Genomic DNA, 83398 nt, shown 5'->3' on the forward strand with positions numbered 1-83398 from the left:
CCAACTCACAGGCAATCTGATAATTGGTCTGCCCCTTGCCCACCAACCGCGCCACGTCCAACTGCCGGGGCGACAATTGACTGAACACCGCCGGCATCTCCACGGACTCAGGTTCAGCATCACTGACCACGGGCACGGGCGAGCGCCGCACCTTGTCGAGATCCTGATAAAGGTCATCAATCGACTCGGACAAAAACTGCAACTTCTGATTCAAATGCCCCAGATGCAGATTCTTCTGCCGCTCCTGCAAAGCCAGTTCCTGGCGCTGCACACCCTCAAGCAACTCTGCCAGATCGATCGGCTTCTGATAGTAATCGGCAATCCCCGCACGCAACGCCTTGATCACATCCTGCTTGTCAGCGCGCCCGGTGAGCATGATCGCCTCGAACACCCGCTGCTTGCCCGCCAGCCGCTGCAACGCCTGGATCAACTCGATGCCGTCCATGTCCGGCATGTGCAAATCACTCAGCACCAGACCGATGTCCGGGTCCGCCCGGAACAGCTCGATGGCTTCCAGACTCGAGTCGCACGGCACGCAACGGTAGCCACTGCTCTCGAGAAACTCACAGAGTTCTTCGACGATCAGCGGCTGATCATCGACCACGAGGATTTTTACCGAATTAGGCTTGTTCACGAACCACTCCATTTGCTCGGCCAACGCTGACGATTCCTGCACTTTGGTGGCGTATTCGCCTGAATTGAAAGTAGACCCACTTTCCGACTATGTACATAGGACTAGTGGCACCCCGCGATCAGGTGATCCAGTACAGCGAAAGCACTACTCCTACCCCCACGAACGGCGCAAATGGCAGCTTTTTTGACTTGTCCGGGGCCAGATGACGCACATGCTCTCTAACCCCTTGAGCCATATGAGGCCAGACTTTTGGCGCGAGCAGCAGCCACAGCACGCTGGCCACGCCCGCGCCGATAAACGCGCCGAGAACGAATATGCCGTTCGTCGCAAGACCCAGGGCTGTCATTAATTTCACATCGCCGGCGCCCATGCGGCCGAGGAAATAACCCGGCAGCGTCAGCAGCAAAGCGATCAGGCAGCCCCAGCCACCTTGCGCCGCGTCGGCACCCAGCCAAGTAGTGCCAGTCGCCAACAACCAGACCAGCGCCAGCGCACCTACGCCCATGGTCAACATGTTGGAAATTCGCCGCTGCCGGGCATCTTGCGCGGCGCAGATCGCCAGCCAGATCAGAACAAGAGAAATCTGCATCCGCTGAAAGCCGTCCGTTTTGCCTGATTGATTCTATGCTGATACTACGCAGTGACTGTCAGGGTAGACGCACGCATGAAAAACGGCTTTCGCAGGTCGCAAAAAGGTGCGGTGGCGATCGAATTCGCCTTGGTGTTCATCATCTTTTTCGCAGTGTTTTACGGGCTGGTCAGCTACGGCCTGCCCTTCGTGATGATGCAATCGTTCAACCAGGCCACTGCCGAGGCGGTGCGCCGCAGCGTTGCGGTCGACCCGGCCACGCCGAACTATTCGACGGTGGTGGTCAACACCGCCAATGCCGCGCTGACCCAGCAACTGCAATGGCTGCCCTCGGCCTTGAATCTGGTGGTCGGCACCGACACCAGTGCGGCCTACGACGCGGGGACTGGCACCCTGACCGTCAGCGTCAATTACCCGGTGAGCAAGCTCAATCAGATCATGCCGTTTCTGGTGCTGCCCGGGATCGGCACGGTGCCCAATCTGCCGACGCACCTGACCGCCAGCTCGAGCCTGCAATTTTGACCGCCGGCGATAAGCTTTTCGGGCGTTTGCTCAAGCGCGCCCCCGTCGCAGCCCACGACTTGCCGGACCATCTCGGCGCGCCGCCGATCGGCCTGCATTTTTATCTGGACGGCAACGGCGATGTGTTGCAGATCGCCGGCCCGCTGCGGCATTTGCTCGCCCAGCACAAACCTCAGGGTCAGCCGCTGCCGCTCCGCGCCTATCTGCTGCCGCATAGCCTGTTGAGCGTCGAAGGTCAGCCGCGAGACTGGCAAGGGCAATTGCTCGATCTGGATTTCAGCGGCCTGAATGATCAGCCGCTGCACCTGCGCGGCTGGGTGCAGCCGCTGGAGGATGGCTGGCGATTGCAGATGCTCGACATCGCCGACCTGTTGCTCGAACGTCAGCAAGCGCGCGACCGCGACGCCTGCCAGACCCTCGCCGCGCAGGTCAGCGATCGTCTGCGCACGTGCAGCCTGACGCGTCTGCCGACGGTACTCGGCGAACAATTGCAGGCCATCGCCCAGCGCTGGCACATCCCCTGCCTCGCCGTGGCGTTACTGGATGAACAGGCCCAGGGCTGGCAGATTCATCAACAGTTTCGTGGCCATGACGCTCCACAATTGTGGGAGGACGGCCAGCCGCTGGGCACGCCGCTGGACAGCCTCAACGGCAGCGCGCCGCAACGTCTCGCCGGCCCGCAGGGCCGCTATGAACACTCGCGATTGCAGACCACGTTCAGCAACGCCAACGGTTTCGCCGTGCCCTACAGCAATGACCAGGGCGTGGTCGCCTGGCTGCTCTGCGGGTTTTATACGGTCGACAACGTGGCGCCATGGCTGACCGATCGTGACTGGCTGACCCTGGCCGGCGCGCTGGCCGGGCCGCTGCTCAGCCGCTTGCGCGAGCAGCGCCATGTGCAATCGATGGAGCGTCTTGATTCCCTGCAAAACCTGCTCGGCACCGGCTGGTGGGAAATCACTGCCGAAGAGCAGATTGCGCTGGCGCCGACGCTGGCCTCGGCACTGAATCTCAGCGATCGCCTGCTGCCGGTAGAAGACTGGCTGTCGCTGTTTCATCCCGCCGATCGCGCCGAGTTGCGCAGCCGCCTGCGCGCCCTGCAACTGCAAGGAGAAGCGCTGACCCTGAGCGTGCGTCTGCACCGCGCGGAGGTCGGCGCAGCAGCGACGTGGTATCGGATTCAGGGCCAGGTCAGCGGCACCGGTGAGCATCGGCGTCTGGTCGGGTTCATGCTCGACATCAGCGACATCCAGAATCAACAACAGCGCGCCGCCGCCGCCCATGCGCGGCTGGATAATCTGATTGCCAGTTCACCGGCGGTGATCTACGTGCAGCGCTATGCAGAAGGCGCGCTGATCCCGGCGTTTTTCAGCGCCAGCCTGCAACCCTTGCTGGGCTGGACGCTGGAAGATTGCGATGCAGCAACACTGGTAGAGCACGTCCATCCCGACGACCGTGAACTGTATTTCCAGCGCAACCGTCAGTTGCTGCGCGAAGGCTCGGTGCGCGCGCGTTATCGCCTGCGCGACAACCGTGGCGAGTACCACTGGCTGCTCGATGAGGCAAAACTGCTGCGCAACGATCTCGGCCTGCCGGTCGAGGCGGTGGGCCTGTGGCTGGACGTCACCGACGCAACGCTTGCCGCCGAGCAGGTGCGGCAGAGCGAGGAGCGTTACCGGATTCTGGTCGAGGATTCGCCGGCGATGATCTGCCGTTATCGCCCGGACCTGACGCTGATCTTTGGCAACCGACCGTTGGCGACTTATCTGGAATGCACCCCGGAACAACTGCCCGGGGTTGTTCTGGGTGGCTGGATGTCCGAAGAACAGCGCGGCGCTTTTGTGCAGCGCCTGAGCCAACTGACCCCGCAACAGCCAGTGAGTACAGCGGAAATCAGCCTGCAATTGCCCGGACGCGAACACGCCTGGTGGGTCTGGTCGGATCGCGGCGTGTTCGATGAGCAGGGACAGTTGATCGAAGTGCAAGCGGTGGGCCGCGACAACACCGAGGTGCGCCGCTCGCAACAGCAACTCACCCAAAGCGCGAAAATGGCCACCCTCGGCGAAATGGCCACCGGCCTCGCCCACGAAATCAATCAGCCGCTGAACGTGATGCGCATGGCCATCGTCAACGTGCTCAAGCGCCTCGGCAACGGTGAGGTGCAGGTCGATTACCTGACCGACAAACTCAACCGCATCGACGCTCAGGTTCAACGCGCGGCGAAGGTGGTCGACCACATGCGCGTGTTCGGCCGGCGCTCGGAAATCGAACAACAGTTGTTCAACCCGGCCCAGGCCATCGAAGGCACCCTGTCGCTACTGGCCGAAGGCATGCGCGGCAAAGGTGTCGATCTGCGCATCAGCGAGACCGGTTTCGAGGCGCAGGTGCGCGGCTACGTCGATCAACTGGAGCAGGTGCTGATCAATCTGATGGTCAACGCCCGTGACGCCTTGCTCAGCAAACGCGACAACGACTCAGCGTTCAAACCGTGGATTTCGATCTACGCCGAGCGTGACGAGGAAAGCGTGCGGCTGTGGGTCGAGGACAATGGCGGCGGTATCGATCCGCGTTTGCTGGAGCGGATCTTCGAGCCGTTCTTCACCACCAAGCCGATTGGCGTCGGCACTGGTCTGGGCTTGTCGGTGAGCTACGGCATCATCGCCAACATGGGCGGGCAATTGAGCGTGCGCAACTCCACGGAGGGCGCGCGGTTCTGCATCGAATTGCCGATCGCCAGCGACGATCAGATGACCAGATAGGCCTTGCCGGTCTGCCCGCAGGTCATATTGGCGCCCACCTCGGTGTTCATCAGATTGATGCCCAAGCCTTTGAGCAGATTGTTCAACAGCGGATCGAGCAATGGGCTGATCAACCCGGTGACCACCGGCAACAAGCGGTTGCTGACGTCGCTGATCAACGAAGCCACACCGGTGACGATGGCGCCCAGCGGATTGCTGCCCACGGGTTTGTAGACGATCAGGTTGATGCCCGACAGGGTGTTCGCCAGGCTGCCGACGATGTTGCTGGTCGGCGCGGCAGGCAGCAGGCTCGGCGGCAGTTTCAGATTGGCCGGGGTGGCGAAGGGTGTGGTGCTGGAGAACAGCAGATTCTGCGTGGTCTGCGCGACGCTGGTGTCGAGTTTGATGGCGATGCCGCCCGCGCCGTATTGCACGTGGGAGGCGGCATCGCAACTGCCGATGCCGAGAATCCTGTGGCAAGTGATGATGCCGAGATCGACCAGCGGCAGCGGCGCCACCGTTGGTTCGGCGACTGAAGAGAACGCTGCGACAGGATCGATCTTGCCGAGCTTGAGATCAGCCAGCGAGGTTGTGGTGGTAGCGGTCAGGCTTTTGCTGCCGCTGTCACCGGTCGGGCAGCGATAATCGGTGACATAGCTTTTCGCCCCGCCGGCATCCAGCGCGATGTCGATTTGCGGTGAGGGCAGCAACCTGGGATCGAGCTGTTGGCAGCCGGCACCCAACAGGCAGAACACTGAATTGATTGTGTCCACCAGATTCAGACTCAACAGCGCATTGAGCGTCGGCGTCAGCGTACCGACCAGGCCCAGCACCGCATTGGTCAGCCCCGTCACCCCCGAGAGCACCGGCAGATTCACCGACAACAGCGTGCGCACCTGCGCAGTGCGCACATACATTCGGTCCGGTCCCAATGGATCGGCCTTGGCCCGCGCCGGATCGCCAATCGCCGAGAACTGCGGCGGTTCGATCACCTTCACCCGTACCGTGACACCGGCCAGCCCCAGCACGTTGACCGGCAAGGTCGCCGCCACCGCGCTCTTGCTGTTGGCCAGTTGCACCACGCCCTGCACCAGTTGCAGCAATTGCAGATTGGCATCCAGCCCCGCCGCCGTGGTGCCAGTTTGCAGCTGCAGGATCTCGCCGAGTCTGACCGGCGCCGCATTGATGGCGGCGGCCTGCAACTGGCCCAGCGCGGTGACCACTTGCGCGGTCGCACCGTTGAGTTGCACTACCGTCGCGGCGGCCTGAATCAACTGCGTCACGGTCGCCTGGGTGTTGAGCAATTGCGTGTAGTTGCCGGCACCGACGTTGAGGTCGATGGCCAGTTGATCGAGGTATTTGAGCAGGTTGATATCGGTGTGCAGCAAACCGTCCCAGCCCACCGCCGTGAGGTTGACGTTGCCGCCGAGCAACCCGGAAAACAGCGGATTGAGGATGTTCGACTGCGCCGTGTCGATGCTGGCGAGGGTGCTGCGAATATTCAGTTGGGCGATGGTCGGCTGCGGTTTGGCCGCGACTGCCGAAGCATTGAGTGTGGTGTTGAGGCTGACCGGCGTGGCGCTGAACAGCGCCTGCACACCGCCGGCAAAACTGCTGGTGACCGTTCGGCTGGCGGTGACTTTCACCGCAGCCGCTTGTGTGGCATCGACGGTGAAACTGCGCAAACCGCTGGCAGCGGTGGCCAGTGTGCCGCAGGTGGTCGCGAGTGTATTGGCGGCGTCCACCACGTAACCGTTGCGCAGCGCACTTTGCCCGGCATAACTGGCGGCGGTCAGCCCGGGCAGGCAATTGCCGCCGCGACTGACCGCTTCGAGGGCGGCGGTATCCACCACCCGCTGCAATTTGCGCTGTTCCATGTACAAGCGACCGCTGTCGACCACCAGCAACATCATCACCAGCGCCAGACTCAGGGTGGCGGCCGCCATCAAGCCGATCGCCCCGCGTTGCCGGGCCGGGCCGTTGCCTTGCGATCCTGGCGACATGGCGCACTCCTTTGCCGGCGCAGTGCCGAGCGCTACCTCCGTTGATGAAAAAGAGTGTAGACGCGGTCGGTCGAGAGTGCTGGCGTCGCGCCATTCCTGTCACCACCGCCACTGTGGGAGCGAGCCTGCTCGCGAAAGCGTCGTGCCAGAGGATTCAATGCTGCATGACACACCGTCTTCGCGAGCAGGCTCGCTCCCACAGGGACGGTTCAGAGCGGTTCAACGCGGTGGATAGTTGGCCAGGATCCGCGCGACGGTCTCGCGAATGGCATTGCTTCGATCGGCCGGATTCGGGCGGTTGCTGAGCATTTGCTCATCGCTGCCGCGCCAGACCAGTTTGCCGTCCTTGCCGTCGAGCAGGTCGATCTGAATGGTCGCGACCTTGTAGGTGATGTTGCGCGTTTCGTTGTACATCGGTGCGCCCCAGTAGCCGTTCCACGGGCCGCCCCAACCGCCGCCGTAATTGGTCGTCACCTGCTGCTGCCGGTCCTCGACGATCAGGTAGGTCTGCACGCTCAGATCACCTTTGCCGCCGCCGGCAGCCGGGCGCAAACCGCGCTGATCGAGTTGATCGGACACCGCCTGGCGGATGCGCTGTTCGGTCAGGTCGCTTTTGATGCGCGGATCATCGGGGCGATATTGCAGGGCCGGGTCTTTCCAGCTCCAGCTGCGATAAGCGGCAAAGTCGCGGCTGGCGTCGAAATCGTGATTGACCTGATTGGCGGCGCAGGCACTGAGCAGCGCGGTAAAAGCGAGTAGAGCGAGACGGCGGAACATGATTTTTCTCCGGGTGAAGACATGAACCTGCTGACACGACGTCAGCTGGGAGGATACGCCGCCATGGCTTTTTCCACAGCCTCGCGGATCGCATCGGCGCGTTCGATCTGATTGCCCTGGGTGCCGGTCTCGGCGCTGGCGCTCCACACTGGCTGACCATTGCCGGCATCGAACAGATCGACTCGCACCACTACGACCTGCTCTTGATAGGTGCGCACGATCGGCACGCTGTTGTACATGCCGTAACCGCGACCATAACGATCATAGCCGCCGTATCCGCCGTAGTAGCCGTAATCATCGCGCACCTGACGCAAACGGGTTTCCAGACGCAGATCGGCGCTGACCAGCAGGTCGGCCGGGCGGTTGTCGCGCATCGGCCGCAAGCCGCGTTGGTCGAGGGCGTTGCTGACCGCCTCGGCCACCTGCGCCGAGTCAGCCCACGCCGTGCCCGGCGGCAACTGCCCGTTGCGCCAGGCCCAGTTGCGGTAGCGCCCGTAATCACGCGGCGGCGCCGGGTAGGCGCTGCGGTCGAAGGTGGCGGCGGCTTGCGGCGGTGCCGGCGGCAACGGCCGTGACTGAGCCACGTAGGGGTTGCTGCCTTGGCAAGCGGCCAACCCCAGACTTATCAGCAATAACCCGCATTGAGCTTTCATGTCGCGCTCCGCTCAGATCGGCCGGCAGATCCAGTGCAAGTAACGCCCAAGCCCGGCGAAGCCTGGGTGACGACGGTGCGCGAGTTCCATTTCCAGCAAGTCCGCCAGTTCGGCGCGGGCCTGGAATTCCACCGGCATGTAATCGTGAAATACCCGTACGCCGCTCTGACTTTCGACCTGCCACATACCGGCGAGTTGCGTTGCCAATTCCCTTGGGTCGAGGGGCTGTTGCGGGGTCAGGCTCTGCTTCTCGCCGGCCATGACGTTCTTGCGCATTTTCTTGAAATGGCCCTTGAGCAGATTGCGATAAATCAGCGCATCACGGTTGTAGAACGCCAGCGACAGCCAGCCGCCGGGCTTGGTCAGTTGATGCAGCACCGGCAGGATCGCATGGGGTTCGGCGAGCCATTCCAGCACGGCGTGGCAGATCACCAGATCGTAGGGTTCGGTGAGCTGACCGGGCAGTTCCTGCCACGGCGCCTGTATGAATGTCGCGGTGTGTCCGGCTTCGGCAAAACGCTGGCGCGCGCCTTCGAGCATCGGTTCGGCCGGTTCGGTGAAGGTGACGTCATGGCCGCGCTCGGCCAGCCACAGCGACATGTGCCCAAGGCCCCCGCCGATATCCAGCACGCGCAGCGGACGATCCGGCAAAGCCTCGGTCAGATCGGCCTGCAATACCGCGAGGCGAATCGCGCCTTTGGCGCCGCCGTAGATTTTTTCGGCGAAGCGCGTGGCCAACTGGTCGAAATGACGGTCGCTCATCAGCTGAACCGCCGTTCGCTGTCGGCGAGCTTGGCGCGCACCACTTCATTCATGTCCAGACCCAGTTCGCTGCACAGCAGCAACAGATACAGGACGATATCGCCGACTTCCTGCCCGGCATGGGCGAGCTTGTCCGCCGGCAACTGGCGTGACTGGTCTTCCGTCAGCCACTGGAAGATTTCCACCAGCTCGGCCATTTCCACGCTGGCGGCCATGGCGAGGTTTTTCGGGCTGTGAAATTGCCGCCAGTCATTGCGGTCACGAATGGCGTGCAGGCGTTCGGTCAGTTCAACAAGGTTCATCGGGCTCTCCTGAAGACGCATAGCTTCGGGGGGATGCGGGCTGAAGGCAAGCAGCGCAGATGATCTATTGTGGGAGCGAGCTTGCTCGCGAAGGCGGTGGATCATCCAGACCGGATTTGCCTGACACGCCCCCTTCGCGAGCAGGCTCGCTCCCACACATGATCCGGGCAAACCTTCTATCATGCAGGGAACTCGGCCACCCTCGGCGTGGCCCAAGGCTCAGCTCTTTCATCAGGGATGCACACATGCGTGTAGAAAGCTTTTTCGAATGGCTCGGCCAGGCACTCGGTTCGGTCATCCGCTTTATCGTCGACGGCCTCAGCGGCCTGTTCAATATGCTCAGCAATGCCGGCGGCAACTTTGTCGACGGCCTGGCGCAGACGCTGGGGATGGACACCTCGATTATCAGCATCATCGCGCTGATCGTCGGTTTGATGCTGCTGTGGTCGGCGATCCGGGCGTTCATGAACGCGTCGATCATTGCCGGGATCATCTGGCTGCTGCTCGGGTTGTGGTTGTTGAGCTGGATCATCCATTAACACCACCGCCACCCTGTGGGAGCGAGCCTGCTCGCGAATGGCCGGCACAGCCGAAATCTTCACGGTCGGTCAGTCTTCGCGAGCAGGCTCGCTCCCACATTGAATGGCATGACTCGCTACAATCCCCGCTCCCCCAAGGAGCCTGCATGTCCTCTCTGATTACCGACTGGCGCGACCGCCCGACTCACCGCAAGGTCTGGGCGCTCGCCGCGCCGATGATTCTTTCCAATATTTCCGTGCCGCTGGTGGCGCTGGTCGACAGCACTGTCATCGGTCACTTGCCCCATGCCCATCAATTGGGCGCGGTGGCGGTCGGCGCCAGTCTGTACACCTTTCTGGCCTGGGCGATGGGTTTTCTGCGCATGGGCACCACCGGTTTTGCCGCCCAGGCTGCCGGGCGCAGCGATGGCGCGGCGTTGCGGCAGATTCTCTTGCAGGGCCTGCTGCTGGCGATGGGGCTGGCCGTCGTGCTCGGCACTCTTGGCGTGCCGCTCAGCGGCGTTGCGCTGCACTTCATGCAACCGTCGGCTGAACTGGATCAGCTGACCCGGGAGTTTTTCCACACGCGTCTGTTTGGCCTGCCCGCAGCGCTGGCGACGTATGCGCTGGTCGGCTGGTTCCTTGGCACGCAGAACGCGCGGGCGCCGCTGGCGATTCTGCTGAGCACCAACCTGATCAACATTGTGCTCAATCTGTGGTTTGTCATCGGCCTTGACTGGGGCGTAGTCGGCTCGGCGCGCGCTTCGGTAATCGCCGAATGGAGCGGCGCCCTGCTCGGCCTGTGGCTGACACGCACGGCGTTGCGCGCCTATCCGGGGCAGATCATCTGGTCGGCGTTGAAAGTCTGGCAGAGTTGGCGCCCGCTGCTGGCGGTCAACCGTGACATTTTCATCCGCAGCCTCGCCCTGCAATCGGTGTTTTTCCTGATCACCGTGCAAGGCGCGCGGCTCGGCGATGCGACCGTAGCGGCCAACGCGCTGCTGCTCAACGGCCTGCTGCTGACAGCCCATGCACTGGACGGACTGGCCCACGCAGTCGAAGCCTTGTGCGGCCATGCCATTGGCGCGCGGGATCGCTTGGCCTTGCGTCGATCGCTGGTGGTGGCCGGCGGCTGGTCGCTGATTGCCAGCCTCGGGTTTGCCGTGCTGTTTCTGCTGGCCGGGCACCTGTTCATCGAGATGCAGACCGATATTCAGAGCGTGCGCGACACGGCGTTCATCTATCTGCCCTACCTCGCCGTGCTGCCGCTGATTGCGGTGTGGAGTTACCTGCTCGACGGCCTGTTCATCGGCGCCACCCGTGCGCGGGAAATGCGCAACGGCATGCTGCTGACGGTGCTGCTGTTGCTGCCGTTCGCCTGGTTTTTGCAGGCCTTGGGCAATCACGGCCTGTGGATATCTTTTCTACTGTTCATGGTCTTGCGCAGCGTGACCCTTGGCGCGCAAGCCTTGTGGCTCAAGCGCAGCGATGGCTGGCTCAGCGGCAAGGCTCACTGATCAGAAAAGTCAGTCCGCCGCGCCCCACTGCCGACGCAGAAAGTCGAGCCGTTCCGGTTGGGTCAGTCCGGCCGGCGGCACGGCCAGCACGGCGCGCGGATTGAGCAGGCGCAGCCACAGCCAGCCATCCAGCACGGCACGATCGCTGAAACCCAGCGCCAGACCTTGTTGCACATGCACAGCGATCGTCTGGTAATCAACCCTCAGAGACTGGCACCAGCGCCAGATGTGCTGCTCAAGCAGACAGGTTTGCAAGCGTTCGCGCTGGCGCCGGGTCAGGCTTTCTTCGATGCCCAAAGGTTCGACGAGCAGGCCGGGATTGCGCAGCTGTTGCCAGCCCTGACTGCCGATGGCGCGGTCCGCCCAGGTGCCGCCAAACCAGCGCAACTGGCGGATCGGCCCGAGCCAGCGACTCAGCTGCGAGGCGTCACAGGCGTCGAAGAAATAACTGGCGGTCTGGCGGTTGTAATAGCTGAGCAAGGCCCGATGATTCAAACCGAACGAGACGGTGAGCATGCGCTGCAAATGGCTGAGCAGCTGCTGCGCCGGTATCTCGCAGCTCAGCAACAGGCCGCGCCAGGTGTCCGGGTCGCGTAGACACAGGGCGGTCAATGCCGGACTCTCGCGCAAATCGACGAGGACCGGGCCGTGCTCACTGACCGGTTGAAATTCGGTGCCGTCGAACAACCGGTGCCGCTGCACATCGGCAAAGCCCTGGCGCAAGGTCAGCAGGGCACGTGCCGCGTCCGGGGTGTCGAGCAACAGCCATTGCGCCATGGGCTCAAGCGCCGCGCCGCTCATCGTGCGCTGCTCTGATCGAGCGCGGTGAGCAGCCGGCAACTGCACACGGACTCGGCGCAGTGGTTGAAGCTGCCACCGCCCGGCATCAGGCACAGCAACAGCAACGGCTCGCCAGACTGCAACGATTGCTGCAACCCATCGCTCACCAGCAGTTCGGGGAGCGATACCGGTTCATCGTCCTCGACCGCAGCCTCTGGCAACACCGAGGGCTGGAGCACGCCACTGACCACCGGCTGATCGGGATCGCCCTCTAGAAAACTCACCACCACTTCCACGCCATCGGCGAGTGCCGCCGAGGGCAGCTCGTTCAGGTCAGGCGCGAGGGGCAGCCAGCAATGGCTCGGCGCTGCGCCTTCGCCCTGGTAGAGCCAGTCGAATTGCACCGCCACCGGCCGCGCGCGATCCGGCTGCGGCTCATCGACGCTGACCACCCAGGCACGCTGCAAGCTGTGCATGCGCTGCTTGGACTGCGCAGCGGCGGGCACACAGACGGGTACCCGCGCGGCCGCGAACAGGCGATTGCAATAGGGCGATTCGAGAGACTGATCGGCCCGATGCTCGATGCGGGTCAGCAACCATGGGCGGTTGCATTCGAGGAAAGGATGGCCGTCCAGCGGCAACCACTGACCACTGCGCAAGGCTGGCAGATCACTGTGGCCTTCGGCATCGGGGCCTCGCTGGCTGGCCTGCGAGTCTTCGCGCAGTCGCCATTCGCGGACGGCTGGAACGACGCCACGCTGGTCATGCTCGCCCTGATAGTGCGCGACGTCTGCATGGGGCATCCGCGTCGGATCGTCGCCGAACACCAGGCAGTGCCTGTCGCGGTGATGTTCGAAGTAATAGTGAATGCGCGCCTCTGCGCACAGACGCTGAAGCAGTTGCAGATCGGATTCGCGGTACTGCGTGCAGAAGGTGCGGGCCGGGTAGTCGCTGTGCAACTCGTAACGTCGCTGCAGGCCGACGATGCCATGTTCGCGCAGCACCTGTTCGATGATCTGCGGCACGCAGCGGCCACTGAAAATGCGCTGGCTCAAACGCAGGTCAAGGCAGTCGAGCCTCGGCCCGAGACGTACTCGGCACAAACGCAAGCCATGGCCGTGCTCGTGCTGGACAAGGCTGTGCAATTGCCCGTGCACACCCTGGTCGGGCGCGCCGAAACACAGAAACGCAGAGCGGTGCAGCAGGCCGGCGAGATCCAGATGCGGATCGTCGATCACCACATCGATCTCGAAGGCGAAGGGTTCGCTGAGCGCTTCCCTTCCGGTAAAGGCGAGAACTTCGAAGGGGTCGGACAGGCCCGCTACATCGAGACGAAACGACGGCTCGTTGACTGGATCGAACATGGGCGGATCTCTACAGGAGGGGCGGCCGGGGATTCTCGCCGAGAGGCATGGCCGAGTAGAGAGGCGAAGTACAACTTAGGAAATGACCTACGCGAAAAGCAGACCAGATGAGTTTGCTGACCGTGATAGCACAGGTTTTCGGGAAAAAATCAGGAGATGTCCCACCGGGTTGTCCGACTTTTCCACAGCTCGCGGAAAAAAATCGGACAACCCGGGTGGAACGCTATCGGGTCTCAGGAAGACAGATAGGAAGAGCGGGTCAGGCCCAGACGCAAGGCATCGAGGAACTGCGTGCGCTCGCTGGCACTGATGCGGGCACTGGCGCACTTGTCGCGGTAGTGGGTCATCAGTTCTTCCGGCGACAAGTGCACGTAACGCAGCATGTCTTCGATGGTGTCGTGGGTCTCGATACCGGCGTGGTACACGCTGCCGTCGGCGTTCTGGTAGATGTTCACCGAGTCGGTGTCACCGAACAGGTTGTGCATGTCACCGAGGATTTCCTGATAGGCGCCGACCAGGAACACGCCCAGCAGGTAATCTTCGCCTTCATTCAACGCGTGCACCGGCAGGCTGGTCTCGATGCTCTGCTCGTCGACGTACTGGTTGATCTTGCCGTCGGAGTCGCAGGTCAGATCCTGCAGCACCGCGCGGCGCAGCGGCTCTTCGTCGAGGCGATGCAGCGGGATGATCGGCAACACCTGATCGATCGCCCAGGTGTCCGGCAGGCTCTGGAACACCGAGAAGTTGCAGATGTACTTGTCGGCCAGCTTGTCGTTGAGTTCGTCGAGCACCTGGCGGTGCGAACGCTGACGCGCTTTCAGCGAGTTGTGCAGGCGACGGCACACGGCGAAGTAGCACTGCTCGGCGAGGGCTTTTTCCGCCAGGGTCAGCTTGCCGTCGGCATACTGCGCAGCCACGTCGCTCATGTAGTGGGTGGCGCGCCAGTAGGTTTCGGTGACCATTTCGATGTCGGTCGGGCCGAGCAGATCGACCAGCCACTGCACGGTTTCCGGCAGGCTTTCCTTGTTCTCGATCAGCGGGATTTCGTCGTTGTGTTTCTCGACGTCGGTGACCTGCACCACCAGCATTGCGTGGTGCGCCGTCAGCGAGCGGCCGCTTTCGGAGAAGATGTGCGGATGCGGCAGGCTCTGCGCGTCGCAGAATTCCTTGAGCATGCCGACCACGACACCGGCGTAGTCGTCCATGTCGTAGTTGATCGAACTGGCGTTGCGCGAGTGGGTACCGTCGTAGTCGACACCGAGGCCGCCGCCGACGTCGATGTGATCGACCGGCAGACCGAGGTTGCGCAATTCGCCGTAGTAACGGATCGCTTCCTTGAAGCCGTGCTGGTAGTCAGCGAGGTTGGCGATCTGCGAACCCATGTGGAAGTGCAGCAGGCGGATGCCCTGATCCAGGCCGGCGCCACGGAAACGCTCGACCACCGACAGCAGCTGTGCCGCCGACAGACCGAATTTGGATTTCTCGCCACCGGTGTCCGCCCATTTCGACGAGGCCAGCGACGACAGGCGCACGCGCAGACCCACCTGCGGCTTGACCTTCAGCGAGGCGGCTTCTTCGATCACCAGGCCGACTTCGGATTCTTTCTCGATAACGATGAACACATTGTGGCCGAGCTTCTGGCCCATCAGCGCCAGACGGATGAACTCACGGTCCTTGTAACCGTTGCAGACGATGGTGCCGCCCTTCGGCGCCAGCGCCAGCACCGCCAGCAGCTCAGGCTTGGAGCCGGCTTCCAGACCGATGGAAACGTTCTGGGTGGCGATGATGTTCTCGATCACCGCTTCCTGCTGGTTGACCTTGATCGGGTACAGCGCAGTGTATTTGCTCTGGTATTCCAGGCGCTCGATGTTCGAATCGAAAGCGCCGGTCAACTGACGGACACGGTCTTGCAGGATGTCGGGGAACCGCACCAGCAGCGGCAAGGACAAACCGCTCTTGCGCAGTTGGTCGACTTGTTCGAACAGATCGATAGGCGAGCTGCTCGGGCCGTTCGGACGTACTTCGACGCGACCGGCTTCATTGATCGCGAAATACCCGGCCCCCCAATGGCGAATCCCGTAAACGCTGCGGCTGTCCGCAACTGTCCATTGGCTGCCATCGTCTTTACGTGTGCGTCGTACGGACATCGAAGTCCCCTATAAAGAAGTCAGAGTGCGTCGCCTGACGTTCAGGCCGGCGCAGTCTAAAGAATGAAAATGACGGTTCGTCAGTGCGGCGGTAGACCGCACTGACTGCGTGGAGTTTAGAAACCGGTCATGAACAGGCTCTGTGAAAACCATGGCGACGACGCCGGATCCGAGAACACTCGAAGCCGGATCAAGCCGCCGGAGGGTTTCACAGAGGCTGCTAGCCGCCGGATTTCTTCGCTTTGAAACCGTGCTTGATCAGCTCTGCCAAGAGTAGCTCGACGTGATCGCCCTGGATTTCGATGATGCCGTCCTTCAGCGCCCCGCCGGTGCCACAACGTTTCTTCAACGTCGTCGCCAGCTCCTTGAGCGCGTCTTCGGCCAGAGGCACGCCGGTGATGGTGGTCACCGTCTTGCCGCCACGCCCTTTGCTTTCGCGACGCACGCGGGCAATGCCGTCACCGGCCGGGATCACGGTTTGTTTGCAGATACAGGCGTCCACCGGCTTGCTGCATTCCGGGCAATGACGACCTGCGTCGGTGGAAAATACCAGGCCGCCCAGGGCGGCGAAGGATGCGGCTTTCTTGGCCACCGGCAATCCTCTCGGGAGGACAAAGACTGATCGCAACCTTGGGCAAGGTCAGCGACCGCGAAGCCCCACTCAGGCAGGGGCAGCGCTACTGCATCGGAAAACTTTGAACGCTGGACTGAATCTGTAGGAGCTGACGAGTGCAACGAGGCTGCGATCTTTTGATCCTGATCTTTAACAGCAAGATCAAAAGATCGCAGCCTTCGGCAGCTCCTACGGTAAATCTGCAGGCCAACCTCAAGCTATCCGGTGCAGTTTGAAAAGGTCGCGCAGTGTAACGGCAAAAATCGCGATTGCTAAGTGCCAATCGGCGCCAATTCATGTGTTCTTTGCGACGTTGCTTTGCTGCGCCTTGAGATAGCGCTTCAGCGCGGCCAGAGAGTCCGGGCAATAAGGCTTTTCGCTGATTTCGCGCATGACCTGTTCGACAGGGATGAATCGCGCTTCGAGGACTTCTTCCGGCTGCAATTTCAGCGGCCCGTCCCACACGGCGGAAAACGCCGAACACCACAGGCGGTTGCCGGTGTCTTCGAAGTAGAAGTGATCGTGAGCGGTGAGTTCAACGCCGCTGACGCCCAGCTCTTCCGCAAGCTCGCGCGCCGCCGACTCGGCATAACTTTCGTCGGCCTGAACCATGCCGCCTGCGGCAACATCCCAGTAACCGGGGTAAATCGCCTTGCTCAACGTGCGCCGGTGCACGCACAGCTCACCGGCGGAATTGAACAGCATGATGTAGGTGCCACGGCCAATCAGCCCGCGCTCGCGCAAATCGGAGCGCACCAGCGCGCCGAGCAAGTTGTCCTGCTCGTCGACCCAGGCGATCTGTTCGGCGTCCGAGGCGGCGCGATGGGCCGCCTCTCTTGTGCTCTGGCTCACCTATCAGCCCTGATTGAGCAGTTGACGCAAATCGATCACCGCAGCGTTGGCCCGGGAAATGTAGTTGGCCATGACCAGCGAGTGGTTGGCCAACACGCCGAAACCGCTGCCATTGAGGATCATCGGGCTCCACACCGGCTCTTGCGAAGCCTCCAGCTCACGGATGATCTGGCGCACGCTGACGGTGGCGTTCTTCTTCGCCAGCACATCGGCGAAGTCGACCTCGATGGCACGCAGCAGATGCGACAGCGCCCAGGCCTGACCGCGTGCTTCGTAGAACACGTTGTCGATTTGCATCCACGGGGTTTCCACGACTTCTTCGTCAACCTGCGGCACTTCGCCGACTGCCGGAACTTCGGTCTTCAGCGCGGTATTGAGCTTGACCCGACCGACACTGGCCGACAGGCGTTGCGACAGCGAACCGAGACGGGTACCGACATCGCCCAGCCAGTTGTTGAGGTTGTCGGCGCGGGCGTAGAACAGCGCGTTTTTCTGATTCGGATCCGACAAGCGCGACTGATAACGGCTCAGGGAGTTGATGCCTTCCTGGTATTCCGACTCGCTGGACGGCAGCACCCAGCTCTTGTTGTCGAAGTTGAAGCGTGGTTCGGCCTTGGCCAGATCGGCGTCTTCGGCCGACTGCGATTGCGAACGGGCAAAATCCTTGCGCAGGGCGCGGGTCAGGTCACGCACCTGCACCAGCACGCCATATTCCCAGCTCGGCGTGTTGTCCATCCACAGACCCGGCGGGAAACGGTCATTGGAAATGTAACCGCCCGGCTTGTTGAGCAAGGTGCCGGCAACGGTCTTCAGGGTCTCGACCGTGGTGTAGCCGACCACCATTTGCTTGCCTTCTTTCTCGGCAGCGACCTGGGCGTTCTGCGCCACCGGAAACAGCTCCGGTTCCTGGCTCCAGTACCAGCCCAGCGCGATGGTGACCAGCAAGTAAAGACCGACCACTGTGGCCAGCGCCCGGCTGAACAGCAGCCCGCCGACATAGCTGCGGGTGGCCGACTTGGGCTCGGCGGCACGTTCAGGCGCGCTGCCCGCGCGGTTTTTCCAGTCCAGCATGGCGATATCCTTTCAATCACTTGGGTTCAACGGTTCGACCACAACCATACAACAACGTGCCAAGGCCGGGCACCCGTCGCTAACGATAAGCCGCAAATGGTGCGGCCCGATGACGCTTCGCGACACACTAAGGGATTTCCTGATACGGCAACGCCAGCAACGCAGTGAACTCTGATCTGGATTCGGCCCGAGCAGCGATGTACAAATTCCCGACTGTTCTGCCCTGCCCTTCAAGGCAAGCGTCCGGATTTCGGGCATCTGACTGACCTGCAGGTGCATGAGAAAACCACCCGGTCAGAAACTGAATCGTGTCGTCCAGCAGATTATTGACGTACGACACTCGTCTAAGGGAAAAGAGGTGCTAGCATAGAGCCACCAGTCGATCTCAGCATGCACCCTAACTAGTAGTCAGGATATGACCGAGCCAGAAGACCCCAGCCGTGAGCGTCTCAAGCACCACTTTGCCCAGCGGGTAATTCATCAGGCACGTCAGATTCTTGAGATATGGCAGCGCCTGCAACGCAGTGAGTGGTCCACCGTCGATCTCGCCGAACTGAGCGAGGCGAATCTGCGTCTGCTGCGTTTTGCCGAGCGTTTCGAACAGCCGGAACACACTCAGTTGGCGCACCACATCAGCCAGTCGTTGCAAGCGGTGGATGCCAACCGTGGGCGCCTCAGCAGCGGCCTGATCACTGATCTGAATCGCTTGATGCAGCGCCTGTCGCGCACCGGCCTGCGCCATGGTGATCAGCTCGACCAGACGTTCCTGCCGCCGCTGCGCAAGCCGATCTACGTAATGTTGCAGGATCACGACCGCGCCGAACGCCTGGCCAAGCAGCTCGAATTCTTTGGCCTCAGCGCGCAGGCACTGGACAGTGTCGCGGCGTTTCGCTCGTCGATGGTCGAGCGCTTGCCCGCGGCGATTGTCATGGACGTGGATTTCAGTGGCCCCGGCATCGGCCTGAAACTCGCCGCCGAAGCTCAGGTCGGCCTCGAAGAACCGCTGCCGCTGCTGTTCTTCAGCCTGCACGAAACCGACACTCCGACCCGCCTCGCCGCCGTGCGCGCCGGTGGCCAGGAATTCCTCACCGGCACCCTTGAAGCCTCGAGCCTGCTGGAAAAAATCGAAGTGCTGACCTGCGTCGCCCAGTACGAACCTTATAAAGTGCTGATCATCGACGACTCGCGCGCCCAGGCCCTGCACACCGAGCGCCTGCTCAACAGCGCCGGGATTGTCACCCGCACCCTGATCGAACCGATTCAGGCAATGGCCGAACTGGCGGATTTCCAGCCGGACCTGATCATCCTCGACATGTACATGCCGGCCTGCACCGGCACCGAGCTGGCGAAAGTCATCCGTCACAACGACCGCTACGTCAGCGTGCCGATCATTTACCTGTCGGCCGAGGATGATCTGGACAAGCAGCTCGACGCCATGAGCGAGGGCGGCGATGACTTCCTGACCAAGCCGATCAAACCGCGACACCTGATCACTACCGTGCGCAACCGCGCCGCGCGGGCGCGCAATCTCAAGGCGCGGATGGTTCGCGACAGCCTCACCGGCCTGTACAACCACACGCACATCCTGCAATTGCTCGAAGACTGCTCGTTCCGCGCCCGCCGCGAGAACAAGCCGCTGAGCTTTGCCATGCTCGACATCGATCACTTCAAACGGGTCAACGACAGCCACGGCCACCCGATGGGCGACCGTGTGATCAAGAGCCTGGCGCTGTTTCTCAAGCAGCGGTTGCGCAAGACCGACTTCATCGGTCGTTACGGCGGCGAAGAGTTCGCCATCGTCATGCCCGACACCGATATCGACGCGGCGCATAAAGTCCTCGACGAAATTCGTCAGCGCTTCGCCGAGATTCATTACCCGGCGCAGCCGCAGGATCTCTGGTGCACGTTCAGCGCCGGCGTGGTGGAAATGTGCGATGACTCCGACAGCCTGATGATGGCCAGCCAGGCCGACGAGGCGCTGTACCGCGCCAAAGGTGCCGGACGCAATCGAGTGCAGACCGCGCGCCAGTCAAAGCAAAGTGCCACTTTTTCATCGGAATCCACTGATTCGGTCATAACCTTGTAATGGAACCGCAATAAATTCAGGCGCTTACCATTTCTGCCATTGGTAGCCGTCATGCGCCTGAAGTTGCTCACCAATCTCAATACCTTGCTGCTGGTCGCCGTCTGCGTGGCCCTTGGCGCCACGCTGTGGTGGTCGCAAAAAGCCCTCGAACGCCCCTATCTTTTGATGGAGCGTTACCTCGGGCTGTCGCAACAATTTCAGAATGAAGTGGCGCGCAACATCGAGGATTACCTCGCCAGCGGTGACGCGCTGCGCCTGAGCAGCGCCGCCCAGGCCATCGACAGCGTGCACAAGCAACTGGGTGAGCTGCCCCCGGCGCTGGCCGACAGCGTGCAGCCAAGCCTGTCGAGCCTTGATGAATTCAGCAAAACCGACCTGCTCGCCGCCGGCAAACTGGCCGGCGATCCGCAGGCGCTGCTGTTGCAGGCCGAACGCGAACTCAGCGCCAGCCTCGACCAGCTCAACACCTACGCCAATGGCAACGCGACTTATCTCGCGCCACTCCTCGCCGCATCGCAGCATCTGGGCAAACTGTCGCTGGCGCGGGACAAACTGGTCAGCAGCGGGCGCAGTGAACTGGCCGCCGATGTCGAGCGTGAAGTGAGCAACATGCGCACTCAGGCCGAGGCCATCGATGCCCTGCCCTTGCTCGGCGTGGTCACCAGCAACGAATCGAGCAGTGACGATTTCGCCGCGCTGATGGGCATCGAAACCACTGATAAAGCCGCCGCCGAAGATGCCGGTGTCGCCCTTAAACGTGAACTGAACAGTTTGCTTGGCCGCTATCCGGCGGAACTGGCGCGCACCCGCGAGCAGATCCAGAAACGCGCCGAGCTGAGCGCCGCGACCCACGAAAAAATCGCCAGCGTGCAACACGCCATTGCCGCCCTCGAACCGGTGGTGCGCGCGCAACACGGGCAGATCCAGGGCGAAGTGCGCCTGATGCAAGGCGTGATGATTGGCCTGATTCTGCTGATCGCCCTGCTCATCGATACCTTGCAGCGGCGCCTGGCCCGCACCCTGACCAACCTCGCCCCGGCATTGTCGACTTGGGCCGAGGGCGATTTCAGTCGCGACATCCAACTGGGCAAGACCAATCGCGAATTGCACGACATCGAAGCGTCGCTCAATCGCTTGCGCGCCTATCTGGTGGATCTGGTCGGCACCATTCGCGGCAACGCCGAGCAAGTCGCGGGCAGCAGCCGCACCCTTGCGGAACTGAGCAATGACCTGCACAGCGGCGCCGAGCATCAGGCCGGCGATACCGCGCTGATTCGCGACTCGCTGGGTGAACTCGAGGCGACGATTCAGCAAGTGGCCGGCGATGCCCGGCAGGCTGCGGACGCCAGCCGTCATGCCGGACTGGCCGTCGAGCATGGCCAGACGGTGATCGGCCAGAGCCTCACCGGGCTGCATGCGCTGGTCGGTGAAGTTCAAGGCAATGCGCAGATGATCGAACATCTGGCCGAAGAGTCGGCAACCATTGGCGGCGTGCTGACGGTGATTCGTTCGATTGCGGATCAGACCAATCTGCTCGCCCTGAACGCCGCAATCGAGGCGGCCCGCGCCGGGGAGATGGGCCGTGGTTTCGCCGTAGTCGCCGAGGAAGTGCGCTCGCTGGCGCAACGTACCGCTGGGGCCACGGCGGAAATCCAGACGCTGATCGCCGGCCTGCAGACCGCCGCGCGGCAATCGGTCGAAGGCATGCGCGCGCAGGTCGAACACGCCGAAGCCACGGCCAGTCAGGCGCAAGCGGCGGACGGTGCATTGGACAAAATCGTTGGCGCGATCCAGACCATCGCCGACACCGCCGTGCGCATCGCCGATGTCACTGCGCAGCAAAGTGGCGCGGTCAGCGAGATCCGCGATCACAGCGAGCGCATTCATCAATTGGGTGGGGATAACCTGCTGCGCATCGGCCAGGGCCGCGAACAGGGCGAGAATCTGCTGATTCTCGGCGGCCAATTGCATACGGCCGTTCAGGCCTTCCGCGTCTGACATACCACCTTCGCGAGCAGGCTCTCCCACATTGGAATGCATACCCCTGTGGGAGCGAGCCTGCTCGCGAAGGCGGCGGCCCTGTCATTACAAGTGACCGGATCCTGATCCTCGGTCACAAATTTCGCGCAAACATCGCCCATCGTGCCGCCTATTGCATGGAACTGGACAGTCACAAAGGCTTTGCGGCATAGTCGCCGGGTTCTGACGACTGCTCATTGATAACAAGGACAACGCAGATGGCAACGCTACTGGTGCTGCACGGCCCCAACCTGAACCTGCTCGGCACCCGGGAACCGGGGACCTACGGGTCGACGACCCTGGCGCAGATCAATCAGGATCTGGAGCGGCGCGCCCGTGAAGCCGGCCATCATCTGCTGCACCTGCAAAGCAACGCCGAGTACGAATTGATCGATCGCATCCACGCTGCGCGCGGTGAAGGCGTGGACTTCATTCTGATCAATCCGGCGGCTTTTACGCACACAAGTGTCGCATTACGTGACGCGCTGCTGGGAGTGAGCATCCCATTCATCGAAGTGCATTTGTCCAACGTGCACAAGCGCGAACCTTTCCGCCATCACTCCTACTTCTCCGATGTAGCGGTAGGAGTGATCTGCGGCCTTGGCGCCAGCGGTTACCGACTGGCCCTGGAGGCCGCACTAGAGCAGCTTGAACACCAAGCTATACGCCCCTGACCGACCCTTGGGAGTTGATGATTCATGGATATCCGTAAAGTTAAGAAACTGATCGAATTGCTGGAAGAGTCCGGCATCGACGAGCTCGAGATCAAGGAAGGCGAAGAGTCCGTACGCATCAGCCGTCACAGCAAGACCCCGGCGCAGCAGTACTACGCGCCAGCCCCGATGCAGGCTCCGGCCGCTGCCCCTGCTGCCGCGCCAGTCGCTGCCGCTGCTCCGGCCGCCGCTGCTGCACCGGCGCTGAACGGCACCGTGGCCCGTTCGCCGATGGTCGGCACCTTCTACCGTAAATCTTCGCCAACCTCGCCAGCCTTCGTTGAAGTCGGCCAGACCGTGAAGAAAGGCGACACCCTGTGCATCGTCGAAGCCATGAAGATGATGAACCACATCGAAGCTGAAACCAGCGGTGTGATCGAATCCATCCTCGTCGAAGACGGCCAGCCGGTTGAGTACGACCAACCGCTGTTCACCATCGTTTGAACCGCGGAGAGCCTTTGATGACTGCGAAGTTGGAAAAAGTTCTGATCGCTAACCGCGGTGAGATCGCCCTGCGGATTCTGCGTGCCTGCAAAGAGATGGGCATCAAGACCGTCGCCGTTTACTCCAAGGCCGACAAAGAGCTGATGCACCTGGGTCTGGCAGACGAATCCGTCTGCATCGGCCCGGCGTCCGCCGCTCAGTCTTACCTGCACATTCCGGCCATCATCGCTGCCGCAGAAGTGACCGGCGCTACCGCCATTCACCCAGGCTACGGTTTCCTCGCGGAAAACGCCGATTTTGCCGAGCAGGTCGAGAACTCCGGCTTCGCCTTCATCGGCCCGAAAGCCGACACCATTCGCCTGATGGGCGACAAGGTATCGGCCAAGCACGCGATGATCGAAGCAGGCGTACCGACCGTTCCGGGTTCTGACGGCCCGCTGCCGGAAGACGAAGAAACGGCGCTGCGCATCGGTCGTGAAGTCGGCTACCCGGTGATCATCAAGGCCGCCGGCGGCGGTGGTGGTCGCGGCATGCGTGTGGTGCACAAGGAAGAAGACCTGATCGCCTCGGCGAAACTGACCCGCTCCGAAGCAGGTGCGGCGTTCGGCAACCCGATGGTCTATCTGGAAAAATTCCTCACCAACCCGCGCCACGTCGAAGTGCAGGTACTGTCCGACGGCCAGGGCCACGCCATCCACCTGGGCGACCGCGACTGCTCGCTGCAGCGTCGGCACCAGAAGGTTCTCGAAGAAGCACCGGCACCGGGCATCGACGAGAAGGCGCGCCAGGAAGTATTGGCTCGCTGCGTCAAGGCATGCATCGACATCGGCTACCGTGGCGCCGGTACTTTCGAGTTCCTCTACGAGAACGGCCGTTTCTACTTCATCGAAATGAACACCCGTGTTCAGGTGGAGCACCCGGTTTCGGAGATGGTCACCGGTATCGACATCGTCAAGGAGATGCTCAGCATCGCCGCTGGCAACAAGCTGTCGTTCACTCAGGATGACGTGGTCATCCGCGGTCACTCGCTGGAGTGCCGGATCAACGCTGAAGATCCGAAGACCTTCATGCCGAGCCCGGGCACGGTCAAGCATTTCCACGCTCCAGGCGGCAACGGCGTTCGCGTCGATTCGCACCTGTACAGCGGTTATGCCGTGCCACCGAACTACGACTCGCTGATCGGCAAGCTGATCACTTACGGCGCAACCCGCGACGAAGCCATGGCACGCATGCGTAATGCCCTGGACGAAATCGTGGTCGACGGGATCAAGACCAACATCCCGCTGCACCGTGACCTGGTTCGTGACGAAGGCTTCTGCAAGGGCGGTGTGAACATTCACTACCTCGAGCACAAGCTGGCCAAACAGTCGTAAGGCTGAAGCCGCATGAAAAACCCGATCCCTGCGGATCGGGTTTTTTTATGCCTGCAACAAACCCATCAGAGCATTACCGTGGAGAACGCCTGCTGCTCGACCATTGCGGCAGATGCCCGCAGGCCGGCATCATCGACCACCGCTCCTGCGGCGTTTTCATGTAACGGCCTGCGGGTGAACCGTCTCGTAAAGTGTCGGGCACGTACCGAGAGCCCGTCCTTGGCATAGCTCGATCTGGCGATAAGCGGGTCGTACAGCCTGCCAATCTGACCAGAGGAATGCTTGAACACTCTCGAGACTCCATTGTTCAGATTCAGCACCACGCCATAGCTGTTGCCCAGGCACGACGAGTACGACCAGTAATCCCAGGTCGGCTGCAGGCCCTGTTCGCGCAACACGCGCCTGACCGGACCGCCGATGTCAGCACCCGCCGACAGCCAGTCGCCACCTACCAGCGTGGCGCGAATGTTCTGCGGTGCGCCCCCCAGACGCTCCAGCACCTGCGTGACACTTCGCTCGATCAACGGGCGAATATTGTGATCAAAATGAATGACCGCCCCCACCCTTGTCGTCGGGTTATACAGCGAGGCGATGACGCAACTCTGCGCATTCAACGAAAACAGATAGTTATCTGGCGATCCGGGACGAAAATGCGCCACCACCGCTTCGCCCTGCAGCGCGCCGCGGTTCAGCACGGGCTTGACACCTCCAGGAAAAGCATCATTCAAATCGCTCACGCGCCCAAGGTTGCGCACGTTGCCACCCGTGAGCCCGACCCTGGCGTGTGTCCACTTGCCCCCCGGAGCAAGCCGAATCGGTTGCTGATAGATGGCGGTCGGGCGACGGGCATCGACCAGGCTCAGCCCACCGAAATGCGGATTTTCCCTGACCAGGAAATACTTGCCCTTGTTGCGAATGTAATAGGCCGGTTGCGGCTGCGCAGCGCTGGGCGGACTGCGCCATGTGCCGAAAAAGACGCCTTCTTCGGTCACCCTTTGCAAACGCTCGGGCGCCTTGCTGACGGCCTGCCTGGCATGGAAGCGTACTTCCCGGATCGCCGGCAGTGCTTCCCTGCGCAGCGGAGCCACGGTGTTCAGACGCTCTGACAACAACGAGGCCGGCCGCGTGGTGTGCTTCAGACTTCTGGCCGCACCGCCCAGCCACTTGATCGCACTGCCGGCGCCGACCATAGCGAACAACGCGCCCCACGACGCCTCCAGCCAGTGGCCGAGCGCGCCATCGACGTCACCCTCCAGATGCGCAGCGACCGCCTGACCGGCGCTGACGGCGATGAACACGACATCGAGCAGCAAGGCAAACGGAGGGAACACCATGCAAAACGGTGCAGCTGCAAACATCAGCCCCTTGACCACTTGGCGTTCGATCATTTGCGCGCGGCTGGTGGTGATGTCCTGCACATCCGTGACCGCGCGCTCGATGTACGCGTTGAACTCGCTGCGCGCGTCAATCAGGCGCTGCGCTTCGTACAGCGTATCGACGCGTTGTTTTTTTGCCGCAATCGCATACAGGGTGCGCGACACGATGCTGCGCGCGGCAACCGGCGTACGCGCCATCAAGTAGTCATGCAAAGCGCCGGCGATGTCGCCGAACAGTGACTGATACGCACGCACCACAATGCCGTCGGGCGCATCAGGCGTGTACAGCCACCAGGACGGCTCGGGGTTGAACGAGGTCAGAACATAAACCCCGAGCACGACGTGATGGCGCACGGTGAACCTGAACACGCCGTCACTTTCAACCATGCTCGCGCCCGGAAAATGCGTATCCGGCGCTGGCACCTGGCTCAACAGAGAGACCTGACGGACCAGCGCTGAATACACCGCGTCGCTCAATCGCGCCTGACTTCTGGCCACGCGTAAATCACGGTCCATCTTTGACGGCAATACGTTGCGGTAGGCAAAGCGACGCGGTTCGTAGGCAGCATCACGCGGGTCGAGATATTTGCCACGGATCTCGCTGGCGTATTTTTCACCCAGCCACGCCCGGCGCAGATACAGCGCCAGATCGGCGCTGCGCACCTGGCTCAGATCCTGGCCGACCGACGATCGCACGCCTTTTTTCGGATGTTCAATGCCGGAGTTGTCATCGTAGCCGTGAATGGCCAGGTCGAGCAGCGTGGCTACCTGCTGCTTCCTGCGGTCAGCGACGCCAGGGTTGTAATCGATCAACACAGTGGCCGGATCTACCGGTTCCAGCACGTTCTTGCTGCGCATATAGGGCGTGATCGCTGCGGCAACCGTGCGCCTGGCGAAATCGACAAAAACCTCGAAACCGCCCAGCAGCTCGTTGAACACCTGCTGATGCACGATCAGTTCCTGATTGAGGCTGCTGATGCGCCGGCGAGCCTCGAGCCCGAGCGTCGTGTACCAGCGCAGCGAGTTGTCCTGCTCGACCCGCTGCAGGTTGTTTGCCAGGCCCATTTTTGCAGCGGCTTCGACGCATTCGGTGAACGGCAGGGGCGCTCGGCGAAGGTCACTCTGCATGCCCCAGAGAGCGGGGCTGGCCGCAGCGGCCAACAGATAATCCCGTGCAGGGTGATGTGCAGCCGGCGAAAGCTGCTGCAACAGATACTCACGACCGGATTCGCTCTGCGTCCAGCTCCATACTTCGCCGGTCAACGCCGCGATCGAAGGCAACCGGACCCACTCCTGACCGTCCGGCTTGTTGGGCGCGTACAGCACCAGGTTATTCACCGTTTGCTCATTCTCTGCCTGGTAGAACACCAGAAGATCGGCGCATTGCATGCCGTTGGGCAGTGTCAATGCGGCCACTTGCAACGGTTTCTTTGTGGTTTGCCCAGACCACATCTGCTCCAGATGCTTATGGTCGGAATCCGACAGATGAGCTGCGCAGCGCGCGACGAATGCGCTCTGCCTGAGCCGTACGGCAAACCAGTCGACAAGGGCCTTTTGCACTTCCGTGCGCTGGTACTGCTCGGCGAGGGCTCGCAGGTAGTCCGCCGGATAATCCTGTTCCGCCAGCATCTCGGCAACGAATGTCGGCTTCAGTGACTGGTTGCGCAAGGGCGCAGGACTGCTGATCTCCAGGACCGCTGCGAAGTCCTGCCCGATCGGCCCGCATGCCAGCAGATCACTGAGGCTGCGATTGTGGGTCGGCTCACCGACCGCCGAGCGCCATCTGAGCATCACGTCGATCCGGTCTGGTTCAACCGTCATGTCGAGCTTGAGCTGAATGTATTCGATGGCCTGCTGGCGGGCAAAGTCGCGCAACGAGCCGTAGCCCAGCAGCAGGTCATCGAGTGCTGCCTGGGCCAGTGAGGTCTGCTCCTGATAATCACGCAACAAGGCGCGATCCGGCTCCTTCAGCGCCTTCATCCATGACGGCAGTTGCGCAAAGGAATGCGCCTCGAGAATCTTTTTCTCTGCACCGGTTGCCAGGGCGGTCAATCGGTACCGACGCGTGCTGCGGGCCTGCACCCGGTCGATTTTGCTGCGCAATTGATCCAGTGTCAGGCCCGCCAGTTGGTCACGGCGCAACAGCAACTCGATGTCCTTGATATAGCGCCGCAGCTTGCGTTTGATCAGGCGATCGAACAACGCCTCCCGCCCTTTTGTCGCCCAATGTTCTCGCAGGTATTTCTTGTACTGGTCGAGAAAGTGCAACGAAACGCTATCCACCGTCCGGATCACATGCTCATGACGGCTGGACGGCAAACCGGGATCGGCGCCCCCAGGCCAGCGAAATGGCGCGTCCTGGAGCGCCAGGAACATGACTGGCCGGCCGTCGATAAGCTTTTGCAGAATGGCGTCAAGCAGGGCAACCACAAAGCCCGGGGCGAAATGGCCGTCCGGGTAATGCCTGCGCAGTTCAGTCAATGCGAAATGCTCCAGCGCCTCGAGCAACGTCATCTGGCTGTTCAAGCGCTTGTCGATCATCACCTGCCAGCGCGTGATGCGCAGGAGGATCTCCTGCACCGACCCCGTAGACGCAGCGGCTATCGGTGGTTTTTCTTCTACAGTCCCTTGTTGATCCGCCATGTCGTCCAGCCTTTTGTCGCGTAGAGATGAGCGCTCACTCTATTTGCCGACAAAAGTGCTCAGGCCATACATATGTATATCGCGGCCGCGAATGTGTAACAGCCAAGCGGTGTGTCCACTTTGCCGGCGACCTGGCGTAAACTGCGCGCTTTTGCAGCTTCGGGCTGCCCCACAGATTTTCAAAGGTGCCCGCCATGCCTTGGCTGCAAGTCCGTCTCGCCATCACCCCGGAACAAGCCGAAACCTACGAGGACGCATTCCTCGAAGTCGGCGCCGTGTCGGTGACTTTCATGGACGCCGAAGACCAGCCGATCTTCGAACCGGAACTCAACACCACGCCGCTGTGGTCGCACACCCACTTGCTGGCGCTGTTCGAAGGCGGTACCGAACCGGAACCGGTGCTGGCCCATCTGGAATTGCTGACCGGCAGCCCGTTGCCCGAACATCACAGCGAAGTGATCGAAGATCAGGACTGGGAACGCAGCTGGATGGACGGCTTCGAGCCGATGCGTTTCGGCCAGCGCCTGTGGATCGTGCCGAGCTGGCACGCCGCACCCGAGCCTGACGCAGTCAATCTGCTGCTGGACCCGGGCCTGGCGTTCGGCACCGGCACCCACCCGACCACCGCACTGTGCCTGGAATGGCTCGACGGCCAGGATCTGAAAGACTGCCACGTGCTCGATTTCGGCTGTGGCTCGGGAATTCTGGCGATTGCCGCCCTGCTGCTCGGCGCCAAGGAAGCCGTGGGCACCGACATCGACGTGCAAGCGCTGGAAGCCTCGCGCGACAACGCCGGGCGCAACAACATTGCCGATGAGCTGCTCCCGCTGTACCTGCCCGAGGATCTGCCGCAGGTTCCGGCCGACGTGCTGGTGGCCAATATTCTCGCCGGCCCGCTGGTGTCGCTGGCGCCGCAGCTGTCCAGCCTGGTCAAGAGCGGTGGGCGTTTGGCGCTGTCGGGCATTCTCGCCGAGCAGGGCGAAGAAGTAGCGGCAGCTTATGCGCAGGACTTCGAGCTCGACCCGATCGCCAATCGCGATGGCTGGGTGCGCATCACCGGGCGTCGGCGCTAAAATGACCGCTTGCCTGAACCGGATCGCCGCATGACCGACAGTTTCGTCACCCAATGCCCGCATTGCCAGACCAGTTTCCGCGTCAACCATGCTCAGTTGAGCGTGGCGCGCGGCGTGGTTCGTTGCGGCTCCTGCCTGCAAGTGTTCAATGCCGCCAAGCAGCTGCTCGAGCAACATTCTGGCAAGGACACGGTGACGCCGGTCGCACCAGCGCTGCCTGAAACGCCCGCGCCTGTCAGCGATTCTGCGGTCGTCGAACAGATCCCCGCACCGCGTGCCATCAGCCAGAAGCAATGGAGCGCGTCGGAACTGGATCTGGACAGCCTCGATCTGGACGAAGAACTCGCCCGCCTCGAACAGCGTGAAATCCAGCCGGCCGCCGAATTCGGCCGTACCCGCGAAGAATCCTTGAGCGCCCGGCGCGACAGCTCGGAACCGGACGAAGGCACATGGCCCGACAGCCTGTTCAGCGAGCCTGCCGATGAGCGCAGCGCAGCGCCGGATGTCGAACCAGATATAGACGGCGTCGAAACCCTCGAACCCGAGCGCACCGAACCCTCGTTATCACTGGAACCGGTGGATCTGGATGACGAGCCGCCGATCCCGCAACTGCGCCTGCACGATCCGATTGACCCGGCCGCCCGCCGCGAACGCTTCTCGGCCAGCGACGACAGCGATGACGACGATCTGCCATTGATCACTTCGCCGCGCAAAAAACGCGAACGGGCCGAGCCCGGCGTGCGCGCCGAGGTCCTGCAGGATCTGACCGACGACCCGCTGCAACTGGACTGGCAGCAACGCCGCTCGCCCTGGGGCCGGCGCCTGCTCTGGCTGGTGCTGGTGGTATTGGCCGCCGCCGGCCTTGCCGCTCAGTACGTTGCCTATCACTTCGAGGAACTGGCGCGGCAGGATCAATACCGACCGTGGTTCCAGCAGATCTGCCCGCAGATCGGCTGCACCGTGCCGTCCAAGGTCGATATCGGCAAAATCAAGAGCAGCAACCTGGTGGTGCGCAGCCATCCCGAGTTCAGCGGGGCACTGGTGGTCGATGCGATCATTTACAACCGAGCGACGTTTTCCCAGCCGTTCCCCTTGCTCGAACTGCGCTTCGCCGACCTCAACGGTCATTTGATCGCCAGTCGTCGCTTCAAAGCCGGCGAGTACCTGAGCGGCGATCTCGAGGGCCTCGCGGAAATGCCGCCGCAGACGCCGATCCACATCGCCCTGGATATTCTCGATCCGGGGCCGAAAGCGGTGAATTACAGCCTGAACTTCCACTCACCGGAATGAACCGCTTCAGCGTTTCCCGATTGACGGCATTTTTCTGACTGATCGCAGCCGACCAAACCGTTGGCGATAACAGAATAACTGTTCAGATTTTGTTCAATTCAGCCTTTAACCAGTCATCGAGAGCGGGTATCATGCCCACCCTTTTTCGAACTCTCATGATCCGGCCCCACTTCAGGGAAGTCCTATGTCGGCGGTACGCATCGGCCCATATACATTGCAGAACGGTTTGATTCTCGCCCCGATGGCGGGCGTCACCGACCAGCCCTTTCGTCAGCTGTGCAAGCGTCTGGGCGCAGGGCTTGTAGTCTCGGAAATGGTCACCAGCGACATGAGCCTGTGGAATACCCGCAAGTCGCGCATGCGCATGATCCACGAAGGCGATCCCGAGCCGCGCTCGGTGCAGATCGCCGGTGGCGACGCGCAGATGCTGGCCGATGCGGCACGGGCCAACGTCGAGTTGGGCGCACAGATTATCGATATCAACATGGGTTGCCCGGCAAAGAAGGTCTGCAACAAGGCCGCCGGCTCCGCGTTGCTGAAAGACGAAGCACTGGTGACCGAGATCCTGCAGGCCGTAGTGGCCGCGGTTGATGTGCCGGTCACCCTGAAGATCCGCACCGGCTGGGATCGCGAGAACAAGAACGGTCTGAACGTGGCGAAGATCGCCGAACAGGCCGGGATCACAGCGCTGGCCGTACATGGCCGTACGCGCGCCGATCTGTACACAGGGGAAGCCGAGTACGACACGATTGCCGCGATCAAGCAGGCGGTGTCGATCCCGGTGTTTGCCAATGGCGATATCGATTCGCCGGAAAAGGCCCGATACGTGCTTGATGCCACCGGTGCCGATGGCCTGCTGATAGGCCGGGCCGCTCAAGGGCGGCCATGGATTTTTCGCGAGATCGATCACTTCCTGCGCACCGGCGAGAAATTGCCCGCGCCGGAACTGAGCGAAGTGGAACGCATCCTGCTGGAGCATCTGGCTGCCCTTCACGCCTTCTATGGCGACGTGATGGGCGTGCGCATTGCCCGCAAGCATGTGGGCTGGTATCTCGCAACCTTGCCGGGCGCCAGGGAGTTTCGCGCCCGTTTCAATCGTTTGGATGGTACGGAAACACAATGCGCCGACGTTCGGGAGTTCTTCGCCGAGCGTTACAAGAGCCTGACAGGGGACGAAGAAGGGGTGGCCGCATGACGATGATGACCGAGACTTTAGTGAGTGGAACAACACCCGTGAGCGACAACGTGAATTTGAAACAGCACCTCAACACGCCGAGCGAAGAAGGCCAGACCCTTCGCGGGAGTGTCGAGAAGGCGCTGCACAATTATTTCGCCCACCTTGAGGGCGCGTCCGTCACGGATGTGTACAACCTGGTGCTGTCCGAAGTCGAGGCGCCCCTGCTCGAAAGCGTGATGAACTACGTCAAGGGCAACCAGACCAAGGCCAGTGAGCTGCTGGGACTGAACCGCGGCACGCTGCGCAAGAAACTCAAGCAGTACGATCTGCTGTAAGCATTCAATCAAACCAGAAAGGCGCCCGCGTAAAAAACGGTCGCCTTTTTTGCTGACTTCCTTTGCTTTTGATGGAAATTGAGATGACCGACCAGACTACCCGCCTGCCGATCCGCCGCGCCTTGATCAGCGTTTCCGACAAGACCGGGATCCTCGAATTCGCCAAGGAGCTCGAAGCTCTGGGCGTCGAGATCCTCTCCACCGGCGGAACGTTCAAGCTGCTGCGTGACAACGGCGTTGCCGCAGTGGAAGTCGCGGATTACACCGGTTTCGCCGAGATGATGGACGGTCGGGTGAAAACCCTGCACCCGAAAATCCACGGCGGCATCCTCGGTCGTCGCGGTACTGACGACGCGATCATGAACGAGCACGGCATCAAGCCGATCGATCTGGTAGCGGTCAACCTGTACCCGTTCGAAGCGACCATCAACAAGCCAGGCTGCGACCTGCCGACCGCCATCGAGAACATCGACATCGGCGGGCCGACCATGGTCCGTTCGGCAGCGAAAAACCATAAAGACGTGGCCATCGTGGTGAATGCCAGCGATTACGCCAACGTCCTGGAAAACCTCAAGGCCGGCGGCCTGACCTACGCTCAGCGTTTTGACCTTATGCTCAAGGCCTTCGAACACACCGCCGCCTACGACGGCATGATCGCCAACTACATGGGCACCGTGAACCAGGCCGCTGAAACCTTGAGCACTGAAGGTCGCAGCGAATTCCCGCGCACCTTCAACAGCCAGTTCATCAAGGCTCAGGAAATGCGCTACGGCGAGAACCCGCACCAGAGCGCGGCGTTCTACGTGGAAGCCAAGCCTGCCGAAGTCGGCATCGCCACCGCGACCCAGCTGCAAGGCAAAGAACTGTCGTACAACAATGTCGCCGACACCGACGCGGCGCTGGAATGCGTGAAGAGCTTCGTCAAGCCAGCCTGCGTGATCGTCAAGCACGCCAACCCGTGCGGCGTGGCGGTCAGCCCGGACGCTGAAGGCGGCATCCGTCAGGCTTACGAACTGGCCTACGCCACCGACACCGAGTCGGCGTTCGGCGGCATCATCGCCTTCAACCGTGAACTGGATGCCGAGACCGCCAAAGCGATCGTCGAGCGCCAGTTCGTTGAAGTGATCATCGCCCCATCGGTCAGCGAAGAAGCCCGCGCCATCGTGGCCGCGAAAGCCAACGTACGCCTGCTGGCCTGCGGCGAGTGGTCGGCTGACCGCGCCGCTGCCTGGGACTACAAACGCGTCAACGGTGGCCTGCTGGTGCAGAGCCGCGATATCGGCATGATCAGCGCCGACGACCTGAAAGTGGTGACCAAACGCGCGCCGACCGAACAGGAAATCCACGACCTGATCTTCGCCTGGAAAGTCGCCAAGTACGTCAAATCCAACGCCATCGTCTACGCCAAGAATCGCCAGACCATCGGTGTCGGCGCCGGCCAGATGAGCCGCGTCAACTCGGCCCGCATCGCCGCGATCAAGGCTGAGCACGCCGGTTTGCAGGTCGCCGGTTCGGTCATGGCGTCCGACGCATTCTTCCCGTTCCGCGACGGCCTCGACAACGCGGCCAAGGTTGGCATCACTGCGGTGATCCAGCCGGGCGGTTCGATGCGTGACAACGAAGTGATTGCTGCTGCTGATGAAGCCGGCATCGCGATGGTATTCACCGGCATGCGCCACTTCCGTCACTGATTATTTTGCTTGATCGTACCCCTCTGCGTGGGCACGCAGCCCGGGACGCTCCGCGTCCCTCGGACGCGGAGCGTCCGTAGAGGCATTCCCACGCGGAGCGTGGGAACGATCAGCCCCCACAGAATTAGCGTCATTCGAGGTTTTTGAAATGAATGTTTTGATCATTGGCAGCGGTGGCCGTGAACACGCTCTGGCCTGGAAAGTGGCTCAGGATCCGCGTGTGCAGAAGGTTTTCGTTGCACCGGGCAACGCTGGCACCGCTATTGAAGCCAAGTGCGAGAACGTCGCCATCGACGTGCTGGCGCTGGAGCAACTGGCTGACTTCGCCGAGAAAAACGTTTCCCTGACCATCGTCGGCCCGGAAGTGCCGCTGGTGGCTGGCGTGGTCGATCTGTTCCGCTCCCGTGGCCTGGACTGCTTCGGTCCGACCGCCGGTGCTGCGCAACTGGAAGGCTCGAAAGCCTTCACCAAGGATTTCCTCGCGCGCCATAAGATCCCGACCGCCGATTACCAGAACTTCACCGAGATCGAGCCAGCCCTGGCTTATCTGCGTGAGAAAGGCGCGCCGATCGTGATCAAGGCCGATGGCCTGGCTGCCGGCAAAGGCGTGATCGTCGCCATGACCCTGGCCGAAGCCGAAGACGCCGTGCGTGACATGCTCGCCGGCAACTCGTTTGGCGACGCCGGTTCGCGTGTGGTGATCGAAGAATTCCTCGACGGCGAAGAAGCCTCGTTCATCGTCATGGTCGACGGCAAGAACGTGCTGCCGATGGCCACCAGCCAGGACCACAAACGCGTCGGCGACGGCGACAGCGGCCCGAACACCGGTGGCATGGGTGCCTACTCCCCTGCCCCGGTGGTCACCGCCGACGTGCATCAGCGCGTGATGGATCAGGTGATCTGGCCGACCGTGCGCGGCATGGCCGACGAAGGCAACGTCTACACTGGTTTCCTCTATGCCGGTCTGATGATCGACAAGGCCGGTAATCCGAAGGTTATCGAGTTCAACTGCCGCTTCGGCGATCCGGAAACCCAACCGGTGATGCTGCGTCTGCAATCGAGCCTGGTGCTGCTGGTTGAAGCCGCATTGGCGCAAGCGCTGGACAAGATCGAAGCACAGTGGGATCCGCGTCCGAGCGTTGGCATCGTGCTGGCTGCTGGCGGCTACCCGGGCGACTACGCCAAAGGCGCAGCGATCAACGGTCTGGACGCGGCGGCCGCTCTGGAAGGCAAAGTCTTCCACGCCGGCACCGCGCTGAAAGACGGACAGGTCGTTACTGCCGGTGGTCGTGTACTGTGTGCCACTGCCATGGGCGCCACCGTCGGCGAAGCTCAGCAGCAGGCCTACAAACTGGCCGCTGCCATCGACTGGGAAGGCTGCTTCTACCGCAAGGACATCGGCTACCGCGCCATTGCCCGTGAACGCGGCGAAACCCAGGAGTAAGCGATCCATCAGGCCCGGCGCGGGATGCCATTCCTCGCCGGGCTGTTCGGTCGTCGCGCATCGTTATATTCTGGCATCAACCTACGAAGGGATTTCGCCGTGCGCTGGCTCAGGATTGCCATAAGCTTCACCGTCACGCTGATGACCTTGCTCTGCATGCTCCCGGCCCAGGCCGCGCAAGGCAGTGGCTGGTCGGTATTGCTTGACGATCAGGGCATCCTGCAACTGAGCGACATCCGCTCCGCTCGCTACACCAATCAATTCAGTCCCATCGAGCTCGACCGCCTGACCGCGGCCGAACCCGACGGCGCCCTGTGGCTGCGCTTCAAACTGGCGCCGGGCAAGCACGAACAAGTGCTGCGCATCTTTGCCCCCGACCTGTCCCAACTCAATCTCTACGTGCTCGACGGCGACCGGCTGATCGAGCAACGCAATACCGGCAACGAACGGCCCCAGGCCGAACATCCGTTGCCGAGCAGCGATTTCATGCTGCCGCTGCCCCAGGCTGACAAGCCGCTGGACGTCTACGTACGCATGGTTTCGGGCCATCAGCTGCGCCCGCACATCACTCTGCAAGCGGCAATCGAAGGCGCCGCCGATCAGAAGCAGACGCTGATTTTCGGCCTGCTGTTCGGCTGCCTCGCCATGCTCCTGCTGCACAACCTGGTGCGCTACGCCTACTCGCGCTCGCGCAGCAGTCTGTGGCTGGCGATCTGTGAGGGCCTGCTGGGGCTGAGCCTGTTCCTGTTGCTCAACCTTGCCGGTCCGTGGCTGCCGAACTGGCAAGCCATTCAGACGCCGGGCGCTTATCTGGCATTGCTGCTGACGGCTCCAGCCGGGTTGATGTTCGCCCTGCGCTTCTTTGCGCCACTGGGCCAGCACGCGCTGAACAAACTGCTGTGGGGCGACATTCTGTTGATCGTCACGTGCAGCCTGTTGCTGCTGTTCGTCAACACCTTGCCGCTGAACATCATCACCTACGCCCTGGTCGCACTGGCCGGCCTGAGCATGTTGCTGGTGGGCTTCTATCACTGGCAAAAAGGCTATCGCCCGGCGCGTCTGTTCGTCGCCGCCATGGTCGTGTTCAACATCGGCACGCTGGTTATCCTGCCGGCGCTGCTCGGCCTGACGCTGGTCACGCCGCAAGGCCTGATCATGACGCTGATGGTGTTCATCTGCATCAGCGGCCTGCTGATGAGCATTGCCTTGGGCGAGCGACAGCGCAGCATCACCGAAAGCCGTTTCAGCATCAGCCGCGACCTGGCGGCAAGCAACGCCGAAATCAACGCCAAAGCCGAATTCCTCGCCAAGATCAGCCACGAAATCCGCACACCGATGAACGGTGTACTGGGCATGACCGAGCTGCTGCTGGGCACGCCGCTGTCGGTCAAGCAACGCGATTACGTGCAAACCATCCACAGCGCCGGCAACGAACTGCTGACGCTGATCAACGAGATCCTCGACATCTCCAAGCTCGAATCCGGGCAGATCGAACTCGATGACGTGCAGTTCGACCTCAACGCCTTGATAGATGATTGCCTGAGCATCTACCGGGCCAAGGCCGAGCAACAGAACGTCGAGCTGATCAGCTTCATCCAGCCGCAAGTGCCACGGGTAATCAGCGGCGATCCGACGCGCCTGCGCCAGACCTTGCTGAGCCTGCTGGAAAACGCCCTGAAGAAAACCGAAGAAGGCGAGGTGCTGATCGTCGTTGCATTGGACGAGCGCAGCAGCAAACCGCGCCTGCGCATTGCTGTGCAGGACAGCGGCGTGCCGATGGAGCCGGAAGAGCGCGAAGCACTGTTGCACGCCGAATTGCACAGCAAGCACTTCCTCTCGGCCAATCGCCTGGGCGGCAATCTCGGCCTGGTGATTGCGCGCCAACTGATTCGTCTGATGCAAGGCGAGTTCGGCATCAAGAGCGGCGCCACCCAGGGCAGCACCTTGTGGCTGACCTTGCCGCTGGACCCGGATCGCCTCGAACATCCGACGTCCGATCTGGACAGCCCGCTGCAGGGCGCACGGGTGCTGGTAGTCGACGATAACGACACCTGCCGCAAAGTGCTGGTACAGCAATGCAGCGCCTGGGGCCTGAATGTCAGCGCCGTGCCGTCGGGCAAGGAAGCGCTGGCGCTGCTGCGCACCAAGGCGCACCTGCGCGATTACTTCGACGTGGTCCTGCTCGACCAGAACATGCCCGGCATGACCGGCATGCAACTGGCAGCGAAGATCAAGGAAGACCCGAGCCTGAACCACGACATTCTGCTGATCATGCTCACCGGCATCAGCAACGCGCCGAGCAAGATCATTGCGCGCAATTCGGGGATCAAACGGATTCTGGCCAAACCGGTGGCCGGTTATACGCTCAAGACCACGCTGGCGGACGAACTCAATCAGCGCAACAAGGGCCAGGTGGTGTTCCAGCCGCAAGTCGTTACGGCGGCCACAGCGGCCAAGGTGCCGAGCGACTTCCGCATCCTCGTCGCCGAAGACAACACCATTTCCACCAAAGTGATCCGTGGCATGCTCGGCAAGCTCAATCTGCAACCGGACACCGCGAGCAATGGCGAAGAAGCGCTGCAAGCGATGAAGGCCCAGCGTTACGACCTGGTGCTGATGGACTGCGAAATGCCGATCCTCGATGGCTTCTCCGCGACGCAGCAACTGCGCGCCTGGGAAGTCAGCAATCAGCGCATCCGCACACCGATCGTCGCCCTCACCGCGCACATTCTCGCCGAACATAAAGAACGCGCCCGCCAGGCCGGCATGGACGGGCACATGTCCAAACCGGTGGAGCTGTCGCAACTGCGTGAACTGATCGAGCATTGGGTCGCCGAACGCGATCAGCAGAACCGGGCCACGACCCAGCCGTCGTAAACCGACAGATTGTCCGGTGCCTGATAGACTCCCCCCGACTCCATCGCCAGTGAGCTTGCATCATGCTCCATGTGTTGTTCAGCGTTTATCTGAAGATGCTGGTGCTCTACAGCCCGTTCTTCGTGTTGTCCTGCTTTATCAGCCTGACCCGTGGCTATTCGCGCAAGGAACAGCGGCGTCTGGCGTGGAAGGTCGCCCTCGCCACACTGATTTCCAGTGTGCTGCTGTATTTGTTCGGGCGGGTGATTTTCGATGTCTTCGGCATCACCGTGGACGCCTTCCGCATCGGTGCCGGCAGCGTGTTGTTCATTTCGGCGCTGGGCATGGCCCAGGGCAAACCGGCGGTGCAGGCCGACAATGTGCAGCAGGACGTGACCATCGTGCCGCTGACCATTCCGCTGACGGTCGGCCCCGGCACGATCGGCGCCTTGCTGGTGATGGGCGTCAGCCAGCCGCACTGGGACGACAAGCTCACCGCAATCATGAGTATCGCCCTGGCCAGTTTTACTGTCGGAGTGGTGCTGTATCTGTCCAATCGCATCGAGCGGATTCTCGGCGATCAGGGCTTGCAGATTGTCAGCCGCTTGATGGGATTGTTTGTTTGCGCACTGGCGGCGCAAATCATCTTTACCGGTGTGAAAGGCTATCTGGTGCCTTGAGTGTTGTTGCCGCGCAACCGCCACAACAAACGCCGCGTACGGTCACCGTTCGCGGCGTTTTGTTGTGCATGGCGGCCTCAGCGCAGCGCTGCGATCACCGCTGTCAGGCTGACCGTTGCCTCGACACCGCACGCAGTGGCGAAGGCTTGCAGCCCTTGAGCCAGCGTCAAGGTATGTGGCCGCCCGGCGATGGGCAGCATCAGTAGCAGTGGGCGTTGTCCATCGAAATTGCGCACGATCAGACTGTGTCCGGAGTCCGGATCGGTCAGCACCACATCGCCATCGACCCGTGACATCCACCAATGCTCGCACTCGTCCAGATCCAGATCCAGCAGGCAAGGTTCTGCCGTTTCAGCATCCGAAGCCTGTCGCCCATCGACCACGATGCAGTCCAGGCGCTGGAAGGACGCTTGCGACAGCCGATAACCCGAGGTCTGCGCACCGTAAGCCAGCAGCAGCCTGGCGACGCCTTCGGGCAGCAATGGCTCGATCTCTGTCATGTCATCACCCACCTCGAGCGCCAGGACTTCGGCGTCGCGCTGGGCATAACTGCCGGGCAGCCAGACGCCGTCGTTCGGGCCGGCGCTGAAAATCAACTGGTCGACCGGGTCGAACAGCATCGGCTGCTTCGACCCGCGCGTACCGAGAAATGCCGACCACTGCCCGTCGCTGCGCCCGGCCAGATCGAACAGCCGATCAAGTTGCGGCAGGTAATACAGATAGCGTCCGGTTGCACTTGCCACTTGTATGACAGGCGCGTGGGCATGCCCGTGCAACAATGCTCGCAGGCGTGCACGTAACTGTTCATCGCTCTGCCCCGGCACATGAGACCAGCGATTTTCCACGCCAACGATCATTGCCGGCTGCTTATCCAGCAATTGCAGATGCACCCCGTCGAGGGTCTGCGCGACCAGCCTTTCACCCTGGCGTCGCACCTCAGCAAAAGTCCATGACGTCCAGACCTTTTCAGGCCTGCCGAGCGCCTGCGATTTCAGCAAGCGATGGTCCTCGGCAAACACTCCCCGCAGTGCTTTGGTCGCCATCAGCGGCTGGCGATAAAGTTGTCCGGTGTTGATTTCAAGCAACCAGACCGCGCTGTTATCCGGGGTCAGACCGAGCAGCGCCAGCTCCTTGCCCTGACCGATATCGGCCACAGCGATTCTGCCATCGACACACCATGCCGCCAGGAAAGCCTGACCTGCCACATCACGTAAACCGAAGATCGGCAACGGCAGCAACGGCGCTTTCGTGGCCAGCGCGGGCAATGCGCTCAACCAATCGGGATGTCGCTGCAGCCAACGCGGCCCGACACCGGCGAACCGCAGAATCGACGGCTTATCGGCCTGATCGAGCCACGCCTCATCGCTTCTGTGGGCAAGGGAAGGTACCCCGTACTGAAACACAATCGCGTCGTCGATCGCTGCCGCTGCCGGCACGTCGACGATATCGATTTCGAACAGTCGGCCGTCGTCCTTGGTGGCGATGAAACGCTGATTGGTCTGAGTGACCTCCACCACATCGTGTTCGATCACCACATTCTGCCAATGACCGGCACGGGGTTCGATGCCGCGGCTGATCGTCCGCTCCTGCGGGCTATAGAACAGCACCGCGTTGTTTTCCGCGCTGGACGGCACCAGCATCAACAAGTCCTCGGGCCAGGACCGGTCCTGCCCGGCCTGAATGCACTTGCCCGTCGCCTTGTTCAGCCAGGCCCGGTCGCGCCGACGCAACCCGGCATAGCCTTCCACGACAATGAACGGAGCATAAGACCAGCCGCTGCTGCTGGCGGCCGTATCTGGCGATTCGCGCCTGAACGGGGCATCGATTTGTCGAAGCGCTTCGCGCGGTTCGAAGCGATAATCCTCTGCCGCGAAAGTGATCTTGCAAGCCGTCAGCTCCACATCCCGACCGGTGATCCGATACTCGATGGTGGTGGTGCCATGCAACGCTTCTGCCGTCAGCTTCTGCGCAATCCGCAGCGCACCATCGGCTTGTTGTTGGCAGCCTGTGATGGTCGAACCTGTACGCGGATTTTTCAGTCGGTAGCGATGCTGGACAGTACCGGTCAGCACATCGACCCGCCACAGCGATGGATGATCGGGATGGTAGAACCACGCATGGCGGGCGCTGACGCCTGCCAGAACCACGCCCTCGTTGACCTCCTGCGGCAGGTTACGTGCGAACAGCACCCGGTCCCGCGCAGTGTCGTAATAGCCGGTGGTCACCAGTGGTTGGCCCGGCGAATTGAACGGCACTCTGAAGTTACGTAACGGCAAATACGCTGCGGTCAATTGCCCGCTGGTGACCTGAGCGCGCAGATAGCGCAGAACCGGCGCCGGGATGCCGCTGGCTGTCATGTCGGCGCTGCGCAGCTGATCCGCAGCTTCGTTTTCGTAGTCGAGAACAACACCGATCAGATGCAGGCTGAGGCCTGTCCAGTCGATCCGGAACAGCCCCTCGGCCAGCTCGATGACACCGTCGAAACGATTCAACATCACGCCATCGACCAGCATGTCAGGTGCGCTGTCGATGCTGTCCCGTGGCTTTTCCCGAAAGCTGACCTGTTCCACCCGGGCCCAGGACGCTTGCACCGTCCATGTCACCCGTTCCCAGCCCTGCGCTTGTTCGAAACTCACCGCCAGCAGGCCTGGCACCAATCGAATCCGGTATTGCCCCTGCGGCGCGGTGATCCGGTAGGCAATCTTCTCGCGCCACTCTGGTGGCAGGTCCGGAACCACCAGTTGGCTGACCTCAGCGCTCAACTGCACCTTGATCGTCGTGGCCATGAAGACCGGATGCAGCTTGTAAAGGATGTGTGGCGCAAACGGCGTGCTGAACAGGTAAAACACCCGGTTACCGAGCGCGTCATATTCCAGCTGATGTGCCAGACGGTCATGCAACCGCGGATAGCGGGTCGTGGAAAAAGGCACGGCCCCGGCGCTGCCGAGCTGATATTCGTAGCCGTAGTAACAGACGGGTGAACAGGGCAGCACCAGCGCCTCGGGCAAGGTCCCCCAGACGCTGCCGACAGCAGGCCGTTGAAAGGCTCTGGGGATGTTGATCGCGGCATGTCGCCTGGCTGGATCATCGTCGTACTGCGGCAGCTCCAGCGCACTGCCCTTGCAGGGGTAAAACTTCTGCCCCTCGAACGCCACCCTTCTGCTGTGCAGATCCACCTCGGTAATCACGGCCAGAGCGGGGAACTGCAAGACCGCGCCAGCGCGTTCGTAAGATTGCTGATAAGCGTCGTGAATCTGCGAGAGGTGCTCGCCGATGGCCGCAGCCTTGTCCATGATCTGCCCGAGATTGCTGGCAATCGCGGTCACCCCGATACCCACGCCCAGTAGCGGCACGGCCAGCGCTGCGGCGAACGCGCCCACCGTTCCGCCCGCTGCCAGGGCGACAAGATCCAGACCCAGCGCCGCCGTGTTGAACGCCAGGGACGTGGAGAACCGCGCTCGCTGCTCATGATTCTCTGCCTGCGTCAGGTTGTAGATGTCGAAGCCGATATTGGCCACGGAAAATGCCACACCAACGCCCGTGGCGGCCTGTCCTGCCAGGCGTGCGGCGAATGAGCCCTGCTGCAACGCCCGCTCGGCCGCTGCTGCCTGACGCACCAGTTGGACGATCTGCACAGCATCGCTGGCGACACCAAAGCCCAGCTGTGCATAACTGACGTACACCTGGATCTGCAGAGCAACGGTCAACGCCGGCACGGTATCGCCAGCGCGGTAATCGCGCTGGCGCATCTCACTGATCAGCGTCTGGATCGCAAAGGCAAAACTCAGCCGGCTGCCCCCGTCGTGGTCAGCCGTCTGCCCGGGCCTGGCCGCACCGCCCTGCACGAGTCGTTCGACGTATTGCCTGATTTTCTGAAAGCGCGAATCGCGGGTGATCACCGTCAGGGTGTTTTGCGCATTGCGCGGATCGATCAGGGTAATGCTGTGGCCGCCGTCGGCTTTGTTGCCGAGGGTATCGAGCAACGGCACGTAATCACGCGCCACCTTGTGCTCAAGGCGCAAGCGCTCGGTCGCCTGCTCGAACTCGCTGGCCCAGTAGCGTGCATCCAGTTGCGCGAGACTGGCGCCCAGTCGAGCGTTTTCGCCCAGAGATCGGGTGCGGGCCAACGCTTGCTTGTGCCAGATCGACGCTCCCTGCGGATCGGCCAGTGCAACGTTGTGCAGAAAACTGTCTACGCGCAGATCCGATGACAGCCTGCGTTTGGCGATCGCCGAGGTGTCCAGTTCGATCACGTTGAATGGCGCATTGGCCGCTTCGCCCAGACCATAAAGCTTCGCCAGCGCGTTATCGTCTGCGCTCAGATAATGCTCTACGCCACGCTGCAACTGCGCACCATCGGCAAACCCATAGAGAGCAAAGTTGGGGTCGTAGAAGCGATAGGCCGCGTGCTCACCGGTTCGCACTTTGGCCAGCAGCAGGGCGTGGTCGCCGGTGTCGAGCAGCAGCACCGCAGGTGCCGCACTGGCGTCAAGCGCGGCGATGATGCTGTCCATGCGCTGCACGCCGCGAGCGCTGCCGACCTCGCCGGTGGGCAAGGCGCGCAGTTCGTCCAGCGCACTGCGCAACGCCCGCGAGCCAAGTTCGTCAGGACTCGCGCTGGCGCTGGCGACATGCCCGACCAACGCCCGCTCCGCCGGCTCGCCAGCTGCAACGGCGGCGCCCATCAGCAGCACCAGCGGATAACAGCGACGCCCCGGGTCGCCTGCGTTGTGCTGCAACAGATCCTGCGGCAACTGCTTGACCGACACCGCGCCAGCCTTGAAAAAGACGTCACGCACCTGGCCGCTGCGCTGCAAGATCTGCGTGCGGAACTCCTGCCGGGCGCTGCGCTTGATCTGGCCGATACGCTCGCCCCACTGGCGCAGCGTCAGCGGCTCGGACATGGCTTGCACCTTGAGTTCGCGGGTCGTCGATGTGGCCGTCGGCAGACCGCGTTCCAGCCCGTTCTCGAACGCCGCCGAGCGGCGCTGGCGCACGGCTTTTTCAATCGCATCGTAGCGCGCGAAAGTGCCGTCGCGGTCGGTGGCGATGGCTAGGTCGCGCACCTGTTGCCAGGTATCGGCGAACCCGCCATCGTCCACGCTCGTCGCGCCGAAAATGCCGCCGAGCACGACCCGCATTGTGGGGCTCAGTTGCTCCAGCGGCAGCGTTCCGTGGGCGATGCGGCTGAACAGTTCGTTGAGATGGCTGACGGAATCCGCGCCACGGGAGGTCGGCACCACGACAGGTCCTTGCGCCAGCACCTGTTGGCGGGTGTCGAAGTCAATCACCACGGCTTGATCGAAGGTAACCTCCCCGCTCAACTTGTCTCGCATCGCTCGAATGAATGGCTCGCCGAGATCATCCATCAAACGTTGCAGCACCGCAGTCAACAGCACCGGTTTGCCTTCGACAACGGGCCAGCCGCGCTCGAAGGTCAGGCTTCGATCGCTGAGCAGGTCGGACAAGCGTCCGGCATAACGGGATTTGAGCTTGCCCTCGGCCCACCGGGCGTGTTCCATCTCCAGCCAGTCTTTTTCCGTGCCCCTGACGATCCAGCCGGAAATGGTTTCCTCTTCGGTATTGACGTTATAGCCCTCGCGCAGACGCTGTTGCGCCAGCACCTGACGAGTGAAAAACGGATCGCAATTGGCTTCGACATATTCATGCAATCCGGCGAGGGCCGCGCCGGGGCCGGTGAGCGTTACCGTTCCCCCCGCGTCATTACGAATGCCGTCCTGGTAATAGGTGACAACCGCTTTGAGCAATTGGTAGGCATAAGCTTCATTCCAGTTGGTGAAGTTCGACCTGACCAACATCTCTTCGATGACTGCCGCAGCGACCGTGGTCAAGGTTTCACTGTCGGCCCACCCGGATCCCGAGTTGGCCATGCGTCTTTCCACTTCCGCGAGCACGTCGTAATTAAGCCGAATGACTTGCATGATCGACAACGTCATGCCGCTGCCCGGCTGGGCGATGAAGTGTGCATTCATTTCTTCGTCGATTTGCAGCCCCATGCGAAAGCCGTTCTCGCCGGCCTCCACGGTTTGCGGCGGCACGAACAGTTCAAGCGGGTCCGGTTTGCTGCGAGCAAAATCCTCGAGAAGTTGTTTATGTTGTTCTGGGAGACTGCCGGTTCTGTCGGGGTAATGCTGCGGATCGCGTCCAGGCATCAACTGCGGGTTGTTGTTCAACAGAAGTTGCAGAACACCGATCTTTTGCGTCTGACTGTAATCGCTGATATCGACACCGCCCAACTTATCGAGCAGTGGCGGCAGATAATCCATGTCGGTATAACGCCCGCCTTCACGAAGTTCCGCCTGCAAGCGCACTACATCGCTCGCCGCAGCGAAATTGCCACGCATCGACACTTCGCGACGGTAGACGTCCGCCAGCAAGTCATCGGCAAAAGCGTGAGATACATCGCGTAATTGCAGATCCGCACCAACCATCGCCAGATGGCTGTCGAGGCAGCGCTGACGAAAAGCCTGCAGCGTCGCGCGGTCCTTGCCATAAGCACGCACCATCAGATCGATGCGCGCTTGATCGGCTCGCCCCTTCCACTTCGGCTGGCTGAGGTAGTCGAACATCTGCTGTTTCAACACCCGTGCGCGGTCTTCAATCATCGTCGCCAGTTGCCCGGCATGCTTGAGTGCAGCGCCACCGGACGCCATCGCATCAGCCCTGGCACTGTCGAGAATGACCCGGTTCATCTCGAAAGCCAGCAACGCATCGCTGTCGTACCAAAGGTTGAAGCGGTAACCCTCCGCCGCCATTACCTGGCGCCAGATATTCATGTAATCGCGCTGATTGACACCGACTTCGCTGCCGCCAACCCAAACGAAATGGATAACCTTCGGAACCGGCCGGATCAGCCCCGACAACATTTCCACGGTCGTCGAAAGCCGTGACAGATAACGTTGCAGCCCGCGCGCAATGTCATCGACAGCCACCGGGACAGGGGTTTTCTTGCGTTTGAGCAGCGCTGCAAGTTGCTCTTGAAACAGGCTCGCCAGGGTCAACAACGACACCGGATCGGTCGTTTGACTGGCTTGCTGGTAACAATCGTTCAGCGCTTGGTACTGCGCCGAGGCAGAGAACTCCCGTAACGCCTTGGAGATCACCGAATACTCTTGCGCAGATATGAACGCTCGCCCGAACGAATAATCGTTTTTCAAAGCCATTACACACTCCTTGTTTATTAAATGGCTCATTGACCGCGCACACTTTCGCGCCGCTGCAGAGCGGTAGATTGATTTGAACGACACTCGACAAGTGCTGTGAACACAGCACCCTAGTGGGCGAATACGCGCCACACAAACAACAAGGAATACAAAGCTTGTCCCCGGCAATATCTGATAACACCGGAGCAGTACGCTGTAACGGCAGCGAAATAATTAGCGGACCGGCGCGACCGTCAGGCATAAAAAATGGCCCTGCCCTGTGGGACATGACCATTGTTTATTGCTGGTGGAAAACAATTGAAACTTCAATCGGACTTACAACCGCTCAAACTTTCCCGTCGCTGAGAATTGCATGAGCGGAGGGTTTTTCAGGAAAGCGGTTTTTCACCATACCAACGCGGCGTGTACACCCATTCACCGCCCCCGGCACGGGCGAAGGTGCAGGTGGTCGAAGAGCCGATCAACACCATGGTGCGCATGTCCACCTGTTCCGGTGTCAATGCACCCAGGGTCGTGGTGCGCAGCGTCTGCCCCGGCCGGCCGATGTCCCGACCGAGCACCACCGGTGTTTCAGGCAAGCGGTGCTGCGCAACGATCTCCAGCGCCCGGCCCAACTGCCACGGGCGCGCCCGGGAAATCGGGTTGTAGAACGCCAGGGCCAGATCCGCTTCGGCGGCCAGATCCAGACGCTTTTCGATGATCGACCACGGCTTGAGGTTGTCCGACAGCGACATCACGCAGAAGTCGTGGCCCAGCGGCGCACCGGCCTGAGCCGCAGTGGCCAACGAGGCGGAAACGCCGGGGAGGACTTCCAGATCAACGCTGTGCCACGCCGGATCGTCCGATTCGTGCAGGGCTTCGAGCACCGCAGCGGCCATGGCGAATACCCCCGGGTCGCCCGAGGAGACCACGATCACCGAGCGGCCTTCGGCGGCGAGCCTGAAGGCATGGCGGGCACGCTGCATTTCTTCACGATTGTCGGTGCAGTGCTGCACCTGATCGTCGCGGAACGGGCCGGCCATGCGCACGTAGGTTTCGTAGCCAAGCACATCGGTGGCGCGGGCCAGTTCGGCTTTCACCGCTGGCACCATCAGTTCGGCGGCGCCGGGGCCAAGGCCAATGACCGCGAGGCGACCACGCGGGCGGCCGATCTGCGCGACGTCCAGCGGTTGCTCGGCAATCGCGATCGCCAGATGTTCTGCGCTGATCACCTTCGCCGCAGGCACTGCAACCCGGGCCAACGTCTGAAGATCGTTTTGCGCCGCGACGAAGCGCAGCGGCACGCCCAACTCGAGCGCAGCTTCGCGCAAAGTCGATGCGGCCATTTCAGCGTCTGCTGCCACCAGACACGCCAGTGCCGGCACGGCGACGCTGGCCTGTTGCAACGCAGTGCGAATGGCGTTCGGCAGATCCGCCACCTCAGCACTCACCGCCACCGCCACACTGCGCGGGTAGATCAGCAATTCATCGGCACTGGCCACCCGCTGCGCACTGCTCACATGAATCGACCGCTGCGCCTGCGGATCCTGCGGCAACTGCGCCTGATCCAGCCATGGCGCCGCGCCTTCGATGCGCACGCTGTGCCCGGCGAGCAGGTCGGAAACGAAGCGTTTGCCCGACTCCAGATCCGCCAGTGCATAGCCGCTCGGCGGATTGAGCAGGCAGGTGCCAAAGCGCAATTCGCCGCTGGTGGTGATCGCCGGCGCCACTTGCAACGCCGCCGCGATCTCCCGGGCCATGACATTGACCCCACCGAGGCCACCGAGCAACGGCACCACCGCGCTGCCGTCTTCGGCCACCGCCAGCACAGCGGGTTCGGCGCCTTTCTCCAGCAACAGCGGCGCCAGCGTGCGAATGACAATGCCGGCTGCGCACAAGGCAATGATCGGCGTGTCCTGCTGATACAACGCGCGCAGGGTCGCGCCGAATTGCTCATAGCGGCTGTCGGCGCCTTCGACCCGTCCGGCAAGGCCATGGACCTGCGCCGCCGGATAGACCTGCTGAATGCGCCGCGCCGTAGCGAGGCTGCCCTGGCCGAGAATGACGATGGCGGGAGTCGCTTGGCTCATCAACCTTGCCACCGTTCGCCCGGGACGATGATCAGCGAGAAGTACGGCGAGGACATCGGCTCGACCTGATCCATCGGCACGATCTTCTGGTTGGCCATGGTCGCGCGCTCGACATACAGCGCGCGCTCGGCGAGACCGAGTTCTTCCAGCACCTGACGCACCTTGGGAAAGTTGCGTCCCAGTTTCATGATCACCGCCGCATCGGCATCGGCCAGACGCCGCTTCAATTCTTCCTGGGGCAGCACGCCGGAAAGCACCGACAGGCTCTGATTGCGATACACCAGCGGCGCGCCGAGCACCGAAGCGCCGCCGAGCATCGAGCACACGCCGGGCACGACTTCGGCCTCATAACGGCTGGCGAGGCGGTCATGCAGGTACATGTAGGAGCCGTAGAAGAACGGGTCGCCTTCGCAGATCACCGCCACATCGCGGCCGGCATCCAGATGTTCGGCGACCGCCACAGCGGCTTCGTCGTAGAAATCGCTGATGACCTGTTCATAGGACAGCGGCGCCGGCAACGCCTCGGTGGTCACCGGATAGACCAGCGGCAGCAGATTCTGCGCCTCGACCAGATGCGCCTCGATGATGCCGAACGCATTGCCCTTCTTGCCCTTGGCCACGAAATACGCGACCACTGGCGATTCGCGCAGCAGGCGCAAGGCTTTGACGGTGATCAGTTCCGGATCACCGGGGCCGACACCGAGGCCGATCAGACGTCCTTTGGCCTCCATCATTCGATCTCCGTGGCGAGGGCATTGACGGCGGCGGCGGCCATGGCACTGCCGCCCAGGCGACCCTGCATGATCACGAACGGCACGCCGCGACTGTCGGCGGCCAGTGCCGCTTTCGACTCGGCAGCACCGACGAAGCCGACCGGGAAGCCAAGGATCAGTGCCGGTTTTGGCGCGCCGGCGTCGAGCATTTCCAACAAGTAGAACAGCGCGGTCGGTGCGTTGCCGATCACCACCACACTGCCCTCGAGGTGCGGGCGCCACAGCTCCAGCGCGGCGGCCGAGCGGGTGTTGCCCAGCTCACGGGCAAGCTCCGGCACGCTGTCGTCGCGCAAAGTGCAGATCACTTGGTTATTGGCCGGCAGGCGCGCGCGGGTCACGCCTTCGGAGACCATCCGCGCGTCGCAGAGAATCGGCGCACCGGCCGCCAGAGCATCGCGCCCGGCCTTGCCCGCGCCCTCGGAGAATTGCAGACCGTCGACGGCCTCGACCATGCCGCAGGCGTGGATCACCCGCACCGCCAGTTTCTCCAGATCGGCGGGAATGCGCGCCAGATTGGCCTCGCGGCGAATGATCGCGAAGGAGTTGCGATAGATCTCCTGACCGTCGCGGATGTAATCAAGCATCAAGGGGGCTCCGGGAGCGGGCGTCGAGCAGGGTCGCGACCGCTTCAATAGTAAGGTTGCAGGCGTGCAGCGTGCCGAATCCGGGCTGTGCTGCATCGCGAAAATAGAGGTCGTAATGACCGGGGGCGACGGCCAGCAGCGTGGCTGGCGCGCAATGGGCGGCGGCGCAGGAGCGCGAGCAGCCCGACAGGTGCACGCTGAGCCCTGCGGGCAGCAAAGGTGCCAGTTGCCGGGCATCCTGCTTGGTGTCGGCAAGGCCTTTGCCGCAGCCATCGGCGCCGGTGCAGGCGATCAGCCTTGTCAGCGGTTCGGCGTCGGTCGTCAGCAGGCCCAACGCCCGCAACTGCTCAAGCACGTTGTCGGTATCCGTGGCTTTCACGTTCGGCAGCAGCAGGCTCTGCCACGGCGTGAAGCGCAGACTGCCATCGCCAGACTGTCGGGCCAGTTGCGCCGCGCCACGCAGCATCGCCGGATCGAGACGGCCCAGTGGCGGCACCGCGACGACGTAGCAGCGGCCTTGCGTGTTCTGCTGATGAGCGCCGATGTGCAGCGCGTCTGCCGACGCCGGGCGCTGCCAATTGCTGATTGCCTTGAGCGATACGCGCTCGCGCAACGATTCCAGAAACGCGAGCCTGGGCAACTCATCGAGCAGATGGCGCATCCGTGTTTGCTCTGGCCGGGCCAGGTCGAGGAACAGTTCCAGCGCGGCGACCACCAGCGCATGAGCGTTGTCCTGAGTCACAGCGCCGAGAGGCCGATCGATTGGGCAACCGGCCAGACCGAATGCCCAGAGGACTTCGCCGTCACGCTCGAATGCCGACAGCCACAGATCGTGCGGATGTTCGAGCATCGCCAGCGCTTCGCCGCCATCGAGCTGCACGGCGAACTTGGCGCTCAACTCATGGAAGCGCGGATGGCTTTGCAAGGTGTCGAGGATTTGCCCTGCGAGCGAGCGCGTGTCGATCAGCATCTGCCGATCGATGCCGGCGGCCGGGCTGAGCATCAGATTGCGCACATCGTCGCCGGCAGCGTTCTTTGGCCCGAGGCCAGCGGCCAGCAAGCGCTCGATCAGCGCTGCCGATTGCGCACCGATGCCGCGAATCTGCAGATTGCCGCGATTGGTCGCTTCGATCGCACCGCTCGAAAACGCTTCGGCGGCAGCGGCCACCGCATCGGCCTGATCCGCGCTGATCGAACCGCCATCAAGCTTGATCCGGCAGATACCGCCGTCCAGTGCCTGGACGATACGCAGCAACCCCGGGCAGGCCGAGGGGCGTAAGGCAGTGGACATCGGGCGTTCGTTCAAGGGGCTGACCAGTTGTGTGGCAGAAGCGCTTCGCGGGCGAAGGCGCGGTATTATGCCTGCTTTGCCCACCGGTATGAAAAGTCTGCCCTCTGTCTCGACCGGTGGGGCAGGCAGGCTTCAGTTGTTGCCTCTGCCGCGCTCTCAGGTCAGGGCGATAATCTGCTTTTCGCGCCGCTCACCCAATAACGCGATAATCCTGGCTCTCGAGAAACAGTAATCATCGGCATCTATAAGAGCCTTGTAGCAATCAACAGCAAGGTTGCCCACTATCTGCTCAGCATTGAAGCGTCGCTCAAGCACATTGCCCGGAACAGGCTCTTTGACGGCAAACGAAATGACGACCATCGTAAGCGTCGATTCCGCAGATACGCTGCCAAGCATGAAGCGAATCGACTTGCCCTCTTGCAGAATATTTCGCTGAAGCAACTCAAGGGCCGCACCGTTGCTCTCCAGTTGCGAGGTCAGATTGGCAATTACCTGTTGGTTCAAAACTGCCGGCGCCCATCCTTGCAAGAGTTCTTGAGTCAACTCCAGCAGAGTAAAAGTATCGGGCGTAGTGACCGGCGCGCTGATAACCGGATCGTCGAAAAACAAAGCACCGGTGACTTTCAAAGCCGTTTTATTGGCGTCATTCCATGCATCGCATTCAACAGCATCGGGAACTTTATGCGAGGCGACCGTTTGTGAGTAAAGCAGCGCATCGAGACTGTCGTCAATGTCAGATGCCGACAGCTCTTTACTCACCAGCACTAATGCCCCTGCACATACGAAAACCTTCGAAATCGCGAACATTTGCATCTCCCACAAAAAAAACCAGAGGCTTGCGCCTCTGGCATTAATCACTTTCAGACCGATTGGCCAAATTCGTAGCTGAGCGCTTTCTCACGCTGCTCAGTCAGAGCCTTGACAATCAACGGTTCTACCATTGCATAGTCTTCCTCATCCATATACATCGTGGCGCCGGCGTTATAAATCTCCACAGCAGATGTAGCCCACTCTACAAACAGTACTTTGGTAGGTTGAGCCGAAGCCAGATATTGCACAGCAGCGATTGCCAGGGTGATACCACCTTCATCATCCTGCGAAGCCGCACTCATGCAAAAATTGCCACCTTCGGCTTTCTTCGAGTTGTTCTCGAACAGCGTCAGGGCCTGTGGTTCATTTTTCAGCGCATCCATGGTCGCATCTGCCACAGTGGACAATAATTTAAGGGCTGCCTGGCCCTGTCCTACTGCTGCACTAACAGCGGTATGCAGAACAGACAGGACAACATTATCCATGGTCAGTTTTTGCGAAGTAGCGGTATATCGATTATAAGGCTGGCTGAAAGCAAACCAGCCAGCCAGTTTCATCAATCGCATAAACTCGTTATAGCGCTGTTCCTTTTGGCTGGAGGCCGGATACTTGAGCAAGGCAACCAGATCGGCATACATGTAGGTGTTTTTAACGATTCGCTTGCTGCGCTTGGACATGCTTGCATCAAAACCTGCAATACCCGAGCCCATGATTGCAGCATTCAGTTCATCTTTATCAATCGGCAAGCTACTGCCAACACTTGCCGAACGCGAGCGCAGCACTGGCTGCGAAGCGATAAAGTCATTGGTTTGCGCAATCAAACTAAACCGCTCAACAGCGGAGATTACATCTTTATTCAGCTCAGTCATAAATGGATTCCTTTCTTGGTTAAAACACCGACTTGGTGTGGAAAACAAATTAATCACAGCGCCGGAGTTAATCAAATCGAAATTCCATGCATTTAATTTCAGACCATCATACAAACCAGCAAACAAAGCTCTCCAACTAACATCAAGCGCCCTGAGCCAACTCAATTTCACGCGTGCGCATATCAAGTACTGCTGCAGCCAACTGAAGCCGATTTTCATTTATCGCGGCAGACCTGATCAAGAAGCGCCTGGAGCGGATATCAAGCTCCGAACCCGTATGCTGAATAGTCCAGAACAAATAGGTAGAGGGCCACTTCGCGTCAAGCAAGCGAACATTACTGATGACAATTTCCAATTCCCTATTGAAATTGTACTGAGCAGGGGAAAAACGAAAATCGCTCCATTCCCGAGCGCCACCTCTAAATACATCTATTGCATCTGAATGTGTCTCAAGCATATGGAACGCTTCCTTCATTAGCCCGACTTTCTCCCGACTTAGTTGTTGCGACAAGGATCGCGCCCAGACGTCCAGCGCATTGCCGGTAAAGTTCTTGTCAACATGGATTACCGGAGCCTGCTCCAGGCTCCAGCCGACAGACCAAAGCACCCCAGAATAATATTCGAACCAAGCAGCTGGTTCACTGTTTCTGTTATGACGCAAATCGGCTCTGTATTCTGCCCAGCGCATACTGTCTTTGACGAATCGTTTGTCTTCCGGCGTCAACCCGGAAAAGAAGGACAACAGATTATTCCCCATCACTGTCGCACTGCCTTGGTTGGGCAGTGCCGAGATACTGTTCAAAACATCGCTCATTTCAATTATCCATTCGATTATTCAACTTACTAAAAAAGTACCTTCCAGATATTCACAAGTACTTCCAGCGGAACGCCGATTCAATACTTGCGAAGAACTCGAAAAATCACAAAAAACAATGTAAACATTCAATGTCGGCGCTCCTGAAAAAAGGACAGCAGCCAGTTATCGATTGTCGCGTTATCATGTCGCCCGCTTCGCTGGACGCAGGATCTGGAGTATGAAATGGGCGATTGGCTGACCGTTGTGGGTATTGGTGAAGACGGCTTCAAGGGCCTGGGCAAGAATGCCCGGCGTGCTCTGCTGGGCGCTTCGCGGATCGTCGGCGGCCAGCGTCAGCTGGACCTGCTGCCGCCGTGCATCGGCGGCGAGCGGCAATTGTGGCCGAGTCCGTTTTCCCTCGCGCCAGTGCTCGAGTCGCGTGGCGAGCCGGTCTGCGTGCTGGCCAGCGGTGATCCGATGTTTTACGGCGTCGGTGCCAGTCTGGCGCGTCATGTGCCGAGCGCCGAGATGGCGATCATCCCCGCCCCTTCGTCCTGCGCATTGGCGGCGGCGCGCCTGGGCTGGCCGTTGCAAGAGGTGACGGTTGTGTCGCTGGTGGCGCGTCCGCTGGCGGCGCTCAATGCGCATCTGTTCAGCGGCGTGCGTCTGTTGCTGCTGAGCAATGACGGCAGCAGCCCGGCAGCCGCTGCGCAATTGCTGTGCGAGCGTGGTTTCGGCGCAAGTCGCATGACTGTTCTGGAACATCTGGGCGGCGACGCCGAACGACGTATCGAACGCAGCGCCAGCGAATGGGGCGATGCGGCGGTCGCCGACCTCAACGTCGTCGCTGTCGAGTGCCTGGCCGACCCCGGTGTTACCGGCCTGTCGCGCCTCGCCGGCTTGCCCGATTCGGCGTTCCGTCACGACGGCCAGTTGACCAAGCGCGACGTGCGCGCCATCACCCTCGCCCGCCTGGCGCCGAAACCCGGCGAACTGCTCTGGGATGTCGGCGCCGGCAGCGGCTCGATCGGCATCGAGTGGATGCGTGCGCACCCGAGCTGTCGTGCCATGGCGGTCGAGGCCGACGAGGGCCGTCAGCAATTGATCGAACACAACCGCGATGCGCTGGGCGTACCCGGCTTGCACCTGATTCGCGGCAAGGCGCCGCAAGCACTGGATAACCTCGAACGGCCGGACGCTGTTTTTATCGGCGGCGGCGTCACCCGTGAGGGTGTATTCGAAACCTGCTGGGACCGGCTCAAGCCCGGCGGCCGATTGGTGGCGAACGCCGTGACCCTGCAAAGCGAAGTCACCCTGATGCATTGGCGCGAACAATACGGCGGCGAACTGACGCGCATCCATATCGCCCAGGCGCAACCGCTTGGCGAGTTCGACACCTGGCGTCAGGCATTGCCGATCACCCTGCTGGAACTGGTCAAAGCCCTCGATGCGTGACGAAACCGCCGAACAACCCGCGCCCCTGCGCAGCGGCCTCACCACCGGCAGCTGCGCCACCGCCACCAGCCTCGCCGCCGCGCGCCTGTTGCTCACCGGCATCGCTGCCGACGCGGTGCACATCACTTTGCCCAAGGGCAAACAGGTGCAGATGCGCCTGGAGTTCTGCCGCCTGAGCGCGGGCGGCGCCGAGGCCGGTACGATCAAGGATGCCGGCGATGACCCTGATGTTACCCACGGCGCCCTGCTTTACTCACAGGTGCGCCTGTCAGCCGAACCGGGAATTCGCTTCAACGCCGGTGTCGGCGTCGGCACGGTGACCCGACCGGGTCTGGTATTGGCCGTCGGCGAGCCGGCGATCAATCCGGTGCCACGCAAAATGATCAGCGATCACCTGGCCTTGCTCGCCGCCGAAACCGGCTACGGTGGCGGCTTCGAGGTGACGATCAATGTCGAGGGCGGCGCAGAACTGGCGCTGAAAACCATGAATCCACGGCTGGGCATTCTTGGCGGCCTGTCGATCCTCGGTACCAGCGGCATCGTCCGACCGTTTTCCTGCGCCGCTTACATCGCCTCGATCCATCAGGGCATCGACGTGGCGAAAACCAACGGCTATCTGCACATCGCCGCGTGCACCGGCAACGCCAGCGAAGACACCATGCGCCGGGTCTATGACCTGCCGGAAATCGCCCTGATCGAGATGGGTGATTTCGTCGGTGCGGTGCTCAAGCATCTGCGCAAAGTGCCTGTGGATAAACTCAGCCTGTGCGGCGGCTTCGGCAAGATCAGCAAACTCGCCGCCGGGCATATGGATCTGCATTCGCGGCATTCGAGCATCGATTTGCCGCAGCTGGCCGAATGGGCGGCGGCGATTGGCGCGGACCCGGCGTTGCAGCAAGGCATTCGCGAAGCCAATACCAGCCAACAAGCCTTGGCCATGGCGAGTGCGGCGGGCATTGCTTTGGGGGATGAGGTTTGTCGCCATGCGCTAAATTTCGCTCGCAGCGTAGTGCCGGCGCAGGTCCAGGTCGAGGTGTTTGCCATTGATCGTCAGGGCGGGATTGTCGGGCACGCCGGAGGTTTTGCATGAAACGGCTCCTGTTGCTCGGCGGCGTGACTGAAGCGCTGGCGATTGCCCGCACGCTCGGCCCACAACATATCTACAGCCTCGCCGGCGTTGGCCGGGTGCCGAGCGATTTGCGCTGCCAGGTTCGGGTCGGCGGCTATGGCGGCGCTGAGGGTCTGGCGCAGTTCATCGCCGATGAGGACGTCGATCTGCTGCTCGACGCCACGCACCCGTACGCCGCACAAATCAGCGCCAACGCCGCCCGCGCGGCACAGCTCGCCGGCGTTCCCTGCTGGGCCTTGCGCCGCCCCGCCTGGCAGCCGCAAGCAGGCGATGACTGGCGCGAGGTCAGTGACTGGGCCGAACTGATCACAGCCCTCGAACCGTTCCACCGCCCGCTGTTCACCCTCGGCCGCGAACCGCTGCGACATCTCGACGAAATCCCCGCCCACCAGTTCTGGACCCTGCGCGCCCTCGACGTCTATCCCGGCAACGCGCGCTGCGAAGTGATCGGCGCCCGTGGGCCGTTTCTGCTGGAAGACGAGCGCGCGCTGTTCGAGCGCCGGCAGATCGATGTGCTGATCAGCAAGAACAGCGGCAGCAGCGCGACTGAGCCGAAGCTGGAGGTGGCGCGTGAGCGGGGAGTGCCGGTGCTGGTGTTGAAGCGCCCGGGGTTGCCGGGGGTTGGTCGGGAGTTTGAATCAGTCGCTGAAGTCCTCGCTGCCCTTTCCCACTGAATCGGCACGGCCCTTTGTGGGAGCGGGCTTGCCCGCGAAGGCGTCAGGTCTGGCACTGCAAATTCAAGTAGCTACACTCCTTTAACAGCTCACTGCGACACCAAACCGCACGACGCTTTTTTACTTATCGGCCCTGATCAGGCTAAATGGGCCGCGCCTGATCGCCCACCCAACGGACCTGTCCCATGAACCGACGCCGGTTAGCATTTGCCTGGATCGCCTGCCTTGCAGTGCTGTTCAACATGCTCGCCATGCCGCTGAGCGGGGCGATGGCGCAGGCGGCCAGTTCACCGGCCGAGCAGATACTCTGGAGCAGTTTCTGCACCGGCAGCGGCATGAAGATGGTGGCGATCGACATCGGTGCCACGGATCAGAAGGCCCCGCAGAACGACAGCCATTCGAACATGCAGCACTGCTGGTGTTGCTCAGGTGGGGCGCCATTGCTGGCGCTGCCGGGGCATTCGCCGCAGCTGTATTTCGCGCAATTTGAAAGCAACCGCAGCGTTGCGCCCGTCTCCCTGCAAGCCCCGACGCCGCGCCAGCAATGGCCGAGTCTCAATCCCCGTGCTTCCCCTCTGGTCTGATTTGTTCGCGCCACAAATCCGCGTTTCAAATCGTTCTGGAGAACTGCCATGTTGAAGAAACTCTTCGTCCTCGCTGCGCTGTTGTTGCCGGCGTGCTTCGCTCATGCCCATGAATACAAGGCAAGTGCGCTGGAAATCGCCCACCCGTGGTCGCAGGAACTGCCGCCGAATGCGCCGACCGTCGCCGCCTACTTCATCATCCACAACACCGGCAAAAGCGTCGATCGCCTGCTCAGCGTCGACTCGCCCATCGCTGCACAAGCTCAGTTGCACGAGCATGTGATGCAGGGCAATCTGATGAAGATGCAGCAAGTACCGAGCGTGGAAATCCCCGCCGGCGGCACCGTGACCTTCGCGCCGATGGCCTACCACGTGATGCTGCTCAACCCGAGCGATCGCAGCCTGCTCAGCGACGGCAAGCGTTTCCCGATGACCCTGCATTTCGAAAAGGCCGGTGACGTCAGCGTTGAAGTTGCCGTGCAGAAGAAAGCGCCGGAATCCGCTCAGGGCCACATCCACGCTCAGTAACCGACCCGGCTGACTTCGCCCATGCGTCCGTTGCGCACCAGGCCCGTCCCGCATCACCGTCAGACTCAAGCGCTGACGCGTGGCAGCTGGATCGCCCTGTTCGCCATGCTGATGATCTTCATCGGTCCACTGATTTCTCAGTCGATGCCGATGGATCAACACGCCTCGACGTCGATGCCAATGAGCATGGACATGTCGATGGACATGCCCGGCATGGATCACAGCGGCCATGCAGCCCAGCCTGCGGCCGAGCATTGCCCGCCGCAATCTTCGCATCACGTGCTGTGGGAAAAATGCGGCTATTGCAGCCTGCTGTTCAATTGCCCGGCACTGACCGGCGGCGGCGATTTCGTCGCCTTCAACATCCCGCCACCGAACACCTTCACCCCACCCTCTCCGCGTCTGGGCCATGCCCGCCAACCCTTCTTCCCCGGCGCCCGCACCCGCGCCCCGCCCATCGCCACGTAAACACGCACCTTTGATTGCACACGGTTGAGAAGACAGCTCCAGGCTGCCGGCCGTGGTGTTTACGACTGTTCGATGGAAATTGTCATGTCCAGGTTTACTGCTGTCCCCTGCGCGGAATCTGCCCGCGCGCACTTTGCCCTGAATGAATCGCGGATTCGTTGCAGGCACGCGATTGCCGTCCTTTGCGGCGTACTGCTGACACCGCTGGCGCTGGCTGATGATCACACCGGCCACGGAAATGAACTGAGCCCGACGGTGATCACTGCCATCGCCCCGAGCTCACCACTGACGATCGTCACCAACCCCAAGGATCCGCGCCAACCGGTGCCGGCCAGTGACGGTGGCGATTACCTGAAGACCATTCCCGGCTTCGCTCTGGTGCGCAATGGCGGCACCAACGGCGATCCGGTGCTGCGCGGGATGTTTGGTTCGCGCCTGAATATCCTCACCAACGGCAGCATGATGCTCGGCGCATGCCCTGGCCGGATGGACGCGCCGACTTCGTATATTTCACCGGAAACCTACGACAAACTCACGGTGATCAAAGGCCCGCAAACCGTCCTGTGGGGTCCGGGCGCATCGGCCGGTACGGTGCTGTTCGACCGTGAGCCGGAGAACTTCGGCGAACTCGGCACTCGCGTCAACGCCAGCATCCTGGCTGGCTCGCATGGGCGTTTCGACAAGGTTGTCGACGCGGCTGCCGGCGGTCCGTTGGGCTACGTGCGCGTCATCGGCAACACTGCGCATTCCGACGATTACCGCGATGGCAACAACGACATCGTCGCCTCGCGTTACGACAAGTGGAACGGCGATGTCGCACTGGGCTGGACGCCGGATGCCGACACCTTGATCGAACTCACCGCCGGCAAGGGCGACGGCGAGGCGCGGTATGCCGGGCGCGGCATGGACGGTTCGCAATTCCTGCGCGAAAGCCTCGGCCTGCGTTTCGAGAAATCCAACATCAGCGAGGTGCTGGAAAAACTTGAGGCACAGGTCTACTACAACTACGCCGACCATGTGATGGATAACTACACCCTGCGCACCCCGTCCGGCACCGGGATGATGGCAGGGCCCATGGCGTCCAACGTCGACCGACGCACCCTCGGCGCGCGGCTCAAGGCAACCTGGCGCTGGGCTGATGTTCAACTGATCACCGGCCTCGACGCACAGACCAACGAGCACCGCCAGCGCAGCTCAATGGGCATCGATACCTACAAGGACCTGCCGTACAGCAAGGACGCCGATTTCCATAACTACGGCGTGTTCAGCGAAATGACCTGGTACGCCGCCGAGCGTGATCGCTTGATCACTGGCGCCCGTGTCGACCGTGCTTCGGCCAAGGATTACCGGCAGACCACCGGGTCGGGGATGATGTCCCGCCCCAACCCGACCGCCGACGACACCCGCGCCGACACCCTGCCCAGCGGCTTCATCCGTTACGAGCATGATCTCGCCGACAGCCCGACCACGCTCTACGCCGGCCTCGGTCACGCGCAACGCTTTCCGGATTACTGGGAGTTGTTTTCACCCAAGTCCGGCCCGGCAGGATCGGTCAATGCGTTCGACTCGATCAAACCGGAAAAGACCACGCAGTTCGACTTCGGCGTGAACTACAGGAGCGCCGACCTCGAAGCCTGGGCCTCGGGTTACATCGGTGTGGTACGCGATTACATCCTGTTCGACTACACGCCGGGAATGATGGGCATGAGCACCTCGCGCGCCGAGAACATCGACGCGCGGATCATGGGTGGCGAACTCGGTGCTGCCTACAACCTCACCGACAACTGGAAAGCCGATGCGACCCTGGCCTATGCCTGGGGCAAGAACAGCAGCGACGGCTCGGCCCTGCCGCAGATGCCGCCGCTGGATGCGCGCTTCGGCCTGACCTACAGCGAGGCCAAGTGGAGCGCCGGCGCACTCTGGCGAGTGGTCGCCGCGCAGCACCGCATCGACGCGAACAAGGGCAACGTGGTCGGCAAGGATTACGCCCAGAGCTCGGGCTTCGGCGTGTTCTCGCTCAACGGCGCGTACCGCATCAACCAGCACTGGAAGGTCAGCAGCGGCGTCGACAACCTGTTCGGCAAAGCCTACGCCGAGCACCTGAACCTGGCTGGCAACGCCGGGTTCGGTTACCCGGCCAATGACCCACAGGCAATTAATGAACCAGGGCGCACGCTCTGGACCAAAGTGGATATGAGTTTCTGACACCAACACCTACCCATGTGGGAGCGAGCCTGCTCGCGAAGAGGCCGGCGCATTCAACAGTGATGTCGTCTGGCATGACGCCTTCGCGAGCAGGCTCGCTCCCACAGGTAAACAGACAACGAAAAGAACCAAGCCAAGCGGAGCACTCGTGATGCAAAAGCCTCAACCCAATTTCTACAACCTGGCCTGGCGCTGGCATTTCTATGCCGGGCTGTTCGTCGCGCCGTTCATGGTGATGCTGGCCCTGACCGGGATCATTTATCTGTTCAAACCGCAGCTCGATTTGCTGATGTACAGCAGCCTGCTCGAAGTACCGGTCGGGCACCACACGGTGCCGGCCGATGACCTGCTGCAACGGGTGAAAGCTGCCTATCCGCAAGGCCAGGTCACTCAGTACCTGCCGCCGGTGAATGCCGAACGCAGCGCGCAATTCGTGGTGAAAAACGCTGGTCACGAACTCAACGTATTCGTCGATCCGTACCACGGTGACATCCTCGGCGAGCAGGATGCCAAGCAGAATCTGCAAGCCATCGCCCGTGCGATCCACGGCGAATTGATGATCGGCACGGTCGGCGATCGGCTGATCGAAATGGCCGCTGGCTGGGGCGTGGTGCTGGTGGTCTCGGGGCTGTTTCTGTGGTGGCCGCGCGGTCAGGCGGCGGGCATTCTATGGCCGCGTTTGAACAGCCGAGGTCGAGTGTTGTGGCGCGATCTGCATGCCGTCACCGGTTTCTGGGGCGCGACATTGCTGTTGGTGATGTTGCTCAGCGGCATGACCTGGACCGGTTTCTGGGGCAAGCAATACGCGCAGGTGTGGAACGTGTTTCCAGCCGCAATGTGGGACAACGTGCCGACCTCCGACATCGAGGCACGCAGCCTCAACAGCGCGACCCGCCAGACCGTGCCGTGGGCGATGGAAAACACACCGATGCCGATGTCCGGCGACCACGCCGAACACATGAATCACGGCAATGCCCATGCCGGTCCCGCAGCACCCGAAGTCAGCCTGCAGGATGTGCAGAACATCGCCAGTGAGCGCAAGGTCGAGCCCGGCTACAGCATCACCCTGCCGACCACCGCCACCGGCGTGTTCACCATTGCCGTATTCGCCGATGACCCGCGCAACGACGCCACCCTGCATATCGATCAGTACACCGGCAAGGTCCTCGCCGATGTGCGTTTCGAGCACTACGCCACCGTTGCTCGCGCCACCGAAATCGGCGTGATGCTCCACGAAGGCAAGATGTTCGGCACCTTCAACCAGATCGTCGTGCTGCTGATCTGCCTGATGATTCTGCTCAGCGCCGTAAGCGGCGTGGTGATCTGGTGGAAGCGTCGGCCTGAAGGCAAGTTCGGTGTGCCGCCGTTGCGCCATGATTTGCCGACATGGAAAACCGGCGTGGCGATCATGCTGGTGCTGGCGGTGGTGTTTCCGCTGGTGGGGGCTTCGCTGCTGTTCGTGTGGTTGCTTGACCGGTTCGTCTTGCCACGAGTCGCTCGGCGCACCGTCGATCTACCGCGCTGATAGTGTGGCGCGGGCTCAGTGGCCCGCGCCCGACTCGGCATTCGAATTACAACTTATCTCTGATTCGCACGGCACCTTCGGCCGCCGGCTGTTGCCGACGGGTTCGCCAACCACTGCCCAGGTGCCCGGTATGGCGCCAATACGCGCCTGCCACCAACACCTGAAATTCGCCCAATTGCAGGAGTCGGGAGACAAATTGCCCAGGCGTGAGGCGGCTGACCCATTGCCCGTTTTCATAAACGACCGAACGGGTCAGCAGCAGATCCCGTTCGGCGTCTGAGTACACTGGCGTGTATTTGAGCAACTCATGGCCGGGCGTGGAGTAGTAATACCCACGAATATCGAAACCTTGGTTTTTCAACTCGTGGGTGTGTGCATACACCAGCGCGGGTTCGGCGAAATTACTGCGGATCTGTTCGTTGTCAGCGACCAGCAAGGTATTGCCCGACAGGCTGAATTGATGACTGGCCACGACGGCATAACCGTCAGGGAAGCGCGGTGCCGGTCGGCGCCAGTCGGTCGCAGGGTCCTCGGCAGTACGGAAAAGACGCAGACGAAGATTCTCCTCGTTGGCGAACCACGCAACAGGCTCCAGCGGGACAAAGCGCTGGCCGGAGTCTTCCCCGAGAACCGCGCCCTCATAGCCGGTCCGAGCGAGTATTTCATTGTCGGTCCGTTGCTGGGCATAGCGGGCAGCATCGTCGGGATGCTGGAAGATCGGTCCCAGCGCCGGAACCGGATGATTTTGCCAGTGGCGCTCACGAGATATCTCGGCCAGACCCGGTTGCCAGCCCTCCTCGACCCGACCACGGCGAGACCAGCAGGCGCTGGTTTCAATGACATGCAGGTCACCGGCTCGCGCCATCCGATTTACGTATTCGACAAGGCTGAAAGTGCCCTTGCTGTTGTTGCGTTCATCATTCGCCGCCTGCTCCATTGACACAAAAGCGTTGGGGCGCAAGTCCACTTGCCCGAACCGGTCGAAGAATGTGCCGGGCTCGAACGCGTGCAGTTGCAGCCTCAGCAGCGCTCCGTCGGCGCAGGAGAAGTAGATCGGCTTGTAACCCTGTGGCGTACTGGCCCGTCGACACGCCTGCTGGACTTCGCTGGGCATGATCAGCACGTGCCGGATATCCGTGGATCGTGCGCCAAGCGGCGGCAGGACGGCGCGCAGATAAATCGAATCCAGCAGAAAGCCTGATGGCAGTCGCCCGTGCTCGAAAATCCGGTCCAGCGCCAGCGCCGACCGTTGTGCAGTCAGCGGCAGACTGGCAAGAAACACACCGCCGGCCGAGCGCAGGATGACACCGAAAGTCTGCATATCGCGGCTCACCGCCAGCTCATGGAGATATCGAGCGGCCGCATCTGCCTGAAGAAATAACGGGCCGCACACCGCCGCAGTAGCGGCTTTGCTGTAATCCGTCACGTTCTGCAGATCGGCGGAGAACGGCACCCAGCGCGATACTTGCCGGGGCAGGCCCCACAGGTCACTGCCGGTGACGACCTGCAAATAACCTGTTCTGGCGAGCGAGTCGATCCAGTCGATCGGTTTCAATTCACCGCTGTAAAGGCGCTGCTTGATGGTCTCGCCATCCAGTGATGCGGGCAGGCTATTGCTTGCCGTCAGGGCAATCGACAGATCGGCGCGCAGACGCTCCCACAACCCAGGCTGATAGCGAATCGTCGCACCGTCCGGCGCGAACAGGTATTCATCCCAGACCACAGGCTTGCGCGTGAATGCCGAGTACAAGGTATCGACCGACAGCATGTTCAAGTAGATCTGTTTGTCGATGGCCGAAAACGCTACCGACAGCTCCCTCGGGACTCTGGAGCGGTAACGCGCAACGATCCGGCAATTTCCTGGAAACAGTCCGGCAGCGCGAGTCTCGTCGGCGATGATCTCGCTACTGTCGAAATTTTCGCGTGTCACTTCAATCGGCAAGGTAGCGACGTAGAGGCCGTCGGAGCGTTTCAGAATGACACCGCCATAGAGCTTGTCGGTGCTTTGCGGCAACAGCGATCGGGCATGCACTGCCGCATCGTCGGCACTGTGAAAAACCGGCCCCAGGGCGCGTCGCTGCAGATTTGCGTAAGGCTGCCAGGTTTTCTTGACCAAACCCGGCCGGTCCCAGCACAGACTCGTACGCAGCACGTCAAGTTGACCACTGTCGACCACGGTGTGCACGAAGTCGGATGGCAACAGCCTTTGCGCAGCGAGATCGTCCTTGAGCGTTTGCAGCGTCGTCTGCGAGCTGTCGTCGTAGAACAACTTGCTGGAGCTGTTGAACACATACCTGAGCAGAGCACCATCACCAGTGGCGATATACAAAGTTCTGTGCCGGCCAGTGGCGACGACCGGGCGCCGCTCGGAGAGATACATGGCAACGGTCAGCGTCTCTGGCGTGACGAAGTAATTCGCGAGCCAGTCCTGGGGATGGCGCAAGGTTTCCCCGATTCGCTGGTGCATGTAATACACGGCATGCAGGTCGAAGCCATCCGGGTACTGATACCAGGGAGCTGTCCTGCTGGAACTGAACACCGACTCCTGACGAAACAGATTAGTGCCGCTATCGCTGACGGGTATCAGCTCGCTGGCGATGTATTCCTCCCGCCCCACGTGCTTGAGAATGAAGCCGAACCAGGTTTTCTTCTCGTCGTGCAAATGCACGTCAGTACTGGATTGACTCAGTGCTGCCTCGTCCGCCGAGGAAAACAACGCACCAAAGAAAATCCTCGCAGGACGCTTCCACGGCATTGTTGTAGCGCCAGGCGCAGGCACTTGCGTTGGCGGATATGGCTGCAAAGAAAGATCTGGCAATGACGGTTTCGGTAACGTCGGCAGCGGCGGCTCAGACTCGCCTGGTTCAGCCACTGACGCTACTGGCAGGCTCCAGTCAGCGCCGATTTGCCCGCGATAGCCCCACAGTGCGTGATCGATCAGATTGAACAAGACGCCGGCCTGCGCCTGTTCACGCACAAAGGCCTGTGGCCGTTCAGTGCCGTTGCGCAGCGCACTGACAAGCTCGCCCGGGTGCTTGCCAGTGCCGAGGCGTCTGGCCAGCTCCCTGGCGACGATGGTGGTGTAGGGCTGGAACCTGATCAGGCTGTCGCCGGCACCAGAGCAATACAGAGCGATCCCGTCGAGCAGGGTCTGCCGCAGCTCGTCAACGTTGAGCATCTGCACATCCAGCAGAGCCTCGGCACGGGTCCAGCGCAGATACCGGATATGCACCGGGTCAAGTTGCGAAAGCGCAACGTGAGCGACATAACGCGCATGCATGGTGTGGTCGTCTGGAAACACCGGCCGACCGTGATTGTCCAGAGGATAAAGCCGCCCCTGGCTGAGCGTATCGATATCCCCGGGCAAGGGTTCGGTCACCACGAAACGCTTGTCGCTACGCTGAAAAACATACCCCGCGTACTGCTGATCACGGCGAATGCCCACGAGCTCATGGGCATGGCGAACCGCATCATCGGCCGCCAGAAAAGCCCGGCTCAATCGCGGCCAGGGGAAATTGGCGAAGGGCTGCCATTGCAGATCCACCGGCCCCAGATGCGCCCACAACGCACTGCCGCGCACGACCTCCAGGGTCCCGGCCAGTACCAGCATCGAAACAAATGCGCGGGTATCCAGTGTGCCGGCCAACAGCCTTGCCTGCACACCATTGTCACTGACCGTGCCGTCCGACTGCGTAACGCTCAGTGCCGCTTCGATCGAATCGCCGCTGAAGCGGTACTTCAACATCGCATGATCCTGCGCCCGCATGTACAGCGACAACGCACGCCCCGCTTGCGCCAGATGTTGGCTGCGGGCATTCGCTTCGATAGCCCAGGCGATCTCCCGGGGCGTGAAGAAGTTCTCGTAGAGCCACGGCTGGCCAGGTGGAAACTGTGCAGGGTCGGGTCGCGAGGCAAAGTAAAAGCCCTCCAGCAAATACCCCTTGGGCAGCTGCAATTGCCCTTGGGCATCAACCGGAAATATTCGCTCAGGATCCCATGCAGCCAGTCCGGCCGGGCGCGCATGGGTGGCGACATACTCCTCGCCAGTCAACTTCTTCAACAGCAGACCCGCTGCGTGCGCGCCTCTGGATTTCAACGCGGCCAGCACGGCGCGTTCGGCATTGACGCAGACACGGGTCATCAGCGGCAGTTCGGTGACCACACCCTTTGAAAACGACGCGCCGGCCTTCCAGTCCGCAGGTACGCGCCCCACCGAGTAGCCCCAGTCGGCATTCGAAACAATGACTTTGAGTTCGCCCACGGTCGCCAGTTTGTTGATCACCGCCATCACGTCATAGGCCCCCGCCGGATGGCCCGACGGCCCGCCGGACTGCTGCCAGAAGAAGTAGTCGCGTTCCTCGGGCGAGCCGCTCGAGACGTATTTGAGCAAGCTGCCATCCGGGCCTGAAAGGTAAGCGCTGCGGAAAAAATCCCGCGCCGACACATCGCCAATGAAATCGCCGCCTGAATAGAAACTCATGAACAGCCGAAGCAGCGTTTCATCCTGACGCCGATTGCCATTGCGGAACTCGGCATGGATCGGCGGATGGCTGTGAACGCTGGCGACGCACCGGTAGCCCAGCGGATGAAGCATGCCGCCAAGGACATCGGTCTGCACAATTGTGCCGAAGTCAAAACCCGTGGCTTGCCCGGCGATGGGTGAAGTGGCGAGCAATTTCCCGTCCGGACGCAGCAGGATCACGCTGCCGTATTCTTTGTCCGGGTTCAGTGGAATCCGCGTGTGCACCCAATAGGCGGCGTCCTCTTCAGTCAGAAAGGCCGGGCTCAGTGGCGGCAGCTTGAACGTTGCTGAAGAACTTGCGGTACGACCGGATCGGCCTGAGACATGACTCATAAAAACCTGCGCTGAGAATCGGGATGAGCGCGTGAGTGTGGGCCGTCGGTTTTCACCTGCTGTGGTACATGTTTATCGTTTCTGTATCCGCATCTGCGCGACAGTTCGCGCCCCAATCTGGCGCAACTGGACGCACCACCGCCCGACTACCGTCCCCTCCTGGTGCACGCCCTCAGCGCGCAAGCGCTCTGGCACGACATTTTCTTGCCTGAACGCGACCGGGCACAGCCTTTGCAAAACACACCTTCAGTCGTCCGCATCTGCCAACCAGAAAAAATCGAATGTTCATGGAGATCGCACAATGAAGCGTCGCAGTTTGATCAAGGCTTTCACACTCACGGCATCCATTGCCGCGATGGGCATGACCTGGACCGTCCAGGCTGCCGAGACCATCAAGGTCGGGATTCTGCATTCGTTGTCCGGGACCATGGCGATCTCCGAAACGTCGCTCAAGGACATGGCGCTGATGACCATCGACGAGATCAACGCCAAGGGCGGCGTGAACGGCAAGATGCTCGAGCCGGTAGTGGTCGATCCCGCTTCCAACTGGCCGCTGTTCGCCGAAAAGGGCCGACAGCTGCTGACCCAGGACAAGGTCGCGGTGGTGTTCGGCTGCTGGACCTCGGTATCGCGTAAATCGGTATTGCCGGTGTTCGAAGAGCTCAACGGTCTGCTGTTCTATCCGGTGCAGTACGAAGGCGAAGAGATGTCGCCGAACGTCTTCTACACCGGCGCCGCGCCGAACCAGCAAGCGATCCCCGCCGTTGAATACCTGATGAGCGAAGAAGGCGGCAGCGCCAAGCGCTACTTCCTGCTCGGCACCGACTACGTCTACCCGCGCACCACCAACAAGATCCTGCGCGCGTTCCTGCACTCCAAAGGCGTGGCCGACAAGGACATCGAAGAGGTCTACACGCCGTTCGGGCACAGCGATTACCAGACCATCGTTGCCAACATCAAAAAGTTCTCCGCCGGCGGCAAGACTGCCGTCATCTCCACCGTCAACGGCGACTCCAACGTACCGTTCTACAAAGAGCTGGCCAACCAGGGCCTGAAGGCCACCGACGTACCGGTGGTGGCGTTCTCGGTCGGCGAAGAAGAACTGCGCGGCATCGACACCAAACCCTTGGTGGGCAACCTCGCGGCGTGGAACTACTTCGAGTCGGTGGAGAATCCTGCGAACAAGAAATTCGTCGCAGACTGGAAAGCCTATGCGAAGAAACACAATCTGCCGGGCGCCGATAAAGCCGTGACCAACGACCCGATGGAGGCCACCTACGTCGGCATCCACATGTGGGCGCAGGCGGTCGAGAAAGCCAAATCCACTGACGTCGACAAAGTGCGCGAAGCACTGGCCGGGCAGACCTTTGCTGCGCCGTCCGGTTACACGTTGACCATGGACAAGACCAATCACCACCTGCACAAGCCAGTGATGATCGGCGAAATCCAGAGCGACGGGCAGTTCAACGTCGTGTGGCAGACCGAAGGCCCGATCCGCGCGCAACCATGGAGCCCGTACATTCAGGGCAACGACAAGAAGCCGGATTATGCGGTGAAGAGCAACTGAGGCGAATTCGGTTTTTGAGGCGAGCATGAGACGTCCCCCTCACCCCAGCCCTCTCCCTCAGGGAGAGGGGGAAAGGGAGCCGATCTTCATGCTCTTCAAACCCTGAGTTCGACTCAAGTTCGCAGGTCGCAGCACATCGTCCAGACACCTCGGTCAGTCCCCTCTCCCTCCGGGAGAGGGTTAGGGTGAGGGGGCGGTTGAACAGGACACCACTAATGCCCACTGCCATACACCGCGTACTTCTAGCCATCGCACTGTTGCTGCCACTCCTGGCCCACGCTGGCGATGCGGAAGACTTCGTCGCGGCCAATCCAATGCAACAGGCCAAACTGCTGGAAGCCTGGGCCGCGCAGCCCGATCCGGCCCGTATCGAATTGCTCAACGCCCTGCAACAAGGCGAGCTGACGATCGACGGCCAAGCGAAAACCCTGCGCCTGAACAATCGCCTGCGGGGTCTGATCGACACCGCGATAGCCAGCCATCAATTGCTCGCCGCCGACGCGAAAATCCGCCTGAGCGCCGCGCAGCAATTGCAAAAAAGCGCGAAACCCGCGCAGCTGAAATTTCTCGACCGGCAACTCGCTGGGGAAAAAGATGAAAGCGTGCATGCCGCCCTGAGCCTGGCGCTGGCCAATCTGCAACTGGTCGACAGCGACCCGGCGGTGCGCCTTGCAGCGGTGCGGTTGCTCGGTGAAACCGGCGATCCGCTGGCACGCACACGTCTTGAAGGCCTGCTTGAACCGGGCGTGGAAAGCGATGCCGGCGTGCGCACCGCCGCTGAAACCAGCCTCGCGCAGGTCAAGCGCAAATTGCTGATCGGCGAAGTCCTCGGCCAAGCCTTCAGCGGCATGTCGCTGGGCTCGATTCTGCTGCTCGCTGCCCTCGGTCTGGCGATCACCTTCGGCCTGCTCGGGGTGATCAACATGGCCCACGGCGAGATGCTCATGCTCGGCGCCTACTCGACCTATGTCGTGCAGCTGATGTTTCAGCGTTACGCGCCGCAGGCCATCGAGTTCTATCCACTGATCGCGCTGCCGGTGGCGTTTTTCGTCACCGCCGCCATTGGCATGGCGCTGGAGCGCACGGTGATTCGCCATCTCTATGGTCGGCCGCTGGAAACCCTGCTCGCGACCTGGGGCATCAGCCTGATGCTGATCCAACTGGTGCGGCTGGTGTTCGGTGCGCAGAACGTTGAAGTGGCCAACCCGGCGTGGCTGTCCGGTGGCATTCAAGTGCTGCCGAACCTGGTGCTGCCGTACAACCGCATCGTCATCATCGCTTTCGCATTGTTCGTGGTGGTGCTGACCTGGCTGCTGCTGAACAAGACCCGCCTCGGCCTCAACGTGCGCGCCGTCACCCAGAACCGCAACATGGCCGCCTGCTGCGGCTTGCCTACCGGGCGCGTCGACATGCTCGCCTTCGGCCTCGGCTCGGGCATCGCCGGATTGGGCGGCGTGGCGCTGAGCCAGATCGGCAACGTCGGTCCCGACCTTGGCCAGAGCTACATCATCGACTCGTTCCTGGTGGTGGTGCTCGGCGGCGTCGGCCAACTGGCCGGTAGCGTGCTCGCGGCGTTTGGCCTGGGCATCGCCAACAAGATTCTCGAACCGCAGATCGGTGCGGTGCTCGGCAAGATCCTGATCCTCGCGCTGATCATTCTGTTCATTCAGAAACGTCCGCAAGGCCTCTTCGCACTGAAAGGACGGGTGATCGACTGATGAACCAGCCTCTGTTAGTCACGGCCACACAAAAGGCCGGGCCGAAAGCCACGCTCGCGGTCGGCGGGGTGATCCTCGCGCTGCTGATCGTTCTGCCGCTGCTCTCGTTGTTGTCGCCAGACAATGCCCTGCACGTCTCGGCCTACACGCTGACCCTGGTAGGCAAAATCCTCTGCTACGCCATCGTTGCTCTGGCGCTGGATCTGGTCTGGGGTTACGCCGGCCTGCTGTCGCTGGGCCACGGTCTGTTCTTCGCCCTCGGCGGGTACGCGATGGGCATGTACCTGATGCGTCAGGCCGCCGGCGATGGCTTGCCAGCGTTCATGACTTTCCTGTCGTGGAGCGAATTGCCGTGGTACTGGACCGGCACCAGCAGCTTTATCTGGGCCATGTGTCTGGTGGTGCTGGCGCCGGGTCTGCTGGCGCTGGTGTTCGGCTTTTTCGCCTTCCGTTCGCGGATCAAGGGCGTGTATTTCTCGATCATGACCCAGGCCCTGACCTTCGCCGGCATGCTCCTGTTTTTCCGCAACGAGACCGGGTTTGGCGGCAACAACGGTTTCACCAATTTCCGCACCATTCTCGGTTTCGGCATCACCGAACCGGGCACCCGCGCGGTGCTGTTTCTGGCCACGGTGTTGTTGCTGGTGGCGAGCCTGTTCATCGGCTGGCGCCTGGCACAAAGCAAGTTCGGCCGAGTGCTGACGGCGTTGCGCGATGCGGAAAACCGTTTGATGTTCTGCGGTTATGATCCGCGCGGTTTCAAGCTGTTCGTCTGGGTGCTGAGTGCGGTGCTGTGCGGTCTCGCCGGAGCGCTGTACGTGCCACAAGTGGGCATCATCAACCCCAGCGAAATGTCGCCGACCAACTCGATCGAAGCGGCGGTGTGGGTCGCCCTTGGCGGGCGCGGCACGCTGATCGGGCCGCTGCTCGGCGCCGGCGTGGTCAACGGCATGAAGAGCTGGTTCACCGTGGCCTTCCCGGAATATTGGCTGTTCTTCCTCGGTGCGCTGTTCATCGTCGTGACGTTGTACCTGCCCAAGGGCGTGATCGGTCTGCTGAAGAAACGAGGTGAACAATGAGAGTCACAGCGAGTGCTGAATTCATGCTGGAGCCGGCGTTTTTCCCCGTGGAACCGAACAAGGACGAAGGCACCAGCCGCGACTCGATCGGCCTCGGCCAGCGCGTCGGCCCGGGCCTCGATACGCGCCACGGCACGATCCTGACCCTGGAAGACATCAGCGTCAGCTTCGATGGCTTCCGTGCCTTGAACAATCTCAACCTGTACATCGGCGTCGGCGAACTGCGCTGCATCATCGGCCCCAACGGCGCGGGCAAGACCACGCTGATGGACGTGATCACCGGCAAGACCCGGCCCAGCCACGGCAAGGCCTGGTTCGGCGAAACCCTGGATCTGACGCAGATGAGCGAAGTGCAGATTGCCCAGTCCGGCATCGGCCGCAAGTTTCAGAAACCGACGGTATTCGAAGCCTTGAGCGTGTTTGAAAACCTGGAGCTGGCGCAGAAGACCGACAAGTCGGTGTGGGCCAGTTTGCGTGCGCGCCTGAGTGGCGAGCAGAAGGATCGCATCAGCGAAGTGCTCGAGACGATTCGCCTGACCACCTCGGTCAATCGCCAGGCCGGGCTGTTGTCCCACGGCCAGAAGCAGTTTCTCGAGATCGGCATGTTGCTGATGCAGGACCCGCAACTGCTCCTGCTCGACGAACCGGTGGCGGGAATGACCGACGCCGAAACCGAGTTCACCGCCGAGCTGTTCAAATCGCTGGCGGGCAAGCATTCGCTGATGGTGGTCGAGCACGACATGGGCTTTGTCGGCTCGATTGCCGACCACGTCACGGTGCTGCATCAGGGCAGCGTGCTGGCCGAGGGCTCGCTTGAGCAGGTGCAGGAAAACGAGCGGGTGATCGAGGTCTACCTCGGCCGCTGAAGACCTAGATCGTTCCCACGCTCTGCGTGGGAATGCCGCCATGGACGCTCTGCGTCCGCCGTTATGTGACGCGGAGCGTCACGGGATGCGTTCCCACGCAGAGCGTGGGAACGATCACCGGGGGAGAATTTGGACATGCTGCAAGTCGACAAGCTGCATCAGTACTACGGCGGTAGCCACATCCTGCGCGGCCTGAGCTTTGACGTGAAGGTCGGCGAAGTGACCTGCCTGCTCGGCCGTAACGGCGTGGGCAAGACCACCCTGCTCAAATGCCTGATGGGCCTGCTGCCGGCCAAGGAAGGTGCGGTGAACTGGGAAGGCAAACCGATCACCACGTTCAAACCGCATCAGCGTGTGCATGCCGGTATCGCCTACGTGCCGCAGGGCCGTGAGATCTTCGGGCGCCTCACGGTAGAAGAAAATCTGCTGATGGGCCTGTCGCGCTTTCCAGGCTCAGAAGCCAAAGAAGTTCCAGGTTTCATCTACGAACTGTTCCCGGTGCTGCTACAAATGAAGCAGCGCCGTGGCGGCGATCTGTCCGGTGGTCAGCAACAGCAACTGGCGATCGGCCGCGCATTGGCCAGCCGCCCGCGCCTGCTGATTCTTGATGAGCCGACCGAAGGCATTCAACCGTCGGTGATCAAGGAAATCGGCGCGGTGATCAAGCAGCTCGCGGCGCGCGGTGACATGGCGATTCTGCTGGTCGAGCAGTTCTACGATTTCGCCGCCGAACTGGCCGATCAATACCTGGTGATGTCGCGGGGCGAGATCGTCCAGCAGGGTCGCGGTGAAAATATGGAGGCCGAAGGTGTACGCGGGCTGGTCACGATCTAACGCGCCGGTCTAATCTGTAGCTTCCTAACGATAATCACAAAACCATGAATTCGATTGTTGCACCTGCCCTGTTTACCCCGAGCTGGCATGCCGAGCTGGAACTGGCTTACGCGCGCTTCGGCGATTGCACGCGCCCGGTCATGCGCCGTCACCTCGGCCCGCTGCGCGTGCAAAAGCATCTGTACGCCGAAGGCCCCGAGGTCTGCCAGCACATCATCGTCCACCCACCGGGCGGAATTGCCGGTGGTGATCGGCTGGACATCAGCGCGCGCGTCGAACACAACGCCTGGGCACAGATCACCAGCCCCGGCGCCGCCAAGTGGTATCGCGCGGGCGGGCCGGCTTATCAGCAGCTCGACTTGCAAGTCGCTGCCGGCGCGACCCTGGAATGGCTGCCGCAGGAAACCATCGTCTACAGCGCCGCGCAGGCCGAGTTGGCCACAACGATCGAGCTTGAAGGCGATGCGCGGCTGTTCTACTGGGACGTGGTGGCGCTCGGTCGTCCGGCCAGCGGCGAGCGTTTTGACCTCGGGCATTTTCAGGCGCACCTGGATATCCGCCGCAATGGTCAGTTGCTCTGGCACGAACGGCAGCGCATTGTCGGTGCGGACGGTTTACTCGACTCGCCGATCGGCCTGGATGGCAATCCGGTGTTCGCAACGATGCTGGTGACCGGTGAGATTGACGCCGAGTTGCTGGAGCGCTGCCGCTCGCTGGGGCACGAAGTGCGTGGAGACTTGACTCAGTTGCCAGGGTTGCTGGTGGCGCGGTGTCTGGCCAGTGAGGCGTTGCTCGCTCGCGCCTGGCTGATTGATTTATGGCGACTGCTAAGGCCTGTGCTGCTGGGCCGCGAAGCTATCGCGCCAAGAATATGGAGCACCTGAAACCCCGACCCTCACCCCCCGCCCTCTCCCGGAGGGAGAGGGAGCCTGACCGAGTCGTCTGAAATGAATTTATCTGCCTGAACGAATATTGCTGACTGAATTGGCCATTGAAACCAACCAAGATCAGTTCCCTCTCCCTCGGGAGAGGGCTAGGGTGAGGGGCTGCTCCAACTGGCACCCCACACTTCTCGAGAGCCACCCGAATCTGCCCTGATGGAACCCGAACCATGGACCTGACCCCACGCGAAAAAGACAAGCTGCTGATCTTCACCGCCGGCCTCGTCGCCGAGCGGCGGCTGGCCCGTGGCGTGAAACTCAACTACCCGGAAGCCATGGCCTACATCTCCGCCGCGCTGCTCGAAGGTGCCCGCGACGGCCAGACCGTGGCCGAGCTGATGCATTACGGCACCACCCTGCTCAGCCGCGAACAAGTGATGGAAGGCATCCCGGAAATGATCCCGGAAATCCAGGTCGAGGCGACGTTCCCCGACGGCACCAAACTGGTCACCGTTCACCAGCCGATCGTCTGAGGCCGCGCCATGACTTACAGCATTCGCGATGCGAGCCGGGCCGACCTGCCGGCGATCCGCGACATCTACAACGACGCCGTGCTCAACACCACGGCGATCTGGAACGAACAAGCGGTCGACCTCGGCAATCGCCAGGCATGGTTCGACGCGCGTCAGTTGCAGGCGTACCCGATTCTGGTGATCGTCGACCATGAAAACGCAGTACTGGGTTACGCCTCGTTCGGCGACTGGCGGCCGTTCGACGGTTTCCGCCACACCGTCGAGCACTCGGTGTACGTGCGCAGCGATCAACGCGGCAACGGCCTCGGCCCGCAACTGATGACGGCGCTGATCGAACGCGCCCGCACTTGCGGCAAGCACGTCATGGTCGCCGCCATCGAAAGCGGCAACGCTGCCTCGATCCGCCTGCACGAGCGTGCCGGTTTCAGCATCACCGGACAGATGCCGCAAGTGGGCACCAAGTTCGGCCGCTGGCTCGATCTGACCTTCATGCAGTTGACCCTCAATCCCGGCGCACAGCCGCCGGGTGCCCACAAGGAGTGATGTCGATGAACGCCGCCCAGTTGCGCCGCGTCAACGCTGAGAGCTTTGCCCACTATCGCCAGGGCCTGGTCGATCTGCTGCTCGACGCCGTCGGTTACGGCGCCAGCGTCGGCTTCATGGCCGACCTCGATGCCGCGCAGGCGCGCGCGTATTTCGATGAGGTGCAGGACAACATCAACAAGGGCAGCACGCTGCTCTGGGTGGTGGTGAAGGACGAGCAGGTGCTGGCCAGCGTGCAACTGGGCCTGTGCCAGAAGGCCAATGGTCTGAACCGCGCCGAAGTGCAGAAACTGCTGGTGCGCGAACACGCGCGGCGCCGTGGCCTCGGCCAGCAACTGATGCAGGCGCTGGAACTCGAAGCGCCCAAGCACAAGCGCGGCATGCTCTATCTCGACACCGAGGCCGGCTCGCCGGCAGAAGATTTCTACAAGGCGCTGGGCTATGTGCGCGCCGGCGAAATACCCGATTACGCCTGCGACCCCAACGGCACCTATCGCCCGACCGCTCTCTATTACAAAGTCCTGCAAGGAGCCCAGCGATGATTCCTGGCCAATACCAGATCCAGCCCGGCGACATCGAACTCAACGTCGGCCGCCGCACCGTGAGCCTGAAAGTCGCCAACAGCGGCGACCGGCCGATTCAGGTCGGCTCGCACTTTCACTTTTTCGAAACCAACGACGCGCTGACCTTCGACCGTGCCGCCAGTCGCGGCATGCGCCTGAACATCCCCGCCGGCACCGCCGTGCGCTTCGAGCCGGGGCAAAGCCGTGAAGTCGAGCTGGTGGATTACGCCGGGCATCGCCGGGTGTTCGGCTTTGCCGGCCGCATCATGGGTGATCTCTAAACAACACGGTGCCCGCTCTGGCCCCTTCGCGAGCAGACTCGCTCCCACATGAGAACGCGATCAAATGTGGGAGCGAGCCTGCTCGCGAAAGCGAGTAATGCGAGCGATTTCAGACCCAATTGAATCTCAAGGCATGCCCATGAAAATCTCCAGACAAGCCTACACCGACATGTTCGGCCCCACCGTCGGCGACAAGGTGCGCCTGGCCGATACCGAGCTGTGGATCGAAGTCGAAAAGGACTTCACCACCTACGGCGAGGAAGTGAAGTTCGGTGGTGGCAAAGTCATCCGCGACGGCCAGGGCCAGAGCCAGTTGCTCGCCGCCGAAGTGGTCGACACGCTGATCACCAACGCGCTGATCATCGACCACTGGGGCATCGTCAAGGCCGACGTCGGCCTCAAGGACGGGCGCATCGCTGCGATCGGCAAGGCCGGCAACCCCGACGTGCAGCCCAACGTGACCATCGCCATCGGCGCCGGCACCGAAGTGATTGCCGGCGAAGGCATGATCCTCACCGCTGGCGGCATCGACACGCATATCCACTTCATCTGCCCGCAGCAGATCGAAGAAGCGTTGATGAGCGGCGTCACCACCATGATCGGCGGCGGCACCGGTCCCGCTACCGGCACCAACGCCACCACCTGCACCTCCGGCCCGTGGCATCTGGCGCGTATGCTCCAGGCCGCCGATGCCTTCCCGATGAACATCGGCCTCACCGGCAAAGGCAACGCCAGCCTGCCGGAGCCGTTGATCGAACAGGTCAAGGCCGGCGCCATCGGCCTCAAGCTGCACGAAGACTGGGGCACCACCCCGGCGAGCATCGACAACTGCCTCAACGTCGCCGACCAGTACGACGTGCAGGTAGCGATCCACACCGACACCCTCAACGAATCCGGCTTCGTCGAAACCACCCTTGGCGCATTCAAGGGCCGCACCATCCACACCTATCACACCGAAGGTGCCGGTGGCGGCCACGCGCCGGACATCATCAAGGCCTGCGGTTTCCCCAACGTGCTGCCGAGTTCGACCAACCCGACCCGGCCGTTCACCCGCAACACCATCGACGAACACCTCGACATGCTGATGGTCTGCCACCACCTCGACCCGAGCATTGCCGAAGACGTCGCCTTCGCCGAAAGCCGTATCCGCCGCGAAACCATTGCCGCTGAAGACATCCTCCACGACCTCGGCGCGTTCTCGATGATCAGCTCCGACAGTCAGGCCATGGGCCGCGTCGGTGAAGTCATCACGCGCACCTGGCAGACCGCAGACAAGATGAAAAAACAGCGCGGCCCACTGCCCCAGGACGGCGAGGGCAACGACAACTTCCGCGCCAAGCGTTACATCGCCAAGTACACCATCAACCCGGCGATCACCCACGGCATCAGCCATGAAGTCGGTTCGATCGAAGTCGGCAAGTGGGCCGATCTGGTGCTGTGGCGCCCGGCGTTCTTTGGTGTGAAGCCGACGCTGATTCTCAAGGGTGGCGCGATTGCCGCGAGCCTGATGGGCGATGCCAACGCCTCGATTCCGACGCCGCAACCGGTGCACTACCGCCCGATGTTCGCCAGCTACGGTGGCTCGCTGCACGCCACCAGCCTGACCTTTATCAGCCAGGCGGCGCAGGAGGCCGGATTGCCAGAGGCCTTGGGATTGAAGAAGCAGATCGCTGTAGTGAAGGGCTGCCGCGACGTGCAGAAAACCGACCTCATCCACAACGACTATCTGCCGAACATCGATGTCGATCCGCAGACCTATCAGGTCAAGGCCGATGGCGTGTTGCTGTGGTGCGAACCGGCGGAAACGCTGCCGATGGCGCAGCGCTATTTTCTGTTTTGATCAGGGGGCGCGCTGAATACGGACTCGCTGGTTCGTATTCAGCAGCTATCGCTCAGGCGATCACGGAAACAACTTCGCGATGTCCGCGTCGCTGTAGTTGTAATTGATGCGTAACTCGGTTCCTGCCGGAATATCTTCGGTAGCGAAGATGGCGTTGAGAATGAAGTCGCGGGTGACCAGTTCCTTGCCTATCAACTGTTGCGCTTCAACATCGAATGGCACGAATTCGACGTTATAACCATCCGTGGCCTGGCGAACCGGTTTGCCCGTTGCGTTGTACCAGAAATGCGTATTGATCCTGGAGATGATCGTGTCACCGACCATCGCCAGCTGGACGGGGATCAGATATCCAGGTCCCGGCTGGTAACGCACGCCGACCTTCATGGTGTATGACTGCTGGGGGAGCGGCACAAGACGTCCTGGCATGATGGCGCCAGCATAGACGCCGACCACCTCGCCTCGGCTGATGCGCCGGTTGGCAACCACCATGGACTGGCCGACCAGGGCCCGCTCACCGGGCGCACGCATGTCGGCCTCGGTGAACAATCGCCATTGCAGCTTTTCTTCATACAGCCGCGCGACATGCTCGTAGGCGCCAAACTTGATGTACGGCTTGATCTGCTCGGAGGTGTATCGGCCGCCGTCTTCGAAACGCACGAGGGTCTGGAGCTTCTTTATGCGGATAGGCGTGCCGGCGATGTCCCGGAATGGATATTTGCCGTTATTGGCTCGGTCGTAGACCCCGGGCCGATTGCTGAGAAACGAAAAGCGCGTTTCGCTGCGCATTGCACTCAACTCGTCAGCAGTGAAAGGTTTGACGGGCATCGACTCGGACGCCAGATAGAAATGTTCATCTGCCGCATCGACATCGTCGGGCAGCTCTTCAAGGGCTGACTCATAGTCTTCATCACTCTGCCGCGCCGCCCTGCGGCTTTTACCCGGTACAACGGCGGCGTCCGGCGATGCGCTGAAATCCTCCAGCGAGTACCAGTGCTTGTTCAACGGATCATAGGCAAGCACTGGACCGGACGGCTGCAGCTCGCTGGACAGCCGGGCCCGATGCAGACCGGTCTCGGCATCGACGCCGATCAGCACCGTACCGCCGCCCTGCAAGTCCACGTATTGGCGCCCCTTGAATAGGCGAAACCCGTCAACGTCCGCTTGCGGTAGAGGGGCTGTCGAGGCGATCAGGTAACGCTCCAGCGCGGAGGCTGCGACCGTTGGGACGGAACCCGAGGTAGACGGCGTCGGATGGACTTGCACGCTGTGCGGCATGGCTGCAATTTCCATTTGCTGCGTGCTGCTGCCGGGTTCGCTGGTATCGGGCGGGGTCTTGCGAATGAACGGACCGGGGGTCAGGTGCGGCGACTCGATACCGTGCGTGGCGGAATCCCGGGATGTGCGTCCAGGGGTGGTGATATCGACTGCGCCCGGCTTGGGCGGCTTGGGTCTGACTGGCATTGACAGGCTTCCTTGCAAAGATTGCACAGCGCTGGCCAGTCTGGCTGGCTGGCGCTACGACCGTCGGCATCCATTGCCAACATGTGCCCGGGAAACTATCAGACCATCCAGCCGGTTCATACCGGGTGAAACACTCGCAAACACTAACCCGGCACAAGCGGGCCGACTCGCGATGAGGCCGAAACAGACCTCATCGCCTCAAACAACTTATTCGACCACCAGCCGCCCCAACCGTTGACGCAACATGCGGTTCTCGGCGCGCAACTGCTTCACCTCATCCAGCAGATCCAGCGCCAGCGCCACGCCTTCCCACTCCAGTTCCAGATCACGGCGCAGCTTCGCCGCGCGCTTGGCCAAGGCCAATTCGTAGTCGGTGAAGCGCCATTCCCGGGGCTGCGCGCCCTGAGGTTCGAGGATGCCGTGCTCGACGATTTCGATCACGTAGACGTCCGACAAATCGGCCGCCTCACAGAATTCTGCCAGGTCCAGTTGAACGATCAGGGGGCTGCTCATGATGGGCTACTCCGTCGTCGGGTTCAGAAGTTCTCTCGCGGATTGAAGGCGGCTTTCTTCGCCAGTTCCTGCCACAGCGCCTTGACCTCCTCGTCGGAGGCTTTCGGCATCACGGCCTTGAGCTGCACGAACAGATAACCGCGTTCGCCGGCCTTGTTCAGCAGGCCATGGCCCTTGGCGCGCATGCGCTGGCCGTTCTGGCTGCCGGCCGGAACCTTGAGGTTGATCTTGCCGGTCAGGGTCGGCACGGCCACTTCAGTGCCCAATGCCAATTCCCACGGAGCCAGGGGCAAGGTGATGATCAGGTTTTCGCCTTCGACATCGAATTTCGGGTGCGGCGCGAACCGAATGGTCAGGTACAGGTCGCCATTCGCCCCGCCACCGATACCCGGTGCGCCCTGGCCCTTCAGGCGAATCCGCTCGCCGTCGGTGACGCCGGCCGGAATCTTCACGTTCAGGCTCTTGCTGGTGTTGCTGACATGCTGGCCGTGCGCATTGTATTGCGGCACCTGAAAGGTGACTTTCTTCGATTCGTTCGACAGGGTTTCTTCGAGGAAGACCGGCAGTTCCATTTCCACGTCTTGCCCTCGGCGTCCGCGTGATTGGCGGCTCTCGGCGCCACCGAAACCGGGGCCGCGATTGCCGAAGATCGAACTGAAGAAGTCCGAGAAGTCGCCCGTGTCGCCACCGCCACCGCCGAAGCCGCCACGGCTCTGCCAGCCCGGCGGGCCCTGAAACGGCTGACCGTGCTGGCCATAACGGCGCAGTTCGTCGTATTCGGCGCGTTTGTCGGCGCTTTTCAGCGCTTCATAGGCTTCCGAGGCGTCCTTGAACTTGGCCTCGGCGTCTTTTTCCTTGCTGACATCGGGGTGGTATTTGCGCGCCAGCTTGCGATAGGCCGCCTTGATGGCCTTGTCGTCGGCTGTCGGCTCCACGCCGAGTATCTTGTAATAGTCTTTGAAGTCCATGGAAGGATCACCATCCGTTATCGATTTCGCGCCGAGACCAGCATGCGCCGATTGGCACGTGCCGGGTTGACCGATCTCAAGTTTGTGACCGGGTGGCGCCGCAGAAGTTTATCGGCAGTGGACGACGGTTCTTGCGACCGCCGGTGTGTCTGCCGGCCCATGCCAGCAAGTTTGGGGCGAAGCGGCGCTTTTCAAGCTGTCTGCCGGCGAAATAGCGGATGACCGGCCTTCGAATCTGCCGCGCACTGGCATACACTGCGCGGCCGTTTTTTCACCGGAATCCGAAAGACATGAAAGACGCCTCTCCAGCCCGTGCCTGCGGCATCGACTTCGGCACGTCCAACTCCACCGTCGGCTGGCTGCGCCCCGGCATGGACACCATGATCGCGCTGGAAGACGACAAGATCACCCTGCCGTCGGTGGTCTTCTTCAACATCGAGGAGCGTCGCCCGGTCTACGGTCGCCTGGCCCTGCATGAGTATCTGGAAGGCTACGAAGGCCGGCTGATGCGCTCGTTGAAAAGCCTGCTCGGCTCCAAGCTGATCAAGCACGACACCAGCGTCCTCGGCACGGCGATGCCGTTCAAGGACCTGCTCGGGCTGTTCATCGGCCAGCTCAAGAGCCGCGCCGAAACCGCCGCCGGTCGGGAATTCGAGCAAGTGGTGCTGGGTCGTCCGGTGTTCTTCGTCGACGACGATCCGCTGGCTGACCAGGAGGCCGAAGACACCCTGGTCGAAGTGGCGCGCAAAATCGGTTTCAAAGATGTGTCGTTCCAGTACGAGCCGATCGCGGCAGCGTTCGACTACGAGTCGACCATCGAGAAAGAAGAGCTGGTACTGATCGTCGACATCGGCGGTGGTACCTCCGACTTCTCGCTGGTGCGCCTGTCGCCCGAGCGTCGTGGTCTCGACAACCGTCACGATGACATCCTCGCCACCGGCGGCGTGCACATCGGTGGTACCGACTTCGACAAACAGCTCAGCCTGCAAGGCCTGATGCCGCTGTTCGGCTACGGCAGCCGCATGAAGAGCGGCGCCTACATGCCGACCAGCCACCACATGAACCTGGCGACCTGGCACACGATCAACTCGGTGTACTCGCAGAAATCCACGCTGGCGCTGGGCAGCATGCGCTACGACATCGAAGACACCGGCGGCATCGATCGCCTGTTCAAGCTGATCGAACAGCGCGCCGGGCACTGGCTGGCGATGGAAGTGGAGGAAACCAAGATCCAGCTGACCCACGCCGACAGCCGTCATGTGCCGCTTGACCGCATCGAAGCCGGGCTGAGCGTCGAGCTGAGTCGCGCGTTGTTCGAATCGGCGATCGAGGCCTTGCTGGAGCGTGTGCGTGGCAGCGTTACGCAGTTGTTGAATGACGCTGGCGTGGCGGTCGATCAGGTCGACACGGTGTTCTTCACTGGTGGTTCCAGCGGCATCCCGGCCCTGCGCAACAGCGTCTCGGCGATGCTGCCGAACGCGCGGCATGTCGAAGGCAACATCTTCGGCAGCATTGGTAGCGGTTTGGCGATTGAAGCGATGAAGCGCTACGGTTCGATGGCCTGATCACAATCTGTGGCGAAGAGCCTTTGTGGCGAGGGGATTTATCCTGTGGCGAGGGGATTTATCCCCGTTGGGCCGCGAAGCGGCCCCGCTCCTGAGCTTGAAAGCAGGGGCCTGCTGCGCAGGCCAACGGGGATAAATCCCCTCGCCACAGATGCATTCAATTCAGTTGCCAGGCCTTAGACCATCCCGCCCAGCTTCAACTCACTCTTCAGATACGCGTAATAAATCGGCCCCGCCACCACCCCCGGCAAACCGAACGCGGCTTCGAACACCAGCATCGCCAGAAGCAACTCCCACGACTTGGCACTGATCTGCCCACCAACGATGCGCGCGTTGAGAAAGTATTCGAGCTTGTGGATAACGATCAGGTAGCCCAGCGCGGCGATCGCCACCCAGATCGACAGCGACAGGCCGACGATGGTGATCAGCGTATTCGACATCAGGTTGCCGATCACCGGCAGCAGGCCGAGCAGGAAGGTCAGCACGATCAGGGTTTTGGTCAGCGGCAGCTTGATGCCGAACATCGGCAGGATCACAGCGAGGAAGATCCCGGTGAACACGGTGTTGAGCAGGGAAATCTTGATCTGCGCGAAGACAATATTGCGAAACGCCTGCACCAGCAGATGCAAACGGTCGAACAAAGCGGCGGCCAACGGCTTGCGCTTGGTCACGTCGGGGATGCGCTGCAGGGCGATGATCGCGCCGAGCACCATGCCGATCAGCAGGGTGACGAACATGTGCGCAGCGTCCTTGCCGACCAGTTGCAGGTCGGCCAGATGCTTGCTCGCCCACTCGCCGATCGCCACGCGAAATTCCGCCGCGCTGGCCGGCAGGTAAGCGTCGATGAACGGCGGCAACTGTCCGCGCGCGCGATCGACCACGCCCATGAATTTATCGAGCGAGGCGCCGGGGTTTTCCGCTTCATGCAGGAGGAAACTGATGGCGCCGGCGAAGATCAGCGCCAGCGCACTTACTACCAGCGTGCCGAGCAGCGCCACCGCCAACCAGCGCGCACGCCGCCCTTCGATCAGCCGTTGCAGTTGCGGGGTGAGCATGTTCACCAGCTCGAACACCAGCAACCCGGCCAGCAGGCTCGGCAGCAGGCGCAGCGGCAGCACCAGCAGCAAACCGCCAAAAATGATGATGCAACTGACCCAGAACACAACATGACGCTGAGAAAACGTTGGCATACAGCCTCAAAACGAACGGCGTGAAAGGATGGGCAGTCTGCCAGCGATCCGGGGTTAGCACTAGGGATATGCGGGGCGTGGGATTGGCGGTGTATTCACCGACGCTTTCGCGAGCAGGCTCGCTCCCACAGGGGAATGCATTTCAAATGTGGGAG

Annotated in this window: 64 protein-coding genes; 37 read left to right on the top strand and 27 right to left on the bottom strand. The window is 61.6% G+C overall.

Annotation, left to right across the window (positions count from 1 at the left end):
• Both D8U71_RS02700 and D8U71_RS02705 read right to left on the bottom strand, forming a co-directional pair.
• On the bottom strand, positions 1 to 634 hold a 634-nt coding region (locus D8U71_RS02700), incomplete at its 3' end, for a response regulator (RefSeq protein ID WP_130887107.1).
• Positions 635 to 752: 118 nt separating this feature from the next.
• Entirely contained in the window at positions 753 to 1223 is a 471-nt protein-coding gene (locus D8U71_RS02705; RefSeq protein ID WP_130887108.1) for a prepilin peptidase, read from the bottom strand.
• Between the two features lie 75 nt (positions 1224 to 1298).
• Here D8U71_RS02705 and D8U71_RS02710 point away from each other — a divergent pair, with 75 nt between their 5' ends.
• Both D8U71_RS02710 and D8U71_RS02715 read left to right on the top strand, forming a co-directional pair.
• Positions 1299 to 1745: a TadE/TadG family type IV pilus assembly protein gene (locus tag D8U71_RS02710; protein ID WP_122693322.1), complete on the top strand. Its 447-nt coding sequence runs from the start codon at positions 1299 to 1301 to the stop codon at positions 1743 to 1745.
• Entirely contained in the window at positions 1742 to 4504 is a 2763-nt protein-coding gene (locus D8U71_RS02715; protein ID WP_130887109.1) for an ATP-binding protein, read from the top strand. Before D8U71_RS02710 ends, D8U71_RS02715 begins: the two co-directional genes overlap by 4 nt.
• Here the strand turns inward: D8U71_RS02715 and D8U71_RS02720 are convergent.
• The 5 genes from D8U71_RS02720 to D8U71_RS02740 form a co-directional block, all read right to left on the bottom strand.
• Positions 4489 to 6486, bottom strand: a complete 1998-nt coding sequence (locus D8U71_RS02720; protein WP_130887110.1) for a pilus assembly protein TadG-related protein — start codon at positions 6484 to 6486, stop codon at positions 4489 to 4491. The genes D8U71_RS02715 and D8U71_RS02720 overlap by 16 nt on opposite strands.
• Before the next feature lie 219 nt (positions 6487 to 6705).
• Entirely contained in the window at positions 6706 to 7263 is a 558-nt protein-coding gene (locus D8U71_RS02725; protein ID WP_130887111.1) for a DUF4136 domain-containing protein, read from the bottom strand.
• 41 nt (positions 7264 to 7304) lie between these two features.
• On the bottom strand, positions 7305 to 7916 hold the full coding sequence (locus tag D8U71_RS02730) for a DUF4136 domain-containing protein (protein ID WP_076565564.1): 612 nt from the start codon (positions 7914 to 7916) through the stop codon (positions 7305 to 7307).
• Positions 7917 to 7928: 12 nt separating this feature from the next.
• Positions 7929 to 8678 (bottom strand): methyltransferase domain-containing protein, encoded by a 750-nt coding sequence (locus tag D8U71_RS02735; RefSeq protein ID WP_024011431.1) that lies wholly within the window; start codon positions 8676 to 8678, stop codon positions 7929 to 7931.
• Entirely contained in the window at positions 8678 to 8980 is a 303-nt protein-coding gene (locus D8U71_RS02740) for a MazG-like family protein (protein ID WP_016771852.1), read from the bottom strand. The genes D8U71_RS02735 and D8U71_RS02740 overlap by 1 nt, the downstream gene beginning before the upstream one ends.
• Before the next feature lie 245 nt (positions 8981 to 9225).
• Here D8U71_RS02740 and D8U71_RS02745 point away from each other — a divergent pair, with 245 nt between their 5' ends.
• Together D8U71_RS02745 and D8U71_RS02750 are read left to right on the top strand one after the other, a co-directional pair.
• On the top strand, positions 9226 to 9519 hold the full coding sequence (locus D8U71_RS02745; RefSeq protein WP_039757018.1) for a hypothetical protein: 294 nt from the start codon (positions 9226 to 9228) through the stop codon (positions 9517 to 9519).
• Positions 9520 to 9665: 146 nt separating this feature from the next.
• Positions 9666 to 11015, top strand: coding sequence for an MATE family efflux transporter (locus D8U71_RS02750; RefSeq protein WP_130887112.1), 1350 nt, complete (start codon positions 9666 to 9668; stop codon positions 11013 to 11015).
• 9 nt (positions 11016 to 11024) lie between these two features.
• On the opposite strand, the gene D8U71_RS02755 is transcribed toward D8U71_RS02750, so the two are convergent.
• The 6 genes from D8U71_RS02755 to D8U71_RS02780 all read right to left on the bottom strand — a co-directional run bounded on the left by D8U71_RS02755 (position 11025) and on the right by D8U71_RS02780 (position 17842).
• The gene (locus tag D8U71_RS02755) at positions 11025 to 11816 is read right to left on the bottom strand and encodes a DUF4123 domain-containing protein (RefSeq protein WP_130887113.1); all 792 of its coding nucleotides are present in this window, start codon (positions 11814 to 11816) and stop codon (positions 11025 to 11027) included.
• On the bottom strand, positions 11813 to 13159 hold the full coding sequence (locus tag D8U71_RS02760) for a contractile injection system protein, VgrG/Pvc8 family (RefSeq protein ID WP_130887114.1): 1347 nt from the start codon (positions 13157 to 13159) through the stop codon (positions 11813 to 11815). The genes D8U71_RS02755 and D8U71_RS02760 overlap by 4 nt, the downstream gene beginning before the upstream one ends.
• Positions 13160 to 13392: 233 nt before the next feature.
• Positions 13393 to 15306 (bottom strand): arginine decarboxylase, encoded by a 1914-nt coding sequence (gene speA, locus D8U71_RS02765; RefSeq protein WP_016771856.1) that lies wholly within the window; start codon positions 15304 to 15306, stop codon positions 13393 to 13395.
• A 220-nt stretch (positions 15307 to 15526) separates the two neighbouring features.
• Complete coding sequence (locus D8U71_RS02770) at positions 15527 to 15898, bottom strand: translation initiation factor Sui1 (RefSeq protein WP_007914613.1); 372 nt, start codon at positions 15896 to 15898, stop codon at positions 15527 to 15529.
• A 315-nt stretch (positions 15899 to 16213) separates the two neighbouring features.
• Positions 16214 to 16771 carry an NUDIX hydrolase gene (locus D8U71_RS02775; protein ID WP_125926231.1) on the bottom strand — a complete coding sequence of 186 codons (558 nt, stop codon included), beginning with the start codon at positions 16769 to 16771 and terminating at the stop codon, positions 16214 to 16216.
• A gap of 3 nt (positions 16772 to 16774) precedes the next feature.
• Complete coding sequence (locus D8U71_RS02780; protein ID WP_016771859.1) at positions 16775 to 17842, bottom strand: DUF2333 family protein; 1068 nt, start codon at positions 17840 to 17842, stop codon at positions 16775 to 16777.
• 415 nt (positions 17843 to 18257) lie between these two features.
• Between D8U71_RS02780 and gcbA the strand changes: the two genes are divergently transcribed.
• From gcbA to accC, 5 genes are all read left to right on the top strand, one after another.
• The gene (gene gcbA / locus D8U71_RS02785; protein ID WP_016771860.1) at positions 18258 to 19928 is read left to right on the top strand and encodes a diguanylate cyclase GcbA; all 1671 of its coding nucleotides are present in this window, start codon (positions 18258 to 18260) and stop codon (positions 19926 to 19928) included.
• 51 nt (positions 19929 to 19979) lie between these two features.
• Complete coding sequence (locus D8U71_RS02790) at positions 19980 to 21926, top strand: methyl-accepting chemotaxis protein (protein WP_125926232.1); 1947 nt, start codon at positions 19980 to 19982, stop codon at positions 21924 to 21926.
• Between the two features lie 239 nt (positions 21927 to 22165).
• Positions 22166 to 22621, top strand: coding sequence for a type II 3-dehydroquinate dehydratase (gene aroQ / locus D8U71_RS02795; protein ID WP_016771861.1), 456 nt, complete (start codon positions 22166 to 22168; stop codon positions 22619 to 22621).
• A gap of 24 nt (positions 22622 to 22645) precedes the next feature.
• Positions 22646 to 23104 carry an acetyl-CoA carboxylase biotin carboxyl carrier protein gene (gene accB / locus D8U71_RS02800; RefSeq protein ID WP_016771862.1) on the top strand — a complete coding sequence of 153 codons (459 nt, stop codon included), beginning with the start codon at positions 22646 to 22648 and terminating at the stop codon, positions 23102 to 23104.
• Between the two features lie 17 nt (positions 23105 to 23121).
• Positions 23122 to 24477, top strand: coding sequence for an acetyl-CoA carboxylase biotin carboxylase subunit (accC, locus tag D8U71_RS02805; protein ID WP_024011424.1), 1356 nt, complete (start codon positions 23122 to 23124; stop codon positions 24475 to 24477).
• A gap of 65 nt (positions 24478 to 24542) precedes the next feature.
• On the opposite strand, the gene D8U71_RS02810 is transcribed toward accC, so the two are convergent.
• Complete coding sequence (locus D8U71_RS02810) at positions 24543 to 28496, bottom strand: type III effector 1 (RefSeq protein WP_130887115.1); 3954 nt, start codon at positions 28494 to 28496, stop codon at positions 24543 to 24545.
• A gap of 194 nt (positions 28497 to 28690) precedes the next feature.
• Between D8U71_RS02810 and prmA the strand changes: the two genes are divergently transcribed.
• From prmA to D8U71_RS02850, 8 genes are all read left to right on the top strand, one after another.
• Positions 28691 to 29569: a 50S ribosomal protein L11 methyltransferase gene (gene prmA, locus D8U71_RS02815; RefSeq protein WP_123443898.1), complete on the top strand. Its 879-nt coding sequence runs from the start codon at positions 28691 to 28693 to the stop codon at positions 29567 to 29569.
• A gap of 30 nt (positions 29570 to 29599) precedes the next feature.
• Positions 29600 to 30859, top strand: a complete 1260-nt coding sequence (locus D8U71_RS02820; RefSeq protein WP_130887116.1) for a DUF3426 domain-containing protein — start codon at positions 29600 to 29602, stop codon at positions 30857 to 30859.
• 184 nt (positions 30860 to 31043) lie between these two features.
• A complete protein-coding gene (gene dusB, locus D8U71_RS02825; protein ID WP_016771866.1) occupies positions 31044 to 32054 on the top strand; it encodes a tRNA dihydrouridine synthase DusB in 1011 nt (336 codons plus the stop codon).
• Entirely contained in the window at positions 32051 to 32371 is a 321-nt protein-coding gene (gene fis, locus D8U71_RS02830; RefSeq protein WP_002555375.1) for a DNA-binding transcriptional regulator Fis, read from the top strand. The genes dusB and fis overlap by 4 nt, the downstream gene beginning before the upstream one ends.
• 83 nt (positions 32372 to 32454) lie before the next feature.
• Positions 32455 to 34062: a bifunctional phosphoribosylaminoimidazolecarboxamide formyltransferase/IMP cyclohydrolase gene (gene purH, locus D8U71_RS02835; RefSeq protein WP_122748076.1), complete on the top strand. Its 1608-nt coding sequence runs from the start codon at positions 32455 to 32457 to the stop codon at positions 34060 to 34062.
• A 148-nt stretch (positions 34063 to 34210) separates the two neighbouring features.
• Positions 34211 to 35506 (top strand): phosphoribosylamine--glycine ligase, encoded by a 1296-nt coding sequence (gene purD, locus D8U71_RS02840; RefSeq protein WP_073471778.1) that lies wholly within the window; start codon positions 34211 to 34213, stop codon positions 35504 to 35506.
• Positions 35507 to 35605: 99 nt separating this feature from the next.
• The gene (locus tag D8U71_RS02845; protein ID WP_038861141.1) at positions 35606 to 38383 is read left to right on the top strand and encodes a hybrid sensor histidine kinase/response regulator; all 2778 of its coding nucleotides are present in this window, start codon (positions 35606 to 35608) and stop codon (positions 38381 to 38383) included.
• Between the two features lie 62 nt (positions 38384 to 38445).
• Positions 38446 to 39042: a MarC family protein gene (locus D8U71_RS02850; protein WP_016771870.1), complete on the top strand. Its 597-nt coding sequence runs from the start codon at positions 38446 to 38448 to the stop codon at positions 39040 to 39042.
• A 77-nt stretch (positions 39043 to 39119) separates the two neighbouring features.
• Here D8U71_RS02850 and D8U71_RS02855 read toward each other — a convergent pair whose 3' ends face one another.
• The 8 genes from D8U71_RS02855 to D8U71_RS02890 form a co-directional block, all read right to left on the bottom strand.
• Positions 39120 to 46226 (bottom strand): TcdA/TcdB pore-forming domain-containing protein, encoded by a 7107-nt coding sequence (locus D8U71_RS02855; RefSeq protein WP_130887117.1) that lies wholly within the window; start codon positions 46224 to 46226, stop codon positions 39120 to 39122.
• A gap of 368 nt (positions 46227 to 46594) precedes the next feature.
• On the bottom strand, positions 46595 to 48295 hold the full coding sequence (gene cobJ, locus D8U71_RS02860; protein ID WP_130887118.1) for a precorrin-3B C(17)-methyltransferase: 1701 nt from the start codon (positions 48293 to 48295) through the stop codon (positions 46595 to 46597).
• Entirely contained in the window at positions 48295 to 49026 is a 732-nt protein-coding gene (locus D8U71_RS02865; protein ID WP_051600374.1) for a precorrin-2 C(20)-methyltransferase, read from the bottom strand. Before D8U71_RS02865 ends, cobJ begins: the two co-directional genes overlap by 1 nt.
• Complete coding sequence (locus tag D8U71_RS02870; RefSeq protein ID WP_024011415.1) at positions 49026 to 49652, bottom strand: precorrin-8X methylmutase; 627 nt, start codon at positions 49650 to 49652, stop codon at positions 49026 to 49028. The genes D8U71_RS02865 and D8U71_RS02870 overlap by 1 nt, the downstream gene beginning before the upstream one ends.
• Positions 49645 to 50943, bottom strand: coding sequence for a precorrin-3B synthase (gene cobG, locus D8U71_RS02875; RefSeq protein ID WP_130887119.1), 1299 nt, complete (start codon positions 50941 to 50943; stop codon positions 49645 to 49647). Before cobG ends, D8U71_RS02870 begins: the two co-directional genes overlap by 8 nt.
• Positions 50944 to 51099: 156 nt before the next feature.
• Positions 51100 to 51750, bottom strand: a complete 651-nt coding sequence (locus D8U71_RS02880; protein ID WP_125926239.1) for a hypothetical protein — start codon at positions 51748 to 51750, stop codon at positions 51100 to 51102.
• A 53-nt stretch (positions 51751 to 51803) separates the two neighbouring features.
• On the bottom strand, positions 51804 to 52841 hold the full coding sequence (locus tag D8U71_RS02885) for a hypothetical protein (protein WP_177434877.1): 1038 nt from the start codon (positions 52839 to 52841) through the stop codon (positions 51804 to 51806).
• On the bottom strand, positions 52765 to 53436 hold the full coding sequence (locus D8U71_RS02890; protein ID WP_125926241.1) for a hypothetical protein: 672 nt from the start codon (positions 53434 to 53436) through the stop codon (positions 52765 to 52767). Before D8U71_RS02890 ends, D8U71_RS02885 begins: the two co-directional genes overlap by 77 nt.
• 225 nt (positions 53437 to 53661) lie before the next feature.
• Between D8U71_RS02890 and cbiE the strand changes: the two genes are divergently transcribed.
• The 8 genes from cbiE to D8U71_RS02930 all read left to right on the top strand — a co-directional run bounded on the left by cbiE (position 53662) and on the right by D8U71_RS02930 (position 61986).
• Positions 53662 to 54873: a precorrin-6y C5,15-methyltransferase (decarboxylating) subunit CbiE gene (gene cbiE / locus D8U71_RS02895; RefSeq protein ID WP_130887121.1), complete on the top strand. Its 1212-nt coding sequence runs from the start codon at positions 53662 to 53664 to the stop codon at positions 54871 to 54873.
• Positions 54866 to 55963, top strand: coding sequence for a cobalt-precorrin-5B (C(1))-methyltransferase (locus D8U71_RS02900; protein WP_130887122.1), 1098 nt, complete (start codon positions 54866 to 54868; stop codon positions 55961 to 55963). The genes cbiE and D8U71_RS02900 overlap by 8 nt, the downstream gene beginning before the upstream one ends.
• The gene (locus D8U71_RS02905) at positions 55960 to 56676 is read left to right on the top strand and encodes a cobalt-precorrin-6A reductase (RefSeq protein WP_130887123.1); all 717 of its coding nucleotides are present in this window, start codon (positions 55960 to 55962) and stop codon (positions 56674 to 56676) included. Before D8U71_RS02900 ends, D8U71_RS02905 begins: the two co-directional genes overlap by 4 nt.
• 185 nt (positions 56677 to 56861) lie before the next feature.
• Positions 56862 to 57260 carry a DUF2946 domain-containing protein gene (locus tag D8U71_RS02910; RefSeq protein ID WP_073471760.1) on the top strand — a complete coding sequence of 133 codons (399 nt, stop codon included), beginning with the start codon at positions 56862 to 56864 and terminating at the stop codon, positions 57258 to 57260.
• 48 nt (positions 57261 to 57308) lie between these two features.
• The gene (locus D8U71_RS02915; RefSeq protein WP_130887124.1) at positions 57309 to 57788 is read left to right on the top strand and encodes a copper chaperone PCu(A)C; all 480 of its coding nucleotides are present in this window, start codon (positions 57309 to 57311) and stop codon (positions 57786 to 57788) included.
• Between the two features lie 21 nt (positions 57789 to 57809).
• Complete coding sequence (locus tag D8U71_RS02920; RefSeq protein ID WP_130887125.1) at positions 57810 to 58256, top strand: DUF2946 domain-containing protein; 447 nt, start codon at positions 57810 to 57812, stop codon at positions 58254 to 58256.
• Positions 58257 to 58340: 84 nt separating this feature from the next.
• Positions 58341 to 60461, top strand: coding sequence for a TonB-dependent copper receptor (locus D8U71_RS02925; RefSeq protein ID WP_130887126.1), 2121 nt, complete (start codon positions 58341 to 58343; stop codon positions 60459 to 60461).
• A 151-nt stretch (positions 60462 to 60612) separates the two neighbouring features.
• Complete coding sequence (locus tag D8U71_RS02930) at positions 60613 to 61986, top strand: PepSY domain-containing protein (RefSeq protein WP_130887127.1); 1374 nt, start codon at positions 60613 to 60615, stop codon at positions 61984 to 61986.
• A gap of 46 nt (positions 61987 to 62032) precedes the next feature.
• Here D8U71_RS02930 and D8U71_RS02935 read toward each other — a convergent pair whose 3' ends face one another.
• Positions 62033 to 66841, bottom strand: a complete 4809-nt coding sequence (locus D8U71_RS02935) for a DUF4329 domain-containing protein (RefSeq protein ID WP_130887128.1) — start codon at positions 66839 to 66841, stop codon at positions 62033 to 62035.
• A 301-nt stretch (positions 66842 to 67142) separates the two neighbouring features.
• Between D8U71_RS02935 and urtA the strand changes: the two genes are divergently transcribed.
• The 11 genes from urtA to ureC all read left to right on the top strand — a co-directional run bounded on the left by urtA (position 67143) and on the right by ureC (position 77546).
• Complete coding sequence (gene urtA, locus D8U71_RS02940; protein ID WP_016771886.1) at positions 67143 to 68408, top strand: urea ABC transporter substrate-binding protein; 1266 nt, start codon at positions 67143 to 67145, stop codon at positions 68406 to 68408.
• Between the two features lie 215 nt (positions 68409 to 68623).
• A complete protein-coding gene (urtB, locus tag D8U71_RS02945; protein WP_130887129.1) occupies positions 68624 to 70126 on the top strand; it encodes an urea ABC transporter permease subunit UrtB in 1503 nt (500 codons plus the stop codon).
• The gene (gene urtC, locus D8U71_RS02950; protein ID WP_016771887.1) at positions 70126 to 71205 is read left to right on the top strand and encodes an urea ABC transporter permease subunit UrtC; all 1080 of its coding nucleotides are present in this window, start codon (positions 70126 to 70128) and stop codon (positions 71203 to 71205) included. The genes urtB and urtC overlap by 1 nt, the downstream gene beginning before the upstream one ends.
• A gap of 23 nt (positions 71206 to 71228) precedes the next feature.
• The gene (gene urtD / locus D8U71_RS02955; RefSeq protein WP_172834043.1) at positions 71229 to 72071 is read left to right on the top strand and encodes an urea ABC transporter ATP-binding protein UrtD; all 843 of its coding nucleotides are present in this window, start codon (positions 71229 to 71231) and stop codon (positions 72069 to 72071) included.
• A 135-nt stretch (positions 72072 to 72206) separates the two neighbouring features.
• Entirely contained in the window at positions 72207 to 72905 is a 699-nt protein-coding gene (gene urtE / locus D8U71_RS02960) for an urea ABC transporter ATP-binding subunit UrtE (protein WP_016771889.1), read from the top strand.
• Positions 72906 to 72949: 44 nt separating this feature from the next.
• Positions 72950 to 73789: an urease accessory protein UreD gene (locus D8U71_RS02965; RefSeq protein WP_130887130.1), complete on the top strand. Its 840-nt coding sequence runs from the start codon at positions 72950 to 72952 to the stop codon at positions 73787 to 73789.
• A 227-nt stretch (positions 73790 to 74016) separates the two neighbouring features.
• A complete protein-coding gene (gene ureA, locus D8U71_RS02970; RefSeq protein WP_003221215.1) occupies positions 74017 to 74319 on the top strand; it encodes an urease subunit gamma in 303 nt (100 codons plus the stop codon).
• A 9-nt stretch (positions 74320 to 74328) separates the two neighbouring features.
• A complete protein-coding gene (locus D8U71_RS02975) occupies positions 74329 to 74862 on the top strand; it encodes a GNAT family N-acetyltransferase (RefSeq protein ID WP_122707774.1) in 534 nt (177 codons plus the stop codon).
• A gap of 5 nt (positions 74863 to 74867) precedes the next feature.
• A complete protein-coding gene (locus tag D8U71_RS02980) occupies positions 74868 to 75404 on the top strand; it encodes a GNAT family N-acetyltransferase (protein ID WP_024011401.1) in 537 nt (178 codons plus the stop codon).
• The gene (locus D8U71_RS02985) at positions 75401 to 75706 is read left to right on the top strand and encodes an urease subunit beta (RefSeq protein ID WP_024011400.1); all 306 of its coding nucleotides are present in this window, start codon (positions 75401 to 75403) and stop codon (positions 75704 to 75706) included. The genes D8U71_RS02980 and D8U71_RS02985 overlap by 4 nt, the downstream gene beginning before the upstream one ends.
• 139 nt (positions 75707 to 75845) lie before the next feature.
• Positions 75846 to 77546, top strand: a complete 1701-nt coding sequence (ureC, locus tag D8U71_RS02990) for an urease subunit alpha (RefSeq protein ID WP_130887131.1) — start codon at positions 75846 to 75848, stop codon at positions 77544 to 77546.
• 60 nt (positions 77547 to 77606) lie between these two features.
• On the opposite strand, the gene D8U71_RS02995 is transcribed toward ureC, so the two are convergent.
• From D8U71_RS02995 to D8U71_RS03005, 3 genes are all read right to left on the bottom strand, one after another.
• Positions 77607 to 79007, bottom strand: coding sequence for a hypothetical protein (locus D8U71_RS02995; RefSeq protein WP_241664192.1), 1401 nt, complete (start codon positions 79005 to 79007; stop codon positions 77607 to 77609).
• Positions 79008 to 79214: 207 nt separating this feature from the next.
• Positions 79215 to 79520, bottom strand: coding sequence for a chaperone modulator CbpM (locus D8U71_RS03000; RefSeq protein WP_016771896.1), 306 nt, complete (start codon positions 79518 to 79520; stop codon positions 79215 to 79217).
• 23 nt (positions 79521 to 79543) lie between these two features.
• Positions 79544 to 80488 (bottom strand): DnaJ C-terminal domain-containing protein, encoded by a 945-nt coding sequence (locus D8U71_RS03005; protein WP_110603615.1) that lies wholly within the window; start codon positions 80486 to 80488, stop codon positions 79544 to 79546.
• A 290-nt stretch (positions 80489 to 80778) separates the two neighbouring features.
• Between D8U71_RS03005 and D8U71_RS03010 the strand changes: the two genes are divergently transcribed.
• Positions 80779 to 82053 (top strand): Hsp70 family protein, encoded by a 1275-nt coding sequence (locus tag D8U71_RS03010; protein WP_016771898.1) that lies wholly within the window; start codon positions 80779 to 80781, stop codon positions 82051 to 82053.
• A 176-nt stretch (positions 82054 to 82229) separates the two neighbouring features.
• Here the strand turns inward: D8U71_RS03010 and D8U71_RS03015 are convergent, their stop codons facing one another.
• Complete coding sequence (locus D8U71_RS03015; RefSeq protein WP_016771899.1) at positions 82230 to 83243, bottom strand: membrane protein; 1014 nt, start codon at positions 83241 to 83243, stop codon at positions 82230 to 82232.
• Positions 83244 to 83398 lie beyond the last annotated feature (155 nt).

It is taken from the genome of Pseudomonas sp. Sample_21 (assembly GCF_004307525.1).
GTDB classification, from domain to species: Bacteria; Pseudomonadota; Gammaproteobacteria; order Pseudomonadales; family Pseudomonadaceae; genus Aquipseudomonas; species Aquipseudomonas atacamensis.

Coding starts and splice junctions, on each gene's coding strand:
- D8U71_RS02725 (WP_130887111.1), bottom strand. CDS start 7,263: ATGTTCCGCCGTCTCGCTCTACTCGCTTTTACCGCGCTGCTCAGTGCC.
- D8U71_RS02760 (WP_130887114.1), bottom strand. CDS start 13,159: ATGTTCGATCCAGTCAACGAGCCGTCGTTTCGTCTCGATGTAGCGGGC.
- D8U71_RS02710 (WP_122693322.1), top strand. CDS start 1,299: ATGAAAAACGGCTTTCGCAGGTCGCAAAAAGGTGCGGTGGCGATCGAA.
- D8U71_RS02820 (WP_130887116.1), top strand. CDS start 29,600: ATGACCGACAGTTTCGTCACCCAATGCCCGCATTGCCAGACCAGTTTC.
- urtB (WP_130887129.1), top strand. CDS start 68,624: ATGCCCACTGCCATACACCGCGTACTTCTAGCCATCGCACTGTTGCTG.
- D8U71_RS02780 (WP_016771859.1), bottom strand. CDS start 17,842: ATGCTGGACTGGAAAAACCGCGCGGGCAGCGCGCCTGAACGTGCCGCC.
- D8U71_RS02870 (WP_024011415.1), bottom strand. CDS start 49,652: ATGCTTGATTACATCCGCGACGGTCAGGAGATCTATCGCAACTCCTTC.
- D8U71_RS02985 (WP_024011400.1), top strand. CDS start 75,401: ATGATTCCTGGCCAATACCAGATCCAGCCCGGCGACATCGAACTCAAC.
- D8U71_RS02925 (WP_130887126.1), top strand. CDS start 58,341: ATGTCCAGGTTTACTGCTGTCCCCTGCGCGGAATCTGCCCGCGCGCAC.
- D8U71_RS02965 (WP_130887130.1), top strand. CDS start 72,950: ATGAATTCGATTGTTGCACCTGCCCTGTTTACCCCGAGCTGGCATGCC.
- D8U71_RS02720 (WP_130887110.1), bottom strand. CDS start 6,486: ATGTCGCCAGGATCGCAAGGCAACGGCCCGGCCCGGCAACGCGGGGCG.
- D8U71_RS03015 (WP_016771899.1), bottom strand. CDS start 83,243: ATGCCAACGTTTTCTCAGCGTCATGTTGTGTTCTGGGTCAGTTGCATC.
- D8U71_RS02880 (WP_125926239.1), bottom strand. CDS start 51,750: ATGTTCGCGATTTCGAAGGTTTTCGTATGTGCAGGGGCATTAGTGCTG.
- urtC (WP_016771887.1), top strand. CDS start 70,126: ATGAACCAGCCTCTGTTAGTCACGGCCACACAAAAGGCCGGGCCGAAA.
- D8U71_RS02935 (WP_130887128.1), bottom strand. CDS start 66,841: ATGAGTCATGTCTCAGGCCGATCCGGTCGTACCGCAAGTTCTTCAGCA.
- D8U71_RS02995 (WP_241664192.1), bottom strand. CDS start 79,007: ATGCCAGTCAGACCCAAGCCGCCCAAGCCGGGCGCAGTCGATATCACC.
- ureC (WP_130887131.1), top strand. CDS start 75,846: ATGAAAATCTCCAGACAAGCCTACACCGACATGTTCGGCCCCACCGTC.
- D8U71_RS02910 (WP_073471760.1), top strand. CDS start 56,862: ATGAACCGACGCCGGTTAGCATTTGCCTGGATCGCCTGCCTTGCAGTG.
- urtE (WP_016771889.1), top strand. CDS start 72,207: ATGCTGCAAGTCGACAAGCTGCATCAGTACTACGGCGGTAGCCACATC.
- cobG (WP_130887119.1), bottom strand. CDS start 50,943: ATGTCCACTGCCTTACGCCCCTCGGCCTGCCCGGGGTTGCTGCGTATC.
- D8U71_RS02850 (WP_016771870.1), top strand. CDS start 38,446: ATGCTCCATGTGTTGTTCAGCGTTTATCTGAAGATGCTGGTGCTCTAC.
- purD (WP_073471778.1), top strand. CDS start 34,211: ATGAATGTTTTGATCATTGGCAGCGGTGGCCGTGAACACGCTCTGGCC.
- D8U71_RS02865 (WP_051600374.1), bottom strand. CDS start 49,026: ATGGAGGCCAAAGGACGTCTGATCGGCCTCGGTGTCGGCCCCGGTGAT.
- gcbA (WP_016771860.1), top strand. CDS start 18,258: ATGACCGAGCCAGAAGACCCCAGCCGTGAGCGTCTCAAGCACCACTTT.
- urtD (WP_172834043.1), top strand. CDS start 71,229: ATGCTGGAGCCGGCGTTTTTCCCCGTGGAACCGAACAAGGACGAAGGC.
- cobJ (WP_130887118.1), bottom strand. CDS start 48,295: ATGAGCCAAGCGACTCCCGCCATCGTCATTCTCGGCCAGGGCAGCCTC.
- D8U71_RS02905 (WP_130887123.1), top strand. CDS start 55,960: ATGAAACGGCTCCTGTTGCTCGGCGGCGTGACTGAAGCGCTGGCGATT.
- D8U71_RS02930 (WP_130887127.1), top strand. CDS start 60,613: ATGCAAAAGCCTCAACCCAATTTCTACAACCTGGCCTGGCGCTGGCAT.
- ureA (WP_003221215.1), top strand. CDS start 74,017: ATGGACCTGACCCCACGCGAAAAAGACAAGCTGCTGATCTTCACCGCC.
- D8U71_RS02900 (WP_130887122.1), top strand. CDS start 54,866: ATGCGTGACGAAACCGCCGAACAACCCGCGCCCCTGCGCAGCGGCCTC.
- D8U71_RS02890 (WP_125926241.1), bottom strand. CDS start 53,436: ATGAGCGATGTTTTGAACAGTATCTCGGCACTGCCCAACCAAGGCAGT.
- aroQ (WP_016771861.1), top strand. CDS start 22,166: ATGGCAACGCTACTGGTGCTGCACGGCCCCAACCTGAACCTGCTCGGC.
- D8U71_RS02755 (WP_130887113.1), bottom strand. CDS start 11,816: ATGAGCGGCGCGGCGCTTGAGCCCATGGCGCAATGGCTGTTGCTCGAC.
- prmA (WP_123443898.1), top strand. CDS start 28,691: ATGCCTTGGCTGCAAGTCCGTCTCGCCATCACCCCGGAACAAGCCGAA.
- D8U71_RS02735 (WP_024011431.1), bottom strand. CDS start 8,678: ATGAGCGACCGTCATTTCGACCAGTTGGCCACGCGCTTCGCCGAAAAA.
- D8U71_RS02915 (WP_130887124.1), top strand. CDS start 57,309: ATGTTGAAGAAACTCTTCGTCCTCGCTGCGCTGTTGTTGCCGGCGTGC.
- D8U71_RS02740 (WP_016771852.1), bottom strand. CDS start 8,980: ATGAACCTTGTTGAACTGACCGAACGCCTGCACGCCATTCGTGACCGC.
- purH (WP_122748076.1), top strand. CDS start 32,455: ATGACCGACCAGACTACCCGCCTGCCGATCCGCCGCGCCTTGATCAGC.
- D8U71_RS02885 (WP_177434877.1), bottom strand. CDS start 52,841: ATGAAAATCGGCTTCAGTTGGCTGCAGCAGTACTTGATATGCGCACGC.
- accC (WP_024011424.1), top strand. CDS start 23,122: ATGACTGCGAAGTTGGAAAAAGTTCTGATCGCTAACCGCGGTGAGATC.
- D8U71_RS02750 (WP_130887112.1), top strand. CDS start 9,666: ATGTCCTCTCTGATTACCGACTGGCGCGACCGCCCGACTCACCGCAAG.
- D8U71_RS03005 (WP_110603615.1), bottom strand. CDS start 80,488: ATGGACTTCAAAGACTATTACAAGATACTCGGCGTGGAGCCGACAGCC.
- D8U71_RS02975 (WP_122707774.1), top strand. CDS start 74,329: ATGACTTACAGCATTCGCGATGCGAGCCGGGCCGACCTGCCGGCGATC.
- D8U71_RS02810 (WP_130887115.1), bottom strand. CDS start 28,496: ATGGCGGATCAACAAGGGACTGTAGAAGAAAAACCACCGATAGCCGCT.
- D8U71_RS02920 (WP_130887125.1), top strand. CDS start 57,810: ATGCGTCCGTTGCGCACCAGGCCCGTCCCGCATCACCGTCAGACTCAA.
- D8U71_RS02730 (WP_076565564.1), bottom strand. CDS start 7,916: ATGAAAGCTCAATGCGGGTTATTGCTGATAAGTCTGGGGTTGGCCGCT.
- D8U71_RS02980 (WP_024011401.1), top strand. CDS start 74,868: ATGAACGCCGCCCAGTTGCGCCGCGTCAACGCTGAGAGCTTTGCCCAC.
- D8U71_RS02855 (WP_130887117.1), bottom strand. CDS start 46,226: ATGGCTTTGAAAAACGATTATTCGTTCGGGCGAGCGTTCATATCTGCG.
- D8U71_RS02705 (WP_130887108.1), bottom strand. CDS start 1,223: ATGCAGATTTCTCTTGTTCTGATCTGGCTGGCGATCTGCGCCGCGCAA.
- D8U71_RS03000 (WP_016771896.1), bottom strand. CDS start 79,520: ATGAGCAGCCCCCTGATCGTTCAACTGGACCTGGCAGAATTCTGTGAG.
- fis (WP_002555375.1), top strand. CDS start 32,051: ATGACGATGATGACCGAGACTTTAGTGAGTGGAACAACACCCGTGAGC.
- D8U71_RS03010 (WP_016771898.1), top strand. CDS start 80,779: ATGAAAGACGCCTCTCCAGCCCGTGCCTGCGGCATCGACTTCGGCACG.
- speA (WP_016771856.1), bottom strand. CDS start 15,306: ATGTCCGTACGACGCACACGTAAAGACGATGGCAGCCAATGGACAGTT.
- accB (WP_016771862.1), top strand. CDS start 22,646: ATGGATATCCGTAAAGTTAAGAAACTGATCGAATTGCTGGAAGAGTCC.
- cbiE (WP_130887121.1), top strand. CDS start 53,662: ATGGGCGATTGGCTGACCGTTGTGGGTATTGGTGAAGACGGCTTCAAG.
- urtA (WP_016771886.1), top strand. CDS start 67,143: ATGAAGCGTCGCAGTTTGATCAAGGCTTTCACACTCACGGCATCCATT.
- dusB (WP_016771866.1), top strand. CDS start 31,044: ATGTCGGCGGTACGCATCGGCCCATATACATTGCAGAACGGTTTGATT.
- D8U71_RS02745 (WP_039757018.1), top strand. CDS start 9,226: ATGCGTGTAGAAAGCTTTTTCGAATGGCTCGGCCAGGCACTCGGTTCG.
- D8U71_RS02790 (WP_125926232.1), top strand. CDS start 19,980: ATGCGCCTGAAGTTGCTCACCAATCTCAATACCTTGCTGCTGGTCGCC.